Genomic DNA, 113199 nt, shown 5'->3' on the forward strand with positions numbered 1-113199 from the left:
TGCCTCTGCCTCTGCCTGTGGCTCTGAGCTTGCGCACTTGGCGGCATATGTTGTCGGCGCTGCTCACCGCTTTGGTGTTGGTGCAAACCTTGGGCGTGGTGCATAGGGTGGCGCATGCGCACAACGCGCACCCTGCGGAGGCGTCTGTCTCTGACGCTGAAACAGCAGCCACTGCAAACCCCGGCGTGTTCACCAGCTTGGAGCGTCTATGGGGCGGGCACAGCAACGCGGTGGACTGTCAGCTGTTTGACCAAAGTTGTCCAGATGCCTTGCACATCCCTGTTTTGCTAGTGATGACCGTAATGCCCGCCATCAGTTGGCTCGCGGCAACCTTGCACGAACGCTTTGCGCTGTTTGAGCGTTTTTACGCGGCCCGAGGGCCCCCTGCTGTTTTGCTTTGAACTTTGAGCCAGCTCGCCATGCTTCATCGCTGGCGCGCTGGAAAGGCTTTGCAAAACACATTGGAGGCTTCATAGATGCCTTGCAGGAACCTTAATATGACACACGTTTTTCAACGCAGCGCCGTGGCCGCTGCTGCTTATTCATTTTTCTCCATCACGCTGGGCGATGTTTGGGCACAAACAGAGGATGCCCATCGCTTGGATGAAGTCACCATCACTGCACGCAGCTTGGAGCGCAGCGACTTGATGGTGCCTGCCCAGCAGCTGTCAGGTGCAGCACTGACCCAGCGCCAAGGCAGCACCCTGGGAGAAACACTCGACAACTTGCCTGGTATTGCCAACAGCTCCTTTGGCCCCAATGTGGGCCGACCTGTGATTCGTGGCATGGACGGCGACCGCATTCGCATTTTGCAAAACAGCGGTGCCAACATGGATGTGTCAGGCCTGAGCAACGACCATGCTGTGCCGATTGACCCCCTCACCACGGAGCGCATAGAAGTGCTGCGGGGTCCCGCCACCTTGCTGTATGGCGGCAGCGCCATTGGCGGCGTGGTGAACGTAATCGACAACCGCATCGCACGCGAGCGCACGTTTGACGCCAAAGGCGGCGTGATGGGCAAAGCCGAAGTGCGTGCTGGTGGTGCAGCCGACGAGCGTAGCAAGGGCGCGATGGTGGAGGCGGGCAATGACAAATTTGTGTTGCATGTGGATGCGTTTGAGCGCAGCACCCAAAACTTGCGTGTGCCTAAAGACATGATCTGTGGTGAGGGTGGCCCATCCAACGGCCGCCGCGTGTGTAACTCGGCCAGCGACAGCAAAGGTGGCGCGGTGGGTGGCACTCTGCTATTTGACCGTGGTTACTTGGGTTTGTCGACCAGTGAGTACCGCAGCACCTACGGCACGGTGGCAGAACCCACGGTGCGCATCGGTATGGTGCGCCGCCATCATGTGATGGAGGGGCTGTTGCGTGAGGTGGGTGCGTTCCAGGATGTGAAGTTTCAGATCGGAAGTACTAATTACACGCACACCGAATTTGATGCGGGCAACCCAGAGTCAACGTTCAAAAATAGAGGCTATGACCTGCGTTTGGAGGGGCGTCAACGCACCATGCGTTTGAGCAATGGGCTGCAGTTGGATGGGGTCGTTGGCATTCAAAGTGAGCGTAACAATTTGCAAGCCAAGGCCGATGATGGCGCTAACACGCTTTTGCCACCCAGTCGAACGCGCAGCACGGGGGTGTTTACTTATCAAGCTTTGAAAACATCATGGGGTCAGCTCAGTGCGGGTGCTCGCGTTGAAGATGTGGAGGTTCAGTCCCTAGAGGCGCATCAAGTTAACTTGGCACAAACCCAAAAATTTAAACCTCTCAACTTTGCGGTCGGTGCCATGCGCAACCTCCGTCAAGGCGAGGCGAAAAATGGTTGGCAGCTCACGACCAACTTAAGTGCGAGCCAGCGTGCTCCCAAAGACTATGAGCTGTTTGCGCATGGCGAACATGCGGCAACCGCCACGTATGAAATTGGTCAGCCCAGCATCGGTCTAGAAAAAGGTATGCAGCTCGATGTTGGCGGTGAGTGGAAACAAGGGGCGCACAAATTTGGCATCACTGGATTTGCTTCGCAGTTTTCCAATTACATATCTTTGCAACCCACGGGAACAGATAGCTTCGTCAGCGGGACGCCTGACTATCAATTCCAAGGCGTCCGTGCCCGTTTCTACGGCATCGAATCCACCGCCAAAATCCGCATGGTGGCAGGCCAAGATGCCGTTCTGACATCCAACGGTGCACACGGCGCGATGGATCTTGAGTTGCGTGCCGACGTGGTGCGCGCCCAAGACTTGACTCACAACAGCCCCATGCCCCGCATCGCCCCCATGCGTGTGGGCGCTGACGCAGTGTGGTCACGCAACGCGTGGGGTGCACGTTTTGGGTTCATGCATGCCGCCGCTCAAAACCGCGTGCCCAACAACGGCACTGCTCCAGGCATCAGCACCGCCGGCCACACGCTTTGGAACGCGGGCCTGACCTTTCACACCCACAGCGGCCCGACGCATTGGTTGTTGTTTGCCAAGCTCGACAACCTCACCAATAAGTTGGCGTATTCGTCAACTTCTGTGTTGACGCAGACATTGGGTACCAATGCGCCGCCCATAGCGGGACGTAGCTTGAAGGTTGGCGCTCAAGTGAGCTTTTAAGTTTTTGTAGCACCCAAAGCAAAAGCGGCCTAATTGCCGCTTTTGTTTTATGGCGCCAGTCGCTCGCGAATCCAATGGCCATCCGTCGTTTGGCGATAACGCAAGCGGTCATGTAAACGGCTTTTGCGACCCTGCCAAAACTCCCACTGCTCGGGCACTAATCGGTAGCCACCCCAGTGCGGTGGTCGTGGCGGCTGCAACAAAAACTGTGCGCCGTATTTGGCAGCATTGGCCACCAAGGTGCCGCGGCCCTCAATCACTTGGCTTTGCGGACTGGCCCATGCACCGATGCGCGAATCGAGAGGACGGCTATTGAAATAGGCGTCGCTCTCTGCGTCGCTGATTTTCTCCACCCGGCCTTCGATGCGCACCACGCGCTCAAGTTCGACCCAGTGGAATTGAAGTGCCGCAAAAGGGTTGCCCGCCAGTTGCTGCCCTTTGAGGCTGTTGTAGTTGGTGAACCACACCATGCCGCGCGCGTCGTAGCCCTTGATCAGCACCACACGCGTACTGGGGCGCAAGTCGCTGCCTACGGTAGCCAAGGTCATGGCGTTGGGTTCGGGCAGTTGGCTGGAGATGGCTTCTTTCAGCCAGAGGTCAAACTGTTGGATGGGGTCTGCAGCTGACGCTGACTCGTTGAGTTCGGCGCGTTCGTAGCTTTTGCGTAAGTTGGCTATGTCATTCATAAACTTAAGGATAGCGCTTTTGAATTGGGGCCAATGCCCGTGATTTGATGTCGATCAATCGCGGGGTATATTGTCCAGTTAAAATTTCGTGTCCAGCATTTTCTGGCCCAATTCCAAATTTCTTTAGGGGACATTGATGAACCAACCAACCAACCGTCGCGTATTCATGATGCAAACCATGTCGGCTGCAGGCGTTGCTGCTTTCGCAACAACAGCTTCTGCGCAAGCAGCCATGGTGAACGAAGCCGATCCACAAGCTGTGGGTTTGAGCTACAAAGCTGACGCCACCAAGGTAGACAAAACCAAGCAGCCCAAATACGCCGCAGGTCAGTTGTGCAGCAATTGTGCTTTGTACCAAGGCAAGGCCAGCGACGCAGCCGGTGGTTGCCCCTTGTTTGCTGGCAAGCAAGTGGCCGGTAAAGGTTGGTGCTCGGCTTACGCCAAGAAGGCTTAATTTCAGCCTTGGCTTCGTTTGTGAGCCACATCAAAAAAAAGGGAGCCATTTGGCTCCCTTTTTTTGCGACAACGCCGCATAAGGCACACCCGCGTTTTACTTGCCCGTGAATTTGGGAGCGCGTCGCTCGGTAAACGCCGCGCGACCTTCGACAAAGTCTTGGCTATTAACGGATCGGCGTGCGCGTTCTTTAAGCGAGGGCTCGCTGTACAAGCCCGCCGCAATTTCATTTAAGCTTTTTTTGGTAGTGGCCAAAGCCAAGGGGGCCATGGCGTTGAGGCGACAGACTAAGTTGTTTACTGCGTTCTCAAATTCATCGGCTTGCACCAAGGCTTCAAAAAACCCAAGCTTGTCTAGGGCTTCATAGGGCATAGGCTGCCCAAGTAAAAATGCACGTTTGCTGGCTTGCAAGCCCAAGCGGCTGACATAGCGGCGCAAACCGCTAGGGTAATAGTGCAAGCCCAGCGCGGCTGCAGGCATGCGCCAAGTGTGACCGCGTTGCGCCACGGTGAAGTCGCAGGCCAGCACCAAGTCGGTGGCGCCGCCATACACACTGCCGTTCAAGGCGCAAATCGTGACGGGACGTAAGCACTCCAAAGCTTCGGGAATTTTTTCAAAGAACAGCGGTGCCATGGGGTCGTTGTCAAAGCCGCCCACGTTGTAGCCAGCGCTGAAGACTGCGTTTGGCTGTCCTGAGGTGTCTGCCCGCAACACCACCACTTGCAGGGCGGTGTTGCGGTTGAGGGTGTCAAAGTGGGCCAGCAAGGTGTTGAGGTCTTCGTCGGTCAAGCTGTTGCGCAACGAGGGGCGGCGAAGGGTCAGGGTGGCCACAGAGCCAGCAATGTCGAGGAGAGGGGGGCCTTCAGTCATAGCTATTGATGTTATCCAATCCAAAGGTAGAGTCAGGGAGATATAAAAGGCAAATGGAGAATCACGCCATGACTCAAGAAATTTTGCAAGTCTCGCCCTTGCCACCGTTCATGATGAATGCGTTGCACGAGGCCGACTACATCGTGCACGACCACACTCACATCAAAGACCCGGGGGCCTTGAGCAAAGTCACGGCCATCGTGGGCACTGGTGCAGCTAAGGTCGATAAAAAATTATTGATGATGCTGCCTCAGGTGAAGCTGATTGCCATTTGTGGCGTGGGCTACGACGGGGTGGATGTGGCTGCGGCCAAAGAAAAAGGCATTGTCGTTACGCACACGCCAGGCGTGCTGACAGACGACGTGGCTGATTTGGCATTTGGTTTGTTGCTATCCATTGGGCGGCGCATTGCGCAAGCCGATAAATTTGTACGTAACGGCGATTGGGTGGACGATGAGTTTGCTTTGATGCACCAAGTGTCGGGTGCACGCTTGGGGCTTGTGGGAATGGGACGCATTGGCCGCGCCATTGCCAAACGCGCGGCTGCATTTGACATGCGCATCGCTTACTGCGGGCGCGAAGCCAAGGCTGACTTGCCCTACACCTTTTATGAAAAAGTAACAGAATTGGCTGCACAAGTTGACTACCTGGTGGTGGCCGTACCTGGCGGAGATGGCACCCAAAATTTAATCGATGCTTCGGTGCTGCAAGCCTTGGGCACCAAGGGTTATCTTATTAATATCGCGCGCGGATCGGTGGTCGACCAGCCCGTGCTGGTGCAAGCTTTGAAAGACAAAACCATTGCGGGTGCTGCCTTAGATGTTTTTTGGGATGAGCCCATCATCGATCCGGAGTTACGCCGCTTGCCTAACGTAGTGTTAACACCGCATATCGCCAGCGCGACAGTGGAAACACGTCAAGCCATGGCAGCATTGACCCTCGGTAATTTGCAAGCCTTCTATGCAGAACGGGCTTTGCTAACACCAGTGCCTGAGTGCCAATTAATTTGAGGGAGCCATGAGCATCATTTCGTCGCCTTTGCCTAGTCGGCCCTATCGGCGAATCGCCACCGAAGAGGCTTTTTCTCCGCCCGAAATGTTGGATATTTACAAACGCATTTTGAAGCAAGACGATGTCGATCCGGGCTTCAAACACCTGATGGGCTTTTACATGAGCAGCCCCAGCGAACGTGCCACACACATCATGCGCTGTTTGACTGATTTGGATGCACTGCGCTTGCAGCACATGGACGAGGCGGGCGTGGATGTGCAAGTCATTGGCTTGACTTCTCCGGGCGTGCAGATCATGGACAAAGACACGGCGGTGGCATTTGCCCCTGTGGCCAACGACATCTTGGCGGATGCCATGCGCCGCCACCCCGACCGTTTGGTGGGCATGATTGCTGTGGCCCCCCAAGACCCTGCTGACGCTGCTAAAGAAATTCAGCGCGGTGTGAATCAGCTCAACATGCATTCGGTGGTGATTAACTCGCACACCCAAGGCGAGTATTTGTCAGATCAAAAGTTTTGGCCCATCTTTGAAGCGGCTGAGGCAATGGACACGCCTATCTATTTGCACCCTAATGCCATGCCCGCCAGCATGATTCAGCACTTCATTGAAGCGGGATTAGACGGGGCAATTTATGGTTTTGGTGTGGAGACGGGTTTGCATGCTTTGCGCCTCATCACCTCGGGTGTGTTTGACCGCTTTCCCAAGTTGCAAATCATTTTGGGCCACATGGGTGAAGCACTGCCGTTTTGGGCCTACCGACTTGACTACATGCATGCAGCAACGGTCAAGTCCAACCGCTACCCCAGCGTGCAGCCCATCAAGCGCAAGCCCAGCGACTACCTGCGTGAGAACTTTCATATCACCAACAGCGGTGTGGCTTGGGGGGCAGCAATTAAATTCACCCAAGACTTTATGGGGCCTGACCGTGTGCTCTACGCCATGGACTACCCCTACCAATACGCGCCCGAAGAAGTGGCTATGTTGGAGGGCCTCGACATGGCGCCTCAGGTGCGTAAAGCCTTCTTTCAAGACAACGCAGAGCGCTTGTTCAAAATTCCCCCAGCGTCTTCAGCCGCTTGAGTTTGATATTTTCAGGAGACCGTTTCATGAATGACATTGATCGTCGACAACTGGCCACCCTCGCTCTTGCTGCGATGGGGCTCTTTAGCTTAGGCGCAGCAGCGCAAAGTGCTTATCCCACTCAAACCCTCAAGATCATCGTGCCGTTCACCCCCGGCACGGGCATGGACACCATTGCGCGCGTAGTCGCCCCCCGTTTGAGTGAACGCTTAGGCCAGCCTGTGGTGGTGCAAAACCAGCCGGGTGCCAGCGGCAACATTGGTGCAGATGCGGTGGCCAAATCCAGCCCCGATGGCTACACCGTCTTGATGGGAGCCAACACCATGTTGATGGCCTCTCAGATGTACAAAAACGTTAGCTTTGACCCGACCAAAGACTTCGCGCCTGTTTCTATGGCGGCTTATGGTTCGCTGATGTTGGTGGCGAATCCCAAAACTGGCATCAAGTCTTTGACTGATCTGATCAAAGAAGCCAAGGCCAAACCGGGTGGCATCAGCTTTGGCTCGCCCGGCGTGGGCACCCCACACCATATGGCGATGGAGTTGTTCAAGCTCGAGTCCAGCACCTTCATGCTGCATGTGCCCTACCGAGGCTCGGCGGGTTACACCCAGGACCTGTTGAGTGGCGAACTGAATGTGGGCTTTTTACCCGTTCACATCGCCCAAGGTTTTGTGAAAAGTGGCCGTTTAAATGCCTTGGCTGTGGGTAGCCCTAAGCGTCATCCTGTCGCTGCCGAAGTGGCAACATTTGAAGAGTTAGGCGTGAACAGAATTGACGTGGACCTTTGGTACGCCTTTTTTGTGCCCAGCAAAACACCTGCGGCAGTGGTGACCCGTTTGAACACCGAGATGGCAGCCATCTTGCGCCAGCCCGAAGTCAAAGATATTTTGGGTAAGGCGGGCATGGACGCCTCCGCCTCCACGCCCAATGAGTTGGTTGCGATTGTGGCTAAAGACTACCCAAGATGGGGCACGGTTATTCGCACCAAGCAGATATCGGCAGATTGATCATTTTTTTATGGGACTCAAGTTATGAGCAACGCGATGAATGACGAGTTGTTAATCCGCCAGATGGTCGAGCGCTGGGCTGTGTGGCGTGACGCGGGCGACTGGGAGCGCTTTGCTACGGTTTGGCATCCTGAGGGTGTGATGATGGCTACTTGGTTTCAGGGCCCCTTTGCCGAATTCATTCGCGTGACACAAGAGGGCTGGGCTAAGGGTGTGAGCATCTTGCATTTTTTAGGAGGCTCTGCGGTGGAGGTGGCGGGAGACCGCGCAATTGCGCAAACCAAGATGACCATTTCTCAGCGCGGCATGGTGGAAGGTGAGAACGGTCCGGTGCTGTGCGATGTGGTGTGTACCGGCCGTTTTTATGATTTTGTGATCCGTCACAACGGTGAATGGAAATTGCTGCACCGTCAGCCCATTTATGAAAAGGATCGCATAGATCCTGTGGATTCATCCGCCATGCTAAAGCTCGACACAGCTGCGCTTGCTAATTTTCCTGAGGGCTATCGCCATTTGGCCTATATCCAAACGCGTATTGGTTACAAGGTCAAGATGGACATGCCCATGTTGAAGGGCCCTGTGGTTGAGGCGCTTTACCAACGCGGTGCGCGCTGGTTATTGGGCGGCGAGTTGGAGCGCTGAGTCGGTAGCTAAATTACATTTTTTGAAAGGTAACGGTCATGATTGAGATGCGTACTTCTTTGGTGGACTCTAAGCGCCGATGCCTTGTGCAGGCGCTACCCTTGATGTGTTTGTTGGGATCGACCCCTAGCCTCATGGCTCAAACTGCTTACCCCAACCGTGCCTTGCGCGTCATCGTGCCGCAGCCGCCGGGGGGCGGTTTTGACTTCGTGGCTCGCGTCTTGGCCGAGCGTTTGAGCAAGTCTTTAGGGCAAAGTGTGGTGGTTGAAAACAAGCCCGGATCCGGCACCCTTGTTGGAACTGAAGCTGCAGCAAAAGCCGATCCCGATGGCTACACCTTGCTCATGGGCTCGGTGTCCAACATTGCTCTCAATATGGGGCTGTATGACAAATTGCCCTACGACAGCCTGCGTGACTTCGAGCCTGTGGGGCTCGCGGTCAGTTATAGCTACACCTTGATGGCCCGCAAAGACCTACCGTTCAACTCACTCAAAGAATTGGTGGCCTATGCCAAAGCCAACCCCGGCAAGCTGACCTACGCTTCAGCGGGTGTCGGCTCGGGTCAGCACGTGCTTGCCGCAGCTCTATGGGATTTGGCCGGCGTGAACGTGGTGCATGTGCCTTATCGGGGAGCTCAGGCGGCATATCAGGATTTGTTGGGCGGCCGTGTGGATGTCTTTTTCGATTTGTCATCAACCGCACGCGTGCAAGTGAACGCGGGCTCGGTCAAGGCGCTCGCGCTGTCTGGCACTGAGCGCAATCCCATGCACCCAGACGTCCCCACCATCCTAGAGAGTGGCGTAGCGCCGCTTGATTTGGAATCATGGTTTGGATATTTCTTGCCCAAGAAAACACCGCAGGACATTCAAGAACGCTTGCGCAGCGAGCTGGCCAAAGTGATCGCGCAACCTGATTTGCAAGAAATTTTTCGCAAGGCCGGCGGTAAGCCGATGGCCTTGAACACGGAGCAGACCCGTGCGCTGGTCAAGCGCGATGTTGATCGCTGGACAAAGCTGGTGCGTGACATTGGTATCAAGGCGGAATAGTTGCCATCCCCAAAGAGAGATGGCACCCACTTGATTGATCGACTTGTGATGAGTCAAACGTTTTTTTACTAACTTTTTCCGAAAGAAGCCTTGTATGAGTATCTCCAAAGAAGCCATTGATCATTTGTTTAACGATGCGCGCACCGCCAATGGCTTTGTCGACAAACCTGTTGCGTTGAGTTTGCTCAAGCAGATATACGAGATTGCAAAAATGGGCCCCACGTCCATGAACTGTCAACCCGCGCGGTTTGTGTTTTTGACGAGCCCTGAGGCCAAAGCCAGACTGATGCCAGCGATGAGCCCTGGCAATGTGGACAAAACAAACTCAGCACCTGTGAGCGTTATCGTGGCGACCGATAGTCAATTTTTCGAGCACATGCCTACCGTGTTTCCAAACAACCCCAATGCCAAAGCCTTGTTTGAAGGCAATGCGGCATTGGCTGCTGGCACGGCCTCGCGCAATGGCACCTTGAGTGGTGCTTATTTCATGATCGCAGCACGTGCCCTTGGCTTGGATTGCGGACCGATGAGTGGTTTAGATGTCGCCAAAGTGAACGCTGAGTTTTTTCCAGACGGTCGTTACACCACCAACTTTGTTCTCAACCTGGGCTACGGTGACAGCACCAAATTGTTTGCGCGCAATCCTCGGTTGAGTTTCGAGCAAGTGGTTCAAGTGCTTTAAATTACGACGGGAGTCAATTCATGCCGCGCCATTTTGTTGATTTATCAATCTTTCTTGAAAACGATGTCATCAGCGATCCGCCAGCGTTCGCGCCCAAGATCGAGTATTTCACGCATGAAAACACTTACCAACAAATCGCACCTTTTTTTCCTGGTCTAAAAAAAGAAGATTTACCCGATGGCGAGGGTTGGGCAGTGGAGTTTGTTCAACTCTGTACGCACAACGGCACGCACTTAGACGCGCCTTATCACTTCCACTCCACCATGGACAATGCCTTGGGTGATAAGAAGCCAGCCATCGCCATTCACGACGTTCCCTTGGAGTGGTGTTTCCAACCCGGTGTGAAACTAGACTTTCGCCACTTCGCCGATGGTTATGTGGTGACTGCCAATGATGTGCAAGCAGAGCTCCACCGAATTGGCCACACCTTAAGCCCCCTTGAAATCGTGGTGATCAACACGCGTGCTGGTTCACGTTATGGATCCTCCGACTATGTCTCTAGCGGCTGTGGCATGGGGTATGAATCCACCATGTTTCTGCTAGAACAAGGCGTTCGCTTAACCGGCACGGATGCTTGGAGCTGGGATGCGCCGTTTGTGCACACCGCACAAAAATACAGCGACACCAAAGATGCGTCGCTGATCTGGGAGGGGCACAAAGCGGGGCGTGACATTGGATACTGCCACCTAGAGAAACTGCACAACCTCGAAAGTTTGCCTCCGACGGGTTTTTACATCAGTTGCTTCCCGCACAAGATCCGCGGCGCTTCAGCCGGTTGGACCCGCGCTGTTGCAATTTTTGATGAAGCATTGACAGGCTAACGACATGATTAAAAACTAAATGGATAGATACGATGCGTAATTTAGACGAACACACAATCACACAGGCAGTTTTAGAGCGGTTTTCCAACACGCCTGACCCTCGATTGAAAGAGATCATTTTCAGTTTGGTGCAGCACTTGCACGATTTCGCACGCGAGGTGCGTCTGACCGAAGAAGAGTGGCTGGAAGGCATTAAATTTCTGACGCGTGCAGGTCACATCACCGATGACAAGCGTCAGGAATTTATTTTGATTTCAGACACTTTGGGCTTGTCCATGCTGACGGTAGCAATGAACAACCAAAAGCCTGATGGCTGCACTGAGGCCACTGTGGTCGGGCCGTTCCATGTTGAAAATGCTCCCCACTACAACTTAGGCGATGACGTTGGTAATGGCGCCATTGGCGCTCCTTGTTTTGTCAAAGGCACCATCAAAGGCTTGGATGGCGAGCCCGTGCCTGGCGCTCACATCGAGGTATGGCAATCGGACGAAGACGGCATGTATGACGTGCAAAAGCCGGACTTAGATCACTCGCAAGGACGTGGTGTGTTGAAGGCGGATGCCGAAGGCAATTACTACTTCAAATCCATCTTGGCTGTGGCCTATCCCATTCCGCACGATGGCCCCGTGGGCGACATGCTGGTTGCGACCAAGAACCACCCATGGCGACCTGCGCATCTGCACTTCATGATCAAGGCGCCGGGCTACGAGTCCCTCATCACGCATGTGTTCCGTCACGACGACCAATACTTAGATTCAGACGCTGTATTCGGCGTGCGTCAATCCCTGATCACAGATTGGATTCAGCAACCTAATGGCGAATACACCTTGGAGTTCAATTTTGTGTTGAACCCCGTGCCCAACTAAATTTATCAACCTGCCTATTGGGGCCTTTGAACTTTTAAGAGGAGAGTTGTATGACTGATCAATCGGGTGCGCCATCTGTCATGCCTCGCAGCCCGTCTTTGGCGGCTCATTCCATTGATTGCGTGGTGTTTACCGTGCCCGATATTGACGTGGCGGTAAAGTTTTATACCGCCTTTGGTATGGACGTCCGACGGGAGGGCCGCAGTGTTGAGTTGTTCACCATGGGCCACCCGCACTGCTGGATGCGCGTGGTTGAAAACAAGCAACCCAAAGCTTTGCAGTATCTGGCGTTTGGTATTTACGCTGAAGACGAAGCGGCCTTTCAAACCAAAATTGATCAACTGGGCATTGGTTGTGAACCTCATCCGTTGGCGACGCGTCCCGGCATTTGGTTGCGCGGGCCAGACGGTCACCCCTTTCAATTGGTGGTGAGTGACAAAGTCTCTCCTAATCACAAAACACCTGCGGCACCTGCGCGTGGTTTAGCGCGCGGAACAGCATCCGCACCAGCGCGCACCCAAGTTGATCGCGTTTTTCCGCGTTGGCTATCGCATGTGTTGCTGTTTACCCCCGACGTGTCTGCGCTGGTAAATTTCTCTGAGTCCGTGTTGGGCTTGCGCTTGTCGGACCGTTCGGCTGACTTGGTGGCCTTCATGCACACGCCGCACGGCAGCGATCACCACCTGTTGGCGTGTGTGAAGTCAGAGGGGCCAGGCTTGCATCACACCAGCTGGGATATGGGCAGTGTGGACGAAGTGGGCGAGGCCAGTGAGCAAATGCGCAATGCAGGCTACGCCGATGGTTGGGGCGTTGGTCGACATGTGTTGGGCTCCAATTACTTTTATTACGTGCGTGATCCTTGGGGTAGCTTTGCCGAGTATTCGGCAGACATTGACTTTATTTCTTCAGATCAACCCTGGGTAGCGGGTGACTACGCGCCAGAAGACTCCTTCTATTTGTGGGGCCCTGCTGTACCCGATTGGTTTGTTGCGAACACAGAACTCATTCAACAGAAATAGGCGACCCATGATTTATATTTTTCACTTGATCGATAAGCCTAATCAGGCAGTTTTGCGTCAGCAGATGCGTCCTGAGCACAAAGCTTATTTGGCACAGATGAGCGACCGCATTGCCTTTGCTGGCCCTCTGACGGATGAGCAAGGCCAAATGGTTGGCAGCTTGTTGGCCATTGATTTTGAATCGCGTGATGATGCGCAGCAGTGGCTCAACCAAGAGCCGTTCACTCAGGCAGGTATTTACGGCGAGGTGCGCATCGACGGTTTTATGAATCTGTGGCCGCAAAAGATGGGCTTCCCACCTCAAAAATAAAGCGTGGGCCTTTTCGGCTTAACGGCTTATTGGCTCACCCCCTAGGACGCAAGCGCTGACGGAGCCCCAGTGATGAGATCTAAAACTTGCTGTGCTTGGGCGGCATCGATGCGCGCGTCTTGGCTGACCCATGCGACAAACTGGTCGGGCCGTATCAAGACCCAAGTTGCTTCATAGCGATCAGCCTCTGATCCGGTGGGCTCGAGCACCAATGTCAAAGGGGTTTTCAGCGCAGCGGCGGCAGTTGATAGCAATTGGCTGTCTTCCGCGTGATTTCCAATTCCAAGCAAGGTGAAGCCAGAGCCTAAAAGGTCGAACACATTTTTGCCTGATGGCAACGTGGCGGGGGCGAGGTGATGGCCAGCACGCGCCTTAAATTGATGCGAGCCCTTGGCGCTGCAAATCCCTGCTTTGTTCGCAACCTGATGGACGATCGGCGAACCTTCGTAGTTGGGTTCAAACGCATGCACCTCTCCTACTGCCCCTGCAGATCTTTCTTGCCAGGCAGCTTCAAACGCGGCCAGATCCTGTAGGGGGTCAAAGTGTGCCAAAAAGTCGCCATCTGTGTCGATGGATTTGGCAATGAAGTCTTTGATGGTGGAAGCGAAAACGGGGCGGCGCTCTGCGTCGTAGGAGTCGAGCAATTGCTTGCCTCCCCAGCCTTGCAATACGGCGGCTAACTTCCATCCTAAGTTGCGCGCATCTTCGAGACCCGAGTTGACACCGTAGCCGCCATAAGGGGGGTGGCTGTGTGCAGCATCACCCGCGACAAAAATACGTCCTGCTCGGTAGGTATTGGCCAGTGCAAAGCGTAAGTCCCAAAACCCAACGCGTTCGATTTCAAGCGCAAATTCGACCCCTACTGCTTCATGTAAATAGGCCTTGAAATCAAAGTTGTCAGCGGTGGTGCCCAGCGGAACAGGCGCATGGAAAAACCAGGTATTTCCTAAGTCGACTCGACCAAAAAACTTCCAGTAGCCTTTGAGATCTGGATGCAGAACGTTATAAAAAGACTTGCCTGGGTAGCGCGACAGAAGTTCGTGGAGTTCTTGTGACTGAAACACCAGTAACACCATTAAGCGGTCATGATCAGTGAGCGTTTGCGTGATGCCCGCTTGCTCTCGCGTTTTCGATCGGCTGCCATCGCATCCCACGGCGTAATCTGCACGAATAACCTGTTGCTTTTGGCTGTTGCGTTGCGTGAGGGTTACGGTAGTGCCATCGTCGTCTTGTTGGATGGTTTGCGCATCCCAGCCGAAAAGCGTTTGAACGTTCGGCAGTTTGGCGAGACGTTGGCGAAGCACTTTTTCTGTCTCGTATTGCGGCAGTCGTTCGTTGGCGGTGAAGTAATAGGGCTTGACCAGTTCGCGTTGCAGCCAGTCATAGTTGTATTGCCCCAGCAGCGTGCCGTAGGCGGTGAGCCCACCGATGCCATATTCAGGCGGAATGGTCCGCGCCGCTCTTAATTCTTTTTCTGCACCCCAAAAGTGGAAGTGCTCCATGGTGCGCTGTGTGAGGTTTTGGCCTCTTGGAATGGGCTGGGTTTGTTCATAGCGCTCCGTCAACACACAACGGATACCGCGTTGACCCAGTTCAATTGCGAGACCCAAACCCACAGGGCCGCCGCCGATGATGACCACGTCGGTGGTCCAAGGTGTTGTTGTCTGTGTCATGAGAGTGCTTTTCAAAGGAATTATTGTCACGAGGGACATAAGATTCCTCTGTCGCGGATTTGCCACGCTGGGCTGATCATGCCCATGGCACCCAACGGACGCAACACTGACTTCGTCGAGTGATCATTTCTCGAACAACTTTTTACGCAGCAAAACTGCTGAGTTAATGCTGGATCTTTAGACTTAGCGGCCGTAACCGCCACCGCCTGATCGGCCGCCGCCGCCGCCGCCACCGCCAGAGCGACCACCACCGCCACCGCCACCGCCACCGCCAGGTCGACGGCCATAGCCGCCACCACCGCCACCGCGTTTGCGTTCGGTCATGAGGTCCACGCTGGTGCGTGTAGGGTCGGGCTGGCGCTGACCGCCACCTTGTGTTTTGTGGCCGAAGGCGTTCACGCCGCTTTGTGTACCCAAGTGCGCGTTGGCGCGGGGCTGAAAGTCGTCATCATCACGGCGCGGGGCGTGAGGTGCATCAAAGTCACGCGGTGGACGAGGTGCATCGTTGCGTGGGCCACGATTGTCAAACTGGCGAGGGGCGCGAGGCCCCTGTCCTTGGCCTGGTTGACGATTGCCGTCACGTGCTGGACGCTCGCCGCTGCGTGGGGGGCGATCACCAAACTGAGCGCGTTCGCCGTCGCGAGAGGGACGATCGCCCACACGGTCACGGCTCACATGGCCGCTGGGGCGAGGTGCGCGGCCTTCAGAGGGGCCACCTTGACCACCACGACCACCACCACCGCCATTGCGACCACCGCCAGCGGGTTTGGTATCGCGAATGCGTTGCATCATTTCACCGCGTGCGGCTTTGGCTGCGGCAGCCATCACGTCACGGCCTGGGGGCTTGCCGATACCGCCCCACAAGGTTTGACGGCCCATCGCGATGGGTTCGGCTTTTTCGTCAGCATCCGGGCCAAAGTCGGCCACTGGCACCACGGGCACTTGTTGTTTGGTGAAGATTTCGATGTCGCGCATGAAACCTTGTTCATCTAGCGACACCAAGCTCACGGCTTCGCCGCTAGACCCAGCGCGACCAGTGCGACCAATGCGGTGCACATAGTCTTCACTGATGTTGGGGATTTCGTAGTTCACGACGTGTGGCAACTCGTCAATGTCAATGCCGCGCGCCGCAATATCGGTGGCCACTAAAGCGCGAATGTCGCCGCTCTTGAAACCTGCCAAGGCTTGTGTGCGAGCCGTTTGGCTCTTGTTGCCGTGCAACGCCATGGCGCTGATGCCGTTCTTGGTCAAAAACTCTGCCACGTTGTTGGCACCAAATTTGGTGCGCGTGAACACCAGCACTTGGCTCCAGTTGTGTTCGTTAATGATGTGGGCGAGCAAAGCTTTTTTCTTGCCGCGACCCACAGGGTGAACCACTTGCGTGATGCGTTGCACCGTGGTGTTGCTGGGCGTGACTTGGATGCTGAGTGGATCTTTCAGCAAGTTACCCGCCAATTCGCGAATTTCGTCGCTGAAGGTCGCCGAGAACAACAAGCTCTGTTTGTCTTTGGGAACCAAGGCCAAGATCTTTTTGACGTCATGGATAAAGCCCATGTCCAACATGCGGTCGGCTTCGTCGAGCACCAAAATTTCCACGGTGGACAAGTCGAGCAGACCTTGCTGTTGCAAGTCGAGCAAGCGGCCTGGGGTGGCAACCAGAATGTCCACGCCTTTTTTAATGCGGGCCACTTGTGGGTTCATGCCCACGCCGCCGAAGATCACGGTGGAGGTGAGTTGCAAGTATTTTCCGTAACCACGGACAGACTCTTCCACCTGCGCTGCGAGCTCACGAGTGGGGGTCAGGACCAAGGCGCGTACGCCGTAGACGCCAAATTTGTTTTCTTTGCTGCGGCTCATGGTGAGCTTGTGCAACAGGGGCAGTGTGAACGCCGCTGTTTTACCGGTACCGGTTTGGGCACCTGCCAACAAGTCATGGCCCGCGAGGACGGCGGGGATAGCTTGGGCTTGGATGGGGGTGGGAGTTTCGTAACCCTGTTCGAGTACGGCTTTTAAGATGGCCGGAGCCAAATTCAATTCTTCAAATTTCATGATGGAGCGCTTATGTCAGCGCATGACACCAACCCACTCGGCCCGAAGGCCACCCAGTTATAGGTTGGCGATATTTACAGATGAGCTCTAAAAATCACAAACAGAGGTGTTTGGAACAAGCTCCAGCAGAAGTGCTGATGTTGCGGCAACTGGCGGCGGCAACGGTCTAGATTGTCGCATGGATTGCACGAGATGGGATAATCATCGTTTTATTGCATTCGCTACCCGAAAGAAACACAAATGGCTCAGTACGTTTTTAGTATGAACCGCGTCGGCAAGATCGTGCCGCCTAAGCGTCATATTTTGAAAGACATTTCCTTGTCCTTTTTCCCCGGTGCCAAGATTGGCGTGCTGGGTACCAACGGCTCAGGCAAGTCCACCTTGCTCAAAATCATGGCCGGCATAGACACAGAGATCGAAGGTGAAGCAACGCCTATGGCGGGACTGAAAATTGGATATCTGCCCCAAGAACCTCAGCTCGACCCAGAGCACACCGTGCGCCAAGCGGTCGAGAGCGGTATGAGCGAAATCAAAGACGCGCAAACGCGTCTCGAAGAGGTCTACGCCGCTTACGCTGAAGAAGATGCCGATTTCGACGCCTTGGCCGCTGAACAAGCCCAACTCGAAGCGGTCATTGCAGCCTCAGGCGCTGGTGACGGTTCAGAACATTTGATGGACATTGCGGCTGACGCTTTGCGCTTGGCCCCTTGGGATGCCGTGATTGGCAAACTCTCGGGTGGTGAAAAACGTCGCGTGGCTTTGTGCCGTTTGTTGTTGTCCAAGCCCGACATGTTGTTGCTTGATGAGCCGACCAACCACTTGGATGCTGAGTCTGTGGATTGGTTAGAGCAATTTTTGGCTCGTTTCTCAGGCACCGTCGTGGCGATTACCCATGACCGCTATTTCTTGGACAACGCGGCAGAGTGGATTCTGGAATTGGACCGTGGCTCCGGCATTCCTTACAAGGGCAATTACTCGCTTTGGTTGGAGCAAAAAGAAGCTCGTTTGGCGACCGAGCAGCGCACGGAAGACGCACGCAGCAAGGCCATGAAGAAGGAATTGGAATGGTCGCGTCAAAACCCCAAAGGCCGTCAAGCCAAGAGCAAGGCCCGTTTGGCACGCTTTGAGGAGTTGTCTGATCACGAATACCAAAAGCGCAACGAAACTCAGGAGATCTTCATTCCTGTGGCAGAACGTTTGGGTCATGAAGTGTTTGAGTTTAAGAACGTCAGCAAATCGTTTGGCGATCGCGTGTTGATTGACAACCTGAGCTTCCAGGTGCCTGCGGGCGCCATCGTCGGCATCATTGGCCCCAACGGTGCTGGTAAGTCAACCTTGTTCAAGCTGATTGCGGGCAAAGAGAAGCCAGACAGCGGTGAAGTGAAGATTGGCCAAACCGTGAAAATGGCGTTTGTGGACCAGTCGCGCGACGACCTGAACGATGACAAAACCGTGTGGGAAGACATCTCGGGTGGTTTGGACATCATGAACGTGGGCAAGTTCCAAATGGCAAGCCGTGCCTATTGCGGCCGCTTCAACTTCAACGGTGGCGATCAACAAAAGAAAGTTGGCATGTTGTCGGGTGGTGAGCGTGGCCGCTTGCACTTGGCCAAGACCTTGATTGAAGGCGGCAACGTCTTGCTGCTCGATGAGCCATCCAACGACTTGGACGTGGAAACCTTGCGTGCGTTAGAAGATGCTTTGTTGGAGTTCGCTGGCTCTGTCATGGTGATTAGCCATGACCGTTGGTTCCTTGACCGTATTGCCACCCACATCTTGGCTGCTGAAGGCGATAGCCAATGGGTCTTCTTCGACGGTAACTACCAAGAATACGAAGCTGACAAGAAAAAACGTTTGGGCGAGGAGGGTGCCAAACCCAAGCGCGTGCGATTTAAGGCGCTTAAGTAAGCCACCACTTCCCCGCAAAAGCCCAGCTGCCAAAAGTTAGCTGGGCTTTTTTGTGACTGATGCATATTTAGTTAGATAGTGCCGCTTCATCATTTTTAACACTTTAAGCGATTTAGCTGCGTATATAATACAAATAAATAGTTACATATGTATGTGTGACTTTATTCAGATTAGTTAAAAGAACAGGAACTTGCAATGAATATGCCTCCACCCAAAGAGCCCTATGACGGTTACTGCGGCACCAGTTATGCCGCCAAGATGTTGGGAATCTCTGTTGGAACTGTCCAAGGTTTGGTTGAAAAAAGTGACCTCAAAGCATGGAAGACTCAAGGCGGTCACCGCCGAATTTCTTTGCAGTCGATCCAAGACTACCAACGCCGCCACAACTTGGTTCCCGCATCCTTAATGCAGGGCGAAGACCGCTTGCGTGTGTTGGTAGTGGAAGACGATGAAAGCACGCGTTTGATGTTGCAAACCAACTTTGACCAATGGGGCTTGCCTTTGGATACTGTGATGTACGCATCAGCCATGGAAGCTTTGTTGGACATGCCCAGTTTGCAGCCGCAAGTGTTGTTGACCGATTTAAAAATGCCTAATGTCGACGGCTTTGAGTTTCTGAAAACTCTGAGTACACATAATTTATTTAGTAATTTGGCTGTGGTCGTCATGACCGGCATGAGCGCCGAGGAAGTGAATGCCAAAGGCGGTTTACCAGATGGTGTGCAACTGTTGCAAAAGCCCATCGACATGGATTGGTTGCATGGCTTCTTCGACGCGCTGATGTCGGTGCGTCAAATCAACCGCCGCTCACGCACTCAGATGGCTTAAAGCCTAGTTGCCAGCGCTTGTGTGACAGCATGGGTTTGTAGAGCCAGTTATGCTCTAACCCGTGTTTAAACTGTCTGTCCTTGATCAATCTGCAGCTGCTTCCGGCCGAAGCCAAGACGCAGCCATTCGCCAAACCTTGGCCCTCGCCCCTCAGTGCGAGGCTTGGGGCTATCACCGCTTTTGGGTGAGCGAGCACCACAGCCACCCCAGCATCGTGGGCACCGCGCCTGAGGTATTGATGGCCGCCATTGCCGCCCGCACTAAGCGTATTCGTTTGGGCAGTGCAGGCGTCATGCTGCCGCATTACGCACCCCTCAAAGTCGCTGAACAATTTCGAGTGCTCGATGCCTTGGCCCCTGGCCGCATCGACCTTGGCGTAGGACGCGCACCAGGAAGCGATGGCCGTACCGCTCAGCTTCTCAATCCCGATCGCCATGCTTCAGACAACTTCCCTCAGCAAGTGATGGAGCTGAAAGCCTGGGCTACGGGCGAACCCATTCCCGCGGGTCACCCTGGCCACGGCGTGTATGCCTACCCCAGCGGCTCGACCTCACCCGATGTATGGATGTTGGGCAGCTCTGACTATGGCGCACAACTCGCCGCCCATTTGGGCTTGCCCTATGCCTTTGCTTACTTCATCACCGAAGGGCAGGGCGTGGACAACGCTTTAAACCTCTACCGCGCTAACTTTCGCCCCAGCGAACGCAACCCCAAGCCCTGTGCCACCGTTTGCGTGTGGGCTTTGGCAGCAGATACCGAAGATGAAGCATGGCGTTTGTTCCAAAGCCGGGCCCGCTGGAAGATGGACCGCAACACGGGACGCATTGGCGACTTGCTGCCACCCGAGCAAGCGGTGCGCGACTACAACGCCTCAGAGCAAGTAGCCCTAGCTGAGTTGCGCGCTGGCGCTTTGGTGGGGAGTGCGTCTCAGGTGGCTGACAAGTTGCGCAAGCTGGCCCATCGCTTGCAACTGGACGAAGTGGTCATCATCACTTGGACGCATGACGCTGCTGCACAGGCCCGTTCGTATGAGTTGCTGGCACAAGAATTCTCGCTGGCTTGACCACGGGCCAAGCCTAAGCAGTTTTTAATATCTTTCTTACTTTCAACAAAATGACTGGAGACCCGCCCATGTTTTCAACCGCAATCGCTGGCAGCTTGCCCAAACCCGAATGGTTGGCCGAGACCAACAAACTCTGGCCCAAGTGGCAGGCCGAAGGCGACGCCCTGTTGCAAGCCAAAGCTGATGCCACGCTGCTGTGGATCAAAGCCCAAGAAGATGCCGGTCTTGATGTAATTGGCGACGGTGAGCAATCGCGTCAACACTTTGTGCACGGATTCCTAGAACAAATCGAGGGCATCGACTTTGAAAACAAAGTCACCATGGGTATTCGCAACAACCGATACGACGCTCAAGTGCCGCAAGTCATCGCACCTTTGAAGTTGAAAGGACGCGTCCATGCGTTTGAAGCTCAGCTGGCTCGCGCCCACACCAAAAAGAAGCTCAAATTCACCTTGCCCGGCCCCATGACCATCGTTGACACCGTGGCCGACCGTTTCTACGGTAAGGGCAAAGACGCGGTGCAAGGCCGCATCGACATGGCGTTTGCCTTTGCCGAGTTGTTGAATCAAGAGGCCTTGGCCCTGCAAGCCGATGGTGTGGACATCATTCAGTTTGACGAACCCGCATTCAACGTCTACCTAGAAGAAGCCGCAGACTGGGGCGTTAAAGCGCTAGAGCGTGCCGCACAAGGCTTGACCTGCACCACCGCCGTTCATATTTGCTACGGCTACGGCATCGAAGCCAATAACAACTGGAAGAAGACCTTGGGCGACGAGTGGCGTCAATACGAAAAAGTATTGCCCGCATTGGCCAAGAGCAGCATTCAACAGGTCAGCCTAGAGTGCTACCACTCACATGTGCCGCCCGAGATGATGGCTTTGCTGGAAGGCAAAGACGTGATGGTGGGCGTGATTGACGTGGCCAGCGATGTGATTGAAACGCCAGAACAAATTGCCGACACGATTGGCATGGCGTTGAAATACGTGCCTAAGAACCGTTTGATTGCTTGCACCAATTGCGGCTTGGCACCGATGAGCCGCGAGGTGGCGGTGAAGAAGCTAGAGGCCTTGGCGGCTGGCGCTGCTTTGGCGCGTCAGCGTTACGCTTAAAAGTTAAGCGCAGCTGCTATCGCCGCAGCTGCCGCTGCCGTGAATCTCATCTTCAGGTAAGGCATCAGGCGCTGAGACGATGCCAGTCTCAGCGTCATAGCCTACACGGCGCAGGTGCAGGGCCAAAGCCGCATCCATGGTTTGGGCGTGTTGGGGAAACCAAATGCCCAGTTCGTGCGACATTTGACGCATCACGGCCATGTCTCCCTTTTCGCGGCCACGACGCAAGCCTTCGCGCATGACTTCCAGCACCACGTTGTGCTGTGTGGTGTGACAGTTGGTGGATGAAAACTTGGTGTCTTTCATCCACTTGTCTTCGCCGCCAAAGTGTTCTTCGGTGTGCTCAATCAGCGCTGCAAAGCGCTCGGTCAAGGTGTCGTCATCTGCCAGTTCGGCGGCGGCCAACAAGTCGACAAACTCGCGGTGCGTGTCGTCCATGAAGTCCAGCTCAAGGGACAACGCGTCAGACCAAGCAAGGGTGACTTCGCGTGTGGGCAGTGTGGCGGTGAGGGTGTTGGACATCAGAGGCTTTGGAAAGAGGACGCTTTGTATTTTTTATTGGTGCGTTAAGCTTAAGTTGAATCAACCGGCGTTACTTTGCGCTGGGTCAAACCCCGCGCAGCCAAGCTGCAAATCGGTGCAAATAACTGGGCTCGGCCATGAAGATGGCCAGCGTCACAGCGGCATTGGCCACGCCGGTCCACAGGAAGATATCAGGGATGGTCATGCCTACGCTTAGCATGACTCCGGCGATGAGCGAGCTTGCAATCATGAAGATGGCATTGATGATGTTGTTGGCCGCAATGATGCGGGCCACTTCGTGTGCTCTGCTCTCAATTTGAATGAGCGCATACATGGGCACGCTGTAAATGCCTGTGAACAGGCTCAGCAGGAGCAAATCGGCCATGATGCGCCAGTGCGCAGTTTGTGCCACAAACGCGCTGACGCCCATCAGCTCAGACACGGGCAGTTGGCCAGCAGCCACGTACAAGTCCACCGCAAACAGCGTCATGCCGATGGCACCTAAAGGACTCAGGCCAATTTCTACACGCCCTCGGCTGAGGTATTCGCACAAGAGTGCACCCGCGCCAATGCCCACCGAGAACAACACCAACAACAGCGAAGCCACTTGCGCATCACCGTGCAACACCTCTTTGGCAAAGCTAGGAAACTGGCTTAAAAACACCGCGCCAAAAAACCACATCCAGCTGATGCCCAGTAGGGTTTGAAAAACCTTGGGGTTGGCCCGCGCCAAGCGTAGGTTACGCACGGTTTCGGTGATGGGGTTCCAGTTGATGGCCTCATCCGGGTGCGTTGCCGTGAGCGGCGGAATGCGTCCACTCATCCAGCGACCCAACACAGCCACGGCCACGCAAGCCACGGCCACTGTGGCGTGGCCAATCTCTGGAATTGCCACCAACAAACCACCCGCCACATTGCCAAGCAAGATGGCCACAAACGTGCCCATTTCGGTCATGCCGTTGCCGCCCGTCAGCTCGTGCTCATCGAGCACGCGTGGCAAGTATGAATATTTAGCTGGACCAAACACGGTGGAGTGCAGACCCATCAAAAAAGTGCATAACAGCAACACCGCGGCTTGCTGGGTCATAAATCCCACAGCGGCGAGCACCATGATGCCAATTTCACAGTTTTTTACCCACCGCATGATGACGGTGTGTTCGTATTTTTCGGCCAGCTGGCCACTGGTGGCCGAGAACAACAAATAGGGGAGGATGAACAGTGCCCCAATCACCAAGCCCGCTAAAGAAACGGGCAACCAGCTCACGCTGAGCTGGTAGGTCACCATCACGGTGAAGGCGAACTTGAACAGATTGTCATTCGCCGCACCGCAAAACTGAGTCCAGAAAAACGGCCCAAACCGAGCTTGATTTAGCAGTGCGAATTGGTTGGCTTCGCGTTGAATAAAACTAGGTTCGGTTGGGCTGGTCATGGCAAGTTAAAGACGCTCGAAAATAGCAGCAATACCTTGGCCGCCACCAATACACATGGTGACCAAAGCGTACTTGCCATTGATGCGTTGCAGTTCATACAGGGCCTTAACTGTAATCAATGCACCGGTCGCACCGATGGGATGACCCAAAGAAATGCCCGAACCGTTGGGGTTCACTTTGGAGGGGTCTAGGCCCAGCTCTTGGGTGACTGCGCAGGCTTGTGCTGCAAAGGCTTCGTTGGCTTCGATCACGTCCATGTCGTTGGTGGTCAAGCCCGCCTTTTTCAGGGCCAAGCGCGAGGCAGACACTGGGCCCATGCCCATGATTTTTGGATCCAAACCTGTGTGCGCATAAGACACCAAGCGAGCCAGAGGCTTAGCGCCACGGGCTTTGGCTGCGCCAGCTTCCATCAACACCACGGCGGCGGCGGCGTCGTTGATGCCAGAAGCATTGCCAGCCGTGACCGTGCCGTTTTCTTTCACAAACACGGGGCGGAGCTTGGTCATGTCCTCCAGCTTGCAGTTGGGGCGGAAGTGCTCGTCGGTGGCGTAGGCCACGTCGCCTTTTTTGCTCTTCAGCATCACCGGCAGGATTTGGTCTTTGAAATAGCCAGCCTCGATCGCGCGTTGGGCGCGGTTGTGGCTTTCGACGGCCAAAGCGTCTTGCATGTCACGGGTGATGCCAAATTGGGTGGCCACGTTCTCAGCAGTCACGCCCATATGGATGGTGTGGAAGGGGTCGTGCAATGCGCCCACCACCATGTCGACCATCTTGGTGTCACCCATGCGTGCGCCCCAGCGTGCGCTCAGGCTGGCGTAAGGGCCACGGCTCATGTTTTCAGCGCCGCCGCCAATGGCGATGTCGCAGTCACCCAACATGATGGATTGGCTGGCCGAAATAATGGCTTGCAAGCCAGAACCGCACAAACGGTTGACGTTGAAAGCAGGTGTTCCTTCAGCGCAGCCACCGTTCACCGCGGCCAAGCGCGACAGGTACATGTCTTTGGCTTCGGTGTTCACCACATGGCCGAACACCACATGGCCGACATCTTTGCCGTCAATGTGTGCACGCGCTAAAGATTCCCGCACCACTTGCGCTGCTAACTCGCTTGGGGGAATGTCCTTCAGGCTGCCGCCATAGGTACCGATGGCTGTACGAACGCCGCTGACCACAACTACTTCACGCATTTTTGTCTCCAGTAATAAAAGTTGAACCAAATAAGTTTGCGCCGTTTGGGCTACAGATGTCTTACGTTGTTGCCCCTAAATCGTAGGGGTTTGCAGCAGACCAAGCCACCGGCGCGCTGAAAGCCATGGGCACTTCGCTGAATGGATGGGGAAACCCGATCTCTAGCGCGTGCAGCATCAAGCGCGGGGTGAGCGCCAAGATGTCGGGCGGCGCGTAGAGCGAATCGCCCAACATCGGGTGTCCCAGGCTTTGCATGTGCACCCGCAGCTGGTGCGTGCGGCCGGTGAAGGGCTCTAGCTCAATCAAGCTGGCGTTGTCGCCCACTTGCACCATGCGCCATAAGCTGAGGCTTGGCTTGCCATTCGGGTGAATGATGTGAATGGGGCGGCGTTCCCAGTCGAGCATGATGTTGCCCTCAATCGCCCGCCAGCCTTCCTCGTTGGTTGGCACATGCGCTTGGGTAAGCAGCGGGTTGCCTGCCACCACCGCGATGTAGCGCTTGCTGACCTGACGGGTTTCAAACAATCGGCTGATGCGGCGTTGTGCCTCAATGCCGCGTGCCATCACGATAAGGCCCGACGTGTCTTGGTCGAGTCGGTGCACCACCAGCGCGTCGGTGTAAATGTCTTGAACGCGCTTGGACAGGCAGTCTTGCTTCTCTGGCCCACGGCCCGGCACAGACAGCAGGCCGCTGGGTTTTTCAAACACCAGCAGGTGTTCGTCTTCGTATATCGGGTTCATGTGTGGGCGGCGTCAATAGGCTTTATGTCGCGCGTGCCTGTGTTTGCTCCAGCACCACATTCGTTGTAGGACGAGCCACGCAGGGCAGCACGTAACCTTCGTCCTTTTCTTCGGCGCTCAGGCCCGGCCAGTCGATGGTGTAGGCCACCTCACCACTTACCAACCGGCACACGCAGGTGCGGCAAGTGCCGTTGCGGCAAGAACTAGGCAGTTCGATGCGCGACATCTCGGCGGCTTCTAAAAGGGTGAGGTCACCCTCTACGTCGTATTGCAGGCCTGCAGGCGCGACCTTGACAGTAAAGACTTGGAAGTTATTGGAGGCGGTCATGCTTAGGTGCTTAATTCGAGGAAGTCAATGCCGCTTCCGCTTTGTCCAGCACCAGCGCGAGTTTGTCTAGCAAATCGGTTTGGCTGAACGAACAGCTTTCTTCGTTGAACAAGGCGCTGGACTCCAGTCGGTCCACCAAACCCAGCCACACATCTTCAAACTGAGGTGGCAGGGTTTTGAACAAATCCTCTTTCGAACGCGCCATTTGGACAAACGTTCGATCTGTGGTGGCATCGCTGCGCAAAGTCGCCAGTGAGGTGCGAAGTGCAGCGATAGCGTCAGCAGGCATTACTTAGGCTTGATTTTGCCGCGTGGCGCGACGAATGTGGTGGGTGGGTTGGGACGATCCGAAACGGAGGTCTTTGGGGGTGACGTGTCCTTCTTAGGCTTTTTCGTCATTTTTTTACTGTGTTGTTCGCCTTTGGCCATATCACCTTCTTTGTAATTATCTCGATGCGAGACAGCGTCATGTTAATTCAGTCTCTCGCCAATTTCCTAAAGGCACATCCATCACGCTGTAGGGGCCGATGTGGGTGCGTATCAGGCGCAACGTAGGCAGACCCACGGCAGCGGTCATGCGGCGTACTTGGCGGTTGCGGCCTTCGCGGATGGTCAGCTCTATCCATGAGGTGGGTTTGGCTTTGCGTTCGCGAATCGGCGGGTCTCGCTCCCACAAGTGGGCGGGCGGCTCGACGGCGCGGGCGTGGGCGGGAAGCGTCAAGCCGTCGTTGAGCATCACGCCTTGGCTCAACGCCTGAAGTGCGGCTTCATCGGCCACGCCTTCAACTTGCGCAAGGTAAGTTTTTTCCATCTTGAAGCGTGGGTCGGCAATGCGGGCTTGCAATTGGCCGTCGTCGGTAAGCAGCAACAGGCCTTCGCTGTCTGCGTCCAAGCGGCCCGCCACGTAAACGCCGGGTAGGGAAATGAAATCTTTCAGGCCGCACCATTTCCCCTCGGGGGTGAACTGGCTCAGGACGCCGTAGGGCTTGTTAAAACGAATCAGCATGGAGGTTGAAAAGCGAATGAAGGCAAGAGCGTATCAGGCGGCTACCATGCCCGCATGACTGCCCATTTTGAAAGCGTGCAAAACGCCGCGATGTATCCCGATGCCTTTGATGTGGCTGCTCCAGAAATTACCTTTGAACGCGACCTGTGGCCGCGAAAACTGGGTGTGTTTGTGCGCAATGCGCCTGCGGCCGAAGGCGCTGCTAATGATGCTACGCCTGATGAGGCGGCGCTTGAAAAGGCGCTCTCAACGCCAATGCGCGAAATAGCTGTAGGCCAGTTTGGCTTCGTGCCGCAATGGGTCAAGTCTGCATCTGATGCCAAGCTTCGTTCCACCAAGATGGTTAATGCCCGCTCTGAAACCGTCACCACCTCCAACAACTTTCGCGATGCGTGGCTGGCTGGCCAGCGCTGCATCGTGCCCATGATGGCGTTTTTTGAAGACGACTGGCGCAGCGGCAAAGCCGTGCCCACGCGCATCACCCGTGTGGACGGTAAGCCCATGGGTGTGGCAGGTATTTGGGAGCGCTGGGCCAAAGACGACGCAGAAATCATCAGCTTCACGTTGCTCACTGTCAACGCCAACAGTCATGCGCTATTAAATCGCTATCAACAAAACGGTAACGAAAAACGCATGCCCGTCATTTTGGGCGAAGGCGCCTATGACGCGTGGCTCAACACGCGGCCTGAGAAAGCGCGGGAGTTTATGCGGGCGTACTCGGCCCAGTTATTGACGGCTAATCCTGTCGAGAAGAAGTAATTACTTCACTTCGGTCACGAACTGCCTGGGTGGTTAGCCAGCAACACTTAGCTGTAGTTTTTCCAGCCTTGAACCGCTGAGGTAGGGGGGGGGCTGTGTACCCGACCTGCGCAAAATCAAATTGCAGGCAATGCGTCAAGCTGAGTTTTAAGAGCGGGTAGTGCTGCGTGCAACGTGTCCCAAACCACATCAAGGTCGATATCGAAATAACCGTGTGCAATGCGGTTGCGCATACCTCGCATATTGCGCCAAGGGATTTCATCGTGCTGGCCAGCAAACTCGGGATATTGATCCATGATTTTGGTAGCGGCTTCACCTAAAACAATCAAGCTCATAACCACGGCCTGTTGCGTGCGTTTGTCGATTTTGAAATCTTGCTGTGCAATGCCTTCGGTGAACGACTGAGCATCAGCAATTGCCTGCCGCATGTGATCTAAGTAATCGGGCAGGCGGCTCGTCGTCATATAGGGCGAGCTTCGTGAACCACGATGTCGCGAAATTTTGCTGGAAGATCTTTGGGCGTCAGCACATCGACAGGCACGCCTAATAGCGCTTGTAGCTCGTCTTGCAACCCGCCCAAGTCAAACAACGTAGCGCCTGGCAATGGGTCGACCAGCAAATCGAGGTCGCTGCCATCGGCATCGTTACCGTGCAAGGCCGACCCAAACACACGTGGATTTGCCACGCGATAGCGTGCTGCAGCAAGGCAGACGGCTTCGCGGTGTTGGCTAAGGGCAAGGGACGGGCGCATGTGAGTAGTTTAACGAGCCTTTGATTTGTGACTATTCTCGGCGGCTGGAATGCTTGTTTGTCCAGAGCCTATTTAAAAGGCAATGTCTACCAAGTCGCATGACATCTAGGCTTAGCAGGATATCCATGGTGTTGTCCACAGGTTCATGCACAGAGGCAAGGGACAACTTTATTGAGTCTTTACTCTGTAGATTCAACGACTTGGCGCTTGACGGCATCGAGTGTGCGGCCATCCATCGTTTTCCATTCGACCCATCCATTCGCGGATCGTCCCATCACTGCCATTGCCGCCATGCTTGGACTCGAAAAAAGATGATCACGATTGAAGACATAGACACCATCCTCAAGTTTCATGATCCCTTCACTAATCAGTTGTTCTCTATATCTTGCATGCGATGTACCTTGGATTGATGCAACGATTTCGATTCGGCAACGTGAGCCTTTGAGAACTACAAAACCTTCGTTCGTGTACTCACCTGAACCATTTGCATCAGGCCCTTTGCAATAGAACAATTCTTTTTCAGTTGAACTGGCAGATGTATTCGTGAGCGGCTCAAAGATGGGTTGACCCATAGTTGCAAGCAATGTCGCCGCAGTTTCATGAATTTCATGGCAATCTGCTTCAAGTGGCGCTGGTGTGTGAGGGCGTGCGCCAGTGTTGCCGTTTTCTAGTGTGTAGCGTCCGGCCTTTGTTGCTTCTGAAATAGCAAACCATTCCAAGAACAGCGCATGAGTCTGCGTCATGCTGTTGGTGAGAGAAATTACAACAAATGCGCGGTTCCAAAAGTCTTTGCTTTGGTTGTGTTGGACCAGGCGGGTCCCAACGTTGCCAGACTGGCCTATGTAGGCACGGGGCAGGCCTGCTTCAGGTGATTCACCCATCAAAAATAAACGCCCACTTGTTGGGCCTCGGGCATCTTCACGAATTCGCCTAGCTGGCTGCGCGGCACTTCAATCACACGCACGATGCGAGTTGTGATTTCTGCAACTCTCATACCTCGCGGGTCACCAGCGGGTAAGAAAATTTGAATAGTTTGTGGACGTGCTATATTTTTACTTCGCCCAAGTGTCCTTCAGTCCCGTGATCTTGTTAAACACCAACTTCCCCCCCGCATGGTCCACGCGGTCGGTCACAAAGTAGCCGTGGCGTTCAAACTGAAAGTGCGCGCTAGCGGGCACGTGGGCCAATGATGGCTCTAAATAAGCGGTTACTACTTTCAGGCTGTCGGGGTTGAGGGCTGCCAAAAAGTCCTTGCCGCCTGCGTCGGGTTGTGCGTCGGTGAACAGGCGGTCATACAACCGCACTTCGGCTTGCAAACCGTCATTCACGCCCACCCAAGTAATGGCGGCACTGGCCTTAACGGTGGCGCTGCCGGGGGTGCCGCTCTTGGTGTCGGGTATGACGGTGGCTTGCACTTGCGTCATCACGCCCGCTGCGTCTTTGGTACAGCCCGTGCATTCAATCACGTAGCCACCTTTGAGGCGCACTTTGTTGCCGGGGTAGAGACGTTTGTATCCCTTGGGTGGCTCCTCAGAAAAGTCATCACGCTCTATCCACACCTCTTTGCCAATTTTGAAATGGCGCGTGGGTACCTCCGCACCTTCTTCAACGTGCGGAAGAGCAGGTTGAGTGCAAGGCTCTAAGTGGCCCACACCCATCACCTCTTCCCAGTTGGTGAGCACGAGTTTGACGGGGTCCAGCACAGCCATGGCGCGGTGCGCTGTGTTCTCAAGCGTTTCGCGCAGGCAACCTTCTAAGGTGCTGTAGTCAATCCAGCTGTCGCTCTTGGTTACGCCAATGCGTTCGGCAAACAGTTGCAGGCTTTCGGGTGTGTAGCCACGGCGGCGCAGGCCGACGATGGTGGGCATGCGTGGGTCGTCCCAGCCGCTTACCTTGCTCTCGTTCACCAGTTGCGCCAGCTTGCGTTTGCTGGTGATGACGTAGGTCAGGTTGAGGCGCGAGAACTCGTATTGCTTTGGACTCGGCGCAGCCAGCAAACCCGATTCACACAAGCGCTCCATCAGCCAGTCATAAAACGGGCGTTGGTCTTCAAACTCCAGCGTGCAAATGCTGTGTGTGATTTGCTCCAGCGCGTCTTCGATGGGGTGGGCAAAGGTGTACATCGGGTAGATGCACCAGGTGTCGCCCGTGTGGTGGTGGGTGGCGCGGCGAATGCGGTAGATGGCTGGGTCGCGCAGGTTGATGTTGGGCGAGGCCATGTCAATCTTGGCGCGCAGCACGGCTGCACCGTCGGCCAGATGGCCGCTGCGCATCTCGCGAAAGCGGGCCAAGTTTTCAGCGACGGTGCGAGTGCGGAAGGGGCTGTCCACGCCGGGTTTGCCAAAGTCGCCACGGTTAACGCGCATGTCTTCTGGCGTTTGTTCGTCCACGTAGGCGCGGCCAGCTTCAATCAATGCCTCGGCAGCGCGGTACATGAAGTCGAAGTAGTCGCTGGCTTGGTAGGGCGCGGCATCTGGTGAGCCGTTCCAATCGAAACCCAACCATTTCACCGAGTCAATGATGGCGTTGACGTATTCGGTGTCTTCTTTTTCGGGGTTGGTGTCGTCAAAGCGCAGGTGGCACACGCCGCCGTAGTCGCGTGCCAAGCCGAAGTTGATGCAAATGCTTTTGGCGTGGCCCACATGCAAGTAGCCGTTGGGCTCGGGCGGAAAACGCGTGCGAATCTTGGCGGGGTCTGGAGCGCCTAATGAGTGATGCGCCGCGTCACCAGGGCTGCCCGCCCAGCGGCGGCGGGCGTAAGTGCCTTGGGCCAAATCGTTTTCGATGATTTGGCGCAAAAAGTTGCTGGGCTTGTGGTCTTGTTCTGTCGCAGGGGTAGCGGGTTTCGTCATCTCATGATTTTAGGCGGGCGCACCCTCGATAATTGCGCCAGTTTAAGGAGTTGTATGGATATCGTTTTATTGCTCAAAGCCGCTGTGATGGGCGTAGTAGAAGGTTTGACCGAGTTTTTGCCTATTTCGTCGACCGGCCACCTAATCTTGGCTGGCGCTTTGCTGGGCATGGATGACGACAAGGCCAAGGTGTTTGACATCGCCATTCAGACGGGTGCGATCTTTGCTGTGATCATTGTTTATTGGCACAAAATTTCCAGCACCGTGGTGGCTTTGCCCACGCAGGTTGAGGCGCGTCGCTTTGCCTTGAACGTGTTGATTGCGTTTGTGCCCGCTGTGGTGCTGGGCTTGTTGTTTGGCAAGTTCATCAAAGCGCATTTGTTCACGCCCACCGTGGTGGCCAGCACCTTCATCATCGGTGGCTTCATCATTTTGTGGGCTGAAGGCTGGGGCCGTGCCAAGTCTGAAGGTCAAGAGCAGCTAGCTTCTCAGCCAGCGCGCATTGAAACGGTGGAGGCCATGTCGCCTATCGATGCTTTGAAGGTGGGTTTGGTGCAATGCCTCGCCATGATTCCTGGCACCAGCCGCAGTGGCGCAACCATCATTGGTGGCATGTTGCTGGGCTTGTCGCGCAAAGCGGCCACTGACTTTTCGTTTTACTTGGCCATCCCGACATTGATTGGCGCAGGTGCCTACAGCCTCTACAAAGAACGCGAGCTGCTTAGCATGGCCGATGCGCCTGTGTTTGCCGTGGGCTTGGTCTTCTCTTTTTTAAGCGCTTGGGTTTGTGTGCGTTGGTTGCTGCGCTACATCGCTACGCACAGCTTTGTGCCGTTTGCTTGGTATCGCATTGTGTTTGGCATCGTGGTGTTGGTCACCGCGTGGACCGGCACGGTGACTTGGGCGGCTTGATCAGCCCATCAAGTTCAGCAACGCGGTTTCCACAGCCGCTGCTGCCACCAAGGGATGCTCCATTGGAAAAAGATGTGTGCCATCCACTTTCATCACGCGACCCTGCGTGACGCGACGGCTGAAATCTAAGCCGACTTGTTTGAGTTCACGCGATTGCAAGCCGCCGATCAGGGCGGCTTTGCATTTGAGCGGGTGGCGTTTGAAGTAAGTTTCTAAATGGTCGGGCAGTCCGTTGTAGATGGCGCTTTCCACGTCGCGGTCAAAGCTCAGCACGCGGCGTGTGCCTTGGGGTGTTTGCTCATCGTACGTACCGTATTGCACATAGTCTTGCAGCGCTTGTGGGTGCCATTTGGCAAATGCTTTTTTGCTTTGAAAGTGCGCCAGCACCTCAGCCTCGCTGGCCCAGGTGGTGCGGCGTTTGCGGCTAATGGCGGCGGGCGAAAAGGCTTCTGCACCGGGTACGCGCTTGCCCACTTGCAGCAGTTTGGCTTTCCAGCCACCCAGCATGGGCGCATCCAACAGCACCACGCCGCTGACCAGCTTGGGGTGCTTGGCCGCCACCATCATGCTGAGGATGCCGCCGAGTGAGTGACCCACCAAAAATACGGGGCCGTTTTGCGCTGCCAAGGGCGTGGCAAAGTCGGTCAGCTGCTGCACTAAGTGCGGCCAGTTGTCGGTGACGGGGTAGCGCGTGTCGTGGCCAAATTTATCCACCGCCTCGACGCGAAAGCCACGCGCGCGGATGGCATCGAGCATGACGCGATAAGTGCAGGCGGGAAAACTGTTGCCGTGAGCAAAAACAATGAGCGGTTGAGTCATGTTGATCAGATGAGCGTGATGCCGACGCAATGGTTCATAAGAGTTTCTTCAGTTGATACAGCACGTCCAACGCATCACGTGGACTTAGTTTGTCGGGATCGATCTCGGCTAGCTTGGCTTGCAGTGGGCTGGGACCCACATCGTCTTGCAACGGGGGCGGGGCGAAGAGGTCGACTTGAACCTTCGATGCATCGGCCCCCGCTTCGAGCGAGGCCAAGGCATGGCGGGCATGGCTGAGGACCGCGCTGGGCATGCCCGCTAATCGGGCCACTTGAATACCGTAGCTTCGGCTGGCGGGGCCGGGCTGAATTTCGTGCAAAAACACAATGCTGGCGCCGCTCTCGGCCGCGCTCACGTGCACGTTGACCGCGGCGCGGTGGTTGGCAGGGAACTCGGTGAGTTCAAAGTAATGCGTGGCAAACAGGGTGAAGGCTTGGGTTTTGTCGTGCAAGTGCGTGGCAATACCACTGGCCAAGGCCAAACCGTCAAAGGTCGATGTGCCGCGGCCAATCTCGTCCATCAACACCAAGCTGTGTGGCGTGGCGGCGTGCAAGATTTGTGCGGCCTCGGTCATTTCCAGCATGAAGGTGGATTGCGCGTTGGCCAAATCGTCGGCCGCGCCAATGCGGGTGTGGATGGCGTCAATAGGCCCTAGTCGGCACGCAGTGGCCGGCACATGGCTGCCGATGCTGGCCAACAACACGATGAGGGCCACTTGGCGCATGTAGGTCGACTTACCGCCCATGTTGGGGCCGGTGATGACTTGCATGCGGTGCAGGTGGCCCAGCCGCGTGTCGTTGGCAATGAAGGTTTTGGCTGCGCCGCCAGCCACTACGCCATGCGTTTCGGCCAAGCGAGCTTCCACCACGGGGTGGCGGCCTTGCGCAATTTCGATGCACGGGGTTTTCACAAACTCAGGCGCACACCAGCCCAGCGTGAGCGAGCGCTCGGCCAAGGCGCACAGCGCATCGAGCGTCGCCACGGCTTGCGCCAAGCGGGTGAGGGCGGGCACAAAGGGCTGCAAGGTGTCTAGCAGTTGCTCGAACAAAAACTTCTCGCGAGCCAAGGCGCGCTCTTGGGCGCTGAGGGCTTTGTCTTCAAAGGTTTTGAGCTCGGGCGTGATGAAACGCTCGGCATTCTTCAAAGTTTGGCGGCGCGTGTAGTCGGCCGGCACTTTGTCTATTTGGCCTTGCGTGACTTCGATGTAGAAGCCATGCACCCTGTTGAACTGCACGCGAAGGTTGGCAATACCGGTGCGGGCGCGTTCGCGTGCTTCAAGCTCTAGCAAGAAGCCGTCGCAGTTGTTTTGGATGGCGCGTAGCTCGTCTAGATCGGCGTCGTAGCCGTGGCCGATGACGCCACCATCGCGCACCAAGACGGCGGGCTCAGGTAGCAACGCGCGTTCGAGCAATGCGCCGCATTCGGGCGGTACGCCCATGTCTTGGGCGATTTGCGTCAATAAAGGACTGCTCGGAATGAGCGGTTGAATGCGCAGCGCCTTTTGTAACGCTTGGCCCAGCGACACCAGTTCGCGTGGGCGCACTTGGCGCAACGACACGCGGGCGCTGATGCGCTGCACATCGCCCGAACCTTTGAGCGCTTCGCGCAGCACTTTGTAGCTTTGGGTGCGGTTGTCTTGCAGGGCTGCGATGGCGGCGAAGCGGTGCATGGCTTGCGTGCGGTCGCGCTCGGGCGTGAGCAGCCAGTTTTTGAGCTGTCGGCTACCCATGCCCGTCATGCAGGTGTCTAGCAACGAGAACAAAGTGGGCGAGTCTTCGCCGCGCAATGTTTGGGTTAGCTCAAGGTTGCGACGGGTGGTGAGCGGCAGGTCAATCAACGCATCGTTGCGCGCCACGTACACGCCGTGCACGTGGGTGAGAGCGCGGCCTTGGGTGTGTTCGGCGTAGGCCAGCAGTGCGGCGGCGGCGGCGTGGGCTTGCATCACATCTTGTGCGTTCCAAGCACTCAGGGACGCGGCTTGCAAATGCTCCAGCAGCTTGCGGCCACCCAAAGCGGCATCAAACTGAAACGCTGGGCGCACTTGGGCGGGCAGGCCTAGGCTGCCGCAAAAGCCTTTCAGCTGTTGTTCAAACGCAGGGCTGACTTCGGCGCTGTAAATGATTTCGCTGGGTGCCACGCGGGCAATCCAGTTGGGCAACTCGGACGTGTCGCACTCGGCCAAATACACCAAGCCTTGCGTGACGCTGAGCCACGCCAAGCCGCAACCAGCGCGCTCGCTTTGGTGAATGGCCAGCACATAGGCTTCGGTTTTGTCGCTCAGCAAGGCACTGTCGGTCAGCGTGCCGGGCGTGACCACGCGCACCACTTTGCGCTCGACAGGGCCTTTGCTAGCTCCCACGTCGCCCACTTGTTCACAAATCGCCACGGATTCGCCCAGCTTGATGAGGCGAGACAGGTAGGTTTCGAGCGAATGAAATGGCACACCTGCCATCAACACAGGCTCGCCGTTGGACTGGCCGCGTTGCGTGAGTGTGATGTCTAGCAGGCGGGTAACCTTCTCGGCATCAGCAAAGAACAACTCATAAAAGTCGCCCATGCGGTAAAACAACAGCGTCTCGGGGTGGTCAGCTTTGAGCCCCAAGTACTGCTGGATCATGGGGGTGTGCCCAGACAAATCTCGCATCGCAGTGCCTGCCAGAAAGTGTTGATGAGGGATTTACAGCGGCGCGTCTGGCGCTTGGCGTGACAGGCTCAAGGTTTTTGCCGCTGAGCTGGCTGCACGTTTGTCGTCTGCGCTTGCAAACTTGGAATATTTTTGTGTGAGAGGCACCAACTGTGCATAAATGCGGGGGGCCGCTGCCAAGCATTCTTCGTGCTCAAGGTAGGGGCCTTCGCCTGTGAAGTTGCTCACCAAGCCACCGGCTTCGGTGATGAGCAATGCGCCTGCGGCCATGTCCCAAGGCTTCAAGCCCAGTTCAAAAAAGCCATCGCTGAAGCCAGCGGCCACATAGGCCAAGTCAAGCGCGGCTGCGCCTGGGCGGCGCAGGCCTGCGGTGCGCTGCATGATGTCGCCCATGAGGCTGAGGTATTTGTTGAAATCGTCACCGGGACGAAACGGAAAGCCCGTGGTTAGCAAACACTCTTCCAAGCGGGTGCGCTTGCTGACGCGCAGGCGGCGGTCGTTCATGTAAGCGCCACGGCCTTTGGTGGCGGTGAACAAGTCGTTGCGGGTAGGGTCGTAAATGACGGCTTGCTCTAAGCGGCCTTGCACTTGGCAGGCAATGCTCACGCAGTAGTAGGGGAAGCCGTGGATGAAGTTGGTCGTGCCATCAAGCGGGTCGATGATCCAGATGTGGTCAGCGTTAGGGTTGCCATGCGTGGAGCCTGACTCTTCGGCCAAGATGCCGTGGTCGGGGTAGGCGGTCAGCAGGGTTTCAATGATGATGCGCTCGCTGTTTTGGTCTACTTCGGTCACAAAGTCGTTCGCTTGCTTCTGTGAAATACGCACAGCTTCCACGTCGAGCGCGGCGCGGTTGATGATGGCGCCGGCAGCGCGTGCGGCCTTGACGGCCACATTGAGCATGGGGTGTATAGAAGAAGAGGACAACATAGATTTTGTGAAGAGCTGGTCTGGATGGCCAAAAAGAAACGCCCGGCGATGCGGGCGGCGACAATGATGCTTATTTTACGCGCTAAGACCGACACAACCCCCATGAAAACCCGGTTCATTCTTTTAAACACCAGCCACGCAGGCAATGTGGGCGCTACCGCCCGTGCCATGAAGGTGATGGGGTTCGCCGATTTGGTGTTGGTCGCGCCCCGCTGGGCTAACGTGCTGCGCCGTGAAGAAACCATCCAGCGTGCCAGCGGTGCGCTAGACGTGCTGGCCAACGCCCGCGTGGTGGCGACTTTGGATGAAGCGATTGAAGGTCTGCATCATCTGTGCGCCACCGCCATGACACCCCGCGACTTTGGCCCGCCTACGCTTGAACCCCGTCCGCACTTTGCTGCTTTGGCCGCCGAGCATGGTCAAAACGCAAACTTTGGCGTGGGCTTTTTATTTGGTTCTGAGCGTTTTGGCATGCTAAATGAGGATGTGTATCGTTGTCACACCTGCCTCAGTATTCCGACGGATCCTAAATTTGGTTCACTGAATTTGGCGGCGGCAGCGCAGGTGCTAGCTTATGACTGGCGGGAAGCCCTAGGCGGGCTGGCAACGATGATGATGCCTACCGATCACGCATCTGCCGCAGTGCAAGAGCCAACGCCTTTGGCCGATGCCCAACAACTTGCAGGCTTGCTGGACCACTGGCAGCAGTCACTGACGGACATTGGCTTTTTAGACCCTGAAGCGCCTAAAAAACTCATGCCCCGCTTAAACCAGTTATTCAACCGCGCGCAGGTGACGCAAGAGGAAATTCATATTTTGCGCGGCATAGCCAAAACCATGTCGCAAGTGGCCCATGACAGGACGCCGAAAATCAAGGGCTGAGACAACGATAATCTCCTCACTATGTTTTCACGCCTCAATTCTGACGTTCAGTGCATCTTGGATCGCGACCCCGCCGCGCGCAGCCGCTGGGAAGTGCTGACTTGCTACCCCGGCTTGCACGCGGTGCTGCTGCACCGCTTGGCGCACGGCTGTTGGAGTCTGGGTTTTAAATGGGTGGGTCGTTTCATTTCGCACCTTTCGCGCTGGTTCACAGGCATTGAAATTCATCCCGCCGCCAAGATCGGCGACCGCGTTTTTTTTGACCACGCCATGGGTGTGGTGGTGGGCGAGACCGCCGAGATTGGCGATGGCTGCACGATTTACCAAGGCGTGACCTTGGGCGGCACGTCGCTTTATAAGGGCGAAAAGCGCCACCCCACCTTGGGAAAAGACGTGGTTATTGGCGCAGGCGCCAAAGTGTTGGGCGGTTTCACCGTGGGTGACGGCGCCAAAGTGGGCAGCAACGCCGTGGTAACCAAACCCGTGCCAGCGGGTGCTACGGCGGTGGGTAACCCTGCACGCATCATCCAAGCTGAGACAGATGCAAAACGCGAAGAAGCCGCCTCAAAGATGGGCTTCTCCGCCTATGGCGTGACCCAAAATGACGACCCAGTCAGTCAAGCCATGCGTGGTTTGATTGACAACGCCACCTCACAAGAACACCAAATTGCTTTGTTGTGGAAAGCCATTGAACAGCTGTCTGTAGGTCAAGCCAAGCCTGATTGCGTGCCTTCCGATGCCGCGCGTCAAGAGTATTTTGAGGCAGCCCGCATCAACCAACTATTGGATTAACGATGCAGTTTTTAAACATTTATCCCAACCGCATTTGGGCGACTTTGAACGCTACGGGCGACTTTGAAGGTCAGTTCAACTTTGACCTAGAGCAGTATGGCCTGATGATGAAAGACATGGTGTGTGATGTCATCGTCAGCGAAGATCCTGCGATGGTGGGGCAGTGGAAAATCTGGCTTAAACCGTTGCTTGACATTGACATGCCGCACTTTGACAAGTTTGTGAGCACGCTGAACCATTACGTGTTTGAGGTGCTTCGCTACATTCCAAACCGCAGCGCAGTTGGCAACAATTTACCTGCTATCAAGATATTTTTTGATGGTATTTACTTTGACATGTCAGGCCTTGAGCCTTTGGTGCAAAAAATACCTGCTGCTTCTTAAAGCCGCCTAGTTTTCACGGCAGTTTTGGGCCTCCAGCCTTTGCAAAACGCATCACGCGTTTCCATGTAAGGGCCGCCGATCAAGTCGATGCAATAAGGCACTGCTGCAAATATGCCGTCGACCACTTGTTTGCCCTCAGCGTCTTTCAAACCACCTAAGGTTTCTTGGATCGACTTTGGCTGACCCGGTAAGTTGATGATCAGGCATTCATCGCGGATGACCGCCACTTGGCGTGACAGGATGGCGGTGGGCACAAATTTCAAGCTCACTTGGCGCATTTGCTCACCAAATCCGGGCATCTCTTTGTGGGCCACGGCCAAGGTGGCCTCGGGTGTCACATCGCGCTTGGCGGGGCCTGTACCACCGGTGGTGAGCACCAAGGCGCAACCCGCATCGACCAACTCAATCAGCGCTTGGCTGATGGTGTCTTGCTCGTCGGGAATCAGGCGCTCGACGTATTCAATCGGGTTGAACAAAGCATGGCCCAACCACTCGCGCAAGGCGGGCAAGCCTTTGTCTTCGTAAGTGCCGCTGGAGGCGCGGTCACTGATGGACACGATGCCGATCTTGAGGGTGTCGCAACGGGCATCGGGAGTGGGTAGGGTGGTGTCGGTCATGGCTTGTAAGACTCTTCGTCTTCTTCGGGTGTGTGCGCTGCGTCGTCAGCCAAATTCATCTGTTCTTTGATGAGCTGAAAGATCTCGCGGTACGCACGGCTTTGACGCGGCAGCAAGCCTTTGGCAATGTCGGCCTGGGTGGTGACGTCGTCTTTGCGGGCTTGGCGCACCAAGGCGCGCAGCTGTTGGCTGTCAGTGCTGGGGAAGTCGTTGATCCACTCTTGCAAGACTGCGTCGTCGTCGATCAGGCGGTCGCGCCAGCTTTCGGCCAAGTGCAGGGCTAGCGTGTCTTTGGTGCTTCCCATGCGCTGCTCGTTCAGCGCGTCTTTGACGGCTTCCATCGACTCTTCGCTGAGCTTGCGCATGAGCTTGCCCACATACTGCATTTGGCGGCGCTTGCCTTCAAAGTTGGTGATTCGGCGAGCTTCGGCCAGCGCTTCGCGCAGTTGGTCTGTGATGTGGCCTTGGGAGTTCAGGCGCTCCATCAGTTCGGTGCGAAGCGTGAGCAAGTCCACACCCAAATCCTGGCGGTCATCACTGTCTTTTTTGCGATCGGTGCGGCTCAGGCCGTCTGTGCCTTTAAGTTCGGCTTTGAGTTCAAGGTCGAGTTCGCTGCCTTCGGCCACAAACTGGCCGCGGACAAAGTAACCTTTTTTGGGTTTACGTGACATAAATGGGAGGGCTTTAAATAGGTCGGTTAGCCCTTCAAAACGAAGAGCGACCGCAGTGACAAGTATCATAGCCGCCGATATGACCAAAGCCTCCAAAACCCAAGCCCCATCTCACCAACCTGCCCAAGGTTTCAGCTACAGCCGCGAACACTTCGCCTCGCTTGTTGATGCCGCTTTGCTGCACGCCAAAAAGCTGGGCGCCACCGACGCAGGTGCCGATGCCTCTGAGGGCTGCGGTTTGAGCGTCTCAGTGCGCAAAGGCGAACTAGAAAACGTGGAGCGCAACCGCGACAAATCGCTGGGCGTGACGGTGTATGTCGGTCATCGCCGCGGCAACGCCAGCACATCTGACTTTTCGCAAGGCGCCATTGAGCGCACCGTGCAAGCGGCCTTCGATATTGCCCGCTTCACTGCTGAAGACCCCGTGGCTGGCTTGCCCGACGAAAAAGACATTGCCCAGCACCACCCTGATTTGGATTTGTTCCATCCTTGGCCTATCACCAGCGCTGACGCAGCCACCATTGCCTTGCGTTGCGAAGCGGCGGCCATGCAAACCGACAAGCGCATCACCAATAGCGAGGGCGCAGCGGTGTCAGCGCAGCAAAGCCATTTTTTCAGTGCCCACACCCATGGTTTTCGTGGTGGCTACGCTAGTTCGCGCCACACCATTTCGGTTGCACCCATCGCTGGCAAGGGGGATGGCATGCAGCGCGATGCGTGGTACAGCTCCATGCGCGATGCAAACGAGTTGGCCTCCCCCGAATCTGTCGGTCGTTACGCTGCCGAGCGCGCCTTGAGCCGTTTGAAGTCGCGCAAGATCGCCACGGTGGAATGCCCCGTCCTGTTTGAATCACCCATAGCGGCCGGCTTGTTGGGCAGTTTTGTGCAAGCTGTGAGCGGCGGTGCGCTGTACCGCAAGAGCACGTTCTTGCTCGACTCGTTGGGCACCACCGTATTTCCCAAACACATCGACATTTCAGAAGACCCATTTGTCATGCGCGGCAAAGGCAGTTCACCTTTTGACGACGAAGGCGTGACCACCCGCGCGCGCCGTGTGGTGGACGCAGGCCGTGTGGAGGGCTATTTCCTCAGTACTTACACCGGCCGAAAATTGGGTATGCCCACCACGGGCAACTCGGGTGGCTCGCACAATTTAGTCATGACTTCACGCCTCACGCAAAGCGCAGACGACCTCGACGCCATGTTGAAAAAGTTAGGCACCGGTTTGTTTGTGATTGAGCTCATGGGCCAGGGCGTGAATTACGTGACGGGCGACTATTCACGTGGCGCAAGTGGCTTTTGGGTGGAGAACGGGCGCATTGCGTATCCGGTGCAAGAGATCACCATCGCGGGCAATATGAAAGACATGTTCCAAGGCATTGAAGCCATTGGTTCGGATGTTTTCACGATGGGGGCTAAGGCGATTGGCTCTGTGCTGATTAATCGTATGAAGGTGGCGGGTAGCTAGGTTTTATTGCTGCGCTCAAAGCAGCAAAGCGTCAACCCGCCAACGCAGCCTTAACAGCAGCAGACACCAACCCCATATCAGCCTTGCCAGCCAACTGAGCTTTCACAGCGCCCATCACTTTGCCCATGTCGCCAGCACTCGTAGCGCCCACTTCTGCCACGATGGCTTTCACGGCGGCGGTGATTTCTTCTGGGCTCAAACGCTGAGGCAAATACACCTCGAGCACTTTGATTTCGTTGCTTTCGATGTCAGCCAAGTCTTGGCGCTGTGCGGACACAAAGGCCGCCACCGAGTCTTTGCGCTGCTTGATTAGTTTGTCCACGATGGCGATCACCATGGCGTCGTCCAACTCGATGCGCTCGTCCACTTCTTTTTGCTTCATCGCGGCTTGCAGCAAGCGGATGGTGCCCAAGCGCACGCTGTCTTTGGCGCGCATGGCTGTTTTCATGTCTTCGGTGATGTGTGCTTTGAGGCTCATGGTGTGCTCCTAAAGAGGGAAATGATTCGAAAAAAAAGCCCGCTGAGGCGTCCCTAGCGAGCTTTTTTTGGGGCAGAGGCTGATTAATACAGCTTCTTGGGCAACTGCATGCTGCGGATGCGCTTGTAGTTGCGTTTGACGGCTGCTGCTTTTTTGCGTTTACGTTCAGCGGTTGGCTTCTCGTAGAACTCGCGAGCGCGCAAGTCGGTCAACAGACCCAGTTTTTCAATAGTGCGCTTAAAGCGACGCAGAGCGACGTCAAACGGTTCGTTTTCTTTTACACGGATGGTGGTCATTACCAAAATTTCCAATTATTTGCAGTCAGAGGGTGCCTAGGAAGATCGTGCCTAAGCGCCATGCCTGCGGTGTTCCCCAACATTAAGTTGATCAGGCCGTTGGGGGTTTGCCAGCAAAGAGCGAAATTATAGCGGCTAAACCGCCGGTTTTAAAGCTGCACCTAGGGCTTTTGCACAGGCATGGGCGCTAGCCCAGGCCCATTGAAAGTTGTAGCCCCCCAGCCAGCCAGTGATGTCCACCACTTCGCCAATGAAATACAGGCCTGGTTGCTTGGATTCCATGGTTTGCTGCGACAAATCCCGCGTGTCAACGCCGCCCACGGTGACCTCAGCCTTTTTGTAGCCCTCGGTGCCCGTGGGGGTGAGGGGCCAAGCGCTCAGGCGTTGGGCCAAGTGGTTCAGGGCTTTGTCGCTGGCCTCGATCACGGGCCGTTGCCACGCGGTGTCTTGGCTGGCCCAAGTATCGGCCAGGCGCGAAGGCACCCATGTGTTCAGTTCATTGGCAATGAGCTTTTTAGACTGCTGCTTGGCAGTCATCAGAACCTCTTGCAAATCCACTTCTGGGGCGAGGTTGATGCGTAAGTCAGTGCCCGCCTGCCAATAACTGGAGATTTGCAGCACACCCGGGCCTGACAAGCCACGGTGGGTAAAAAGCAAATCTTCATCAAAACTTTGCAGAGTTTTTTTGCTGCCCGTTTCAATCCGTACGGGTAGCGAGAGGCCGGATAGCTGCGCATACGGCACCCAAGCTTTTTCGTCAAACGTCAGCGGCACAAGGCCTGGGCGGGGTTCGACCATGCGCAGGTTAAATTGCTTGGCCAGTCGATAGCCCATGTCGGTCGCGCCAATTTTGGGGATGGACAAACCGCCCGTGGCCACCACCACAGCAGCCGCATGCACCGTGCCTTGGCCGGTATCGACCTGGTAGCGTTGCGCCTCGGGCGCGGCGTCTGAGTAGCGAATGGCTTTGAGGCTGCATGGTTGCCAGCGGGTCACGCTGCCGCCATTGGCGGAGCCGTTGCATTCAGCCAGAAGTATTTGAATCAGGTCTTCGGAGGATCGGTCACAAAACAGCTGACCTTTATGCTTTTCGTGAAACGGGATGTTGTGCTTTTGCATCAGCCCCACAAAGTCTTGCGGCGTGTAGCGCGACAGCGCGCTGCGACAAAACTGAGGGTTGTCGCCCAAGAAGTGTTTATGCGGCGCCCGCACATCGAGTTCTCGGTTGGTGAAATTGCTACGACCACCGCCTGAGATGCGAATTTTCTCGGCCACCTTTTCGCTGTGATCGAGCAACAACACTTGTAAACCTTGTTGCGCAGCAACCCCTGCGCAAAATAAACCGGCTGCACCGGCACCCACCATCACAACATCAAAGTTTTTCATGCGGTAAGTTTAGTGACCTAGCTTCTTGTCATTGATAAGGTGTTGTTTGAATGCCTCGGCTACCGGTGAAAGATTTTTTGCAGCTAGGTGCACCAAATGCCATGACGACCGCAGTGGAAAACCTGGTACGTGAATGACGCTAGCTCCGTGTTCCTTTTGATGCCCATGCAATGCATGTTGAGAAATCACGCCAATGCCTAGGCCGCCCGCCACGGCTTCTTTGATGGCTTCATTGCTACCCAGCTCCAACCTGATGTTGGGGCGAAATTTTGATTTGGCAAAGTGAGCATCGGCAGCCATTCGGGTACCTGATCCTTTTTCACGCAGTATGAATCTGTGTTTTGATAATTCGGTGAGCGAAACTTTGGCTTGCTTAACCAGTGGGTCCTTGGAGGCGGCAATCATCACGATCGGGTTGGGCATCACGATCTCATCGATTAGCACGAGGTTGCTGGGTGGCATAGACATGATGTAGAGGTCATCTCGGTTACCCCGCAGTCGTTCCAACACGCCGTCTCGGTTCAAGATTTCCAACGAGACATCGATGGCCGGATGGCGTTTGCAAAAAGACCCAATTAGTTTGGGCATGAAATACTTGGCTGTGCTCACCACCGAAATTTTTAGTCGGCCACGGGCGATCCCCTTGGTGGCATCTACCAGTTGCACAAACGATTCCCAGTTTTGACACATCTCGCGGGCGGTGGATGCAAGCGACAAACCTGTCTCGGTCAAAAAAATCTTTTTTCCAATCACCTCATAGAGCGGAAGACCTATCGTCATGGTCATTTCTTTGAGTTGCATGGATGCCGTTGGTTGTGTGACGTGCATCGCATTGGCAGCTGCGCTGACGCTTCCTTTGTCGGCTAAGGCTTGAAAAAGTCGCAGTTGTCGAAATGTTAAATTCATAGGCTTTTATCTATAGTTCAATACTGAATAATCAATTTTACAATATGAATATAGGTGGTTAAGATTTCAAAAAAAGGAATCCTTCATGCAAAACCTATTAGATCCAGCCATCTTATTTTTCATTATTGGCGTATTGGCTGGAGCGCTTAGATCCAACCTAGAAATACCACCTGCAATTTCCAGGTTCCTGTCTCTTTATCTGCTAATGGCGTTGGGTTTGAAGGGTGGATTTGCGTTGTCTCACTCAGGCCTGACGGCCCAAGTCGGTATCAGTTTGTCGGCGGCTATCGTGCTGGCCATCTGCATTCCCCTCATGGGGTATTGGATATTGAGCCGGTTTGTTTCAGGGTTTGATGCGGCGGCTATCGCCGCTACTTATGGGTCTGTAAGTGCGGTGACGTTTGTGACGGCAGTTCAATATTTGGAAAATCAAGGCGTGACCTATGGCGGGCATATGGCTGCCGCGATGGCCTTGATGGAGTCTCCGGCCATCATCATGGCTGTTGTGTTTGCCAATGTGCTGCGGCAATCCAAGACCCATTCAGTGGTGGCTTTGGGTGGGGGTGTTGCTGCACTTCAAGGCCCATCAGCGCTGCCAGGCATCAGGGTGAGCAAGATTCTGCATGAGTCCTTCACCGACGGGGCGCAGTTGTTGCTTTTGGGTGCGATGCTGGTGGGATTGGTCACGGGTGAGGCGGGAAAGGCTGCCATGCAGCCTTTCTCTGGTGATTTGTTTAAGGGCATGCTGTCGTTCTTTTTGCTCGACATGGGTTTGATGGCCGCGCGCAATTTACCCAAGGCTCGCGGTCATTCACCCGTGCTCATGGCCTATGCCGTGCTAGGTCCGATTGCACATGCCGGTCTGGCTTTAGGGTTGGCTGTTTGGTTAAGCCTACCCGTGGGTGACGGTGCATTGTTGATGGTTCTGGCGGCGAGTGCCTCATACATCGCTGTGCCTGCTGTCCTGCGCTACGCGCTGCCTGAATCGAGCCCCTCGTTGTATTTTGGCCTCAGTCTTGGCGTGACCTTTCCACTGAATATTTTGTTCGGGATTCCTATTTACGTATCCTTAGCGCAATCGTTTTTACTGTGAGGTTTGAATGGCAAGCTATGAAGTCACCCTGTATCAAGGGCGTGAAGTTGCATTTTTAACGCAACATGGCAAACAGCATTTGGTTCGAGACCGCTTGCAGGATGCGTTGGGCTGCCAATTAGTTCACACGGATGCATATGACACGGACAAATTGGGAACGTTTACCAACGAGGTTGTTCGAGTTGGCTCTCAACTTGATGCCGTCAGAGCAAAAGCAACGATAGGGATGGATCTGACGGGTTTACCAATAGGAATGGCCAGCGAGGGTGCATTCGGCCCCGACCCATTTGTAGGATTTACACCTTGGAACTCTGAAGTTATTTTGTGGGTAGACCGCGATTTAGGAATTGAAGTTCAGGGGTTTGCGCACGGGCCATCGCAGAGTTTACAAAGAGCGATCAAAACTCTAGAGGAGTTAAATAGTTTTGCGACTGAAGCAAATTTCCCTAGTCATTACTTAAGCCTGCGACCGGAGCAGATGGATTATTCGGCAGGGCAAAAAGGTATTCGTGATATGTCGCAATTGGTTGAAGCATTTCATTCGGCGCAATCTCATTCTGCGAGCGGTTGTTTAGTGATCGAAAACGATCTCAGAGCCTTTGCAAATCCGACCCGACAAGCTCTTATTCGTCAAGCGTTGGACAATTTGATTCACAAGTTGGTTTCAGCATGCCCTCAATGCGCCAAGCCTGGATATAGCTTGAAAAAGAAAACACTGGGCTTGCCTTGTCGTTTATGTGGGCGGCCAACGCAACTCGCTATCAGTGAAATTTGGGAGTGTTTGTCATGTGGTTTTGAAGATCAGAAGTTAATCAAACAATCCAAGTCGGCTGATCCTTCAAGATGCAACTATTGCAACCCTTAGCAACAGACTTTATGACGCGGCAACCACTCTGCCAATCTCGCTTTGTTGCATCGCCAACAAACCTTTGAACACATCGCCCACCACAATGACTGATGGACTGGTCAACGCTTCGCGAAGGATGGTGTCATGCAACTGCTGCAACTCACACACCACATGGCGCTGCTCGGGAAGGCTGATTTGATGAATCACAGCCACGGGCGTATGGGGGCGCATGCTTTGCAGGAGTGCTTGTTGCAGATGCGCCGCACCGCTGACACCCATGTAAATGACCAGCGTGAGTTTGGCTTGTTGGGCGGTTTTACCCAGTGCCACCCAATCCACGCTGTCAGCCGCACCTTGCTTGGCGTGGCCGGTGATGAACACCACGCCATGCGCGTGTTGGCGGTGGGTGAGGGGGATGCCTAGCGAGCTCACGCCGGCCAGTCCCGAGGTGATGCCGTTGATGACGGTCACTGCAATGCCCTGAGCTTGCAAGTGCTCGACTTCTTCGCCACCCCGACCAAAGATGAAGGGGTCGCCACCTTTGAGGCGTACCACGGTTTCGCCAGCCAAGGCTTCTTGTGCCATGAGTTTTTCAATGAAGGCTTGCGGGGTTGACTTGCAGCCGCCGCGCTTACCCACATGAATGATGCGTGCCTTGTGTGAGGCGTGGGCGGTGATGGCGTCGCCCACTAAATCGTCTACCAACAAGACGGTTGCCGAGGCAATGGCTTTGACGGCTTTGAGTGTCAGCAACTCTGGGTCACCCGGGCCCGCACCGACCAACGTGACATGGGGTTGAAATGTGTGCTTCATGGTCAGAGGCTCAAGGCTTTCAGCACGGCTTGCACTTGGGCTGCCAGCGGTAAGGGTGCGGGTAAGTCGCCACTGAGCACAGCCTGTGTGTAGCGGGCGGTGGCGACAGCGTCGATGTCGGTGGGCAACTCGGGTAGCTTGAGGAGTGAGCCCATCTGGGCCTCCACCAGGGGTGTGCGTGTGCCGCGCACAAAGGCGTCCATTTGAGGTGTGCGACGGGCATCGGCCACCACTTCGCCTTCGGTGCCACGCAGCAGCAGGGCGCGTGCGCCGGTCAGCTCAAACGTGGCGGCCATTGATACCGCGTATTCGGGGTGGGTGTAGCTGCTGACCAGCAGTGCATTGGCAGAGTTGGTGGGGTTCATCAGCTTCACTAGGCTGTGGGCGGGGTTGCGCAGGCCCACCACGCGGCGAACGTCCAGCAGGCGTTTCAGGCCGGGGCACAGCACCTCGGTGGGTACAAACACCACTTCGCCAGCTTGCACAGCACGCACTTGGGTTAAGGCATGTACCCCCATGGCGCTGAGCACGTCTTGGCTGGTGACGCGGGTAGATTCCGTGGCCGTGCCGTGCATAACCACGGCCAAACCTTCGCGTGCCAACAGGAGGGCCAGCAGCGGCGTGAGCACGGGCAGCTTGCGTGCGCCGTTGTAGCTGGGCAGCACCACCACAGGGCTGAGGGCGCTGACTGTTTGCAGGCGCGCGTGAGTGGCGTCTAAAAAGCCCGCCATTTCTTGGTCGGTTTCACCCTTGATGCGCATGGCGATGCAAAAGGCACCTAGCTCTAGGTCTGAGACTTTGCCATCTAAGATTTGGCCCATCAGGTCGGTGGCTTTGGCGCGGTCCAAGGCTCGCGCGCCGTCGCGGCCGCGCCCGATGTCTTTGATGTAGTGGCTGATGCTCATGCTGCGATTGTCTCGCAGGCTTGATAACTTATGGCTATAAGGCCAATCAAGTCAGTGCGCGTCCTAGGCTCGCTGGTCTAACAACAGCCCTTGGAGCTTATGGGTTTGATGTATGTCCGAGGACATGTGCTTGTAGGTGATCTTTCGGATGACATCGCCCGATGTTTTATCGGTCATGACTATGTTGAGCGACTTGGCCACGCTGTCATACGCAAACGACAAAGACATGCTGTCTGCCTTGAAATTGAGTTCTGGGGCAAGCTTTGGCTCGACTGCTTTGGCTGGGGCTGCATTTGATGCCTTGAGCGCTGGCAGTTTGTGTGCTTTCATGCCATTCACTGCATCTTCCTGATGCACGACGGCGTTCGGTGGCAGTGAGAGGGCGGAGGACATGGGGGGGCTTTCGATAACTTTAGATGATCTAACTATCGGAACAAAAGCTCCTAAGATGAATGACAAGACGCCCATCTTTGGCTTGATGACGTAGATGTCATTTGCTTGTCGTGCAATGTGTCTTTGTACACTTGAAAATAAAACCACAAAAAACACAAAAGGTTGCACAAATTGAAGATTTTGTTAATTGAGGATGAGGCCAAGATTGCCGAATTTGTCATCCAAGGCCTGCGTCTTGCAGGGCATGAGGTGACCCACGTGCAAGACGGAGAGCAAGGTTTGACCTCGGTTATGGCTGCTCAGCACGATGTAGCCATCTTGGATTTGATGCTGCCCAAGCTCGATGGCTTTGAGGTGTTGCAGCAAGCCAAAGCCGCCTCAACCCAGATGCCCATCATCATCCTCAGCGCCAAAGTGGATTTGCTAGACCGGCTCAAAGGCTTTGACCTGGGCGCAGATGATTATTTGCCTAAGCCCTTTTTTGTGGAAGAGTTGTTAGCGCGTATCAAATTGGTGGTCAAACGCACCGTGCCTGATGAGGTGCAAGAAATTTCGGTAGGCCACCTCACCCTTGATGTGGTGACGCGCCATGCCAAATGGTTTGAGGTGTCTGCGTTGCTGAGCCAACGCGAGTTCAGTTTGTTGGCTTATTTGACGCGCTCGCCGGGTCATATTTATTCAAGGCAGCAAATTCTCAAGCATGTTTGGGACATCAACTTTGACCCCGAAACCAACTTGGTCGACGTGTGCGTGCGTCGCATCAAGCTCAAGTTAGACAGAGGCAACAGTGGTCGTCCTTCTCCCATCGAGTCTGTGCGGGGTGTTGGGTATCGCCTGAGGCAGGAGGTTTGAATGAAGACGCGTTCTTTTCAACTTCATGTATTTGCCTTGCTGCTGCTGGCGGCATTTGCGATCATCTTTGCAAATCGGATGATCGCTCAATATTTTTTAACGAATCAATTGAGGGATCAGATCCATGTTGACATGGGGCGCGGCTTGACTAACTGCTCTGATGCCATGCAAGACAAGGCTAAATTTTTATCCTGTTTTCATGCGCTGGATGATGGCAGCCTGATTGCAAGTGCCTCTGATTTCTATGTTTTGTGCCCCAAGCCTAGCCATGCCGCTGAGGCAATGCTAGTTGGTGCATGCGCCCTGCCGTTCACGCAAGAACCCGTGCGTCAACAAATTGAAGGCATGATTGCAGACGTCGAGTTGTTGCGTGGCCTCAGGCAGGGTGAAATTTGGTACCAAGTCCAACAAACAGGCATGGCAGGTGGCCCAGCGTTGTGGTTAAAACAATCGGATGCCGATGTGTTGGTGGATCGAGTGTGGGAGTTAAGAGATCGCAATTTGTTTCGCGTGGCACCCATCGTCATTACTTTGCTGGTTGTCTTGTCATGGCTTTGCGTGCGAATGCTCTTGCGACCCATGCGGTTGATGGAGCAAAATATTTCAAACTTGAACGATGCCAACCTTGGCCAAGCCAGTGACTTGACAGCCCCTTACCGCGAGTTTGAAAGTTTTGTTAAGGTTTTCGACAGTTTGAGAACGCGGTTGTTTGACAGCTTTTCCAAAGCACGCCGTTTTGCTTCGGATGTTTCGCACGAGTTGCGTACCCCGCTGACTATTTTGCGAGGCAGTACCGAGCAGCTGATTCGTGATTTGCCTACGGGCTCAGACCTTCAGGTGCGCGTGCGCAACATGGGGGATGAGGTGGAGCGGTTGATTGACATCACTGAAAAGTTGTTGTTGTTGTCTCGTGCCGATGCCAATAGTTTGGGACGCACGTTCAGTGTTGAAAATTTCAGCGACATGGTTGAGAAGTTGATTGCACAAGAGCATGACCAAGAGCATGACCAAGACCAATTAGCTCTGCCTTTCACCATTACCCATGCGATTGAGCCTCAGGTGCTTTGGTCTTGCGATCAAACTTTGGCCAAGCTGTTGATTCATAACTTGTTTGAAAACGCCCAAAAGTACAACTTCAATCAAGGCTGGATTCATGTCACGCTCAAGCGGGAGGGGTCTCAATTTCGGTTGAGCATTGAAAACTCGAGTGTGAACATTGCGTCCGATTTGGAAGTCCGTGCTTTTGATCGTTTTTACCGAGGTGATGCTTCCCATGCGCGTCAAATCGACGGCTTGGGGTTGGGTTTGAGCATCTCTTCAGAGATTGCCAAAGTGCACCAAGCCAACCTGACACTGAGCGTGACTGAGAAAAAATCGGTCTTGCTCACCCTCATTGGGCCTTTGAGCTTCGTGCACGGGTGAGTTTTCAATGACATCTGCATCATTCAATTTATCCATGACGCAGTTGTAACCCACTTAAATCTTCACACTTTTATCGTGGCCTTATGGCCACGAATGCGCTCAAAGTCAATTTATTGGACGACCTCAAACAGGAGGCCGGGCTAGAGGCCGTGGGTGCTGAAAAAATCCACCTCACGCCGTACTTGACCCTCGCGTGCGCTTTGCTCTACATGGTGGCGTCTGATGGAGAACTAGATGCCGCAGAAACCAGCCACCTCCAGTCGGTTTTGGGTGGTGATGAAGAAGTGCTGCGTTACGGGGTGCACTATGTGCAGACCTTGTCCTTCGACGCGTTTTTGATCGATGCGCCTGATCTGCTGAGCATGAAGGACAAGTGGTGTATTTTGTCCAACGTGTGCGATGCGCTTTTGTCGGACGGCCAAGCCGACCCGGCTGAGCTGACTCAGTTTGCCCGTTTAAAGCAAGCCTTTGGCGTGGAAGACAAGCAGTTCGAGCCCTTCTTCAAAATCCTCACGCTGAAAAACGACAAATCTATTTTGGGCCGCTACGTGGGTGTGCGTGAAGAGCGCCAGCCCATGACCCCGCATTTGGCTTTGGCCTGTGCCTTGCTTTACATGCTGACTTCCGATGGGGCCATTGGCGCAAGGGAAGTAGGCCAGTTGGAAACGGTGCTGGGTGAATTTGAGGGCTTGCAAAAAGCGGCGTTGACCTATGTGCGCTCGGTCAAGATGAAGGCGTTTTTAGATGAGGCTTCTGTGGTTTTGCAGCCAGAGCAAAAGCTTTTCATCCTCACCAACGTGTGCGACTCCATGCTGGCTGACGGCGAGGTGGCCAGCATTGAAGACAAGCTGTTCATGTCGATGCTGCACTCCTTTGGCTACAACGAGGCCTCATTCGCGCGCTTCCATCAAGTCATTGAGACCAAGAACGTCAAGCCATTCAACACCAACGATTTCAAAAATCGTGTCAAACACGAAAGGGTGACCGGCAACGACCAGGCCGAGGGCGAGGTTTTTGACAACAAGCTTAGCGACCCAAAGCTATTGGGAGTGACTGCTGAATTGCGCGATGCGATGAGTGATGGGCTATTGGGGGCCAGCGCGGCAGAGCTGGAAATGAGCCAGTTCATTTCGCGCCAAATGCTGCAAAACAAGCAAAACCTGGCCAACAACTTTAACGGACAGGACAACATTGCCAAAGTTAAAAGCAACGCCACAGATGGGCTGAACCTTCAAACCATTGACGTTGCAGCCGACGATCTGAACCGCCAAAAAGTAGATGCTTCTGCGCTGGCAAAAAACAACCAGGTCATTGAATCAGACAGCGCCGAAGTGAACCGCCAGCAGTTGGACTTGGAAACACTGGGCAAGCACAAAGAGATCCTGGATGTTGAAGTGCGTGCGCAAAACATCCAAGAAGTGGTGGGACAAGTTAATAAAAAACTGGACCACTTTGAGCAAAAAAACTTAAGCTTTCTTGCAATCGGTCGCGCCCAAAAATTCACCGATGATTTTGTGCCGCTTCAAGAAGAGCAATCTGGCATCAATCGGCAACTGGTGGATGCCGCATTTGCCAGAATGGGGCTGAAGTCGCTGGTAAGCAACGAGGTGGGGGCTAAGGATGCAAGCGCAAAGACTGCGCCAAAAGTGCCAGCCGCTGTTGCTGTTTCCACCATTGCCACAGCCACAGCCACAGCCATAGCCGCTTCGCAAGATGGGCAATCGGCCGCCTCACTGAAGCAGGGTGCTTCAGTCCAAGTTAGTGCATCTTCGAGCCAAGAAGTGGTGTTCGCCAAACCAAAATCGGCAGGTACGCGTCTAAATCTAGGCCGTGCCGACTTGATGCGGCGGAGTTTGAAAGTTTCTTACAAGCAGATTGCCATTGCCTTAGCGACAGTTGCGTTTGCTTCACCGATTTACACCCACACTGCAAAAAGTCAAATGGCAGTTGGCCCCTTGGTTATGAAACATCAACTCGGGTCCGACCTGCTGAAGCAGCGGCAGACTGAGTCGTCTGAATGGGTTGCCACGTTACTTGCACGTTAGCCAGTTGCAAGGGTGGGTAGCCGCAGAGCGCATAAACTCTGCCGCTTATGTTGATCCTCGGTATTGAATCTTCATGCGACGAAACAGGTGTGGCCTTGGTCCGCTTGCAGGGCTTAGCCATGCCCACGTTGTTGTCGCACGCTCTCTACAGCCAAGTGGCCATGCATGTGGCCTATGGGGGTGTGGTGCCCGAGTTAGCGAGTCGCGACCATATTCGTCGCGTCATTCCGCTGGCGCGTGAGGTCTTGACCACGGCCAATCAAACTTTGCAAGACGTGGATGTGGTGGCTTACACCCGAGGCCCGGGCTTAGCAGGCGCTTTGCTAGTGGGGGCGGGGGTGGCTTGTGCCTTGGGTGCGGCTTTGAACAAGCCTGTGATGGGCGTTCATCACCTTGAAGGGCATTTGTTGTCGCCGTTTTTAAGCGAAGACCCGCCCGAGTTTCCGTTTGTCGCGCTGTTGGTGTCGGGCGGCCATACGCAGCTCATGCGCGTGGATGGTGTGGGGCACTACGAATTGCTAGGTGAAACCATTGACGACGCAGCGGGCGAGGCTTTTGATAAATCGGCCAAGCTCATGGGCTTGGGTTACCCCGGTGGCCCTGCCTTGTCCAAACTGGCCGAGCAGGGCGACCCTGCAGCCTTCAAGCTGCCACGCCCCTTACTGCACAGCGGTACTTTAGATTTTTCATTTGCGGGTCTGAAGACGGCGGTGATGATCCAAGCTAAAAAACTGGGCGACGATTTAGAGGCTCGAAAAGCTGATTTGGCGGCGTCCACCGAGGCTGCCATCGTGGAGGTGCTGTTGAAAAAGTCGCTCAGTGCCTTGCGCGAAACCGGCCTGAAACGCTTGGTGGTAGCTGGCGGTGTGGGTGCTAACCAGCATTTGCGTGAGCAGCTCAATGTTGCTTGCAAGCGCCAAGGCGTGCGCGTGCACTACCCCGAGTTGCATTTGTGCACCGACAACGGCGCCATGATTGCTATGGCTGCGGCCATGCGTCTGCAAAGCGGCGAGGGCGGCATGACCCAAGCCCAACCGCGCTACAGCTTTGACGTAAAGCCGCGTTGGCCGCTGACAGAGTTGGTTTAAAAGGCACAGTGCTCTTGGCTAGGGTAGTTGGCCCCGTGCCTGCTATACTAATTGGGCTTTACCTTTAGGGGTAAGCAAAGCACGTTGCACCAACTTCCACGGCGCAACGCAAGTCAAATATTTAAGGAAAAAACCATGTTGACAGCAACCATTGCTGATGTCGTCAAAGACAACGCTCGCGCCGCAGGCGATACAGGCAGTCCCGAAGTCCAAGTGGCTTTGTTGACTGCTCGTATCAATGAACTCACTCCTCACTTCAAACAACACGCCAAAGACCACCACGGTCGCCGTGGTTTGTTGCGTATGGTGAGCCGTCGTCGCAAATTGCTTGACTATCTCAAGTCTAAAAACTTCGACCGTTACGCTGCTCTGATCGCCAAACTTGGCCTGCGCAAGTAATCGTTAAATTTTTAGCGACAAACGCCTGAGTTTTTAAACAAGCTCAGGCGTTTTGCACTTTCAAACACTCTTTTTTAACCAAAGGCATCACAAAGAGGGGCAGATTCGAAAGCTGTGTCATTCCAAAAAAGCACCTACTTTTCTGGAATGGCATCGTGTGCTGCACAGGTTGATTGCCAAATTTCAATAGGAAAAACAAATGTCAATTTTCAATAAAGTTACCAAGACATTCCAGTGGGGCCAACACACGGTCACCATGGAAACCGGCGAAGTTGCTCGCCAAGCTGGCGGCGCTGTGCTCGTCAACATGGACGACACCGTGGTGCTCGCCACTGTGGTGGGTTCGAAGATTGCCAAAGCTGGTCAAGACTTCTTCCCCTTGACCGTTGATTACATTGAGAAAACTTACGCTGCAGGCAAGATCCCCGGCAGCTTTTTCAAGCGTGAAGCCAAGCCTAGCGAACACGAGACATTGACCAGCCGTCTGATCGACCGCCCCATCCGTCCTTTGTTCCCAGAAGGTTTCTACAACGACGTGCACGTGGTGATTCACACCGTGTCGTTGAACCCTGAAGTTGATGCTGACATCGCTGCTTTGATTGCTGTGTCTGCAGCTTTGAGTATTTCTGGCATCCCTTTCAACGGCCCAATCGGTGCCGCTCGCGTGGGTTACATCAACGGCGAATACGTCTTGAACCCAGGTCAAACTCAGCGCAAAGACAGCCAGATGGACCTCGTGGTCGCTGGCACTGAAGCTGCTGTGTTGATGGTGGAATCTGAAGCTCAACAGTTGTCAGAAGAAATCATGTTGGGCGCTGTGGTTTTTGGCCACGAACAAGGCAACATCGCGATCAATGCCATCCACGATTTGGTACGCGACGCTGGCAAACCAGCATGGGACTGGGCTGCTCCTGCTAAGGACGAGCCACTGATTGCCAAGGTTCAAGCTCACGCCGAAGAAAAATTACGCACGGCCTACCAAAACCGTAACAAGCAAGCCCGTACGCTCGCATGCCGCCAAGCCTACGCTGACGCGATGGCGGCCCTTAAGGCCGACGGTGTTGAGTTTGATTCGGTCAAAGTCGAAAGCATGTTGTTCGACATCGAAGCACACATCGTTCGCAGCCAAATCTTGGCAGGCGAGCCTCGTATCGACGGTCGTGACACACGCACAGTGCGTCCTATCGAAATCCGTAACAGCGTATTGCCACGCACCCACGGTTCTGCCTTGTTCACGCGCGGCGAAACCCAAGCTTTGGTGATCACCACTTTGGGTACCGAACGCGATGCACAACGCATCGACGCTTTGGCTGGTGAGTATGAAGACCGCTTCATGATGCACTACAACATGCCTCCGTTCGCCACTGGCGAAGTGGGTCGTATGGGTTCGACTAAGCGCCGCGAAATCGGTCACGGTCGTTTGGCCAAACGTGCTTTGATGGCTGTGTTGCCCTCTAAAGAAGAGTTTCCATACACCATGCGCGTGGTGTCTGAAATCACAGAATCCAACGGTTCTTCCTCCATGGCTTCTGTCTGTGGCGGTTGTTTGTCCATGATGGACGCTGGCGTGCCTATGAAAGCTCACGTGGCGGGTATCGCCATGGGCTTGATCAAAGACGGCAATCGTTTTGCTGTGTTGACTGACATCTTGGGTGACGAAGATCACCTGGGCGATATGGACTTCAAAGTGGCCGGTACCACCAACGGTATTACTGCTTTGCAAATGGACATCAAGATTCAAGGTATTACCAAAGAAATCATGCAGGTTGCATTGGCCCAAGCCAAAGAGGCCCGTATGCACATCTTGGACAAGATGCAAGAAGCGATGGGCGAAGCCAAGACAGAAGTGTCTGACTTCGCACCTAAGTTGTTCACCATGAAGATCAATCCTGAGAAGATTCGTGACGTGATCGGTAAAGGCGGCGCCACCATCCGTGCGTTGACCGAAGAAACTGGTACTCAGATCAACATCAACGAAGACGGCACCATCACGATCGCTGCGACTGACGGCGCTAAGGCTGAAGAGGCCAAGCGTCGCATCGAAGAGATCACCGCTGAAGTCGAAATCGGCAAGGTCTACGAAGGCCCGATCACCAAAATTTTGGATTTCGGTGCTTTGGTCAACTTGTTGCCAGGCAAAGACGGTTTGTTGCACATCAGCCAGATCGCACACGAACGTGTTGAGAAGGTCACCGACTACCTGAGCGAAGGCCAAATCGTGCGCGTGAAAGTGCTCGAGACCGACGAAAAGGGTCGCGTCAAGTTGTCGATGAAGGCCTTGATGGATCGTCCTCAAGCGGATCAAGCGCACGACCAGTCGTCTGAAGGTTAAGCGCAGCGAGGTTGTGATGAAACAAAAACTCATCGCAGGAAACTGGAAGATGAACGGCGGCCTGGCCGCCAATAAAGCCTTGTTGCACGAGTTGCAGCAAGGCCTTGCGCATGCTTTGGATTCAAAACATGCGCAAGTGGCCATGTGCGTGCCTGCCGTTTATTTGTCGCAGGTGCAACAGCTGGTTATGGGGTCAGGCATCAACTTGGGCGCACAGGATGTGTCAATGCATGAGCATGGTGCTTACACCGGTGAAACATCTGCCTCCATGTTGAAAGACTTTGCGGTGAGGTATGTGATCGTCGGGCATTCAGAGCGTCGACAAAACCACGGTGAAACCGATGTGCAAGTAGCTCTCAAGGCGCAGCGTGCTTTGTCGGCTGGAATGACGCCTATTGTTTGCGTTGGCGAAACTTTGTCGGAGCACGAATCGGGGCATACCGAAGATGTGGTCAAGCGCCAATTGGCGGCTGTGATTCACGCCAACGGTCATTGCATTAGCGAAATCGTGGTGGCTTATGAGCCCGTCTGGGCAATAGGTACTGGTAAAAACGCCACACCCAATCAGGCGCAAGAAGTGCACGCTGTATTGCGAGCTCAGTTAAAGGCGGCGACTTCGCAAGCGGAACGTGTGCACATCCTCTACGGCGGCAGCATGAATGCGGCCAATGCAGCTGAATTGTTGTCGCAGCCTGATATTGATGGCGGCCTAATTGGTGGCGCTTCTCTCAAGTCGGCAGATTTTCTTTGCATCATTGCGGCTGCGGCACGTTGAAAATAATTATTTTTTCGGAGTTTTTATGAGTTTGATTTTGAACATTGTCCAAGTGGTTCAGTTGTTGTCTGCATTGGCCATGATTGGTTTGATCTTGGTGCAGCATGGCAAGGGTGCGGACATGGGCGCGGCTTTCGGAAGTGGCAGTTCGGGCAGTTTGTTTGGTGCGAGTGGTGGGGCTAACTTTATGTCGCGCACCACCGGTGTGTTGGCTGCTGTTTTCTTTGTCTGCACATTGGTTTTGGCTTACTTCGGTAACCTGCGTCCTGTCAGTTCGGGAAGCGTGCTTGAAGGTGCTGTGGTGGCACCTTCCCCAGTGGCTGAAGTTCCTGCATCTGGTGCGGCACAAATCCCCACAAAGTAACCTTAAAACCTTCACACTTCAGAGTGATGGGGCCCTTTTCAGGGTAAACTCTGAGGCTGTTATTGAAGCGTTATTCCTCTTCGTTTCTTAGAGCAAAAAACCCAAAGCCGTCGTGGTGAAATTGGTAGACACGCTATCTTGAGGTGGTAGTGGCGAAAGCTGTGCGAGTTCGAGTCTCGCCGACGGCACCATCCAAAAAAGTCTGCTGTAACTCTGGTGTCAACTAGTTACGGCAGACTTCGCTGACTAGTAACGAGTTAGTCATACCGCGAGATTGAGATGAGCTTAGAACAATACCTTCCTGTCCTTTTATTCATCCTTGTCGGTCTTGGTGTGGGTGTTGCCCCCCAGGTGATCGGCTTTTTCGTGGGGCCACGCCGTCCTGATCCTGCCAAAAATTCCCCTTACGAGTGTGGCTTTGAAGCGTTTGAAGACGCGCGTATGAAGTTTGATGTGCGGTACTACTTGATCGCCATCCTATTTATTTTGTTTGATTTGGAAATCGCATTTTTGTTTCCTTGGGCTGTAGCGCTAAAGGAAATTGGTTTCATTGGTTTCATCGACATGATGATCTTCCTTGCCATCCTCGTTGCAGGCTTTGCCTACATGTGGATCAAGGGTGCGATCGATTGGGAGTAAGGATTAGCTATGTCACTAGAAGGCGTTTTCAAAGAAGGCTTTATCACCACCTCCTACGACTCGGTGGTGAATTGGGCTAAAACAGGCTCGTTGTGGCCCATGACATTTGGCTTGGCGTGCTGCGCGGTTGAGATGATGCATGCGGGTGCCGCCCGTTATGACATTGATCGTTTCGGCATGTTGTTTCGCCCAAGCCCGCGCCAGTCGGATTTGATGATCGTGGCGGGTACTTTGTGCAACAAGATGGCTCCCGCCTTACGTAAGGTCTATGACCAAATGGCTGAGCCGCGTTGGGTGCTATCCATGGGGTCGTGCGCTAACGGCGGAGGTTATTACCACTACAGCTACTCGGTGGTGCGCGGTTGTGACCGTGTGGTGCCCGTCGATGTTTACGTGCCAGGCTGCCCGCCCACGGCTGAGGCTTTGTTGTATGGCATCTTGCAATTGCAAAGCAAGATTCGCCGCGAACACACCATCGCTCGTTAACCGCGTATTGCTTAGGAAAGACAAATGAGCCATTCCATTCAAACGCTTGAAGCGGCCTTGCACGATGTGCTGGGTGGCAAAGTCAAGCTCCTCGAGTCCGCTTTGGGCGAGTTGACCTTGACGGTTTCTGCCGCCGATTACCACGAGGTTTGCCAGATCCTGCGAGACGATGCGCGTCTTGGTTTTGAGCAGTTGATGGACTTGTGTGGTCTTGACTATTCCAGTTACAAAGATGACGCCCATTCCAAATTCACCGACGGTCCCCGCTATGCCGTGGTGAGCCATTTGCTATCGTTAAGTCACAACTGGCGTCTGCGTGTGCGCGTGTTTGCGCTGAGCGAAGACGTACCTATGGTCGCATCTGTCAATGATCTGTGGAACTCTGCCAACTGGTTTGAGCGCGAAGCGTTTGATTTGTTCGGTATCGTGTTTGAAGGGCACCTCGACTTGCGTCGTTTGTTGACCGATTACGGCTTTGTGGGGCACCCCTTCCGTAAAGATTTTCCAACCTCGGGCCACGTGGAAATGCGTTACGACGCTGAGCAAAAACGTGTGGTGTATCAACCTGTCACCATCGAGCCGCGCGAGATCACGCCGCGGATCATTCGAGAAGATAACTACGGCGGTAAGCACTGACCATGGCTGATATCAAGAATTACACCCTGAACTTGGGTCCTCAACATCCGGCTGCTCACGGCGTGTTGCGTTTGGTGCTGGAGCTTGACGGCGAAGTGGTCCAGCGCGCTGATCCACACATTGGCTTGCTGCACCGCGCCACGGAAAAGTTGGCAGAAAGCAAAACCTACATCCAATCCTTGCCTTACATGGACCGTCTCGACTACGTGTCCATGATGTGTAACGAGCACGCTTACTGCTTGGCCATCGAAAAGATGATGGATCTTGAAGTGCCAGAGCGCGCGCAATACATCCGTGTGATGTATTCCGAAATCACCCGTTTGCTCAACCACTTGCTGTGGCTAGGAGCGCACGGTTTTGACTGCGGCGCGATGAACATTTTGATTTACTGTTTCCGTGAACGTGAAGACTTGTTTGACATGTACGAAGCCGTGTCTGGCGCGCGCATGCACGCGGCTTATTTCCGTCCAGGCGGTGTTTACCGCGACCTGCCTGACAGCATGCCTCAGTACAAGGCCAGTAAAGTGCGCAATGCCAAGTCAGTGGCTCGTTTGAACGAAGGTCGTTCAGGTTCATTGCTTGACTTTATTGACGATTTCACCAAGCGCTTTCCCAAACTGGTCGACGAGTACGAAACTCTCCTGACCGACAACCGCATTTGGAAACAGCGTACGGTCGACATCGGCGTGGTCACACCAGAACGTGCGAAAAACCTTGGCTTTTCGGGAGCGATGTTGCGTGGCTCGGGCATTGCTTGGGACTTGCGCAAGCACCAGCCCTATGACGTGTACGACCGGATGAACTTTGACATTCCTGTGGGCAAAACAGGCGACTGTTATGACCGCTATTTGGTTCGCATCGAAGAAATGCGCCAGTCCAACCACATCATCAAGCAGTGCGTGGATTGGCTTCGTGTGAACCCAGGCCCTGTTATCACGGACAACCACAAGGTTGCAGCGCCAAGCCGTGAAGGCATGAAGTCGAATATGGAAGAACTGATCCATCACTTCAAGCTTTTCACCGAAGGTTTCCACGTGCCTGAAGGAGAGGCTTATGCCGCCGTCGAGCATCCCAAGGGCGAGTTTGGTATTTACCTCGTAAGCGATGGTGCCAACAAGCCTTACCGTCTAAAAATTCGCGCCCCAGGATTTGCCCATTTGGCAGCCATGGATGAAATGGCGCGTGGCCACATGATTGCTGACACCGTAGCGGTGATTGGCACCATGGATATTGTGTTCGGGGAAATTGACCGATGAGTTCTGTAAGCATCCACCACAGCGCAGCGCTGTCGGCCCAGGCCCTTGAGCGTTTTACGCATGAAGTTGCCAAATACCCAGATGACCAGAAGCAATCTGCCGTCATGGCTTGCTTGTCTATTGCCCAGCAAGAGCAGGGGTTTGTCAGTGCCGAGAGCGAACGCGTGATTGCTGAGTTACTCAGCATGGCCCCGATGGCTGTGCACGAAGTGACCACCTTCTACAACATGTACAACCAACAGCCCGTTGGTAAATTCAAGATCAACGTGTGTACCAACCTGCCATGCCAATTGCGCAATGGGCAGGGCGCTTTGATGCACTTGGTCAAGACCTTGGGTATTGAAGTCGGCGAGACCACGACTGATGGCATGTTCACCGTGCAACCTGGCGAATGCATGGGCGCTTGCGCCGATGCGCCTGTGTTGTTGGTGAACGACCGCACCATGTGCAGCTACATGAGCGATGACAAGATCGATCAAATGGTCGCAGGCTTGCGCGCGGCAAAGGAATGAGCATGAACGTTCAACAAGTACTTTCCCAATTCCAAACCAATGCGGTGGAAACATGTTTCCACGACCGTCATTTAGGTCCTCAAATTTTGGCGGGGCTGAATGGCAACAACTGGTCTCTTCAAGACTACGTAGCGCGTGGCGGCTACCAAGCTTTGCGCAAAATTTTGACAGAAGGTTTGACCCAAGATCAAGTCATCGCCACTGTCAAAGAATCAGGTTTGCGTGGTCGCGGTGGTGCAGGCTTTCCCACGGGTTTGAAGTGGAGCTTTATGCCTCGCCAGTTCCCAGGTCAAAAGTATTTGGTCTGTAATTCTGACGAGGGCGAGCCCGGTACTTGCAAAGACCGCGAGATCTTGCAGCACAACCCGCACATCGTGATTGAAGGTATGGCCATCGCAGCTTTTGCCATGGGCATCAGCGTGGGCTACAACTACATCCACGGCGAAATTTTCCAAACCTACGTGCGTTTTGAAGCAGCGCTAGATGAAGCCCGTGCAGCCGGCTATTTGGGCGACAACATCTTGGGCTCTACTTTCAGCTTTCAGTTGCACGCAGCCCATGGTTTTGGCGCTTACATTTGCGGCGAAGAAACTGCTTTGCTCGAGTCGCTTGAAGGTAAAAAGGGTCAGCCCCGCTTCAAGCCGCCGTTCCCAGCAAGCTTTGGTTTATATGGCAAGCCCACCACCATCAACAACACCGAAACATTCGCAGCCGTGCCGTGGATCATCAACAACGGTGGTCAGGCATACCTTGAATGCGGCAAGCCCAACAACGGCGGCACCAAGATTTTCTCGGTCAGTGGTGACGTCGAGCGTCCTGGTAACTACGAAGTGCCCATGGGTACGCCCTTTGCCAAACTTCTGGAATTGGCTGGTGGCGTTCGCAAGGGGCGCACGCTCAAGGCGGTGATCCCTGGTGGTTCATCTGCGCCGATATTGCCGGCAGATGTAATCATGGAATGCACCATGGACTACGACAGCATTGCCAAAGCGGGCTCGATGTTGGGTTCAGGTGCGGTGATTGTGTTGGACGACTCACGTTGCATGGTTAAAAGTCTGCTGCGTTTGAGCTACTTCTACATGCACGAGTCTTGCGGCCAATGCACACCTTGCCGTGAAGGCACTGGATGGTTGTGGCGCATGGTCGACCGCATTGAGCGTGGGGAAGGCCGCGAAAGCGACTTGGCTTTGCTCGACAACGTGGCAGAAAACATCATGGGCCGCACCATTTGCGCCCTCGGAGACGCAGCAGCTATGCCTGTGCGCGGCATGATCAAGCACTTCCGCCATGAGTTTGAACACCACATCACGCACAAGACCTGCACGGTCTCTGCCTACGTTTGACTCGGATAAGTGCCATGATTGAAATCGAACTCGACGGTAAAAAGATTGACGTCCAAGAAGGCTGCATGATCATGCACGCAGCTGAAAAGGCCGGTACATATATTCCCCATTTTTGCTATCACAAGAAACTCAGCATCGCGGCCAACTGCCGCATGTGCTTGGTCGATGTGGAAAAAGCCCCCAAGCCCATGCCTGCCTGTGCCACACCTGTGACGCAAGGCATGATCGTCCGCACCAAGAGCGACAAAGCCATCAAGGCCCAAAAGTCGGTGATGGAGTTTTTGCTCATCAATCACCCCCTCGATTGCCCCATTTGCGACCAAGGTGGTGAGTGCCAGTTGCAAGACTTGGCCGTAGGCTACGGAGGCTCCACCTCCCGCTACGAAGAAGAAAAACGCGTGGTGCACCCCAAGGACGCCGGTCCATTGGTCAGCATGCAAGAGATGAGCCGATGTATCCAATGCACACGCTGCGTGCGCTTTGGCCAAGAAGTGGCCGGCATCATGGAGCTGGGCATGTCCCACCGTGGTGAGCACGCCGAGATTGAAACCTTTGTGGGTCAATCGATTGACTCCGAGCTTTCAGGCAACATGATTGACATCTGCCCTGTGGGCGCACTGACCAGCAAGCCATTCCGTTACAGCGCCCGTACCTGGGAGCTGAGCCGTCGCAAGTCGGTCAGCCCACACGACGCCACGGGTGCTAACTTGGTCGTTCAAGTGAAGAACAACAAGGTCATGCGCGTGGTGCCTTTGGAAAACGAAGACGTCAATGAATGTTGGATTGCTGACCGCGACCGTTTCAGCTACGAAGCTTTAGAAAGCGCGGACCGCTTGACTCTGCCAATGCTCAAGCAAGGTGGCGAGTGGAAAGAAGTCGATTGGCAAACCGCCCTTGAATACGTGGCCAACGGCTTGCAGGGCGTCAAAGCCCAGCACGGCCCACAAGCCATCGGTACATTGGCTAGCCCTCACAGCACGGCTGAAGAGTTGTACTTGGCCGCCGCTTTGACGCGCGGTTTGGGTAGCCAAAACATCGACACACGTTTGCGCGCTGCAGACTTCCAACACGACGGGAAAGCACGTTGGTTGGGTACTTCGGTGGCATCACTCACAACACTGCAACGCGTCCTAGTGATTGGCTCCAACATTCGCAAAGATCAACCTTTGTTGGCTCAGCGTTTGCGCCAAGCCGTTCGCCACGGCGGCAAGGTCAACGCTTTAAATGCACAAGCCTTCGACTGGGCCATGCCCGTCGCCAATACCTTGATGGCTGACGCCGCCAATTGGGTGCAAGCCTTGGCCGACATCGCTGCTGCTGTGGGCATCATCACCGGTGCTTCTGCACCTGCGGCTGGCAACGCCAACAATGCTGAAGCTCAAGCCATCGCCAAGTCTTTGACAGGCGGTGAGCGCAAAGCCATTTTGTTGGGTAACGCGGCGGCACACCATGCCAAAGCCTCTAGCTTGCTTTCCTTGGCTAATTGGATTGGCGCACAAACCGGCGCCACAGTTGGCTTTCTCGGCGAAGCTGCTAATACCGTTGGCGCTCAAGTGGTCGGTGCTTTGCCAAAAGCAGGCGGTCAAGATGCGGGCCAAATGTTGGCAGGTGGTTTGAAGGCGGTGGTGTTGCTCAACACTGAGCCAGCCTTCGATGCTGCCAACGGCGCTGCTGCAGTAGAAGCCATCGGTCAAGCCGATATGGTGGTGACCTTGTCTCCCTTTAAGGCCAATATGGACATCAGCGATGTGCTGTTGCCCATCTCGCCCTTCACCGAAACCGCTGGCACCTTTATCAACACCGAAGGCCGTGCACAAAGCTTTCACGGTGTGGTGAAGCCTTTGGGTGAAACGCGTCCTGCATGGAAAGTTTTACGGGTGTTGGGCACCATGCTCCATGTGCCTGGCTTTGAGTTTGAAACCATCGAAGAGGTGCGTGCTCAAGCTATTCCTTCCAACGTGCAAGCCTTGATGTCCAACGCATGCGCCGCCAGTGTGGACGTGAGCCCGGTTGCTGGTCAGCCTGCCTCTGCGTCGATTTACCAGCTCGACAGCTTGGTGCGCCGCGCACCATCGCTTCAACTCACGGCGGACGCGAAGCAACCTTCGGATGATGCGAAGCAACCTGCGGTTGACGCGAAGCAACCTGCGGTTGCGGCCCAGTTGCAAGGAGCTCAGTGATGGTTGACAACATTTATAACGCCGGCTTTGGCTTGATGTCGGATGTGTGGTGGACCTCACTGGCTTGGCCTGTGCTTTGGACTTTGCTGAAGATTGTGGGTGTGTTGCTGCCCTTGTTACTTTGCGTTGCTTATCTAACTTTGTGGGAGCGCAAGGCCATTGGCTACACCCAGATCCGCAAAGGGCCTAACCGTACGGGTCCTGGTGGTTTGTTGCAACCCATCGCTGACGCGCTGAAGTTGCTCACCAAAGAGATCATCATTCCCACGAAAGCAACTACAAGTTTGTTCTTCTTGGGTCCCATCATGACCATCATGCCCGCCTTGGCAGCATGGGCTGTAATTCCTTTTGGCCCTGACGTGGCTTTGGCCAACATCAACGCAGGCTTGTTGTTTTTAATGGCCATCACCTCGCTGGAGGTTTACGGCGTCATCATCGCGGGTTGGGCGTCTAACTCCAAGTACGCTTTCATTGGCGCCATGCGTGCATCGGCCCAAATGGTCAGCTACGAAATTGCCATGGGCTTTTGCTTCGTGATCGTCTTGATGATCTCCAACAGCTTGAACATGACTGACATCGTGATGGGTCAAGCCAAGGGCATGATGGCTGACAAAGGTTTAGGCTTCTTGTCTTGGAACTGGTTGCCTTTGTTCCCCGTGTTCATCATTTACTTCATCTCAGGTTTGGCTGAAACCAACCGTCACCCGTTTGACGTGGTGGAAGGCGAATCCGAAATCGTGGCTGGCCACATGATCGAATACTCGGGCATGTCTTTTGCCATGTTCTTCTTGGCTGAATACGCCAACATGATCTTGGTTTCCATGTTGACCGTGGTCATGTTCTTGGGCGGCTGGTTGTCACCCATTGATCACCCCTTGTTCAACATGATCCCTGGCTGGATTTGGCTGGGTATCAAGACCTTTGTGGTGGTGACCATGTTCTTGTGGGTGCGTGCCACGTTCCCACGTTATCGCTATGACCAAATCATGCGTTTGGGTTGGAAGATCTTTATTCCACTCACCTTGATCTGGTTGTTGGTGGTGGGTATTTGGATTCAAACACCTTGGAATATCTGGAAATAAAACCGGAAATACACCATGACAACGACTACTCATTCCGCCCCATTCTCGTTGCGCGACTTTTTGTCGAGCTTCCTTTTGATCGAACTGCTCAAAGGCATGGCCCTCACAGGCAAATATATGTTTTCGCGCAGCATCACCATTCAGTTTCCAGAAGAGAAGACGCCTTTGTCGCCTCGCTTCCGCGGACTGCATGCGTTGCGTCGTTATGACAACGGCGAAGAGCGCTGCATTGCTTGCAAACTGTGCGAGGCTGTTTGCCCTGCCATGGCTATCACCATCGAATCAGAACAGCGCGCAGATGGCAGCCGCCGCACCACGCGCTATGACATCGACTTGACCAAGTGCATCTTCTGCGGTTTCTGCGAAGAGAGCTGTCCTGTTGATTCGATCGTTGAAACACACATCTTTGAATACCACGGTGAAAAACGCGGTGACCTGTACTTCACCAAAGAAATGTTGTTAGCAGTGGGCGACCGCTACGAACCCGAAATCGCTGCCAATAAAGCAGCTGATGCTAAATACCGTTAAAGATTTGATGATGGACGTACCTATGGATGTGAAGTCGGCTCTTTTTTACGCGTTCTCAGCAGTCATGCTGTTTGCTGCATTTCGCGTCATTACGTCGCGTAACCCTGTACACGCCGCGCTTTTTTTGGTCTTGGCTTTCTTCCAGGCCTCTGGCATCTGGATGTTGCTCAAAGCAGAATTTCTGTCCATCACCCTAGTGCTTGTTTACGTGGGTGCTGTGATGGTCTTGTTCTTGTTTGTGGTGATGATGTTGGACATCAACATCGACAGCATTCGCCAGAGCTTTTGGAAGCACTTTCCACTCGCGGCCACAGTGGGTGCGGTGATCGCCCTCGAATTGGCAGCTGTGCTGTTGGGTGGTTTTCGCATCAGTGAGCCCCGCCAACAAGTGGCAGCGAACGTTATTTCGCCAGCGGCGGTGACGGCTGTGGCGCCTGTGGCGCCTGTGGATGTGGCTTCCGCCGCAGACGTGGGTCATGTGGTGGTTACGCAAGTTTCCAACACCAAAGCCCTGGGTATCTTGCTCTACACCGAGTACCTCTACCCTGTGCAAGTAGCAGCGTTGATTTTGTTTGTGGCTTTGATTGCTGCCATCGCTTTAACTTTACGCGCGCGCAAAGACAGCAAATTCCAAAATGCAAGTCAACAAGCCCGTGTTAAGTCTCGAGACAGAGTGACGCTGGTCAAAATGGATGCGGTCAAACCGGAGACAAAAGAATGAGCATCACCTTAGGCCATTACCTCACTTTGGGTGCGATTTTGTTTGCACTCTCTGTGATCGGCATCTTCTTGAACCGCAAAAACTTGATCGTCTTGTTGATGGCGATTGAATTGATGTTGCTCGCGGTCAATATGAACTTCGTGGCGTTCTCTTATTACTTGGGTGATTTGAACGGCCAAATTTTTGTTTTCTTCATCTTGACCGTGGCGGCTGCTGAGTCTGCCATCGGCTTGGCGATTCTGGTGCAATTGTTTCGCAACAAGTCCAGTATCAACGTGGATGAACTCAATACGCTCAAGGGTTAATTCACTATGTCCCAAACCCTGCAAGTTTCTACGTTGCTGGCTGTGCCCTTGGCGCCGCTGGTGGGCTCTGCCTTAGCTGGTATTTTTGGAACCCGCTTCGGCGGCAACCAAATCGGCCGCAGCCTAACTCACTCACTCACCATCTTGGGCGTGTTCATCGCCTTCGTTCTGTCGGCTATGACGCTCTACAGCGTGGCCATAGACGGCGCGCGTTTTAATGAAACCCTCTACACCTGGATGGTGGTGGGTGATTTAAAAATGGAAATCGGCTTCATGGTTGATGGCCTGACCGCGATGATGATGTGTGTCGTGACCTTTGTGTCTTTGATGGTTCACATCTACACCATTGGCTACATGAAAGAGGACGAAGGTTACAACCGATTCTTCTCTTACATTTCCTTGTTCACCTTTTCCATGTTGATGCTTGTGATGAGTAACAACATGCTGCAACTGTTCTTCGGTTGGGAAGCTGTGGGCTTGGTGTCTTACTTGCTCATTGGGTTTTGGTTTAACAAACCTACAGCCATCTTCGCTAATATGAAGGCCTTCTTGGTCAACCGCGTGGGTGACTTCGGCTTCATTTTGGGTATTGGTTTGATCGTGGCCTACGGTGGCACTTTGAACTACACCGAAGCATTTGCTAAGGCCGCCGAACTGGGCGCGATCACTTTCCCCGGCACTGACTGGATGCTTGTGACCGTGATTTGTATCTGCTTGTTCATTGGCGCGATGGGCAAGTCGGCTCAGTTTCCGCTGCATGTGTGGTTGCCTGACTCCATGGAAGGTCCAACACCTATTTCTGCGTTGATTCACGCAGCGACCATGGTGACGGCCGGTATCTTCATGGTGGCTCGCATGTCGCCTCTCTTTGAGCTGTCTGACACAGCGCTGAACTTCATCCTAGTGATTGGTGCCATCACCGCTTTGTTCATGGGCTTTTTGGGCTTGATTCAAAACGACATCAAGCGTGTGGTGGCTTATTCCACACTTTCACAACTCGGTTACATGACCGTGGCCTTGGGCGCATCGGCATACTCTGTGGCCGTGTTTCACTTGATGACCCATGCATTCTTCAAAGCTTTGCTGTTCTTGGGTGCCGGTTCTGTCATCATGGGCATGCATCACAACCAAGACATCCGTTGGATGGGCGGCGTGCGCAAGTACATGCCCATCACTTGGATCACTTCGTTGTTGGGATCGCTGGCGTTGATTGGCACGCCATTTTTCTCAGGCTTCTATTCCAAAGACAGCATCATTGAAGCTGTAGCTGAAAGCACCTTGCCCGGCGCAGGCTTCGCCCACTTTGCTGTTTTGGCTGGTGTGTTTGTGACGGCGTTCTATTCGTTCCGCATGTACTTTCTCGTGTTCCATGGCGAAGAGCGTTACGACCAAAATCCAGATTTGAAGAATGGTGACCATGCGCCTCACCATGGCCACGATGAGCACCATGCCCCACACGAGTCCCCATGGGTGGTGACAGTGCCTTTGATTTTGCTGGCTATTCCGTCTGTTTTGATTGGTTTTTACACCATCGATCCGTTGGTGTTCGGTGAGTTTTTCAAAGATGCGATCGTCATCAACACCGACAAGCATCCTGCAATGGCTGTGTTGACACACCACTACCACGGCGCTGTCGCCATGGCCTTGCATGCCTTGAGCACGGCGCCGTTCTGGCTGGCTGTGGCGGGTGTTGCATCGTCTTACTACATGTACATGGTCAACCCAGCTGTGCCTACTGCGATCAAGCGCGTGTTCCACCCCATCTACGTCTTGTTCGAAAACAAGTACTACTTGGATTGGTTCAACGAAAACGTTTTGGCCCGTGGCGCTCGCGCCTTGGGTACAGGCTTGTGGAAGGGCGGCGACCAAGCCATCATTGAAGGTGGTGTGGTGAATGCTTCTTGGAAGTTGGTGGGTTGGGTGTCATCGCTGACACGTCAGTTGCAAACTGGCTACCTCTACCACTACGCCTTGTCCATGATCTTGGGCGTATTCCTGCTGATGACATGGTTCGTTTGGCTCAAATAAGGAGAATAAAAAATGGGTTTGTTGAGCCTTGTCATTTGGACACCAATTTTTTTGGGTGTCATCTTGCTCGCCTTCGGGCGTGACGAACATGCCAGGGGCGTGCGCTGGTTTGCGTTGATCGGTTCTTTGGTCAGTTTGGCTGTCACTTTGCCGCTGTTCAGCGGTTTCGACAACAGCACAGCAGCCTTGCAGTTTGTTGAAAAATCGATGTGGATTGAACGTTTTAATGTTTTCTATCACATTGGTTTAGATGGTTTGTCTTTGTGGTTCGTCTTGTTGACCGCGTTCATCAACGTCATCGTTGTGATCGCGGGTTGGGAAGTGATCACCGAGCGCGTCAACCAATATATGGGCGCGTTCTTGATCTTGAGCGGTTTGATGATCGGTGTGTTTTGCGCCGCCGACGGCATGCTTTTTTATGTGTTCTTTGAAGCCACCTTGATTCCGATGTACTTGATCATCGGCGTATGGGGCGGCCCGAACAAAATCTATGCAGCGTTCAAGTTCTTCTTGTACACCTTGTTGGGTTCTTTGTTGATGTTGATCGCCTTGATCTTCCTCTACACGCAATCGGCTGGCAGTTTTGATTTGGCTGCTTGGCACAAACTGCCATTGCCAATGTCTGCGCAAACCTTGTTGTTCTTTGCGTTCTTTGCAGCATTTGCAGTGAAAGTGCCTATGTGGCCAGTGCACACATGGTTGCCCGATGTTCACGTGGAAGCACCTACCGGCGGTTCTGCCGTTCTGGCCGCGATCATGTTGAAACTTGGTGCTTATGGCTTTTTGCGCTTCTCAATGCCCATCGCGCCAGATGCTGCACACGAATACGCTTGGCTCATGATTGCGCTGTCACTCGTGGCCGTGGTCTACGTTGGCTTGGTGGCCATGGTGCAAGAAGACATGAAAAAGCTGGTGGCGTATTCATCCGTGGCGCACATGGGCTTTGTGACCTTGGGTTTTTTCATCTTTAACGACATTGGCGTCTCTGGTGCTTTGGTGCAAATGATTGCGCACGGCTTTGTGTCTGCTGCGATGTTCTTGTCCATCGGCGTGTTGTACGACCGCATGCACTCGCGTGAAATTGCCAGCTACGGCGGCGTGGTGAACACCATGCCCAAGTTCTCTGCGTTTGCTTTGTTGTTTGCTATGGCCAACTGCGGTTTGCCTGGTACGGCTGGATTCGTGGGTGAGTGGATGGTTATTTTGGGTGCTATCAAATACAACTTCTGGGTTGGCTTTGCTGCGGCTTCCGCCTTGATCTTTGGCGCAGCCTACACCTTGTGGATGATCAAACGCGTGTATTTGGGCCCTGTAGCCAATGACCACGTCAAAGAATTGACCGACATCAACAGCCGCGAGTTTGTGATGTTGGCCCTGTTGGCAATCGCTGTGTTGGCCATGGGCATCTTCCCCAAGCCATTCACTGACGTGATGGACGTGTCCGTAGCTGAGTTACTCAAACACGTGGCCATTTCCAAATTGCCGCAATAAAGAGGGTTTGAAAAATGTTTGAAAAACTGAGCATCGCTGCGGTTTATCCCGATATCTTGTTGGCTGTGATGGCCATCGTGATTGCTTTGGTGGACTTGTCTGTCAAGTCCCCACGTCGCACCACTACCTATGTCTTGTCGCTCATCACCCTTGGTGTTGTGGCTTACCTTGAGGCGGTGGCCGCCACACAAGGTCAAACGATTTACAGCTTTGGCAACATGGTGGTTTCTGACGCCATGGGCAGCTGGCTCAAGTGCTTTGCAGCTTTGGCTGTGATGGTCACTCTGGTGTATGGCCGTCCTTATGCTGCGGATCGCGACATGTTGCGCGGTGGAGAGTTGTTCACCTTGGGTTTGTTTGCATTGCTGGGCATGTTCATCATGATCTCGGGCAACAACTTTCTCGTGCTTTATCTCGGTTTGGAGTTGTTGACCTTGTCCAGCTACGCCTTGGTGGCCTTACGTCGCGACAGCGCCGTGGCCAGCGAAGCCGCGATGAAATATTTTGTGTTGGGCGCGATGGCCAGTGGCTTCTTGCTGTACGGCTTGTCCATGTTGTACGGCGCGACAGGTTCGCTCGATATCACCACCGTATTCAAGGCTGTGGCCTCGGGCCAAATTAAGCACCAAGTGCTGGTTTTGGGCTTGGTGTTTGTGGTGTGCGGCTTGGCGTTTAAATTCGGTGTGGTGCCTTTCCACATGTGGATTCCTGACGTTTACCACGGCGCACCCACAGCCGTCACCTTGATGATTGGTGGCGCACCGAAATTGGCCGCATTCGCCATGACCATCCGTTTGTTGGTGGAAGGCTTGTTGCCCTTAGCCGTGGACTGGCAGCAAATGTTGATGGTCTTGGCCATCTCATCCTTGCTGATTGGTAATTTGGCCGCTGTGGCACAAACCAACCTCAAGCGCATGTTGGCCTTCTCGACCATCGCCCAAATGGGTTTTGTGTTGATTGGTTTACTGTCAGGCGTAGTCAACGGCAACACCGCTGCGGCTGCCAACGCCTATAGCTCGGCCATGTTCTACGTCATCACCTATGTGCTGACAACGTTGGCCACCTTTGGCATCATCTTGTTGTTGGCACGTGAAGGCTTTGAGAGCGAAGAAATTTCCGACCTCGCAGGCTTGAACCAACGCAGCCCTTTGTACGCGGGTGTCATGGCAGCTTGTATGTTCTCGTTGGCAGGTGTGCCACCGCTGGTTGGCTTCTACGCCAAGCTGTCGGTATTGCAAGCTTTGATTGCTTCTGGTCAAGCGGGTGCGATTGCGTTGGCGATCTTCGCGGTCATGATGTCGCTGATTGGTGCCTTCTATTACTTGCGCATTGTCAAGGTCATGTACTTTGATGCACCCATCACGGCAACCACCGTGTCGGCTAGCGCAGATGTGCGTGTGGTGTTGAGCATCAACGGCGCGTTGATTTTAATTTTGGGCATCTTGCCTGGCGGGTTGATGGCGCTTTGCGCCAAAGCCATCGTGACCACGTTGGGGACTTGAGCCCCTGTTGTTCTACTTAAGCCAGCTGTCAAGCTGGCTTTTTTAACATGACCTTGAAGCCCTCCACTGACGACCATTTGATCGAATACACCGTCGACCATGTCGAGCTGCTCAAAGGCCACTTTCTGCATGCTTTTCGTGACACCGTACGTTTGCCCAGCGGTGACACCGCTTCCCGCGAATTTGTGATTCACCCAGGTGCGGTGATGATCATTGCCATGCGCGACGATGGGCGCTTGGTGATGGAGCGTCAATACCGCTACCCCGTGAAGCAAGTGATGGTTGAGTTTCCTGCAGGTAAGCTCGACCCAAACGAAGATCATTGGGCCTGTGCCCAGCGCGAGTTGTTGGAAGAAACGGGCTATCGCGCTGCAGAGTGGGCGTACGCGGGTGTGTTGCATCCCGTCATCAGCTACTCCACCGAGTTCATTAACATTTGGTTTGCGCGTGGCCTCACACAAGGCGAGCGGCAGTTGGACCAAGGTGAATTTCTGGATGTGTTTGATGCCAGCGTGGACGAGCTGTTGGCATGGTCTCGTGATGGTCAACTGACCGATGCGAAAACCTTGACCGGTTTACTTTGGCTACAAAACCACCTCAGTGGCGCATGGCCTTTGGAATGGAAGCGCGTGTGAAAGTTTTAGATCTCCAATGCGGCCAACAGCACGTGTTTGAAGGCTGGTTTGGATCCGAAGGCGATTATCAAAGCCAGCTCGAACGTGGTTTGGTGGCGTGTCCTATGTGCGGCGATGCCAGTGTTACCAAAAGGCTCAGCGCGCCGCGTTTGAACTTGAACACCACACGCGGTGAGCGCGAGATAGTGGGTAACGCTATTGGCAATTCAGCAGTCAGCTCAGAGGGAAATCAAGCACAAGCCGCCGCATCAATTCACGACTCAGAGAGTGCCTCTGCCTCTAGGTCTAACGCTTCTAGGCTTCCAAGCCTGCAAGAGGTGGCTAACTTAGAGCCCGCGCAATTGCAAGCCGCTTTGCTCAAGATGGTGCGCCATGTGGTGGCCAACACTGTCGATGTGGGCAACAGCTTTCCGGAAGAAGCCCGCAAGATGCACTACGGCGAAACCGAGCAGCGCAACATTCGAGGCCACGCAACACCTGAAGAAACCGAAGCGTTGATTGACGAAGGCATTGCCGTCATGCCTTTGCCTTTGCCAGACGTGCTTAAAGAGCCGCTGCAGTAAAACGCGCCACAGCGGTCAGTGTTTGAGCCAAAGCATCTGGTGCATCACAAGGCAAGACGATCCGTTCATCCATGCCGCGCAGCCAAGTGAGTTGTCGCTTGGCCAGCTGCCGTGTGGCGGCTACACCCAGCTCGTGCAGCTGCGGCAAGATGCTTTCAGGTGAAGCGCCTATGGCCTGCGCACGGTCAAGCAGCTCCCACGCTTGGCGATAGCCCACACAACGCATGCTGGGCAAATCGATGTGCAAGTCACCACGCGCACGCAATGCTTGCATCTCGGCCAAAAATCCGCCCGCCAACATGATGTCAAAGCGTTGCGCAATCCGTTCGTGCAGCCATGCGCGGTTAACAGGTTCAAGCGAGAGCAGGGGCATGTTCAATGCCGGTTGTGCGGTACGCGTTGCGTCGCCTTCCGTAAACCATTGCGACAAAGCTTTGCCGCTCACGCGCCAGACCTCCAGCGCACGAGAAATGCGCTGTGCATCATTGGGCGCCAAGCGGGCTGCAGTGATGGCGTCCACCTTGGCTAGCTCGGCGTGCATCGCAGGCCAGCCTAAGGCGAACGCTTGTTGTTCAATCTCGGCACGCAACTCGGGCTGTGCGGTGGGCAGGTCGTCAATGCCGTCGCGCAAAGCTTTGAGGTAGAGCATGGTGCCGCCTACCAGCAATGGCAGCTTGCCTCGCGCGCGGATGTCGGTCATCAGCGCGTTGGCGTCGCGTGCAAATTCGGCTGCGCTGTAGGCGTGCAGTGGGTCGCGAATATCGATGAGGTGGTGCGCCACTTGCGCTAACTCTTTAGCATTGGGTTTGGCTGTGCCAATGTTCATGCCGCGATACACCAGGGCTGAGTCAATGCTGATAATTTCAACGGGCCACTGCTTTGCCACAGCCAAAGCCGCCGCTGTTTTACCGCTGGCGGTGGGGCCAACCAAGGCGATGGCGTCGACCGACCAGCCATTTGCGCGGCCAGATGCGCGGCCAGATGCACAAGTCGACGGCTTAGACACGTGGGCCTCCTCTGCGCAGCACCAAAACCCAAGCTGACAGGGCCGTCAACACCGACCAAAAAGCAATGCTTTGTACCATTGGCATAGCTGAGCCATCTTTGGCTGCGCCCAGCCATAAGCCAGTGGCAAAAGCAGCCGACATCATCAAGAAACCACCGAGGGCAGAGGCTGCACCTGCTGCTTTGGGAAAGGGCCCCACGGAGCCGCTTTGACCGCATGGCTGGTGAATACCGTGGGCCAAGATGAATAAATAAAACGGTCCCATCAAGCCCACCACGCTGTGCCAGCCCAACCATGCGTTGAGGGCCATCAAGCCGCCCCCCATCAAGCTGAGTGCGCCACCGATGGCCACTGTGTGCGCCACACCAAAACGGGCCAGCAAACGTCGGCACAAGACCGTGCCCAGCAAATAAGTGAAAGCCATAGAAAACAATAGCAAGCCGTACTGCCAACGCAACAAACCTAACAAGTTGATAAAGACAAAAGACGATGAGGCCAAGAAGCTGAACAGGCCGCCATAAGTGCTAACTAACACGCATGTGAAGGCCACAAAAGTGGGGTGACGCATGATCTGCCACCATGTCTTGGCCAAGACCTTGAACTGCAGCGCGTGTGGGTTTTTGCGGTGCAAGGTTTCCTTGAACTTCCATGCGACCAACCCCAAGGTGATGGCACCAAACCCCATCACCAAACCCAATGCGGCATGCCAGCTCCAGACATCTGTCAACAAGCCACCCAGAGGCGCGCTGGCACAGGCCAAGATAGCTAAACCGGTGAGTGCCTTAGACATCACGCCCGCGCCCGTTTCGGGTGTGTACAGGTCGCGCACGATGGCGCGAGCGCACATCACCACGGCGCCCATAGCCGCGCCTTGTAGCGCCCGCCAAACGATGAGCTCGTGCATGCTGCTGGCCAACACGCAGCCCAAACCAGCCAAGGTGAATGTGGACAAGCCACACAACAAAATAGGACGACGGCCAAAGCGGTCTGACAGCGGGCCCCACACCAGCTGCGATGTGCCAAAGGCCAAAAGCAAGGCACTGAGCGTGAGCTGAACCTGAGAAAGTTCTGCAGCAAACTCCGTCTTGATGGCGGGCAGGGCGGGTAAATACAAATCGGTGGCCACGGGCTGAATGCCCAGCAGCATCGACAACAACACAATGATGAGTGTGGGTGACATCAACGGCCGCGCAAAAACAGCGCGTCGAGCTCACGCATCGTCAGCTGTCGCCAAGTAGGGCGGCCGTGGTTGCATTGGTCTGATCGATCGGTCACTTCCATTTGGCGCAGCAAGCCATTCATCTCGTCAATCGTGAGTTTGCGGTTGGCACGCACCGCGCCGTGGCAGGCCATGGTGGCCAGCAGTTCGTTGCGGGCGCGTTGCACCACGGTGCTGGCGTCGTGTTGGCTCAACTCGGCCAACACGCTGCGGGCCAGCGCCACAGCGTCGCCTTGCGCCAAGGTGCTGGGCACAGCACGCACAGCCAAGGTTTTGCCCGACAGGGTGGAGATTTCTAAACCCAACTCTTGCAGCGCTTCAGCGCAGGCTTCAGCAGTGGCTACTTCTTGCGCAGTGGCTGGGAAAGTGGCTGGAATCAACAGCGGTTGGCTGCTGATGCGTTGCGCGTCAATTTGTGTTTTGAGTTGTTCGTACACGATGCGCTCATGTGCTGCGTGCATATCGACCAGCACCAAGCCTTGCGCGTTCTCCGCCAAGATGTAAACGCCGTGCAACTGCGCAATGGCTTTGCCCATAGGCCAAGTTTCGGAGGCTGCATTAGTCGCAAAACTTTGCGTGGGTTGTTCTTCGGCGGGCAGGCCCGTGCGCGGTGTGGATTGCCAGAGTGCGCCCACATCTGCCACCCGCGTGCCAGCCAAAGGTATGGGCGCTTGTTGCCAGTTAAAAGCAGAAGTGTCAGCAGTGCCGGCCATGGGCAACTCATGGTTTTGCAGCGCATTGGCCATCAGCATATTGGCACGCGGCACAGCCAAGGCGTTTTCGACCGCGTGGCGTACGGCTTGGTGTACCTCGCGGCCATCACGAAAACGCACTTCAATCTTGGTGGGGTGCACGTTGACATCCACACGCGTGGGCTCAATCTCTACGTACAAGGCATAGACGGGTTGGCGGTGGCCGTGCAGCACATCTTCATAGGCGCTGCGTGCGGCGTGGGTGATGACTTTGTCGCGCACATAGCGGCCATTCACATAGGCAAATTGCTGGTCAGCGCGCGAGCGTGCGGCATCTGGAATGCCAGCTCGGCCCACCACGGTCACGTTGCCAGATTGGTAATGCACCGCCACTGAGTTGTTTAAAAAGTCATCGCCCAACACGTTGGCCAAGCGACGGTCGAGCGCGTGTTTGCGTTGGGCATTCAAGTCTTCGCCCGATTCGGAGTCAATGGTTTGCGCACGCCATTGCTCCACCAACTTGCCTTCGTGCCAAATGGCAAAGCCCACCTCGGGGCGGGTAAGGGCATGGCGGCGCACGGCTTCGACGCAGTGGGCCAGCTCGGTGTTGTCGGTCTTTAAAAATTTGCGGCGTGCGGGCGTGCTGTAAAACAGCTCTTTCACTTCCACGGTGGTGCCTTGGGCGCGGGCGGCGGGTTGCAGCTCGCCGCTTCGGCCATCCAGCAACATGGCACTGTCTTGCGCGGCGGTGCGCGACATCACTGACAGCTCTGACACCGATTGAATAGCGGCCAATGCCTCACCCCGAAAGCCCATGGTGCCCACTGATTCGAGCTCAGTCAGGCTGGTGATCTTGCTGGTGGCGTGCCGCTTTAAGGCCACGGGTAGCTCGTTGGCTGGAATGCCTACGCCGTTATCTTCCACGCTAATCATGCGCACACCACCGGCCAAGAGGCGCAGAGTGATTTGTGTGGCACCCGCGTCTAGCGCGTTGTCCACCAGCTCGCGCACGACGGATGCGGGCCGCTCGACCACCTCGCCCGCAGCGATTTGGCTGATGAGTTCGTCAGGAAGTTCGCGAATGGCGCGTGGGGGTTGGGTAGCAGGGTGCACTGACCCATTTTAGAGGCAGGGGATAATGCAACCTATGGAAATTATTACCTTCTTGATCGACTTCATCCTCCATGTGGACCGCCACTTGGAGACCTTCGTGACGAACTACGGCACCTGGGTCTATGCCTTGTTGTTCCTCATCATCTTTGTCGAGACAGGCTTGGTGGTGATGCCCTTTTTGCCTGGCGACTCGCTGCTGTTTGTGGTGGGCGCCATGTGTGGTGTGGGCTTGATGGATTACAGCTTGTCGGTGACGCTGCTTTTCATCGCGGCAGTCGCGGGCAACCAGACCAACTACACCATTGGCCGCTTCTTTGGCCCCAAGGTGTTTGGGTGGGAAGACTCCAAGTTTTTCAACCGCCGCGCCTTTGACCAAGCCCATGCGTTTTACGAGCGCTATGGTGGTGTGACTTTGATTGCTGCGCGCTTCATGCCGTTTGCGCGCACCTTTGCGCCGTTTGTGGCTGGTGTGGCGCAGATGACGCGTCGCAAGTTCACCTTTTATGACGTCACGGGTGGCGCCTTGTGGGTGGGCGGCATCGTGACGGTAGGTTATTTCTTTGGTAACTTTCCTTGGGTCAAAGCAAATTTAGACAAAATCATTTGGGCGATGATTTTTATTCCGGGTGCATTGACTTTGTATGGGTCTTGGAAAGCGTCACGCTCAGCGCAAGTGAAGGCCGATTAAAACCCGCGTTCCTCGCGGCGCATGTCGCGCAGCATGAACAAATACAAGCTCTCCACCTTGTCGCGCGCCCAAGGTGTTTTGCGTAAAAATTTCAGGCTTGATCCCACGCTTGGGTCGTGCGTGAAACAGCGGATGTTGATGCGCTCGCCCAAACCATCCCATCCGTAGCAGTCCGCCAGTTCGGTGACGAGGGCTTCTAGGGTTTTGCCATGCAAGGGGTTGCGTGGTTGTGTGGGTGTGTCGGTCATTGCGTTAGGTGTTGCGTGTTTTGGCCAGCGGCGGGTTGCGTGAAAAGTAGCGTTCAATGCCTTTCATCAGCGCATCGGCCAAGTCGTTTTGGTATTGGGGGCTGACCAACCGTTTTTCTTCTTCGGGGTTGCTGATGAAGGCGGTTTCTACCAAGACGCTGGGAATGTCGGGAGCTTTCAGTACCGCAAAGCCCGCTTGCTCGACGCGGTCTTTGTGCAGTTTGCCGATGTGTTTGATCTGCCCCAGCATCGCGCTGCCGAGCTTTAGGCTGTCTTTGATTTGCGCGGTGGTGCTCATGTCGAGCAGGGCGCGTTGCACGGCGGCATCTTGGCTCTTGATGTTCAAGCCACCAATCAAGTCGGCACGGTTTTCTTGCTTGGCCATCCACTTGGCGGCGGCACTCGAAGCCGCACCATCGCTCAGTGCAAACACACTGGCCCCTTTGGCTTGAGGGGTTTGAAACGCATCGGCATGGATGCTGATAAACAAATCTGCCTGCACGCGTCTGGCTTTTTCAACGCGCTGTTGCAGCGGCACAAAGTAGTCGGCGTCCCGCGTGAGGTAGGCCCTCATAGGCAAGTTGCCTTGCTTGGTTTTGATCACGGTGTTGTTGATGCGGTCGCGCAGGCGGTGTGCAATTTTCAGCACCACTTCTTTTTCGCGTGTACCGCTGGGGCCAATGGCGCCTGGGTCTTCGCCGCCGTGGCCGGGGTCCAAGGCAACGATGATGAAGCGCTCGCCGTCCTGCCTTTGATTCACGGAGTCGGCGGTGGTGATGGGTGCAGACGCTGCAGATGCCGCTGGAAAGGTTAGCTCAGACGGCGCGTTGGGCTTGGCCATCAAATCGCCTACAGGGTCAGCATGGGTGCCGAGTTTCGACCCGGGGGGCGGCGTCGGCGTGGCCGTCATCGACGGCGCGTTGTAGGTGGTGCCGCCTTTAAGTTTGTCAGCGATCAAGGCTTCAAGCGGGTCGGCCACCTCTGACGGGTAGAGGTCCAGCACCAAGCGGTGTTGGTACTGTGTGTTGCCAGTTTTCACGGGCATCAAATTAAACACCTGCGGCTGGACCATACGGCGCAAGTCCAGTACCAAGCGTACGGTTTTGTTGGCAAATTGGCCCACGCGCACACCCGTGATGTAAGGGTCGTCCGAGCGCACTTTGCCCACCAACTCTTTGAGGGCAGGGTTGAGCTCGATGCCTTCAATGTCCACCGCCAAGCGCGGTGGGTTGGCCACGAAGATGGGCACAGTTTTGAGCGCCATGTCGCTTTCAATCGTCACGCGCGTGTAGGCCGCTGCGGGCCACACGCGCACCGCCACGATGCTGGAACCCCACGCAATGTCGGTACCACCCAGAAGCAACGCGAGCGTGCCGCCTTGCAAAAGGCTGCGTCGCTGAATGCCGTGTTGCTGCGTCATGCCATTAGCTCCTGCCCGCGTGCAGAGCGCGCGTTGATGGTCACTTGGCGCTGTTCGTCGTCGCACACTTGGATGTCGAGTTCCAGGTCGGGTGTGGGCATCACGCCCGCAGCGTTTTGTGGCCATTCGCACAGCTTCAAACCCGCGCTGGCAAAGATGTCGCGAAAGCCAGCGTCCTCCCACTCGCGAGGGTCGCTGAAGCGGTAAAAGTCAAAGTGCCACACTTCGCCTGCGGTCACTGTGTAGGGCTCGACGACGGCATAGGTAGGGCTTTTGATATTGCCTTGGACGCCCAGAGCGCGAAGCAGATGGCGCACCAACGTGGTTTTGCCTGCGCCCAAATCGCCGTGCAAAGCGATACAAGCGTTCAAGTTGGCGCGTGTCAATGCCGCGGCCATCTGCGTTGCAAACGCGGCAGTGGCGGCCTCATCGGGCCAAACAAGAGTTTTTACAATGGTGGAATTATTCAAAGGTGTAAGTTGTCAATCAATTACCAATTGTTGCTCACGAAAATTCAGGCTCTAGGGCAAACACTAGGATTTTCTCAAATTGCAGTGGCCCCTTTGGACTTATCTTCGGCCGAGCCGCATTTGCAAAATTGGCTGTCGCAAAACTTTCACGGCAGCATGGACTACATGGCCCGCCACGGCATGAAGCGGGCACGCCCTGCCGAGCTGGTGCCGGGCACCTTGAGTGTGCTGACCGCCCGCATGAACTATCTGCCGCGCGACATGGCCGAGGGCTGGCAAGAGGCCGAATGGCTGCGCTTGCGCAACCCTGCCGAGGCAGTGGTGTCGGTCTACGCCCGCGGTCGCGACTACCACAAGGTACTTCGTAATAGGCTTGACACACTCGCCCAGCAAATTGACGCCTTGCTGGCTGATGCCTTAAAGCCCCACGGCTTTGAATACCGAGCTTTCACCGATTCGGCTCCCGTGCTCGAGGCCGAGCTGGCCACCCGCAGCGGCCAAGGCTGGCGCGGCAAACACAGCTTGGTGCTCAACCGAGAAGCAGGATCGATGTTTTTCTTGGGTGAAATTTTTCTGAACGTGGCCTTGCCCGCTTCCGAACCCATCACTGCCCACTGCGGCGAATGCACCGCGTGCATCGATGTGTGCCCCACGCAAGCCATCATCGCGCCCGGCTTGGTGGATGCTCGCCGATGCATTTCGTATTTGACGATTGAGCACGACGGCTCCATTGACGAAGCGCTGCGCCCTTTAATGGGCAACCACATTTACGGCTGCGATGACTGCCAGCTGATTTGTCCTTGGAACAAGTTTGCGCAAGCCTCTAGCTTGCCGGACTTCGATGTTCGCTCAGGTTTGGTGGGCCAAGACATGGCGCGCTTATTGGCGTGGAGCGAAACAGATTTTTTGTGCTACACCGAGGGCAGCCCTATTCGCCGCATTGGCCATGTGCGCTGGTTGCGCAACTTGGCGGTGGCGGCGGGCAATGCGCTTCGCCATGTGGATGAAGCTGCCATTGATCGCGCCGAGTTGCGCCAAGCGCTGCAAGCCTGCCTATCGCACCCCAGCGAGGTGGTGCGTGAACACGTGCACTGGGCTTTGGCGCAGTAACATCAAGTCATGGCTTTTCTCACGCGTTTTTTACTCACTTTGATCGGCATGGCTTTCGCTCTATTGTTCACTTTGGGCGTGCTGTGTTGGCTTGCCTTGTATGTGACATTTGCCTCTGTGCGTTGGCTGGTCACGGGTCAAAAGCCACAAGTGGTGATGATGTGGCAGCAAATAAAAGCTTTCCGTAAAGGCATGCAGCCAGGTCAAAGCGCCCGCTGGTCTGGGGGTGCTCCCAGCAGCGAGGGACAACGGCGTGAAGAGCAGGGGCACGTACAGCGTCCGAACGCCAAGTTAGATGTGATTGAAGATGTGGTGGTGCGTGAAATTCCCGACAAGCGGGAACGGCCTAAAGATTGAGTGTCTACGTTCCAGTTAATATTAAGCAAGCTGGACAGGGCAACTGGGTCAGGGCCCAATTGATTAGGCTAAAGCTAAAAGGAATTGAGTTTTTAAGGCGGATTTGCATGACTACTGTAAAAAAAATTATTGATCAAAAAGCAAGCACCATTTTTTCTGTTCGATCGTCTGACCCCGTAGACATTGCCTTAAAAATCATGCGCGATCACCGCGTTCGGTCTGTCTTAGTCATTGATGAAAGCGAACTGAAGGGCATTGTTTCTCAGGGCGATTGCGCCATCAAAGTGTTGTTGCCCCATCACAATCCCGCGCAGGTTGCGGTCTCAACAATCATGACACCTAACCCGCTGACGGTGGCACTTTCGAACTCATTAGATGAGTGCATGGCGATCATGGTTCACAAGCACATCAGGCACTTGCCAGTTCTTGAAGCAAACAAGGTGGTTGGCGTCATATCAGTGGGAGACCTTGTTAAAAATATCATTGAACTTCAGGGCAGCCAGATCAAGTTTCTTGAAACTTATATCAAAGGTCATGGCGTCTGATCGTATTCAATCTGACTAACTCGCATCCCTGTCAAACCCATCCTTGAAGCCAGACCGCATCGTTTTTTAAATCACTCCACGCAATGACCTGAGTGACTTTCGTTAGCACCGCTTCTATTTCCACCAACTCAATCGGATCTTCGGGCAAAGCCGGTTGAATCACTCGGCTGACCAAAAAGTGCTTTTGTTTGGCCACGGGCTTGACCGCCGTCCATTTGGTTAAGTGCAGTTTTTTGGGGTTCAGCGGGTTCACGGGTTTTGGCTCATTCAGCGGCTCACCGCGCGTTGGATTGCGGAAAGGTCAAAGCTCGATTTGCTTTCACAGCTTGTCCCAATTCAATGACAGCCAGCGCGTAGTAGCTGCTCCAGTTGTAGCGGGTCACTACGTAAAAGTTATCAGTGCCCGCTACGTAACTGGGTGCGTCGTCGCCGTTGAACAATTCAACCAAAGCCAGTGGCCCGATGTGTTTTTGCGCTTGCTCGTCCAGCACCGCACCTTTGGCGGTGAAGTTGCTGACGCTGAAAGACGGCAAGATGTCAGGGGCCAAAAGGGTGGGTTTGTCTAAGCGCGTTTCGTCAAAACCCACGGGGTAGTGGGTGGGCATACCGGTTTGCCAGCCGAAGGCTTTGAAGTAATTGGCCACTGAGCCTATGGCGTCCACGGGGTTGTTGCGAAGGTCAATGCGACCATCGCCATCAAAGTCCACCGCAAATTTGGCGGTGCTTGATGGCATGAACTGCGGCCAACCCATGGCACCCGCAAAGCTGCCTTTGGCGCTGGCATCGCCTTGGTTGTGGGCTTGCGCCAAGAAGTGTCCCAGCTCAGATTTGAAAAAAGCTTGGCGCTCTGCTGCGCGTGGGTGTGCCGACGGGAAGTTGAGGGTGAGCGTGGTTAAGGCATCGAGTACGCGGTAGTTGCCCATGTTTTGGCCGTAGAAGGTTTCTACGCCAATGACGCCCACAATCATTTCGGCGGGCACGCCGAAGGTTTGCTCGGCACGGGCGAGGGCGCTTTGGTGGGTTTGCCAAAACTCGGTTCCCGCGTCGATGCGTCGGCTCTCGATGAATCGTTCGCGGTAGACACGCCAATTTTTGGCGGTGGGCACACTGGGCGGTAACACCATCTTTGGCACGCTTTTGAGGCGCTGCGCTTTGCTGATTTGCTCGCGCACCCACACTTTGGGCAGGCTGTATTGTTGGGCTAGTTCGTCGGCCAGTGCAATGACCTCTGAGGTTTTACCGTAGGCTGGGCCTTTGGTCGATGCTTTGTGGGTGGCCGCTTTGAGCGAAGCAGTTTTGTGTGCTTTCGGATGAGATTTTGTTGATGCGTGAGTCGTAAATGCGGCCAACAGTAACAACGCAGCGGTAATTTGACGCAGCGCAAGGTTCGGCTGCAAAGCCATGTAAAACGGGGTTGTTTGTGTTTTCACGCAGTATCAACAAGGGGAAAGGCTGGGCCTCCATGTTAAGCTGACTTCCAGAAGATAGAGGCAGACAAGATGAGTAAAACAGGCTATTACACGCATTCCTTTTGCACGAAGCACGAGATGGGCGAGGGGCACCCTGAGTGCCCCGAAAGACTCAGCGCCATCCACGACCGTTTGCTCATCAGCGGTGTCGATGTGGGCCTCACCGCCATTGAGGCGCCAGAAGCGCCGCTGGCCGATATCGAGCTGGCACATGACCGTATGTATATTGCGTCCTTGCGTGGCCTGTCTGAACAACTGGTGGAAGACATGGCCGCAGGCGGGCCTAGTTATGACCACTTGGACTCGGACACCAAAATCAATAGCTTCACTTGGAAAGCGGCCTTAGCTTCTGCGGGTGCAGCTGTAGCGGCCACCGATGCGGTGATTGCGGGTGAACTGGCCAACGCATTTTGTGCCATTCGCCCACCCGGCCACCATGCCTCGCGCAACAAAGCGGCGGGCTTTTGTTTTTTTAACAACATCGCCATTGCAGCCAAGTACGCCCTAGAGCGCCATGGCTTGAAGCGCGTGGCGGTGGTCGATTTTGATGTGCACCATGGCAACGGTACCGAGGACATCTTGAGTGGTGATGATCGCGTTTTGATGGTTAGCTTTTTCCAACATCCTTTCTATCCACACAGTGGAACCGAGCACCCTGCTACCAATATGGTCAACATTCCCGTGCCTGCCTACACCAAGGGCAAGGAAATCCGCGAGTTGATCGAAACGCATTGGGTGCCCCGTTTAGAAGAATTCAAACCCGAAATGATTTTTATCAGCGCAGGTTTTGATGCGCATCGTGAAGACGATATGGGCCAGATGGGCTTGACCGAGCAAGACTATGCGTGGATCACCCATCGATTGCGTGACATCGCAGCGCGTCATTCGCAAGGGCGCATCGTGTCGTGTTTAGAAGGCGGCTACGATTTAAGCTCGCTGAGTCGAAGCGTTGAAGCACATGTGCGTGTGTTGGCAGATATTTGACGCCTCAACGCTGAACGCTATAAAAGCTTATTTTTATAGGGTCTTCCCTGAAAAAGCACGGTCGTTCGATCATGTGTCTGCTTTCATCTCTACAATGTGACGTTTACGTAAACGTCAATCTGTTTAATTCTAAAAAATTGGAGCTTTTGCCATGAAAGTTTTGGTCGCTGTCAAACGCGTGGTGGACTACAACGTCAAGGTCCGCGTCAAGTCGGACAACTCGGGCGTCGACATTGCGAACGTCAAGATGAGCATGAACCCCTTTGACGAAATTGCGGTGGAAGAAGCCGTGCGCCTTAAAGAGAAGGGCGTGGTGACCGAGGTGATCGTCGTCTCTTGTGGCGTAACCCAATGCCAAGAAACCTTGCGCACTGCGATGGCTATTGGTGCAGACCGAGGCATCTTGGTCGAGACCGCTGAAGAGTTGCAGCCCTTGGCAGTGGCCAAGCTTCTCAAAGCTTTGGTGGACAAAGAGCAGCCTGGCTTGGTGATTCTGGGTAAACAAGCAATTGACGACGACTGCAACCAAACCGGCCAAATGTTGGCGGCTTTGGCAGACATGCCGCAAGCCACCTTTGCCTCGAAGGTTGAGCTGACGGCTGACAAAGCCAGCGTGACTCGCGAAGTGGATGGCGGATTAGAAACAATTTCTGTCAGCCTACCCGCTGTCATCACCACCGACTTGCGCTTGAACGAGCCCCGCTACGTCACTTTGCCCAACATCATGAAGGCCAAGAAAAAACAACTCGATGTGTTCAAGCCTGAAGACCTCGGCGTGGATGTGACTCCTCGCATCAAAACCCTCAAAGTCATGGAGCCTGCCAAACGCAGCGCCGGCATCAAGGTGCCAGACGTTGCCACTTTGGTGGACAAGCTTAAGAACGTGGCCAAGGTCATTTAAAGAACACAAGTGCAGGACATACGAACATGACATCCCTCGTTATTGCAGAACACGACAACGCATCCATCAAGCCCGCCACACTGAACACCGTGACAGCCGCCGCCGCCATTGGCGCTGAAGTGCATGTGCTGGTGGCTGGCCACAACGCTGGTGCCGCCGCAGCTGCTGCTGTGCAAATCGCTGGTGTAAGCAAAGTGATTCACGCTGATGGCGCAACGCTTGAGGCGGGTTTGGCTGAGAACATGGCCGCGCAGGTGTTGTCACTTATTGCCAACTCAGCGGGCAACTACACCCACATCTTGTTCCCCGCCACAGCCAACGGCAAAAACGTGGCACCTCGCGTGGCAGCCAAATTGGACGTGGGCCAAATCAGCGACATCACCCAGGTGGACAGCCCAGACACCTTTGAGCGCCCCATCTACGCAGGTAATGCAGTTGCCACCGTCCAATCGATCGATGCTGTGAAAGTCATCACCGTGCGTACGACTGGTTTTGACGCAGCTGCCGCCACTGGGGGGTCAGCCGTTTTAGAAATAGTGGCTGCCTCAGTCGATTCAGGCAAGAGCAGTTTTGTGGGCCGCGAAGTCACCAAGAACGACCGTCCAGAGCTGACCGCAGCAAAGATCATCGTCTCAGGTGGCCGTGCATTGGGCAGCTCAGAGAAGTTTGATGAAATCATGGTTCCGCTGGCCGACAAGCTCGGTGCTGCCATTGGTGCCAGCCGCGCTGCGGTGGACGCAGGCTATGCCGCCAACGATTTGCAAGTGGGTCAAACCGGCAAGATCGTGGCGCCGCAGTTGTATGTGGCGTGCGGCATCAGCGGTGCGATTCAGCACTTGGCCGGTATGAAAGACAGCAAGGTCATCGTGGCCATCAACAAAGACCCAGAGGCGCCGATCTTCAGCGTGGCCGACTTCGGTTTGGAAGCTGACCTGTTTGTGGCTGTGCCAGAGTTGGTCGCAGCGCTTTAATCCCTATTTGACAAGGCAACCTTATGAGCTACATCGCCCCCATCAAAGACATGGTGTTCAACATGGAGCACTTGGCAGGCCTTGAACAAGTGGCCCAAATTCCTGCGTTCGAAGACATGGGTGTGGAAACAGCCCAAGCCGTTCTTGAAGAATGTGCCAAGTTGAACGAGTCTGTGCTCGTGCCTTTGAACTGGGAAGGCGACAAGAACCCATCGTTCTTCAAAGACGGTCACGTCACCACCACGTCCGGTTTTAAAGAGGCATATCAGCAGTATTGCGAAGGCGGCTGGCAAAGTCTGCAGCACCCTGCCGACTTTGGCGGCCAAGGCTTGCCCAAGACCATTGGCGCTGCGTGCGGCGAAATGCTCAACTCGGCCAACATGAGCTTTGCCCTGTGCCCCATGTTGACCGACGGTGCGATTGAGGCCTTGCTGACGGCTGGCTCTGACGAATTGAAAGCCACTTATCTCCACAAGCTCATCTCTGGTGAGTGGACCGGCACGATGAACTTGACCGAACCACAAGCAGGATCAGACTTGGCCGCTGTGCGCACCCGCGCCGAACCACAGCCAGACGGTACCTACAAAGTGTTTGGCACCAAGATTTACATCACCTACGGTGAGCACGACATGGCCGAGAACATCGTCCACCTCGTGTTGGCCCGCGTGCAAGGTGCGCCCGAAGGCGTGAAGGGCATCAGCCTTTTTGTGGTGCCAAAGTTCATGGTGAACAAAGACGGCTCTTTGGGCGCTCGCAACGATGTGCACTGCGTGAGCATCGAGCACAAGATGGGCATCAAAGCTAGCCCCACAGCGGTGTTGCAGTATGGCGATCATGGTGGTGCGGTGGGCTTCCTAGTCGGTGAAGAAAACCGTGGCCTCGAATACATGTTCATCATGATGAACGCCGCGCGTTACGCCGTGGGCGTGCAAGGCGTTGCCATTGCCGAGCGTGCTTACCAAAAAGCGGTGGCCTTCTCACGCGACCGAGTGCAAAGCCGCCCAGTCGATGGCAGCATGAAAACCAGCGCGCCCATCATTCACCACCCCGATGTGCGCCGCATGTTGATGACCATGCGCGCTTACACCGAAGGTTGCCGCGCGATGGCGACAGTGGCTGCTGCTGCATACGACGCGTCTCACCATCACCCCGATGCCGACACGCGCAAAGACAACTTGGCCTTCTATGAGTTCTTGGTGCCACTGGTCAAAGGCTTCAGCACCGAAATGAGTTTGGAAGTGACCAGCCTAGGTGTGCAGGTGCACGGCGGCATGGGCTTCATTGAAGAAACCGGTGCTGCGCAGTACTACCGCGACGCCAAAATTTTGACCATCTATGAAGGTACCACCGCCATTCAAGCCAACGACTTGATTGGTCGCAAGACAGGCCGCGATGGTGGCCAAACTGCCAAAGGCATTGCGGCGCAAATTGCCAACACCGAAACCGACTTGTTTAAGAGTGGCAGCGCCAACGCCAAGGCAGTGGCTGAGCGCTTGAAGGCGGCGCGTGAAGCCTTTTTGAATGTGGTCGACTTCGTGGTGTCCGGCGCTAAAGCCAGCCCCAATGCCGTGTTTGCTGGTAGCGTGCCTTACCTCATGCTCACGGGTAATTTGGTGGCAGGCTGGCAAATGGGCCGAGCCTTGTTGGTGGCCGAGGCTGAGTTGGCCAAAGGCAATGAGGCCGTGTTCATGCAATCCAAAATCACCACTGCCCGTTTCTATGCAGACCACATCCTGACCCAAGTGCCAGGCATGCGCGACAGCATTGTGGACGGCGCGGACAGTGTGACTGAGTTGGCGCTGGACGCGTTTTAAAAAGGTTTGTTATGTCGCGTTTACCTCCGGTGTTGCAATCGCTCAAGTTCCCCGTTATTGCTTCGCCTTTGTTCATCATCAGCAACCCCAAGTTGTTGATTGCACAGTGCAAAGCGGGCGTGGTGGGCTCTATGCCAGCGCTGAACGCGCGTCCCGCTGAGCAGCTCGAAGAGTGGTTGATTGAAATCACCGAAGCGTTGGCTGCGCACGACCGCGATCACCCAGACCATCCGGCAGCACCTTTTGCTATCAACCAAATCGTGCATAAAAGCAATGACCGTTTAGAGCACGACATGGCGCTGTGTGTGAAGTTCAAGGTGCCCATCATCATCACTTCGCTGGGTGCGCGTGAAGATGTGAATGCGGCCGCCCACAGCTACGGCGGCATTGTGTTGCACGACATCATCAACAACAAATTTGCCAAGAAGGCGATTGAAAAGGGCGCTGACGGCCTGATCGCAGTCGCCGCTGGCGCTGGCGGTCATGCAGGGGTAAAGAGTCCGTTTGCTTTGATCCAAGAAATTCGTGAATGGTTTGATGGCCCTGTGGCTTTGAGCGGCTCAATCGCCACGGGTGGCGCGGTGCTGGCCGCGCAAGCCATGGGCGCTGACTTTGCCTACATAGGCTCAGCCTTTATTGCGACCGACGAGGCGCGTGCAGCTGAGGACTACAAACAAGCCGTGGTGGACGGCACATCGGACGACATTGTGTTGAGTAATTTGTTCACGGGTGTGCACGGCAACTACTTGGCGCCGTCCATCCGTAAAGCGGGCTTAGATCCCGAACATTTGCCAGAGAGCGACCCCAGTCAAATGAACTTTGGCGGCGCCGCGCAAAAAGCTTGGAAAGATATTTGGGGTTGCGGCCAAGGTATTGGCGCAGTCAAAGCAGTGGTCCCGACGGCTGAGTTGGTGCTAAGACTCAAACGTGAGTACGATGCGGCAAAGCTCGCGATTGCTTGAGCTTTTGCGGGTAAAAATTGCGTTTCATACATTGATGTTAGATTTGGCAATCTTCTATTAATGCAGAGGCTTTTTATGAATTACCAAAGCGCCCTTAAGTTCAGCGTTTTATTTTTGTTAGGTAGTTTGGCAGCTTGCCAAACAGACACCACGACTCCCTTGACCACCTCTGCAGCTAATCACTCAGAGTCAGTCAAGCAAGAGGTCATGTTTATTGATATTAAAAAATTTGATCAAGACCTGTATCGTGCGCTCCATACATCTGAGCCTGAGATCAAAGTTGTGATGTACGAAAAGGTAAGCCCCAACAGCACGCCAGATCGGCTGCAAAAATGGCTCAATGCGGTTGAAAAAAACGGAGGTAAAGTTGAAATTGAGCCACCGCCGAATGAGTTGGTCCCGAAGAACCCCTTGGCATTGATTGGCTTGATGGGCGGCCTTTGGGATGCGATTAAAGCAGTTAGCGATTTTCGTGATTCAGAAATGACGCGTGCCGTGAAAGGCCGAGATGCAATCATCAGTCTAGAGCGCAATGCGCGCGGTGAGGTGGTCGTTGGCAAGCTCACCTTCAAGAAAAAAGTGAACTAACGCTACTTTAGATATCTATCGCATGCGTTTAATCTTCCATTCCGCTGAGACACTGGCGCGAGGTTGCGGTTGGTTTGCATTGGTTGTGGGAACTGGCATTGGATATGTCTTTGGACTTTTGTCCCAACAAAGTACAGCCATTGATCAAACGTTTGTTCACCAACTCATTACCTATTCTTTGTTTGGACACATCCCAACTTTTTTTGTGTCTTTGTTCATTTTGCTGAGGGTTGGCTTCCAACTCTCAACGGATGCAGAGGTCAGGGCTGAATGGACGCAAGGGCATCAAGCGGTTTCTTTTGCCTTGGCTTGCGCGCTCGTTTGTTTGATTGGGTGGGCCTGGTTTTTTGTGGCCGTGATGTTTGGATTTTGGCTAGGGCTTATGCAAGCCCTCAGTGGATTCGCACATCCAGTGTGGGACGCTTATTGGATGGATTTTGATCTGTTCAACTTGTTGCATGCGGTATTAAGAATGGCCGTGTTAGCCATAGTCTTGAGTGTCATGACTTTTATCGAAACAAGTCTTTTGAAAAGCCGTCCTGATCAGCTTTACATGTTGATGTCCCGTTTCACGACCTTAGGTTTTGCAGTCATTGTTGCTGTGGAACTGACAGATATGTTGATTTAGATATAGATGGTGTGTATGGAGTTAAAAAATGACTAATAGTTTTCGCTGGCGCATGACGCTAACCATAGTTGGCATGGTTTTGGTCGTTGGCTATTTGATTAATTTAAAAGGCATGTTTGAATCAAAATTAATTTTGCGAGCAGACGTCGAGTCAGCCTCCGGACTTTTTGAAGGTATGAAAGTGACTTACAAGGGTTTTGAGCTTGGAAGGTTGACTCAGCTTGAACTTTTGCCAACAGGCAAGGTTGACAGCACTTTGCAAATCCATCACAAGCATGCTGGTTTTATGACGCAGGGTTCTGTCTTAAAGATTTCCAAGGAAAAAATTGTCACAACTGAACTGGTTTTGATCAGGGATGAAAGCAACCAGGCAGCTTTGCGGTCGATGGATCAGATCCACATCATCAAAGATGATGTGACTGCTGATGTCACGAAAAGACTTGATCCCTTGCTCCAAAAAGTTCAGCTGTTATTGAATCAATTGTCAGATCCTGCCAATGGCATTCAAGCTAGCTTGGGTCAGTCGAGAGAGGTCATGCAGCAAACGGTTCACACACTTGAAGTGACCAGCCGCGCCATGCAACAGTTAAGCGATGATAAAAAAGGTTTGCCAGCCGTTCTTGGTCAAACGCTTCAATCCTTAGAACAGACAAACCGCACCATGCAGCAGTTGGGGGATGAAAAGAAAGGCTTACCGGCGGTGCTTGGTCAGACGAGAGACACGATGATGGAACTTGAAAAGTCGTTGGTGCAGACGCAGAAGACTTTAGGCGGTGCAAACCGGTTGATCGAGAACGTGGACGGATCGCTTCAAGATATCAGGTCTGCACCCATCTACAAATGGTTGGTCCCAATTAATGCAAACGCGACCAAGCCTTGAGGATTATTTAGCTTCCACCTCTTCAATTTCAACAAGAGCTGAGGCAAATCCATCAGAGCAATCTTGGCCCACCAATAAATTGCGCTTCGCCCCGCCTGTCTGGCAGGCTTGTTGGTCTTGATTTTCTGAATTGGCGAGTAACCACTGCAGTTTGCTTTTACCTTCTGTATTGAGCAGTGTTTTCAGAAACGGACCTGCTTTTTCTCCGTCCAATTGCGACAAGTCTCGCGGCGAGTCTGAGACCAACACCAGCACCGTATTGACACCTTTGGGCCCGGCTGCCGTGATTCTCCAGCCTGATTTTGGTAACTCGATGGTTTGGTTTGCTTCGATGCGGTTGTTTCCATCCAAGCTGTTAGGAAAGAGTAAATAAAGGCTTTTCTGATCAGACCCAGCCAGCGCCACATAGACGTAACCAGCTCGTTCAGACTTAACGCTCAATCGCAACGGGTCTTGCAAGATACGCATCCGCTTTGGATTGGCTAATGCGCTTAATGTGCGTGACGCATCCCGTTGAGCATGAATTTGTGCCAACAAATCACGTGGTTTGACGGCCTGCAATGTGGGTTGCGGGAGGCTTGGCGTTGCAGATGGAGCAACTAGAGCAGTGGCTGGTGTGTCGTTCGCAAGTGGCGCATTTGCAGAAGTGGGCTGCGCTGTTTGCAATGGTACGACGGGTTCAGGGGCAATCGATGCGACTTGGAAGGATGGGATAAATGCTTTGTTCCCACCAATGGTCATGTTCTGTCCCAAGATATCTGGCTGATTGGCAAGGGATTGAGTCAAGTTAACTTGGGCACAGCTAGTGATCTCTTCAACGCTCAGACTGCCGCTTTGATCTAAATCCTTGGCCTTGCCCAACATGCAATCGCGCCAAGCAACTGTGGCCATACCACCGGTCAATGGGTTGTCAAATGAAACCTCATCAGGACGAGAAGCTGCAATGGAAACAATATTTTCTGGAAAAATTCCTTTGCTGCCAAGCTCGGTACTGATGGAGCGTGTGCGCATATTCGACGGTTTCGCGCATGCTTCTAGGCTGAGGTTGCTGAACTTTGGCGTCAGCGAAGTACCAGCAAGATTAATTGATCTTGTTCGAAGGGGTTGATTGGCAATGCCCCCCGAGTGACAAGAGTCATAAAACACCATTAATTTGTCTGTTTTCTTGGCGATTGGCGACAACAGGTCACTCATCTCAATGTTGGTGACGGCGAAGCCATCGCTCGCGAGCAAGCCTTCCATGCACTGGCCGTTGTTGTTTCTTGATGTATCTAGCCAACGTGTGCCATGTCCGGAGTAGTAAACAAACACGCGATCGCCTGGACGGACCCGAGCATCGAGGTCTTGAATGCCACGTCGAATTTCAGAGGCAGTGGCTTTGCTATCTCTGAGGTAGGTGATGTTTTCTTCAGGAATAGACATGGCTTGCGAAATCACTCTGGCGCTTTGCATGTCATGCGTAACGCCTTTGAGTGGTGTGACACCGTTCACGCTGTACTCGCCAATTCCAATGATGAGTGCATGACGTGAGGCTTTGGGTACAGACCTGATGCCCGTGGTGACCATGCTGTTGTTGTTACCTGAACGACCAGAATCAAGGCTGGATGCTGTGGCTATTTGAGCTGTATTGCTGCCTTTGACTGCCAAGGCGCGGACCCAACCTGTTTTATCGCCCGACTTTATTTGTACCCATCCTGCCTCAATCTTGATGCTCTCTACTGTTTGGCCTGCACTCAGTTGAGCCAAGCTGGAAGCGTCAATATAACGATCCGCCTTGAGCTCAGTTGCGCGAAGCACAGTCATGGGCTCTGCAGCGGCGTGAACACTGGCAAAGATCCAAGCACTGATAAGCAGCAACTGAGCCAAACGTGGCGATTTGAAGTTGGCGAAGTAGGGGTACATGTGAAAGTCTCAGTTGCGCGGAAATTAAGGGTTCAGCGTGATGATCTTGACGCGACGGTTCTCTGCTGCAAATCGATCATCCACATTGGCAAGCTCTGTGTCGCCTTTGCCTTGAGATCGGATACGTTTGGCTGCTACACCTTGCTTTTCAAGGTAAGTCTTCACACTTGCCGCACGCTGGTTGGACAGCTTCATGTTGTAGTCTGGGGTGCCTTTGCCATCTGTGTGGCCTTCAATCATGAACTCAAGTGTGGCCAGTTGATCTGACTTCAGAGCTTTTGCAAGCGAGCCAAGCGTTTCTGCACTTTCTGTGGAGATATCTGCAGAATTGAATTTGAATCCAATGGTTAGCGAGACAAATTTTTGTGCTGCGCTTGCGTCTTGGCCAGTTTGCTCAACTTGCAAATTGCGCAAACCCCGCGTTTTAACTTTCGCGCCCTCATCTGGTTTCAGGGCCTCAATGATGCGTTTGGTCTCTGTTTCGTTGGCAGTCGCAGGAAGCACGAAACAAAATTGAAGTGCAATGAGCGCAATAGCCAAGATGCTATGTTGACGCAATTGAGAGTTTTTCATGAGGTGATCTCCAGTGTTGTTCAGCCATTTGTATGTCGGACCAAATACGATCCCAAAATTTATTGCAGTTTAAAGGTGCAAAGTGACAAGAGTTGACAAACGGATCGGGTGCAGTACCTTGCATGTTGAGTATCAACTCTTTAAGGTCTTGGCTGTCGCCGCTCAAAGCAATATGAATTAGCCCCAAACCCTCATGAGGCAATTGATTGACAACGCCAATGCGAGCAACAGAGAGGTCGTGCTTGCCTTGGCTTAGCTTGTCAATCACAGACTGCATATGCGTTTGTAGGAAATCTACTTTGACAACTGCAGAGCTTCCCCATTGTGTTGAGGATTCATTCAACGTACTTTTTGCGTAAAAGCTTGTACGCCAGTTCAAGTAAACAGCCCAAAAAGTGAAAAAAAGCAAAGCATTGGAGGCCGACTGTGCCAAATCCCAATACACGTTAGTGCCGCTATGCAAGCTTGCAAACCCAATTCCCAAAAAGACGGTTGGCGCAACGGGGGCGGCCCACTTCATTTGGTCTTCTCTGATTTTGGTACTCGCCCACACCACAATGGCCAGACCGATCAACGCGACGAGCAATTGAAGCCAGGCAGAAGCTGTTTTTAAGAAGCTTTGATTTTTGAGGTTATCAATCACATTAGCCAAAATCATCACGCCAGGGTGCGTGGTATCTATCGGGGTGACTTTGACGTCGAAAAGGCTGGTCGCAGTGGAGCCAATGATGACAATCGAATTTTCAAAGCGAGGGTCTTTTTCTTGCCCTTTCATGCTTTGGCTCAGTGCCCACACCTCAGAAAAGGAGATCTGTGTGTAGGCTGCTTTTTCTCTTGTGAAATGAATCAGTTGTCGCGGGTGATCGGGTAGTACCCATCCCAAATCGTTGGCCAAACGTGCAGGCAAAGACCATAGTCGCCACCCCTCTTTCTCCTCCCAAAGGCGGTAGCTACGGTTGACACCATCTTCGTCAGAATAAATGTTGTGAAAGCCCAATCGTTGCGTTTGAACCAGTGCTTCAAAAGCAGGGGCTACGACCGCAAGGGTAGGCGGTGTCTGCGATTTGGACGGGTCAATTAGGCTGGTAAAACCCAGCAATTGGTTAGCAGTGACTTGGCTCAGCGTGTCATTATTGGGGTTGAGTCGAAGGATTGGAAAATAGCTATTGGAACTTTTTTTGATAGCGTCAACGAAGGCGATGTCTGAAGCCGGATTTAAGGTGTCTGGATCAGCAAACAAAATATCAAACACCACCACCTTTGCGCCTTTTTGATTCAACCATTCAAGCGCTCCAGCCAAAGTTTCTCTTGGCCACGGCCAACGTCCGAACTCTCCGCGCATCTTGTCAAGAGAGCGTTCATCAATGTCGACAATGACGATTTGAGGATCAACTTCTGGTCCCCAAACACGTCGCTTGACCAGTTGGTCATAACTTTGCGGATCAAAACCAATGCCACTGTTGAGTTGAACCACCCGAAATACAGACAGCATTGCGATCAAACAAACAATCACCCATCGAACCACAAGGTGGTTTTGCCGTGCCAGATAAAGTTGAAGGGCTTGCAAAATATGGCTATTGAGTAGCGCTTACCGTGCGCCTTCGCCCACCAAGGCATAAGGCGCCCAAAATGTGGGATGCGCGTAAGCCGGGGTTTGCATCAGATGCAACATCGATTGACGGAGTGCTTGTGCACGGCTGATCTGAGGTTGTTTTTTGTAAGCCTCAAACGTGCGTGTGGTGAGTCTCATGGCGCTTTCACTTTCGACCGACCAATGCGTCACCAACAGGCTTCGGCTCCCCGCATAAAAGAATCCCCTAGCCAGACCTGACAAAGCCTCTTCTACCTTGCCGTCAGCCCCCGCTGTGTTGCAAGCAGACAGAACCACCCAGTCTGCATTGAGGCGCAGACCCATCACATCCTCGAGCGTGAGCAGTGGTGAGCTGTTTGGGTCCGTCACAGCCGACATGGCTAAGGCAGGTTGCTCTAATTTAGGAAGGTCGCCGGGGAGCAAGCCGTGCGTTGCAAAGACCACAATTTGTTGGTCATAGAGCTTGGCGTCCTCACTGGCCTTGATCACGGATTCCCGTGTAGCTTGCTCACCTAGAAAAACATCAGTTTTGAGGTCGGCGTTTAGAAGTTTGGCGAGTGACAACACTTCATCACGCGTCTCTGGTAACGGAGGCAAGGAGGCATATTGCAGTTGGTTGACCGAGTTTTTCTCGATGTCCGCATAGGCGGCATGCTGATTCAACATAGCCCTTACCGTTGTCTTGCCGCTGGTGGAGTTTGCATTCACTGCAAAGCTGGGGTCGCCCCAAGCCATCATGGGTTTACTGCCTGAGGGCGTTTTGGCTAGCTCCTTCAGCGCTACCCATGCACTGGATGACGACACATGGCTGATGCCTATGTCTCGAATGAGCCAAGGGGCTTGCGCGTGATCAGTTTTGGCCCAAGCTTGTTTGACCAATACGGCAAAGGGCAGTTGTCCCAGCGCCCCCGAGGTGGCGACGATCAAGTGCTCTTTACCCGACAACATGCCCTCTATCGGGCTGAGCAGTTGTTGGTAGAGCAGGTAAGACTTTTCAAAATTGAACCGAGGAGCTTTGCTGCCTCGGTCTGCCACATCCAAAGTGGTGCGAAGTGCTTTGACAGCTTCAGCAATTTGCTTTTGATTGATCGCACTGCGGTGCAAGCGCGTTTGCCCCGTCTTGTCTATGGCGAAAACATAGGTTTCGTCTTCCATGGGAACAATGCTGACCAAAACCTCTTGACTGCCTAACAGCTGAGCAATGTCTGCGGGTGAAGGGGCTTTGGGTTGCAAAAGTTGGAAATATTCTGGGTACTCTTTTTGTATTTGGGCTTTGTAGCCGCGACGAGTAGTTTCAATCTCTATCACCCGTTGCCGCATGGCGTTGACCACCTCGGGGTTGAGTTTTTGTTGTTGTGACTCGCCTGCCTGCGCCGTGATGTAACCGTACAAGGTTGACAGTTCAGTTTTGGCGTCTTGGTCTAGTCGCGCAACTTGACCTAAGCCTGGTTTTTTGATGGCTGCGCGAGCCGCAGCATCTGAGATAGCTTGCTGAACAGAAGAGACCATCAGGTGGTTTGATGCTGCAAAGGCGAGGGCGGCTGCGTTTGGTTGAGTGGCTTGGTTTTGCGCTAACAAACGAATGTAAGTTTTGTAAATGTCTTGACGAAGCGCCAAACGAAAAGGGGACTCTTCGAATTGGTTTGACAAGCTGTCAGGAGCGCTCAGATTGCGGGTCGCTTGAGCAAGTTCGGTAAGGGCTAATTCTTGGCGTGCAGGATCTTTAGCCAGTGCCATGCCGTAGAGGCCGCGCTTAAAGGCTGTGAAGTAATGTTCAGCGCCGAAGTTGTTGATGGTGAAATTTAAGGAACCTCTGAACAGATTCACCGCATCATTGACGCGTCCATTGTTCAGGAGAGTCAAGCTCCTTAAATCAACCATTCTTGCGATTGGTTTGAGTCGTTCGTTGCTTCCAACAGCTTGGTCAATGCTCTCGAACTCGATCATCGCTTCTTGCCATTTTTTCTGTGCTACAAGATTTTTGTTAATTCGCATTCGTGTCCAGATAGCTTGCGCAGTTCCCTCCGAGAGGCCTGATTTGATCTGGATGTCACGAACTTTATGTGCAAGCCGCAATGCATCGCTGTAGCGGCCCTGAGCAAAATAGAGATCTGAGACCCAACGGTAAACATGAGTCATTTGTTCTTCTGTGAACTGGTATTTTTTGTAAAGGGCTAATGCTTCCCTGAGAGAGTCTTCTGCTTCGTAGACTTTTCCAGCACTTATTTGAGAAACGGCGACTTCTAAAGCAGAGCTTGCGTGCCACGATCTACCATATTGAATCTGTCTGTCTGCGACGAAGTTTTCCCACTTTTTAAGTTCAAACCCTTTGCTTTGAGCTACCTTTGCTTCTGCGATGGAGGCATCAAAATGCCCTTGTCGCATCAATAGTCTGGCCTTGGTTTTGTGATATTCCATTTCTGCGCGCACAGACCAGTAGCCAATAGCGTTATTCCTGTATCTTCCAAAATCCTTAGGGATGATTGCGCCAGCTTCTTCTAGTAAGGCACTTGCCTTTTTTAGCTGGTGCTCCTCAATGAAACCCTCGGCAATGCGAGATCGAATACGAACCATGTGCACCGGATGTTTTTGCTCGCGAAGCACATCTTCCATTAGCGCGAAGCCCTCCGCTGTGTTGCTGGAGTTGGACATCAAAAAAGAGCCTAGAGTCCACTTGGCATCAATGTTTGGCGAAGCAGCAAGCCATGCCCGAAGAACGCGAGCTTGCTCATTCGGGTCGCCTAACTTAAATGCCGCTGCATCTTGATTTTGGTACCACTGGTTGAGCGATTGGGTGGTCAGCCCTTCAGGCTGGGGCTGCTGAAGTAAGGTGCGCAGCGTTTGTGCTTCTGTAGGCGAGATTTTTTGTAGCGTCGTAAGTTCATCTGCAGAGGCTAGGGGGCTGACAAAGACCAAACATAAGCCAGTCAAGTTGACTGTCTTGTACAAACTTCGAAAAAGTCTTGATATCAAATGCATATTCACAGCATACCAAGAACTTTTTATGAAGAGGTGCTGAACACCACGCAAATAAAAAAGCCCAGCTTTGAGCTGGGCTTTTGACAACGCAAGTATTAATAAATCAGCGCAGCACCAACACAGGCAAGTTGGCATGTGTCAAAACCTGCTGTGTTTCGCTGCCCAGCAGCAAACGCTTGATCCCACGTCGACCGTGCGAGGCCATCACGATCAAGTCGGCTTTGTGTTTTTTGGCGGCTGCAATTAAGGCGTCAGACACGATGTCAGATTTCACCACCACCGCTTTGGCGCTTACGCCTTTGGCTTTGGCGGCTTTCAGCACAGAGTCCAACACTTTTTGTGCGCCGTCTGTCCAACCCGCTTCAATTTTTGAAACCTCTTCGGCGCTCAAAGGCAATGAGCCTTCAAAGTAGCTTTGCGGATAGCGAGGTGTTACTTTGACAGCAATCAGTTCAGCGCCGCTGAGCGCAGCCAGTTCAATGGCGCTGGTGATGGCTTTTTTAGACAACGTGGAGCCGTCTGTGGCCACCATAATTCGTTTGTACATAAACTGTTCCTTGTGTTGGTTCGCTTTTCAGCTTACTCGCGTTGGCGCAACATAGCTTGACCCATGTCAAGTTTTGATCAGGTGAACCCGTTAGGCTAGGCCACTTATGGATTCTGATCACACAAACTTCGCGCTGCTGGATGACCGCCAAGAGTGGTTGCGATTCAGCCAGCCGCATAAAGCCAATTCGTCTCAAGACAACGATGATTGCTGGGATTCACACCTGGTGATTCAAGGCATGCATTGCGCTGCTTGCGCCTTCACTGTGGAAGAGGTCTTGCTGGCTGTGCCTGGCATCCGCTCGGCTGAAGTCAATGCGGCAACACACCGTGCCAAAGTGGTTTGGTCAGCCAATGCGGTGAAGCCTTCTGACTGGATGGCGGCCATTGCCAGGGCCGGTTATGGGGCTTTGCCCGCGGCAGACAGCAGCTTGCGCTTGGCTCGCATCGAAGAGGGGCGCCGCGCTCTGTGGCGTTGGCTGGTGGCAGGTTTTTGCATGATGCAAGTGATGATGTATGCCTTCCCCGCCTATGTGGCCGGTGAGGGAGACATCACGCCCGATATGGTGTTCTTGTTGCGTTGGGCCTCGTGGGTGTTGACCTTGCCTGTGATGCTGTTTTCGTGCGGGCCGTTTTTCAGCAACGCCATGCGTGACATTCGCGCACAACGTGTGAGCATGGATTTGCCTGTGGCCTTGGGCATGGTGATTACATTTTTACTCAGCTCCATCGCTACGTTTGAGCCCGAGGGCGTGTTTGGTGCTGAGGTGTATTACGACTCGCTCACCATGTTTGTGTTTTTCCTTCTGACAGGCAGATGGCTAGAGTTGCGTGTGCGTGACCGCACTGCAGGAGCGCTGGAGGCGCTGATGAACCGCCTGCCCGACAGCGTGGCGCGACAACTGCCCAGTGGCACGTTTGAACGCGTGGCCGTGCGCCGATTGATGGTGGGCGATGTAATTCGTGTCGCACCCTCGGAGAGTTTCCCCGTCGACGGCGTGATTTTGCAAGGGCAAACCTTGGCCGATGAAGCCTTGCTGACGGGTGAGTCGCGCCCACAAGCGCGTGGCGTGGGTGACATGGTGGTAGCAGGTAGCCACAACCTCAGCGGCATCGTCACGGTGCGGGTGGTGCAGGTGGGAGAGGGCACACAGTTTTCGCAAATTGTGTCATTGATGGAAAACGCCTCGCTGCAAAAGCCGCGCTTGGCGCAACTGGCGGACCGTATAGCCAAGCCGTTTTTAATTGGGGTGTTGTTGCTTGCGGCTTTGTCTGCCGTCTATTGGTGGCCGACCAACCCTGGTCACGCCCTGATGGTGGCCGTGGCCGTGCTGGTGGTGACTTGTCCGTGCGCTTTGTCGCTGGCCACGCCGGCCGCCATGTTGGCTGCGGCTGGCAACCTAGCGCGCAACGGCGTGCTGGTGCGTCACCTGCAAGCCCTTGAGTCTTTGGCTGAAATTGACACGGTGATCTTTGACAAAACCGGCACGCTCACGCAAGACGGACAGCGCATCACGCAGGTGATGACGGCTGCGGGCGTAACGCCAGCCTACGCCTTAAGTTTGGCTGCTGCGTTAGCCAAGCATTCTTTGCACCCTTTGTCGCGGGCCTTGGTCAAAGCGCATGAGGTGTCCGACTCAGGGGTAAGTCTTGGCATACAAGATGTCAACGAAATAATTGGACAAGGGATAGAAGGTCGCGCAGATGTTGTGGTGCGTTTGGGAAGCGCCTCTTTTTGTACCCCTCAAGCCAAGCCCATCCCTGACGCTGCAAAGGTTTGCCAAGTTCACTTATGCACACCAACCGAGTGGTTAGCCAGCTGGCAACTGTCTGAGGATGTTCGCGCTGATGCGGCGCAAACTGTGCAAGCCTTGAAAAGCCTTAATGTAGACGTGTGGTTGTTGTCGGGTGATCTGCCTGCATCAGCTCAGCATGTGGCACTAGAGGTTGGCATTTCCCAAGCATTCGGCGCGTGCACACCGCAAGACAAGCTTTCACGTATGCAGGCTGCGCAGTCGCAAGGCGCGCGGGTGGCGATGGTGGGTGATGGCCTGAACGATGGCCCTGTCCTGGCCGGTGCGCATGTGTCTATGGCATTCGGCAATGCTGTGCCCTTGGCCCAGTCCAAATCCGATTTTGTCTTGATGGGGGGGAGTTTGTTGGTGGTGGCGCAAAGTATCAAGCTGGCAAGGCAAACCTTGCGGGTGGTCAAGCAAAACTTGGTGTGGGCTGCTGCCTACAACGCTTTGTGCGTGCCGTTGGCAGTGGTGGGCTTGTTGCCTGCTTGGCTGGCTGGACTTGGCATGGCGCTTAGCTCTTTATGGGTTGTATTGAATTCATTGCGACTGACCAAAGGATTTTGATGGATATCTTGTATTTGCTAATCCCTCTTTCGGTTTTGTTGGTCCTCATCATCTTGGCGGGCCTCTGGTGGGCTATTTACAAGGGGCAATTTGACAGCTTGGAGCAAGAAGGCGAGCGTATTCTTCGGGACGATTGATTTGAATCAATAACTCCTCGGTCTTCTTTGAGGATACTGATTCCAATAATGAAAGGTGACCGATGAACTCTCAAGAGCAAGCCGTCTACAGCGACACCGTTGTGCGGCAGTTTTCCATCATGGCAGTGGTTTGGGGCGTGGTAGGCATGTTGGTAGGCGTGATCATCGCTTCTCAATTGGCTTGGCCCGAACTGAACTTTGGCATCCCTTGGCTGAGCTACGGTCGCTTGCGTCCCTTGCATACCAACGCCGTCATTTTTGCGTTTGGCGGTTGCGCTTTGTTTGCAACCAGCTATTACGTGGTGCAGCGAACATGCCATACCGTTTTGTTTATGCCCAAGCTGGCGGCGTTTACTTTTTGGGGTTGGCAGTTGGTTATCTTGGCAGCGGCGGTTAGCTTGCCTTTGGGTTTTACCCAGGGCAAGGAATATGCCGAACTGGAGTGGCCTATCGACATCTTGATCGCTGTGGTGTGGGTAGCCTACGCAGTGGTTTTCTTCGGCACAGTCGGCACGCGTAAGGTCAAGCACATCTATGTGGCCAACTGGTTCTACGGTGCGTTCATCATTGCGGTGGCTTTGCTGCACATTGTCAACAGCGCTGCGATTCCTTCGGGCCTGATGAAGTCTTACTCTGCCTACGCTGGCGCGCAAGACGCCATGGTGCAGTGGTGGTATGGCCATAACGCGGTAGGCTTCTTTTTGACTGCTGGTTTCTTAGGCATGATGTATTACTTCATCCCTAAGCAAGCAGGTCGTCCTGTTTACTCGTATCGCCTGTCGATCGTTCACTTTTGGGCTTTGATCTTCACTTATATGTGGGCGGGTCCTCACCACTTGCATTACACCGCCTTGCCTGACTGGACTCAGTCTGTGGGCATGGTGTTCTCATTGGTGTTGTTGGCTCCCAGCTGGGGCGGCATGATCAACGGCATCATGACCTTGTCTGGCGCATGGCACAAACTGCGTGACGACCCGATTCTGCGCTTCTTGATCGTCTCTTTGTCGTTCTACGGTATGTCCACCTTTGAAGGCCCCATGATGGCTATCAAAACGGTGAACGCTTTGAGTCACTACACAGACTGGACCGTTGGCCACGTGCACTCAGGTGCTTTAGGTTGGGTGGGCTTGGTGTCTATGGGCTCGATCTACTTCTTAATTCCAAAGTTGTTTGGCCGCAAGGAAATGTTCAGCGTGAAGGCGATCGAGGTGCATTTCTGGTTGGCAACCATCGGCATTGTGTTGTACATCGCTGCGATGTGGATTGCTGGTGTGATGCAAGGTTTGATGTGGCGCGCGATCAACGCTGACGGCACATTGACTTACACCTTTGTTGAGTCTGTCAAAGCCACTTATCCGTTCTACGTGATTCGTGTGGTCGGTGGCTTGCTGTACTTAAGCGGCATGCTCATCATGTTGTGGAACGTCGTTAAGACAGTCACCAGCGGTAACACCGTTGTCGTGTCAATTCCAGCACCTGCTCACGCCTGAGGAGAAACACATGTCTGATAAAAATTCTAAAGGCTTCTCCCACGCCAGCGTGGAGACCAACAACTTCTTGATGATCGTGTTGATTTTGCTTGCCGTCTCTTTTGGCGGCTTGGTTGAAATCGTACCTTTGTTCTTTCAAAAGTCCACCACCGAACCCGTGACGGGCGTCAAGCCCTACACCCCGCTGCAACTGGCGGGGCGCGATGTGTACATCCGTGAAGGCTGCTACAACTGTCACTCACAAATGATTCGTCCATTCCGCGCAGAAACATTGCGTTACGGTCACTATTCAGTGGCTGGCGAGTCAGTGTATGACCACCCCTTCCAATGGGGCAGCAAGCGCACGGGTCCAGACTTGGCCCGCGTGGGCGGGAAGTACAGCGATGAATGGCATCGCGTGCATATGAACAACCCGCGTGATGTGGTGCCTGAGTCCAACATGCCTGAGTACCCCTGGTTGTCAAAAAACATGGTGGATGCAGCGCAAGTGCCTGCCAATATGTCTGCGTTGCGCAAAGTAGGCGTGCCTTACACCGATGAAGAAATTGCCAAAGCATCAGAAGACGTCACGGGTAAAACCGAGATGCAAGCGGTGATTGCTTACCTTCAAGTTTTGGGCCTAGCGCTCAAATAAAAGGAGACACATCCATGGATGTCAATGACCTGCGTATAGCGACCACTTTGATCTCATTTGCCGTGTTCATTGGCATCATGGTGTGGGTTTTTTCTCGACGTAACAAAGAAGATTTTGAGGCTGCATCAAAGCTGCCCCTCGATCAAGACTAAGGCCTGTGGCCTTTGTAAAGGAATCGAATCATGAGTGATTTCACAAGTAATTTTTGGTCCATTTTTGTGGCGGGCAGTACCATTTTTGGTGTTGTTTACTGCGCGGTTTTGCTGTGGTTTTCAGCCAAAGTCAAAGTGGGTACACACGATCCAATCGATGGCACAACAGGCCATGTGTGGGACGAAGACCTGCGAGAAATGAACAACCCGCTGCCACGTTGGTGGCTGTGGCTGTTCATCATTACCATGGTGTTCGCTGTGATTTATGGCGTGGCTTACCCAACTTTGGGTAGCTATGCAGGCAAGTTAGGCTGGACTTCCGTTGGCCAATACGACGCAGAAGTTGCCAAGGCCAACAAAGAGTTGGAGCCTTTGTATGCTGCCTTCAATGCACAAGCGCCTGAACAACTTTCGCAAGACCCCAAAGCCATGGCAGTGGGCGAGCGTTTGTTTATGAACAACTGTGCCCAATGCCATGGCTCAGATGCACGCGGCTCAAAAGGCTTTCCTAACCTGACCGATAAGGACTGGTTACATGGCGGCACCACCGAAAAAATCAAAGAGACCTTGACCAAAGGCCGCATCGGTCAAATGCCGCCCATGGTTGCGGCCGTGGGGTCACCTGACGACGTTCGCAATGTGTCGCACTATGTGTTGAGCTTGTCTGGTAGCCCGCACGACTCCGTACGTGCTGCATTGGGCAAGTCAAAGTTCGGCGCTTGTGCCGCCTGCCACGGCCCAGATGGCGCTGGCATGCAAGCCATGGGCGCCGCCAACTTGACCGACAAAGTTTGGTTGCATGGCTGGGGCGAAGAAGCCATTGCTGCCATGATTAACAACGGCAAAGTCAACCAAATGCCTGCGCAAGAAGGCCGTTTGACAGAGTCGCAGATTCACGTTTTGACCGCTTACGTGTGGGGTTTCTCTAACAAACATGCGGTTACAAGGTAAAAAACTTTGAATTCTGCTGACGACGCCAAGCAGCGCAAAACCATCCCTATCGTTCCAGAGCCTTCGGGCTCCGAGGACGATGCGATGGTTTCGCTTTATGCTGCATCCAAAAAAATCTATCCTCGCTCTGTTCAGGGCATCTTTGCGTATTGGCGCTGGATTTGTGTAGTCCTGACGCAATTGGTTTTCTATGGCTTGCCTTGGTTTGAGTGGGGCACGCGTCAAGCGGTATTGTTCGACCTTTCGTCACGTCGGTTTTATATTTTTAATTTAGTCTTGTATCCCCAAGACTTTATTTACCTCACCGGCTTATTGGTGATTTCTGCTTTAGCGCTGTTCTTGTTTACCGCAGTGGCTGGGCGTTTGTGGTGTGGCTATGCTTGTCCGCAAACGGTGTACAGCGAAATTTTCTTGTGGATTGAGCGCAAAGTGGAAGGCGATCGATCAGCCCGCATGCGCTTGGATGATGCCAACTTCTCTATGGAAAAGTTGGTCAAAAAATGGTACAAGCATTTAATTTGGATCTTTTTATCGATCTGGACGGGCTTCACATTTGTGGGTTATTTCACGCCCATTCGTGACTTGGCGATGGAGTTCTTCCTGACCAACATGAGCTCATGGGAGTTGTTTTGGGTGTTCTTCTACGCCTTCGCAACCTACGGTAACGCGGGCTTCATGCGCGAGCAAGTGTGCAAATACATGTGTCCCTATGCGCGCTTTCAAAGCGCCATGTTTGATAACGACACACTCATCGTGACCTACGATGCTGAGCGTGGCGAACCAAGAGGCGCGCGGGCCAAAAGTGCGGATGCAAGTCTTTTGAACTTAGGCGCTTGTGTGAACTGTTCCTTGTGCGTGCAAGTGTGCCCCACGGGCATTGATATCAGGGATGGTTTGCAATACGAGTGCATTGGTTGCGGTGCTTGTGCTGATGTATGTGACACCGTGATGGACAAGTTGGGTTATGCCCGAGGCTTGGTGCGTTACACCACGCAAAACGCGATGGACAACAAGTGGACATCGCAAGAAATTTGGCAACGTCTGAGGCGTCCTCGCATTCAGATTTACACCATGTTTTTGGCGGCAGTCACCATCGGTTTGTTTGTCTCACTCAGCTTGCGCACACCCTTCAAGGTGGATGTGGTTCGCGACCGATCGACTTTATCTCGGATCACCGATTACGGTACATTGGAAAACGTGTATCGACTGCAAATCATGAACGCCGCTGAAAACGTGCAAACTTATCACTTGTCTGTGAAGGGCCTACCAAACTTGAAAATCACGACTGAGACGGAGGTGGAGGTCGACTCTGCCCAAGCTCGTTGGGTAGTCTTGCGTGTCGATGTGCCTTACGGCTCTGTGGAGGGTGGCTCGCACAAGATCATGTTTGAAATTCAGGCGTTGGGAACGGATGCCTTCGTGGTCGAAAAATCTGTATTTATTGTTCCTAGGTAAAACCTCATGAAACAACAAACAAGCGATACCAAACCTTGGTGGCAATATGGCCACGTTTGGCTCATCATTTCTGGACCTGCTGCGGTCATCGTGGCGGGCTTTGTTACTTTGGTGATTGCCATCCGAGTGCCAGATCCTGTGCTGGCTGAAGACTATTACCGTCGGGGATTGGACATCAACAAAACCCTGGCAGCTGAAAAAGAAATGCAACTTGCTCCGGCTATGCAGTCACGCAACCATGTGGTGACTCCTAAGTCTGAAGCACCCAAGTTAGAGAAGCTCCCGAAACCCCAATGATTGAGCTGCATCATTTGGACCTAAACTGAAACCTGTTCCTTTTGAGGAAAATTCAAATGTTGACTCAACGAATGATGTGGATTGCATGGCCCGCCTTTTTGGTAGCGGGCGCATTAGAAATGCTGGTGTTTGCTTTTGTAGATCCACAAGATTTGCAGTGGTTTGGCCAACCCATGGATCTGTCAAGACAGGGGGTTTATACCTTGTCATTTTTTGTCTTTTGGGCCATGACCTGTGCCTCAAGTGCCTTGACAACCTTACTGTCGTTGTCACCTTTCGAGATGAACCGTTGCCCAATGACGACTACAGATCGACCAGATGGGTGCCCCAAACAAGAGGCACCTTGCGGGCCAGCATCTCTTTAATTGCTTTGGCAGTTTTGTGAGTTCACGATGAGCTTCAGCCCGTCGGCATTCAAGATGCGCACATGACGTTGCTTGACTTCGACCAAGCCGTCGTCAACAAACTTTGAAAACGTACGGCTGACAGTCTCGAGTTTGAGGCCCAAGTAACTGCCAATTTCTTCGCGCGTCATGCGCAGCACCAACTCTGACTGCGAAAAGCCTCTTGCGTGCAAGCGTTGCACCAAGTTCAGCAAAAAGGCGGCCAAACGTTCTTCAGCGCGCATGCTTCCTAGCAGCAACATCACACCGTTTTCACGCACAATTTCACGACTCATGATCTTGTGCACATGGCGCTGAAGCGAGGTGATTTCGCGTGACAGTTCTTCGATCCGATCAAACGGCATGACGCACACTTCGGCGTCTTCAAGTGCCACAGCATCGCAGGTGTGGTGGTCGCTGACGATGCCATCCAACCCAATGATTTCACCCGCCATCTGAAACCCAGTGACTTGGTCGCGACCGTCTTCAGCTGAGATGCGTGTTTTGAAGAAGCCCGTGCGAATGGCAAACAGGGCATTGAACTTGTCGCCGTTTCTAAACAAGTTGTCGCCACGAGCTACTTTGCGACGTGTTGACACCACGTCATCCACACGTTCCATCTCGCTCTCGCTTAAACCTAAGGGCATGCAGAGCTCTCGCAAATTGCAGTTAGAGCAGGCGACTTTGATGCTGATCGGATTCATGTGTTGGACAGTCGTTTGTGTTGATGCAGGTCAAATTTTTAAACTGTGTGCACAACTATTATGGAGTTCATATTTAGGTATGAACTTATGCATTCTCTTGTGTTGAATCCAGAACTCTTGCAACGCTACGATGTGGCGGGGCCTCGTTACACATCTTATCCCACGGCTGACCGATTTGTTGAGGCCTTTGGCGAGGCCGAATATGTGCAGGCGCTAGGGCAGCGTCGTGACGGGTTGGCTGCAAAGGCCTATCCCTTGTCTCTGTATGTGCACATCCCGTTTTGTGAATCGCTTTGCTATTACTGCGCGTGTAACAAGATCATCACCAAACATCACGAGCGTGGTGCTGAATACTTGCGCTATCTTGAGCGCGAGGTCGACCTCAACATTGCGCACTTAGGCTTGGGCCAAGTGGTGTCGCAGTTGCACCTAGGGGGCGGCAGCCCGACATTTTTGTGCGATCAAGAATTGACCCAATTGATGACGATGCTGCGACGCAACTTTCAGTTTGCGCCAGGTGGCGAATATTCGGTGGAGATTGATCCCCGCACAGTCACGCGTGATCGTTTGGCCCATTTGGCTGAGCTGGGCTTTAACCGTCTGAGCTTTGGTGTGCAAGATTTTGAGACTGGTGTGCAAAAAGCGGTGCACCGAATTCAACCTGCCGAGCAGGTGTTTGAATTAGTGGCAGCCTCGCGGGAGCTGGGCTTCGAGTCAGTCAATGTCGATTTGATTTATGGCTTGCCCATGCAAACGCCAGAAACTTTTGAGCGCACGCTAGCGCAAGTTACCCAACTGCGTCCAGATCGCATTGCGCTTTATGCCTATGCGCATTTGCCAGAACGTTTCAAGCCGCAACGCCGTATCCACTCGCAAGACCTGCCGCCTGCAGCGTCTAAGTTGGTCATGCTTTCGAGCGCCATGCGCGTGTTGATGGCCGCTGGTTATGTGTATGTAGGTATGGACCACTTTGCTTTGCCCACCGACGCCCTGGCTGTTGCCAAACGTCAAGGCCGCTTGCACCGCAACTTTCAGGGTTACAGCACGCAGCCCGACTGCGATCTGATTGCTTTGGGAGTTTCTTCCATTGGCCGCGTTGGCCCCACCTTCAGTCAAAACGTCAAAACCTTGGACGAGTATTACGACTTGCTCAACCAAGGGCGTTTGCCAGTTGTGCGTGGCATGGCGCTGTCGCGTGATGACTTGGTGCGGCGCAGTGTCATCATGGCGCTCATGTGTCAGGGGTCTGTGCTGTTTGAATCGGTTGAGCTGTCACACTTCGTGGACTTTAAACAATACTTCGTCAACGAGTTACAAGCCTTGAATGCCATGCAAGTCCAAGGGCTGCTGACCATTGACGACTCGGGCATTTACGTCACAGAGCTGGGTTGGTTTTTTGTGCGTGGCGTTGCCATGGTGTTTGATAAATACTTACAGACTGACAAGAACCGCGCAAGGTTCTCTAAAATCATCTGATGAACACTACTTTGGCCCTCACCGCACTCCTCATGGGGTTGGCGGGCGGGCCGCACTGTTTGGCCATGTGCGGTGCGGCTTGTGCAGGTATTGGGCGTGCCGCCCAAAAACAATCTGGCGGGCAGGGCACCTCTGCCATGTTGTTGTTTCAGTTGGGCCGCATCGTGGGCTACAGCGCTTTGGGCGCCTTGGCCGCCAGCACCATGCAAGGTGTGGGCTGGCTCAGCACGCAGTCGGCGGTGTTTCGGCCTGTGTGGACGTTGCTCCACATCGTTGCTTTCATGGTGGGCGGTTTGCTGCTGTGGCGTGGCGAGCAGCCCATTTGGTTGGAAGACTTAGGTCGCGGCATTTGGCGTCGCGTGCAAAGCATGACGGCGCACCTCAAACTGCGTAATGGCGGAGCGGTCATCCTTGGTGTTTTGTGGGCGTTGATGCCTTGCGGCTTGCTTTATGGCGCGCTCTTGGTGGCGGCACTCAGCAACAGTCCGTTAGAGGGGGCTGGTGTGATGGCTTTGTTTGCGCTGGGTAGCGCCGTAGTGCTGACGATTGGGCCTTGGGTGTGGCTGCGTTTGCGCGGTGGGCAAGTCATGACCAATGGCAGCGGTGCGTGGGGGGTGCGATTGGCGGGGCTTGCTTTGGCTGTCAGCTCGGGTTGGGCCTTGTGGATGGGCTTGGTCGAGTACCAAGCGCCATGGTGCTTGGTCCCTCAATAGTAGCCTCGCTACATCGCTTACAACTTTAGATGGTCGCTTAACAGTTGTGCCACATGGATGGCTTTGCGAGCGGTACCGTCTTCAATTTGGTGACGGCAACTTGTGCCATCGGCCACCACAATCGCATCAGGCTTGGCACGCACCGCGGGCAATAAACTCAGCTCAGCCATTTGCATCGATACCTCTAGGTGCGAGGCCTCATAGCCAAAACTACCGGCCATGCCGCAGCAACTGCTTTCAATCAACTCGGGTGCTGCGTTGGGAATGAGGCGAATCACATCTAGCACGGGCGGCATCAAGCCAAAGGCTTTTTGATGACAGTGGCCATGCAGCAAGATGGCTTTGTTCGCAGGCTTGAGGTGCAGCTTGAGCTCATCCAAGGCGCCTGCTTTGGCTTCGCGTGCCAAGAACTCTTCAAGCAGAAGCGCTTGTTCGCTCACGCGGTGTGCGCTGTCGCCCAAGCCCAATACCAGTGCCTCATCACGCAGCGTGAGTAAGCAAGATGGTTCCAAGCCCACGATGGCGATGCCGCGCTCCGCAAAGGGCAACAGGGTGTCAATCAACTCACGGGCGTGTTCACGGGCCTTGTCCACCATGCCGTTGGCCAAGAAGGTGCGGCCGCAGCACAAGTGCCCTTGGTCAGCACCGTGGCCGCGCTCATTTTTAGAGGCCACATGTACGCTGTAGCCCGCCGCTTGCAACACGCGCAGGGCGGCGTGGGCGTTGCCAGACTCAAAGTAGCCATTGAAGGTGTCGACAAACAGCACCACAGGCTTGATGGCGCTCAGCACGGCTTCTTTAGACACGCCTTGTGTGCCTTGGTTAAAGAAGTGTTGGTCTTGCCAAGTGGGCCAGCTGCGTTGCGCAGACAAACCCGTGAAGCGTTCGGCCAAGAGGGCCAGTAGCGGAATTTTGTTGCGCAAATTCAGCAGGCTCGACCAACGGGCAGCATGGTGTGCGTAGCGAGGCAAGTAGGCAATCAGCCGGTCTTTGAGGGTGAAGCCGTGCTTCGCTTTGTAGTGGTGCAGGGTTTCCACTTTCATGCGGGCCATGTCCACGCCGGTGGGGCAATCGCGCTTGCAGCCCTTGCAGCCCACGCACAAGTCCATGGCTTCCATCAACTCGGGGTTGCTCAGGCCCTCAGCGCCAAGCTGGCCGCTCAAGGCCAAGCGCAAGGTGTTGGCGCGGCCTCGTGTGAGGTGTTTTTCGTCGCGGGTGACACGGTAGCTGGGGCACATGGTGCCTGCATCAAATTTGCGGCAGGTGCCGTTGTTGTTGCACATTTCCACCGCTTTGGCAAAGCCTTGGGCGGCGTCGCCGCCGGTGCCGGGTGGGGTGGTTTGTTCGGTGGCAGGATCGTTTTGAACGTCCCACGCGCGCCAGTCCAATGCCGTTTGAATGGGGATAATTTTGTAGTCATTGCCATATCGCATCAGCGTGGTGTCGTCCATCTTGGGAGGGTTGACGACGCGTTGCGGCGACAGCAAATTCAAGGGGTCTAAATGCTGTTTGATCTGCGTGAAGGCTTCGTTGATTTTGGGCCCGAATTGCCACTCAATCCATTCACCTCGGCAGAGGCCGTCGCCGTGTTCGCCGCTGTAAGCGCCTTTGTATTTGCGCACCAAGGCGCTGGCTTCGTCGGCGATATCGCGCATCTTGGCGGCACCGTTGCGGCGCATGTCCAAGATGGGTCGCACGTGCAGTGTGCCCACCGAGGCGTGAGCGTACCAAGTGCCTTTGGTTCCGTGGCGTTTGAACACTTGGGTTAGCTCGTCGGTGTACTCGGCCAAACTGGCAAGCGGCACTGCGCAGTCTTCGATGAAGCTCACGGGCTTGCCGTCGCCCTTAAGGCTCATCATGATGTTGAGGCCAGCCTTGCGCACTTCCCACAGATTTTTTTGCGGTGCGTCGTCGATCATCTCCACCACGCTGCCGGGCAGGCCTAGGTCGCCCATCAGCTCGACCAGTTGGCGCATTTTGGGTTTGAGCATGTCTTTGTTGACACCTGCAAACTCCACCAACAGCACAGCTTCCGGCTCGCCAATTAAGGCGGTGCGAATGGTGGGTGCGAAGGCTGGGTTTTGTAGCGACAGATCAATCATGGTGCGGTCCACCAACTCGACCGCAGTCAGCGTGCCATCGCCCAACTTGACAATGTGCTGAGCAGCATCCATGGCTTTGTAGAAGCTGTCAAAGTTCACCACGCCTAACACTTTGGCGCGAGGTAAGTCGCTCAGTTTGAGCGTCAGTGATTGGGTCAAGCCCAGCGTGCCTTCGCTGCCAATCAGCAGGTGAGCCAAATTCACCGAACCGTCTTGGGTGTAGGGCCGCTCGTTTTGGTTGTTGAAAATATCAAGGTTGTAGCCCGCCACGCGGCGCATCACTTTGGGCCAGTGGGCTTGTAGCTCGGAGGTCAAGCCTTGTGCCAAGTGCTTGACGAAATCGCCCACCTGTTTCGCATGCCCGCTGCTAGTGCCGTAGTTGCCGAATTGCAGCAAGTCACCGTTGCTCAGCCACGCGTTGGCCCCCACCACGTTGTGCACCATGTTGCCGTAGGCGATGGAGCGGCTGCCGCACGAGTTGTTGCCCGCCATGCCGCCTAAGGTGGCTTGTGCGCTGGTGGAGACATCCACTGGAAACCACACACCGTGGGCTTTGAGTTGGGCATTCAAGTGGTCCAGCACTAAGCCGGGTTCGACTTCAACGGTGCGCGCTGCCAGATCGAGCTGCAGCACATTTCGAATGTGTTTGCTATGGTCAATCACCAGGCCTGCGCCTGTGGTTTGCCCGCATTGGCTGGTGCCGCCGCCGCGCGGCACGATAGGCACGTTCAAGTCGCGGCAAATTTCTAGCGCAATGGGCACCTCGTGTGCGTGACGTGGCACAAACACGCCCACCGGTATGACTTGATAAATCGACGCGTCGGTGGCATAGCGGCCACGGTCGGCCGCAGAGAATAAAACCTCACCTTGTGTTTCAGCCCGTAAGCGCGCGGCCAGTTTGCCAGCGATTTCGTTGCTGACAGTGGCCACGCGTTCGTAGGTGGTGGCGGGTGTGTCGGTGATGTGGCGGGG

Annotated in this window: 112 protein-coding genes, 1 tRNA gene and 2 pseudogenes (1 of these 115 only partly in view); 73 read left to right on the forward strand and 42 right to left on the reverse strand. The window is 54.2% G+C overall.

What is annotated here, in order from left to right:
• Both ABWP81_RS00330 and ABWP81_RS00335 read left to right on the forward strand, forming a co-directional pair.
• Positions 1 to 401: hypothetical protein (locus ABWP81_RS00330; RefSeq protein WP_353138100.1), on the forward strand; the 401-nt coding region annotated here is incomplete at its 5' end.
• A gap of 96 nt (positions 402 to 497) precedes the next feature.
• On the forward strand, positions 498 to 2597 hold the full coding sequence (locus tag ABWP81_RS00335; RefSeq protein WP_353138103.1) for a TonB-dependent receptor: 2100 nt from the start codon (positions 498 to 500) through the stop codon (positions 2595 to 2597).
• Between the two features lie 47 nt (positions 2598 to 2644).
• Here the strand turns inward: ABWP81_RS00335 and pdxH are convergent, their stop codons facing one another.
• Positions 2645 to 3283 (reverse strand): pyridoxamine 5'-phosphate oxidase, encoded by a 639-nt coding sequence (gene pdxH, locus ABWP81_RS00340; RefSeq protein WP_353138106.1) that lies wholly within the window; start codon positions 3281 to 3283, stop codon positions 2645 to 2647.
• A gap of 136 nt (positions 3284 to 3419) precedes the next feature.
• Between pdxH and ABWP81_RS00345 the strand changes: the two genes are divergently transcribed.
• The gene (locus ABWP81_RS00345; protein WP_353133220.1) at positions 3420 to 3737 is read left to right on the forward strand and encodes a high-potential iron-sulfur protein; all 318 of its coding nucleotides are present in this window, start codon (positions 3420 to 3422) and stop codon (positions 3735 to 3737) included.
• 96 nt (positions 3738 to 3833) lie between these two features.
• Here ABWP81_RS00345 and ABWP81_RS00350 read toward each other — a convergent pair whose 3' ends face one another.
• Positions 3834 to 4607 carry an enoyl-CoA hydratase-related protein gene (locus tag ABWP81_RS00350; protein WP_353138109.1) on the reverse strand — a complete coding sequence of 258 codons (774 nt, stop codon included), beginning with the start codon at positions 4605 to 4607 and terminating at the stop codon, positions 3834 to 3836.
• A gap of 68 nt (positions 4608 to 4675) precedes the next feature.
• Between ABWP81_RS00350 and ABWP81_RS00355 the strand changes: the two genes are divergently transcribed.
• From ABWP81_RS00355 to ABWP81_RS00400, 10 genes are all read left to right on the forward strand, one after another.
• Positions 4676 to 5617: a 2-hydroxyacid dehydrogenase gene (locus ABWP81_RS00355; RefSeq protein ID WP_353138112.1), complete on the forward strand. Its 942-nt coding sequence runs from the start codon at positions 4676 to 4678 to the stop codon at positions 5615 to 5617.
• A 7-nt stretch (positions 5618 to 5624) separates the two neighbouring features.
• Positions 5625 to 6698, forward strand: a complete 1074-nt coding sequence (locus tag ABWP81_RS00360) for an amidohydrolase family protein (protein ID WP_353138115.1) — start codon at positions 5625 to 5627, stop codon at positions 6696 to 6698.
• Positions 6699 to 6724: 26 nt separating this feature from the next.
• The gene (locus tag ABWP81_RS00365; protein WP_353138118.1) at positions 6725 to 7705 is read left to right on the forward strand and encodes a Bug family tripartite tricarboxylate transporter substrate binding protein; all 981 of its coding nucleotides are present in this window, start codon (positions 6725 to 6727) and stop codon (positions 7703 to 7705) included.
• 24 nt (positions 7706 to 7729) lie between these two features.
• Positions 7730 to 8347: a nuclear transport factor 2 family protein gene (locus ABWP81_RS00370; protein WP_353138121.1), complete on the forward strand. Its 618-nt coding sequence runs from the start codon at positions 7730 to 7732 to the stop codon at positions 8345 to 8347.
• Positions 8348 to 8481: 134 nt separating this feature from the next.
• The gene (locus ABWP81_RS00375) at positions 8482 to 9393 is read left to right on the forward strand and encodes a Bug family tripartite tricarboxylate transporter substrate binding protein (protein ID WP_353138124.1); all 912 of its coding nucleotides are present in this window, start codon (positions 8482 to 8484) and stop codon (positions 9391 to 9393) included.
• 94 nt (positions 9394 to 9487) lie between these two features.
• Positions 9488 to 10075: a malonic semialdehyde reductase gene (locus tag ABWP81_RS00380; RefSeq protein ID WP_353138127.1), complete on the forward strand. Its 588-nt coding sequence runs from the start codon at positions 9488 to 9490 to the stop codon at positions 10073 to 10075.
• A gap of 20 nt (positions 10076 to 10095) precedes the next feature.
• Positions 10096 to 10896 (forward strand): cyclase family protein, encoded by an 801-nt coding sequence (locus ABWP81_RS00385; RefSeq protein ID WP_353133244.1) that lies wholly within the window; start codon positions 10096 to 10098, stop codon positions 10894 to 10896.
• A gap of 32 nt (positions 10897 to 10928) precedes the next feature.
• Positions 10929 to 11762 (forward strand): intradiol ring-cleavage dioxygenase, encoded by an 834-nt coding sequence (locus tag ABWP81_RS00390; protein ID WP_353138130.1) that lies wholly within the window; start codon positions 10929 to 10931, stop codon positions 11760 to 11762.
• Between the two features lie 50 nt (positions 11763 to 11812).
• Positions 11813 to 12781 (forward strand): VOC family protein, encoded by a 969-nt coding sequence (locus tag ABWP81_RS00395; RefSeq protein ID WP_353138133.1) that lies wholly within the window; start codon positions 11813 to 11815, stop codon positions 12779 to 12781.
• A gap of 7 nt (positions 12782 to 12788) precedes the next feature.
• Entirely contained in the window at positions 12789 to 13091 is a 303-nt protein-coding gene (locus ABWP81_RS00400) for a YciI family protein (protein ID WP_353138136.1), read from the forward strand.
• A 41-nt stretch (positions 13092 to 13132) separates the two neighbouring features.
• On the opposite strand, the gene ABWP81_RS00405 is transcribed toward ABWP81_RS00400, so the two are convergent.
• Complete coding sequence (locus ABWP81_RS00405) at positions 13133 to 14764, reverse strand: FAD-dependent monooxygenase (RefSeq protein ID WP_353138139.1); 1632 nt, start codon at positions 14762 to 14764, stop codon at positions 13133 to 13135.
• 183 nt (positions 14765 to 14947) lie between these two features.
• Entirely contained in the window at positions 14948 to 16813 is a 1866-nt protein-coding gene (locus tag ABWP81_RS00410) for a DEAD/DEAH box helicase (protein ID WP_353138142.1), read from the reverse strand.
• Between the two features lie 240 nt (positions 16814 to 17053).
• Between ABWP81_RS00410 and ettA the strand changes: the two genes are divergently transcribed.
• From ettA to ABWP81_RS00430, 4 genes are all read left to right on the forward strand, one after another.
• Positions 17054 to 18721, forward strand: a complete 1668-nt coding sequence (gene ettA, locus ABWP81_RS00415) for an energy-dependent translational throttle protein EttA (RefSeq protein WP_353138145.1) — start codon at positions 17054 to 17056, stop codon at positions 18719 to 18721.
• A 195-nt stretch (positions 18722 to 18916) separates the two neighbouring features.
• Complete coding sequence (locus ABWP81_RS00420) at positions 18917 to 19549, forward strand: response regulator (protein WP_353133265.1); 633 nt, start codon at positions 18917 to 18919, stop codon at positions 19547 to 19549.
• Between the two features lie 61 nt (positions 19550 to 19610).
• Entirely contained in the window at positions 19611 to 20612 is a 1002-nt protein-coding gene (locus ABWP81_RS00425) for an LLM class flavin-dependent oxidoreductase (RefSeq protein WP_353138148.1), read from the forward strand.
• 68 nt (positions 20613 to 20680) lie between these two features.
• Complete coding sequence (locus tag ABWP81_RS00430) at positions 20681 to 21721, forward strand: methionine synthase (RefSeq protein ID WP_353133271.1); 1041 nt, start codon at positions 20681 to 20683, stop codon at positions 21719 to 21721.
• Positions 21722 to 21724: 3 nt separating this feature from the next.
• Here the strand turns inward: ABWP81_RS00430 and ABWP81_RS00435 are convergent, their stop codons facing one another.
• The 7 genes and pseudogenes from ABWP81_RS00435 to ABWP81_RS00465 form a co-directional block, all read right to left on the reverse strand.
• A complete protein-coding gene (locus ABWP81_RS00435; protein WP_353138151.1) occupies positions 21725 to 22243 on the reverse strand; it encodes a hemerythrin domain-containing protein in 519 nt (172 codons plus the stop codon).
• A 97-nt stretch (positions 22244 to 22340) separates the two neighbouring features.
• Positions 22341 to 23672, reverse strand: a pseudogene (locus tag ABWP81_RS00440) (MFS transporter); the annotation flags it as partial.
• A gap of 6 nt (positions 23673 to 23678) precedes the next feature.
• Positions 23679 to 24860 (reverse strand): beta-ketothiolase BktB, encoded by a 1182-nt coding sequence (gene bktB, locus ABWP81_RS00445; RefSeq protein WP_353138154.1) that lies wholly within the window; start codon positions 24858 to 24860, stop codon positions 23679 to 23681.
• Between the two features lie 61 nt (positions 24861 to 24921).
• Positions 24922 to 25602 carry an RluA family pseudouridine synthase gene (locus ABWP81_RS00450; protein ID WP_353138157.1) on the reverse strand — a complete coding sequence of 227 codons (681 nt, stop codon included), beginning with the start codon at positions 25600 to 25602 and terminating at the stop codon, positions 24922 to 24924.
• Between the two features lie 22 nt (positions 25603 to 25624).
• A complete protein-coding gene (locus ABWP81_RS00455; protein WP_353138160.1) occupies positions 25625 to 25930 on the reverse strand; it encodes a 2Fe-2S iron-sulfur cluster-binding protein in 306 nt (101 codons plus the stop codon).
• A 10-nt stretch (positions 25931 to 25940) separates the two neighbouring features.
• Complete coding sequence (locus ABWP81_RS00460; RefSeq protein WP_353138163.1) at positions 25941 to 26219, reverse strand: hypothetical protein; 279 nt, start codon at positions 26217 to 26219, stop codon at positions 25941 to 25943.
• Positions 26220 to 26396: 177 nt separating this feature from the next.
• Positions 26397 to 26936: a pseudouridine synthase gene (locus tag ABWP81_RS00465; RefSeq protein ID WP_353138166.1), complete on the reverse strand. Its 540-nt coding sequence runs from the start codon at positions 26934 to 26936 to the stop codon at positions 26397 to 26399.
• 54 nt (positions 26937 to 26990) lie between these two features.
• Here ABWP81_RS00465 and ABWP81_RS00470 point away from each other — a divergent pair, with 54 nt between their 5' ends.
• On the forward strand, positions 26991 to 27695 hold the full coding sequence (locus tag ABWP81_RS00470) for an SOS response-associated peptidase (protein WP_353138169.1): 705 nt from the start codon (positions 26991 to 26993) through the stop codon (positions 27693 to 27695).
• 116 nt (positions 27696 to 27811) lie between these two features.
• On the opposite strand, the gene ABWP81_RS00475 is transcribed toward ABWP81_RS00470, so the two are convergent.
• From ABWP81_RS00475 to ABWP81_RS00490, 4 genes are all read right to left on the reverse strand, one after another.
• Positions 27812 to 28159, reverse strand: coding sequence for a HepT-like ribonuclease domain-containing protein (locus tag ABWP81_RS00475; RefSeq protein ID WP_353133295.1), 348 nt, complete (start codon positions 28157 to 28159; stop codon positions 27812 to 27814).
• Positions 28156 to 28446 (reverse strand): nucleotidyltransferase family protein, encoded by a 291-nt coding sequence (locus tag ABWP81_RS00480; protein ID WP_353138171.1) that lies wholly within the window; start codon positions 28444 to 28446, stop codon positions 28156 to 28158. Before ABWP81_RS00480 ends, ABWP81_RS00475 begins: the two co-directional genes overlap by 4 nt.
• Positions 28447 to 28625: 179 nt before the next feature.
• Positions 28626 to 29327, reverse strand: coding sequence for a GIY-YIG nuclease family protein (locus ABWP81_RS00485; RefSeq protein WP_353138174.1), 702 nt, complete (start codon positions 29325 to 29327; stop codon positions 28626 to 28628).
• 171 nt (positions 29328 to 29498) lie between these two features.
• Positions 29499 to 31298: a glutamine--tRNA ligase/YqeY domain fusion protein gene (locus ABWP81_RS00490; RefSeq protein ID WP_353138177.1), complete on the reverse strand. Its 1800-nt coding sequence runs from the start codon at positions 31296 to 31298 to the stop codon at positions 29499 to 29501.
• A 54-nt stretch (positions 31299 to 31352) separates the two neighbouring features.
• Here ABWP81_RS00490 and ABWP81_RS00495 point away from each other — a divergent pair, with 54 nt between their 5' ends.
• A complete protein-coding gene (locus tag ABWP81_RS00495; RefSeq protein ID WP_353133670.1) occupies positions 31353 to 32210 on the forward strand; it encodes an undecaprenyl-diphosphate phosphatase in 858 nt (285 codons plus the stop codon).
• On the opposite strand, the gene ABWP81_RS00500 is transcribed toward ABWP81_RS00495, so the two are convergent.
• The 3 genes from ABWP81_RS00500 to ABWP81_RS00510 are packed head-to-tail and all read right to left on the reverse strand — an operon-like array spanning position 32211 to position 36600.
• Positions 32211 to 33029 (reverse strand): alpha/beta hydrolase, encoded by an 819-nt coding sequence (locus ABWP81_RS00500; RefSeq protein ID WP_353138180.1) that lies wholly within the window; start codon positions 33027 to 33029, stop codon positions 32211 to 32213.
• A 34-nt stretch (positions 33030 to 33063) separates the two neighbouring features.
• Positions 33064 to 35673 carry a DNA mismatch repair protein MutS gene (gene mutS / locus ABWP81_RS00505; RefSeq protein ID WP_353138183.1) on the reverse strand — a complete coding sequence of 870 codons (2610 nt, stop codon included), beginning with the start codon at positions 35671 to 35673 and terminating at the stop codon, positions 33064 to 33066.
• Positions 35674 to 35706: 33 nt separating this feature from the next.
• Positions 35707 to 36600: an inositol monophosphatase family protein gene (locus ABWP81_RS00510; RefSeq protein ID WP_502905495.1), complete on the reverse strand. Its 894-nt coding sequence runs from the start codon at positions 36598 to 36600 to the stop codon at positions 35707 to 35709.
• Positions 36601 to 36702: 102 nt separating this feature from the next.
• Between ABWP81_RS00510 and ABWP81_RS00515 the strand changes: the two genes are divergently transcribed.
• Genes ABWP81_RS00515 through ABWP81_RS00525 form a run of 3 tightly spaced genes read left to right on the forward strand, consistent with a single transcriptional unit; the run spans position 36703 to position 38657 of the window.
• Entirely contained in the window at positions 36703 to 37482 is a 780-nt protein-coding gene (locus ABWP81_RS00515) for an RNA methyltransferase (RefSeq protein ID WP_353138186.1), read from the forward strand.
• 21 nt (positions 37483 to 37503) lie between these two features.
• Positions 37504 to 38274 carry a serine O-acetyltransferase gene (gene cysE, locus ABWP81_RS00520; protein ID WP_353133680.1) on the forward strand — a complete coding sequence of 257 codons (771 nt, stop codon included), beginning with the start codon at positions 37504 to 37506 and terminating at the stop codon, positions 38272 to 38274.
• A 2-nt stretch (positions 38275 to 38276) separates the two neighbouring features.
• Positions 38277 to 38657, forward strand: coding sequence for a hypothetical protein (locus ABWP81_RS00525; protein ID WP_353133683.1), 381 nt, complete (start codon positions 38277 to 38279; stop codon positions 38655 to 38657).
• Here ABWP81_RS00525 and mog read toward each other — a convergent pair.
• Positions 38654 to 39274 carry a molybdopterin adenylyltransferase gene (gene mog / locus ABWP81_RS00530; RefSeq protein ID WP_353138189.1) on the reverse strand — a complete coding sequence of 207 codons (621 nt, stop codon included), beginning with the start codon at positions 39272 to 39274 and terminating at the stop codon, positions 38654 to 38656. The genes ABWP81_RS00525 and mog overlap by 4 nt on opposite strands.
• Positions 39271 to 39945 carry a ribosome biogenesis factor YjgA gene (yjgA, locus tag ABWP81_RS00535; protein ID WP_353133689.1) on the reverse strand — a complete coding sequence of 225 codons (675 nt, stop codon included), beginning with the start codon at positions 39943 to 39945 and terminating at the stop codon, positions 39271 to 39273. The genes mog and yjgA overlap by 4 nt, the downstream gene beginning before the upstream one ends.
• 79 nt (positions 39946 to 40024) lie before the next feature.
• Here yjgA and pmbA point away from each other — a divergent pair, with 79 nt between their 5' ends.
• A complete protein-coding gene (gene pmbA / locus ABWP81_RS00540; RefSeq protein WP_353133692.1) occupies positions 40025 to 41413 on the forward strand; it encodes a metalloprotease PmbA in 1389 nt (462 codons plus the stop codon).
• Between the two features lie 31 nt (positions 41414 to 41444).
• Here the strand turns inward: pmbA and ABWP81_RS00545 are convergent, their stop codons facing one another.
• The 4 genes from ABWP81_RS00545 to ABWP81_RS00560 all read right to left on the reverse strand — a co-directional run bounded on the left by ABWP81_RS00545 (position 41445) and on the right by ABWP81_RS00560 (position 44479).
• On the reverse strand, positions 41445 to 41891 hold the full coding sequence (locus tag ABWP81_RS00545) for a GatB/YqeY domain-containing protein (RefSeq protein WP_353138192.1): 447 nt from the start codon (positions 41889 to 41891) through the stop codon (positions 41445 to 41447).
• An 83-nt stretch (positions 41892 to 41974) separates the two neighbouring features.
• Positions 41975 to 42187 (reverse strand): 30S ribosomal protein S21, encoded by a 213-nt coding sequence (rpsU, locus tag ABWP81_RS00550; RefSeq protein ID WP_006296472.1) that lies wholly within the window; start codon positions 42185 to 42187, stop codon positions 41975 to 41977.
• A gap of 135 nt (positions 42188 to 42322) precedes the next feature.
• Entirely contained in the window at positions 42323 to 43573 is a 1251-nt protein-coding gene (locus ABWP81_RS00555) for a BaiN/RdsA family NAD(P)/FAD-dependent oxidoreductase (protein ID WP_353138195.1), read from the reverse strand.
• 9 nt (positions 43574 to 43582) lie between these two features.
• On the reverse strand, positions 43583 to 44479 hold the full coding sequence (locus ABWP81_RS00560) for a LysR family transcriptional regulator (RefSeq protein WP_353133704.1): 897 nt from the start codon (positions 44477 to 44479) through the stop codon (positions 43583 to 43585).
• 85 nt (positions 44480 to 44564) lie between these two features.
• Between ABWP81_RS00560 and ABWP81_RS00565 the strand changes: the two genes are divergently transcribed.
• Complete coding sequence (locus ABWP81_RS00565; protein WP_353138198.1) at positions 44565 to 45572, forward strand: sodium-dependent bicarbonate transport family permease; 1008 nt, start codon at positions 44565 to 44567, stop codon at positions 45570 to 45572.
• 7 nt (positions 45573 to 45579) lie between these two features.
• Positions 45580 to 46437 (forward strand): DUF6671 family protein, encoded by an 858-nt coding sequence (locus tag ABWP81_RS00570; protein WP_353138200.1) that lies wholly within the window; start codon positions 45580 to 45582, stop codon positions 46435 to 46437.
• Between the two features lie 9 nt (positions 46438 to 46446).
• Here the strand turns inward: ABWP81_RS00570 and cobA are convergent, their stop codons facing one another.
• The 3 genes from cobA to ABWP81_RS00585 form a co-directional block, all read right to left on the reverse strand.
• Positions 46447 to 47232 carry a uroporphyrinogen-III C-methyltransferase gene (cobA, locus tag ABWP81_RS00575; protein ID WP_353138203.1) on the reverse strand — a complete coding sequence of 262 codons (786 nt, stop codon included), beginning with the start codon at positions 47230 to 47232 and terminating at the stop codon, positions 46447 to 46449.
• A 2-nt stretch (positions 47233 to 47234) separates the two neighbouring features.
• Complete coding sequence (gene ybiB / locus ABWP81_RS00580; RefSeq protein ID WP_353138206.1) at positions 47235 to 48137, reverse strand: DNA-binding protein YbiB; 903 nt, start codon at positions 48135 to 48137, stop codon at positions 47235 to 47237.
• 63 nt (positions 48138 to 48200) lie between these two features.
• Positions 48201 to 48530 carry a flagellar protein FlaG gene (locus ABWP81_RS00585; protein WP_353138209.1) on the reverse strand — a complete coding sequence of 110 codons (330 nt, stop codon included), beginning with the start codon at positions 48528 to 48530 and terminating at the stop codon, positions 48201 to 48203.
• Between the two features lie 171 nt (positions 48531 to 48701).
• Between ABWP81_RS00585 and ABWP81_RS00590 the strand changes: the two genes are divergently transcribed.
• The 25 genes from ABWP81_RS00590 to ABWP81_RS00710 all read left to right on the forward strand — a co-directional run bounded on the left by ABWP81_RS00590 (position 48702) and on the right by ABWP81_RS00710 (position 73714).
• Positions 48702 to 49382 carry a response regulator transcription factor gene (locus tag ABWP81_RS00590; protein WP_353133722.1) on the forward strand — a complete coding sequence of 227 codons (681 nt, stop codon included), beginning with the start codon at positions 48702 to 48704 and terminating at the stop codon, positions 49380 to 49382.
• A complete protein-coding gene (locus ABWP81_RS00595) occupies positions 49383 to 50804 on the forward strand; it encodes a sensor histidine kinase (RefSeq protein WP_353138212.1) in 1422 nt (473 codons plus the stop codon).
• A gap of 83 nt (positions 50805 to 50887) precedes the next feature.
• Positions 50888 to 52849 carry a TerB family tellurite resistance protein gene (locus tag ABWP81_RS00600; RefSeq protein ID WP_353138215.1) on the forward strand — a complete coding sequence of 654 codons (1962 nt, stop codon included), beginning with the start codon at positions 50888 to 50890 and terminating at the stop codon, positions 52847 to 52849.
• Positions 52850 to 52896: 47 nt separating this feature from the next.
• The gene (gene tsaD / locus ABWP81_RS00605; protein ID WP_353138218.1) at positions 52897 to 53937 is read left to right on the forward strand and encodes a tRNA (adenosine(37)-N6)-threonylcarbamoyltransferase complex transferase subunit TsaD; all 1041 of its coding nucleotides are present in this window, start codon (positions 52897 to 52899) and stop codon (positions 53935 to 53937) included.
• A gap of 135 nt (positions 53938 to 54072) precedes the next feature.
• Entirely contained in the window at positions 54073 to 54336 is a 264-nt protein-coding gene (gene rpsO / locus ABWP81_RS00610; protein WP_353133734.1) for a 30S ribosomal protein S15, read from the forward strand.
• A 199-nt stretch (positions 54337 to 54535) separates the two neighbouring features.
• Positions 54536 to 56668: a polyribonucleotide nucleotidyltransferase gene (pnp, locus tag ABWP81_RS00615; protein ID WP_353138221.1), complete on the forward strand. Its 2133-nt coding sequence runs from the start codon at positions 54536 to 54538 to the stop codon at positions 56666 to 56668.
• Between the two features lie 16 nt (positions 56669 to 56684).
• A complete protein-coding gene (tpiA, locus tag ABWP81_RS00620; protein WP_353133739.1) occupies positions 56685 to 57443 on the forward strand; it encodes a triose-phosphate isomerase in 759 nt (252 codons plus the stop codon).
• A 25-nt stretch (positions 57444 to 57468) separates the two neighbouring features.
• Positions 57469 to 57807, forward strand: a complete 339-nt coding sequence (secG, locus tag ABWP81_RS00625) for a preprotein translocase subunit SecG (RefSeq protein ID WP_353133742.1) — start codon at positions 57469 to 57471, stop codon at positions 57805 to 57807.
• A gap of 106 nt (positions 57808 to 57913) precedes the next feature.
• Positions 57914 to 57998 (forward strand) — tRNA-Leu (locus ABWP81_RS00630).
• A gap of 88 nt (positions 57999 to 58086) precedes the next feature.
• Positions 58087 to 58446: an NADH-quinone oxidoreductase subunit A gene (locus tag ABWP81_RS00635; protein ID WP_353133745.1), complete on the forward strand. Its 360-nt coding sequence runs from the start codon at positions 58087 to 58089 to the stop codon at positions 58444 to 58446.
• A gap of 9 nt (positions 58447 to 58455) precedes the next feature.
• The gene (locus tag ABWP81_RS00640) at positions 58456 to 58932 is read left to right on the forward strand and encodes a NuoB/complex I 20 kDa subunit family protein (protein ID WP_353133748.1); all 477 of its coding nucleotides are present in this window, start codon (positions 58456 to 58458) and stop codon (positions 58930 to 58932) included.
• 24 nt (positions 58933 to 58956) lie between these two features.
• A complete protein-coding gene (locus ABWP81_RS00645) occupies positions 58957 to 59568 on the forward strand; it encodes an NADH-quinone oxidoreductase subunit C (protein WP_353133751.1) in 612 nt (203 codons plus the stop codon).
• A gap of 2 nt (positions 59569 to 59570) precedes the next feature.
• A complete protein-coding gene (locus ABWP81_RS00650; RefSeq protein ID WP_353138224.1) occupies positions 59571 to 60824 on the forward strand; it encodes an NADH-quinone oxidoreductase subunit D in 1254 nt (417 codons plus the stop codon).
• A complete protein-coding gene (nuoE, locus tag ABWP81_RS00655) occupies positions 60821 to 61336 on the forward strand; it encodes an NADH-quinone oxidoreductase subunit NuoE (RefSeq protein WP_353138227.1) in 516 nt (171 codons plus the stop codon). The genes ABWP81_RS00650 and nuoE overlap by 4 nt, the downstream gene beginning before the upstream one ends.
• Positions 61337 to 61338: 2 nt before the next feature.
• Entirely contained in the window at positions 61339 to 62679 is a 1341-nt protein-coding gene (nuoF, locus tag ABWP81_RS00660) for an NADH-quinone oxidoreductase subunit NuoF (protein ID WP_353138230.1), read from the forward strand.
• Positions 62680 to 62693: 14 nt separating this feature from the next.
• Positions 62694 to 64859, forward strand: a complete 2166-nt coding sequence (gene nuoG, locus ABWP81_RS00665) for an NADH-quinone oxidoreductase subunit NuoG (RefSeq protein ID WP_353138233.1) — start codon at positions 62694 to 62696, stop codon at positions 64857 to 64859.
• Positions 64859 to 65941, forward strand: a complete 1083-nt coding sequence (nuoH, locus tag ABWP81_RS00670; RefSeq protein WP_353133766.1) for an NADH-quinone oxidoreductase subunit NuoH — start codon at positions 64859 to 64861, stop codon at positions 65939 to 65941. The genes nuoG and nuoH overlap by 1 nt, the downstream gene beginning before the upstream one ends.
• Positions 65942 to 65956: 15 nt before the next feature.
• Positions 65957 to 66469 carry an NADH-quinone oxidoreductase subunit NuoI gene (gene nuoI / locus ABWP81_RS00675; protein ID WP_353138236.1) on the forward strand — a complete coding sequence of 171 codons (513 nt, stop codon included), beginning with the start codon at positions 65957 to 65959 and terminating at the stop codon, positions 66467 to 66469.
• A 22-nt stretch (positions 66470 to 66491) separates the two neighbouring features.
• Positions 66492 to 67190, forward strand: coding sequence for an NADH-quinone oxidoreductase subunit J (locus ABWP81_RS00680; RefSeq protein WP_353138328.1), 699 nt, complete (start codon positions 66492 to 66494; stop codon positions 67188 to 67190).
• Positions 67187 to 67495: an NADH-quinone oxidoreductase subunit NuoK gene (gene nuoK, locus ABWP81_RS00685; protein ID WP_353133883.1), complete on the forward strand. Its 309-nt coding sequence runs from the start codon at positions 67187 to 67189 to the stop codon at positions 67493 to 67495. Before ABWP81_RS00680 ends, nuoK begins: the two co-directional genes overlap by 4 nt.
• Positions 67496 to 67501: 6 nt before the next feature.
• Positions 67502 to 69523, forward strand: coding sequence for an NADH-quinone oxidoreductase subunit L (gene nuoL, locus ABWP81_RS00690; RefSeq protein WP_353133886.1), 2022 nt, complete (start codon positions 67502 to 67504; stop codon positions 69521 to 69523).
• A 12-nt stretch (positions 69524 to 69535) separates the two neighbouring features.
• Complete coding sequence (locus ABWP81_RS00695) at positions 69536 to 71014, forward strand: NADH-quinone oxidoreductase subunit M (RefSeq protein ID WP_353138239.1); 1479 nt, start codon at positions 69536 to 69538, stop codon at positions 71012 to 71014.
• A 14-nt stretch (positions 71015 to 71028) separates the two neighbouring features.
• A complete protein-coding gene (gene nuoN / locus ABWP81_RS00700; protein WP_353133892.1) occupies positions 71029 to 72516 on the forward strand; it encodes an NADH-quinone oxidoreductase subunit NuoN in 1488 nt (495 codons plus the stop codon).
• Positions 72517 to 72563: 47 nt separating this feature from the next.
• A complete protein-coding gene (locus ABWP81_RS00705; RefSeq protein ID WP_353138242.1) occupies positions 72564 to 73151 on the forward strand; it encodes an NUDIX domain-containing protein in 588 nt (195 codons plus the stop codon).
• The gene (locus tag ABWP81_RS00710; protein WP_353138245.1) at positions 73148 to 73714 is read left to right on the forward strand and encodes a DUF1178 family protein; all 567 of its coding nucleotides are present in this window, start codon (positions 73148 to 73150) and stop codon (positions 73712 to 73714) included. The genes ABWP81_RS00705 and ABWP81_RS00710 overlap by 4 nt, the downstream gene beginning before the upstream one ends.
• Here the strand turns inward: ABWP81_RS00710 and miaA are convergent.
• The 3 genes from miaA to mutL are packed head-to-tail and all read right to left on the reverse strand — an operon-like array spanning position 73695 to position 77744.
• Positions 73695 to 74720, reverse strand: coding sequence for a tRNA (adenosine(37)-N6)-dimethylallyltransferase MiaA (gene miaA, locus ABWP81_RS00715; protein ID WP_353138248.1), 1026 nt, complete (start codon positions 74718 to 74720; stop codon positions 73695 to 73697). The two genes, ABWP81_RS00710 and miaA, sit on opposite strands and share 20 nt — an antisense overlap.
• Positions 74713 to 75900 carry a multidrug effflux MFS transporter gene (locus tag ABWP81_RS00720; protein WP_353138251.1) on the reverse strand — a complete coding sequence of 396 codons (1188 nt, stop codon included), beginning with the start codon at positions 75898 to 75900 and terminating at the stop codon, positions 74713 to 74715. Before ABWP81_RS00720 ends, miaA begins: the two co-directional genes overlap by 8 nt.
• The gene (mutL, locus tag ABWP81_RS00725; RefSeq protein WP_353138254.1) at positions 75900 to 77744 is read right to left on the reverse strand and encodes a DNA mismatch repair endonuclease MutL; all 1845 of its coding nucleotides are present in this window, start codon (positions 77742 to 77744) and stop codon (positions 75900 to 75902) included. The genes ABWP81_RS00720 and mutL overlap by 1 nt, the downstream gene beginning before the upstream one ends.
• 34 nt (positions 77745 to 77778) lie before the next feature.
• On the opposite strand from mutL, the gene ABWP81_RS00730 reads away from it, so the two are divergent.
• Positions 77779 to 78432, forward strand: a complete 654-nt coding sequence (locus tag ABWP81_RS00730; RefSeq protein WP_353133910.1) for a DedA family protein — start codon at positions 77779 to 77781, stop codon at positions 78430 to 78432.
• Here ABWP81_RS00730 and ABWP81_RS00735 read toward each other — a convergent pair.
• Genes ABWP81_RS00735 through tsaE form a run of 3 tightly spaced genes read right to left on the reverse strand, consistent with a single transcriptional unit; the run spans position 78429 to position 80570 of the window.
• Positions 78429 to 78680 (reverse strand): VF530 family protein, encoded by a 252-nt coding sequence (locus ABWP81_RS00735; RefSeq protein ID WP_353133913.1) that lies wholly within the window; start codon positions 78678 to 78680, stop codon positions 78429 to 78431. The genes ABWP81_RS00730 and ABWP81_RS00735 overlap by 4 nt on opposite strands.
• Before the next feature lie 4 nt (positions 78681 to 78684).
• Positions 78685 to 80100: an N-acetylmuramoyl-L-alanine amidase gene (locus ABWP81_RS00740; RefSeq protein ID WP_353138257.1), complete on the reverse strand. Its 1416-nt coding sequence runs from the start codon at positions 80098 to 80100 to the stop codon at positions 78685 to 78687.
• Positions 80097 to 80570, reverse strand: a complete 474-nt coding sequence (tsaE, locus tag ABWP81_RS00745) for a tRNA (adenosine(37)-N6)-threonylcarbamoyltransferase complex ATPase subunit type 1 TsaE (RefSeq protein ID WP_353138260.1) — start codon at positions 80568 to 80570, stop codon at positions 80097 to 80099. The genes ABWP81_RS00740 and tsaE overlap by 4 nt, the downstream gene beginning before the upstream one ends.
• Before the next feature lie 30 nt (positions 80571 to 80600).
• On the opposite strand from tsaE, the gene queG reads away from it, so the two are divergent.
• The 3 genes from queG to ABWP81_RS00760 all read left to right on the forward strand — a co-directional run bounded on the left by queG (position 80601) and on the right by ABWP81_RS00760 (position 82582).
• On the forward strand, positions 80601 to 81680 hold the full coding sequence (gene queG, locus ABWP81_RS00750) for a tRNA epoxyqueuosine(34) reductase QueG (RefSeq protein ID WP_353138331.1): 1080 nt from the start codon (positions 80601 to 80603) through the stop codon (positions 81678 to 81680).
• 9 nt (positions 81681 to 81689) lie between these two features.
• Positions 81690 to 82037 carry a hypothetical protein gene (locus ABWP81_RS00755; RefSeq protein ID WP_353138263.1) on the forward strand — a complete coding sequence of 116 codons (348 nt, stop codon included), beginning with the start codon at positions 81690 to 81692 and terminating at the stop codon, positions 82035 to 82037.
• A gap of 107 nt (positions 82038 to 82144) precedes the next feature.
• Complete coding sequence (locus tag ABWP81_RS00760; RefSeq protein ID WP_353138266.1) at positions 82145 to 82582, forward strand: CBS domain-containing protein; 438 nt, start codon at positions 82145 to 82147, stop codon at positions 82580 to 82582.
• Positions 82583 to 82613: 31 nt separating this feature from the next.
• On the opposite strand, the gene ABWP81_RS00765 is transcribed toward ABWP81_RS00760, so the two are convergent.
• Together ABWP81_RS00765 and mltB are read right to left on the reverse strand one after the other, a co-directional pair.
• Positions 82614 to 82835, reverse strand: a complete 222-nt coding sequence (locus tag ABWP81_RS00765; protein ID WP_353138269.1) for a TIGR02450 family Trp-rich protein — start codon at positions 82833 to 82835, stop codon at positions 82614 to 82616.
• 22 nt (positions 82836 to 82857) lie between these two features.
• Entirely contained in the window at positions 82858 to 83985 is a 1128-nt protein-coding gene (gene mltB / locus ABWP81_RS00770; RefSeq protein ID WP_353138272.1) for a lytic murein transglycosylase B, read from the reverse strand.
• 96 nt (positions 83986 to 84081) lie between these two features.
• Here mltB and ABWP81_RS00775 point away from each other — a divergent pair, with 96 nt between their 5' ends.
• From ABWP81_RS00775 to ABWP81_RS00810, 8 genes are all read left to right on the forward strand, one after another.
• Entirely contained in the window at positions 84082 to 85035 is a 954-nt protein-coding gene (locus tag ABWP81_RS00775; protein WP_353133946.1) for a histone deacetylase family protein, read from the forward strand.
• A gap of 151 nt (positions 85036 to 85186) precedes the next feature.
• Positions 85187 to 85936 carry an electron transfer flavoprotein subunit beta/FixA family protein gene (locus tag ABWP81_RS00780; RefSeq protein WP_353133949.1) on the forward strand — a complete coding sequence of 250 codons (750 nt, stop codon included), beginning with the start codon at positions 85187 to 85189 and terminating at the stop codon, positions 85934 to 85936.
• A 26-nt stretch (positions 85937 to 85962) separates the two neighbouring features.
• Complete coding sequence (locus ABWP81_RS00785; protein ID WP_353138275.1) at positions 85963 to 86907, forward strand: electron transfer flavoprotein subunit alpha/FixB family protein; 945 nt, start codon at positions 85963 to 85965, stop codon at positions 86905 to 86907.
• A gap of 23 nt (positions 86908 to 86930) precedes the next feature.
• Entirely contained in the window at positions 86931 to 88721 is a 1791-nt protein-coding gene (locus tag ABWP81_RS00790; protein WP_353133955.1) for an acyl-CoA dehydrogenase, read from the forward strand.
• Positions 88722 to 88732: 11 nt separating this feature from the next.
• Positions 88733 to 89683: an NAD(P)H-dependent flavin oxidoreductase gene (locus ABWP81_RS00795; protein WP_353138278.1), complete on the forward strand. Its 951-nt coding sequence runs from the start codon at positions 88733 to 88735 to the stop codon at positions 89681 to 89683.
• A gap of 159 nt (positions 89684 to 89842) precedes the next feature.
• Entirely contained in the window at positions 89843 to 90271 is a 429-nt protein-coding gene (locus tag ABWP81_RS00800) for a hypothetical protein (protein ID WP_353138281.1), read from the forward strand.
• A gap of 22 nt (positions 90272 to 90293) precedes the next feature.
• Complete coding sequence (locus ABWP81_RS00805; RefSeq protein WP_353138284.1) at positions 90294 to 90899, forward strand: hypothetical protein; 606 nt, start codon at positions 90294 to 90296, stop codon at positions 90897 to 90899.
• A gap of 28 nt (positions 90900 to 90927) precedes the next feature.
• Positions 90928 to 91779 carry an MlaD family protein gene (locus ABWP81_RS00810; RefSeq protein ID WP_353138287.1) on the forward strand — a complete coding sequence of 284 codons (852 nt, stop codon included), beginning with the start codon at positions 90928 to 90930 and terminating at the stop codon, positions 91777 to 91779.
• 3 nt (positions 91780 to 91782) lie between these two features.
• Here ABWP81_RS00810 and ABWP81_RS00815 read toward each other — a convergent pair whose 3' ends face one another.
• From ABWP81_RS00815 to ABWP81_RS00835, 5 genes are all read right to left on the reverse strand, one after another.
• Positions 91783 to 93582 carry a DUF4384 domain-containing protein gene (locus ABWP81_RS00815; RefSeq protein WP_353138290.1) on the reverse strand — a complete coding sequence of 600 codons (1800 nt, stop codon included), beginning with the start codon at positions 93580 to 93582 and terminating at the stop codon, positions 91783 to 91785.
• Between the two features lie 123 nt (positions 93583 to 93705).
• Positions 93706 to 94254 carry an OmpA family protein gene (locus tag ABWP81_RS00820; protein ID WP_353138293.1) on the reverse strand — a complete coding sequence of 183 codons (549 nt, stop codon included), beginning with the start codon at positions 94252 to 94254 and terminating at the stop codon, positions 93706 to 93708.
• Positions 94226 to 95821, reverse strand: coding sequence for a CHASE2 domain-containing protein (locus tag ABWP81_RS00825; RefSeq protein ID WP_353138296.1), 1596 nt, complete (start codon positions 95819 to 95821; stop codon positions 94226 to 94228). Before ABWP81_RS00825 ends, ABWP81_RS00820 begins: the two co-directional genes overlap by 29 nt.
• Positions 95822 to 95842: 21 nt before the next feature.
• Positions 95843 to 97708 carry a CHAT domain-containing protein gene (locus ABWP81_RS00830; protein WP_353138299.1) on the reverse strand — a complete coding sequence of 622 codons (1866 nt, stop codon included), beginning with the start codon at positions 97706 to 97708 and terminating at the stop codon, positions 95843 to 95845.
• A gap of 1219 nt (positions 97709 to 98927) precedes the next feature.
• Positions 98928 to 99371 (reverse strand): universal stress protein, encoded by a 444-nt coding sequence (locus ABWP81_RS00835; RefSeq protein WP_353135348.1) that lies wholly within the window; start codon positions 99369 to 99371, stop codon positions 98928 to 98930.
• A gap of 106 nt (positions 99372 to 99477) precedes the next feature.
• Here ABWP81_RS00835 and ABWP81_RS00840 point away from each other — a divergent pair, with 106 nt between their 5' ends.
• The 9 genes from ABWP81_RS00840 (at position 99478) to ABWP81_RS00880 (ending at position 107214) form a co-directional block, all read left to right on the forward strand.
• Positions 99478 to 101733, forward strand: coding sequence for a heavy metal translocating P-type ATPase (locus ABWP81_RS00840; protein ID WP_353138302.1), 2256 nt, complete (start codon positions 99478 to 99480; stop codon positions 101731 to 101733).
• Positions 101733 to 101870, forward strand: coding sequence for a cbb3-type cytochrome oxidase assembly protein CcoS (gene ccoS, locus ABWP81_RS00845; RefSeq protein ID WP_353135342.1), 138 nt, complete (start codon positions 101733 to 101735; stop codon positions 101868 to 101870). Before ABWP81_RS00840 ends, ccoS begins: the two co-directional genes overlap by 1 nt.
• A gap of 62 nt (positions 101871 to 101932) precedes the next feature.
• Positions 101933 to 103360, forward strand: coding sequence for a cytochrome-c oxidase, cbb3-type subunit I (gene ccoN / locus ABWP81_RS00850; RefSeq protein WP_353138305.1), 1428 nt, complete (start codon positions 101933 to 101935; stop codon positions 103358 to 103360).
• Between the two features lie 10 nt (positions 103361 to 103370).
• Positions 103371 to 103994 (forward strand): cytochrome-c oxidase, cbb3-type subunit II, encoded by a 624-nt coding sequence (ccoO, locus tag ABWP81_RS00855; protein ID WP_353138308.1) that lies wholly within the window; start codon positions 103371 to 103373, stop codon positions 103992 to 103994.
• Positions 103995 to 104008: 14 nt separating this feature from the next.
• Positions 104009 to 104146: a cbb3-type cytochrome oxidase subunit 3 gene (locus ABWP81_RS00860; RefSeq protein WP_353135333.1), complete on the forward strand. Its 138-nt coding sequence runs from the start codon at positions 104009 to 104011 to the stop codon at positions 104144 to 104146.
• 30 nt (positions 104147 to 104176) lie between these two features.
• Positions 104177 to 105097, forward strand: a complete 921-nt coding sequence (gene ccoP, locus ABWP81_RS00865; protein ID WP_353138311.1) for a cytochrome-c oxidase, cbb3-type subunit III — start codon at positions 104177 to 104179, stop codon at positions 105095 to 105097.
• Positions 105098 to 105181: 84 nt separating this feature from the next.
• Positions 105182 to 106552 carry a cytochrome c oxidase accessory protein CcoG gene (gene ccoG / locus ABWP81_RS00870; protein ID WP_353138334.1) on the forward strand — a complete coding sequence of 457 codons (1371 nt, stop codon included), beginning with the start codon at positions 105182 to 105184 and terminating at the stop codon, positions 106550 to 106552.
• 6 nt (positions 106553 to 106558) lie between these two features.
• Positions 106559 to 106849: a FixH family protein gene (locus ABWP81_RS00875; protein ID WP_353135327.1), complete on the forward strand. Its 291-nt coding sequence runs from the start codon at positions 106559 to 106561 to the stop codon at positions 106847 to 106849.
• Between the two features lie 56 nt (positions 106850 to 106905).
• The gene (locus ABWP81_RS00880; protein ID WP_353138337.1) at positions 106906 to 107214 is read left to right on the forward strand and encodes a hypothetical protein; all 309 of its coding nucleotides are present in this window, start codon (positions 106906 to 106908) and stop codon (positions 107212 to 107214) included.
• Here the strand turns inward: ABWP81_RS00880 and fnr are convergent.
• Positions 107211 to 107939, reverse strand: a pseudogene (fnr, locus tag ABWP81_RS00885) (fumarate/nitrate reduction transcriptional regulator Fnr); the annotation flags it as partial. The gene ABWP81_RS00880 and the pseudogene fnr overlap by 4 nt on opposite strands.
• Positions 107940 to 108023: 84 nt before the next feature.
• Here fnr and hemN point away from each other — a divergent pair.
• Together hemN and ABWP81_RS00895 are read left to right on the forward strand one after the other, a co-directional pair.
• Positions 108024 to 109412, forward strand: a complete 1389-nt coding sequence (hemN, locus tag ABWP81_RS00890; protein ID WP_353138314.1) for an oxygen-independent coproporphyrinogen III oxidase — start codon at positions 108024 to 108026, stop codon at positions 109410 to 109412.
• Positions 109412 to 110125 carry a sulfite exporter TauE/SafE family protein gene (locus ABWP81_RS00895; RefSeq protein ID WP_353135321.1) on the forward strand — a complete coding sequence of 238 codons (714 nt, stop codon included), beginning with the start codon at positions 109412 to 109414 and terminating at the stop codon, positions 110123 to 110125. Before hemN ends, ABWP81_RS00895 begins: the two co-directional genes overlap by 1 nt.
• Before the next feature lie 17 nt (positions 110126 to 110142).
• Here the strand turns inward: ABWP81_RS00895 and ABWP81_RS00900 are convergent, their stop codons facing one another.
• Positions 110143 to 113199, reverse strand: partial view of an FAD-binding and (Fe-S)-binding domain-containing protein gene (locus ABWP81_RS00900; RefSeq protein WP_353138317.1) — the 3' portion only. 15 nt of this gene lie beyond the right edge of the window; only the last 3057 of its 3072 coding nucleotides appear in the window; the start codon falls outside the window, past its right edge; its stop codon occupies positions 110143 to 110145.

Origin of the sequence: Limnohabitans sp., assembly GCF_040401135.1 — a bacterium.
Lineage (GTDB): Bacteria > Pseudomonadota > Gammaproteobacteria > Burkholderiales > Burkholderiaceae_C > Limnohabitans.

Bases quoted from the DNA above. Each gene is read 5' to 3' on its own strand.
- ABWP81_RS00810 (WP_353138287.1), top strand. From the start codon at position 90,928: ATGACTAATAGTTTTCGCTGGCGCATGACGCTAACCATAGTTGGCATG.
- ettA (WP_353138145.1), top strand. From the start codon at position 17,054: ATGGCTCAGTACGTTTTTAGTATGAACCGCGTCGGCAAGATCGTGCCG.
- ABWP81_RS00430 (WP_353133271.1), top strand. From the start codon at position 20,681: ATGTTTTCAACCGCAATCGCTGGCAGCTTGCCCAAACCCGAATGGTTG.
- ABWP81_RS00760 (WP_353138266.1), top strand. From the start codon at position 82,145: ATGACTACTGTAAAAAAAATTATTGATCAAAAAGCAAGCACCATTTTT.
- pnp (WP_353138221.1), top strand. From the start codon at position 54,536: ATGTCAATTTTCAATAAAGTTACCAAGACATTCCAGTGGGGCCAACAC.
- nuoL (WP_353133886.1), top strand. From the start codon at position 67,502: ATGTCCCAAACCCTGCAAGTTTCTACGTTGCTGGCTGTGCCCTTGGCG.
- tpiA (WP_353133739.1), top strand. From the start codon at position 56,685: ATGAAACAAAAACTCATCGCAGGAAACTGGAAGATGAACGGCGGCCTG.
- ABWP81_RS00350 (WP_353138109.1), bottom strand. From the start codon at position 4,607: ATGACTGAAGGCCCCCCTCTCCTCGACATTGCTGGCTCTGTGGCCACC.
- ABWP81_RS00410 (WP_353138142.1), bottom strand. From the start codon at position 16,813: ATGAAATTTGAAGAATTGAATTTGGCTCCGGCCATCTTAAAAGCCGTA.
- yjgA (WP_353133689.1), bottom strand. From the start codon at position 39,945: ATGTCACGTAAACCCAAAAAAGGTTACTTTGTCCGCGGCCAGTTTGTG.
- nuoE (WP_353138227.1), top strand. From the start codon at position 60,821: ATGAGTTCTGTAAGCATCCACCACAGCGCAGCGCTGTCGGCCCAGGCC.
- ABWP81_RS00515 (WP_353138186.1), top strand. From the start codon at position 36,703: ATGAAAACCCGGTTCATTCTTTTAAACACCAGCCACGCAGGCAATGTG.
- nuoF (WP_353138230.1), top strand. From the start codon at position 61,339: ATGAACGTTCAACAAGTACTTTCCCAATTCCAAACCAATGCGGTGGAA.
- ABWP81_RS00880 (WP_353138337.1), top strand. From the start codon at position 106,906: ATGTTGACTCAACGAATGATGTGGATTGCATGGCCCGCCTTTTTGGTA.
- ABWP81_RS00840 (WP_353138302.1), top strand. From the start codon at position 99,478: ATGGATTCTGATCACACAAACTTCGCGCTGCTGGATGACCGCCAAGAG.
- ABWP81_RS00775 (WP_353133946.1), top strand. From the start codon at position 84,082: ATGAGTAAAACAGGCTATTACACGCATTCCTTTTGCACGAAGCACGAG.
- ABWP81_RS00555 (WP_353138195.1), bottom strand. From the start codon at position 43,573: ATGAAAAACTTTGATGTTGTGATGGTGGGTGCCGGTGCAGCCGGTTTA.
- ABWP81_RS00355 (WP_353138112.1), top strand. From the start codon at position 4,676: ATGACTCAAGAAATTTTGCAAGTCTCGCCCTTGCCACCGTTCATGATG.
- ABWP81_RS00570 (WP_353138200.1), top strand. From the start codon at position 45,580: ATGGCAAGCTATGAAGTCACCCTGTATCAAGGGCGTGAAGTTGCATTT.
- nuoG (WP_353138233.1), top strand. From the start codon at position 62,694: ATGATTGAAATCGAACTCGACGGTAAAAAGATTGACGTCCAAGAAGGC.
- rpsO (WP_353133734.1), top strand. From the start codon at position 54,073: ATGTTGACAGCAACCATTGCTGATGTCGTCAAAGACAACGCTCGCGCC.
- ccoN (WP_353138305.1), top strand. From the start codon at position 101,933: ATGAACTCTCAAGAGCAAGCCGTCTACAGCGACACCGTTGTGCGGCAG.
- ABWP81_RS00835 (WP_353135348.1), bottom strand. From the start codon at position 99,371: ATGTACAAACGAATTATGGTGGCCACAGACGGCTCCACGTTGTCTAAA.
- ccoS (WP_353135342.1), top strand. From the start codon at position 101,733: ATGGATATCTTGTATTTGCTAATCCCTCTTTCGGTTTTGTTGGTCCTC.
- pdxH (WP_353138106.1), bottom strand. From the start codon at position 3,283: ATGAATGACATAGCCAACTTACGCAAAAGCTACGAACGCGCCGAACTC.
- ccoG (WP_353138334.1), top strand. From the start codon at position 105,182: ATGGTTTCGCTTTATGCTGCATCCAAAAAAATCTATCCTCGCTCTGTT.
- ABWP81_RS00380 (WP_353138127.1), top strand. From the start codon at position 9,488: ATGAGTATCTCCAAAGAAGCCATTGATCATTTGTTTAACGATGCGCGC.
- ABWP81_RS00585 (WP_353138209.1), bottom strand. From the start codon at position 48,530: ATGTCCTCCGCCCTCTCACTGCCACCGAACGCCGTCGTGCATCAGGAA.
- ABWP81_RS00785 (WP_353138275.1), top strand. From the start codon at position 85,963: ATGACATCCCTCGTTATTGCAGAACACGACAACGCATCCATCAAGCCC.
- ABWP81_RS00525 (WP_353133683.1), top strand. From the start codon at position 38,277: ATGCAGTTTTTAAACATTTATCCCAACCGCATTTGGGCGACTTTGAAC.
- ABWP81_RS00335 (WP_353138103.1), top strand. From the start codon at position 498: ATGACACACGTTTTTCAACGCAGCGCCGTGGCCGCTGCTGCTTATTCA.
- ybiB (WP_353138206.1), bottom strand. From the start codon at position 48,137: ATGAGCATCAGCCACTACATCAAAGACATCGGGCGCGGCCGCGACGGC.
- ABWP81_RS00730 (WP_353133910.1), top strand. From the start codon at position 77,779: ATGGAAATTATTACCTTCTTGATCGACTTCATCCTCCATGTGGACCGC.
- ABWP81_RS00790 (WP_353133955.1), top strand. From the start codon at position 86,931: ATGAGCTACATCGCCCCCATCAAAGACATGGTGTTCAACATGGAGCAC.
- ABWP81_RS00470 (WP_353138169.1), top strand. From the start codon at position 26,991: ATGACTGCCCATTTTGAAAGCGTGCAAAACGCCGCGATGTATCCCGAT.
- ABWP81_RS00510 (WP_502905495.1), bottom strand. From the start codon at position 36,600: ATGTTGTCCTCTTCTTCTATACACCCCATGCTCAATGTGGCCGTCAAG.
- ABWP81_RS00600 (WP_353138215.1), top strand. From the start codon at position 50,888: ATGGCCACGAATGCGCTCAAAGTCAATTTATTGGACGACCTCAAACAG.
- ABWP81_RS00475 (WP_353133295.1), bottom strand. From the start codon at position 28,159: ATGACGACGAGCCGCCTGCCCGATTACTTAGATCACATGCGGCAGGCA.
- ABWP81_RS00480 (WP_353138171.1), bottom strand. From the start codon at position 28,446: ATGCGCCCGTCCCTTGCCCTTAGCCAACACCGCGAAGCCGTCTGCCTT.
- pmbA (WP_353133692.1), top strand. From the start codon at position 40,025: ATGACCAAAGCCTCCAAAACCCAAGCCCCATCTCACCAACCTGCCCAA.
- tsaD (WP_353138218.1), top strand. From the start codon at position 52,897: ATGTTGATCCTCGGTATTGAATCTTCATGCGACGAAACAGGTGTGGCC.
- ABWP81_RS00370 (WP_353138121.1), top strand. From the start codon at position 7,730: ATGAGCAACGCGATGAATGACGAGTTGTTAATCCGCCAGATGGTCGAG.
- ABWP81_RS00485 (WP_353138174.1), bottom strand. From the start codon at position 29,327: ATGGGTGAATCACCTGAAGCAGGCCTGCCCCGTGCCTACATAGGCCAG.
- cobA (WP_353138203.1), bottom strand. From the start codon at position 47,232: ATGAAGCACACATTTCAACCCCATGTCACGTTGGTCGGTGCGGGCCCG.
- ABWP81_RS00705 (WP_353138242.1), top strand. From the start codon at position 72,564: ATGACCTTGAAGCCCTCCACTGACGACCATTTGATCGAATACACCGTC.
- bktB (WP_353138154.1), bottom strand. From the start codon at position 24,860: ATGCGTGAAGTAGTTGTGGTCAGCGGCGTTCGTACAGCCATCGGTACC.
- ABWP81_RS00405 (WP_353138139.1), bottom strand. From the start codon at position 14,764: ATGACACAGACAACAACACCTTGGACCACCGACGTGGTCATCATCGGC.
- ABWP81_RS00720 (WP_353138251.1), bottom strand. From the start codon at position 75,900: ATGTCACCCACACTCATCATTGTGTTGTTGTCGATGCTGCTGGGCATT.
- ABWP81_RS00650 (WP_353138224.1), top strand. From the start codon at position 59,571: ATGGCTGATATCAAGAATTACACCCTGAACTTGGGTCCTCAACATCCG.
- ABWP81_RS00875 (WP_353135327.1), top strand. From the start codon at position 106,559: ATGAAACAACAAACAAGCGATACCAAACCTTGGTGGCAATATGGCCAC.
- ABWP81_RS00545 (WP_353138192.1), bottom strand. From the start codon at position 41,891: ATGAGCCTCAAAGCACACATCACCGAAGACATGAAAACAGCCATGCGC.
- ABWP81_RS00420 (WP_353133265.1), top strand. From the start codon at position 18,917: ATGAATATGCCTCCACCCAAAGAGCCCTATGACGGTTACTGCGGCACC.
- ABWP81_RS00740 (WP_353138257.1), bottom strand. From the start codon at position 80,100: ATGACGCAGCAACACGGCATTCAGCGACGCAGCCTTTTGCAAGGCGGC.
- ABWP81_RS00640 (WP_353133748.1), top strand. From the start codon at position 58,456: ATGTCACTAGAAGGCGTTTTCAAAGAAGGCTTTATCACCACCTCCTAC.
- ABWP81_RS00495 (WP_353133670.1), top strand. From the start codon at position 31,353: ATGGATATCGTTTTATTGCTCAAAGCCGCTGTGATGGGCGTAGTAGAA.
- ccoP (WP_353138311.1), top strand. From the start codon at position 104,177: ATGAGTGATTTCACAAGTAATTTTTGGTCCATTTTTGTGGCGGGCAGT.
- mltB (WP_353138272.1), bottom strand. From the start codon at position 83,985: ATGGCTTTGCAGCCGAACCTTGCGCTGCGTCAAATTACCGCTGCGTTG.
- ABWP81_RS00385 (WP_353133244.1), top strand. From the start codon at position 10,096: ATGCCGCGCCATTTTGTTGATTTATCAATCTTTCTTGAAAACGATGTC.
- nuoI (WP_353138236.1), top strand. From the start codon at position 65,957: ATGACAACGACTACTCATTCCGCCCCATTCTCGTTGCGCGACTTTTTG.
- ABWP81_RS00490 (WP_353138177.1), bottom strand. From the start codon at position 31,298: ATGACGAAACCCGCTACCCCTGCGACAGAACAAGACCACAAGCCCAGC.
- ABWP81_RS00450 (WP_353138157.1), bottom strand. From the start codon at position 25,602: ATGAACCCGATATACGAAGACGAACACCTGCTGGTGTTTGAAAAACCC.
- ABWP81_RS00390 (WP_353138130.1), top strand. From the start codon at position 10,929: ATGCGTAATTTAGACGAACACACAATCACACAGGCAGTTTTAGAGCGG.
- ABWP81_RS00395 (WP_353138133.1), top strand. From the start codon at position 11,813: ATGACTGATCAATCGGGTGCGCCATCTGTCATGCCTCGCAGCCCGTCT.
- ABWP81_RS00695 (WP_353138239.1), top strand. From the start codon at position 69,536: ATGGGTTTGTTGAGCCTTGTCATTTGGACACCAATTTTTTTGGGTGTC.
- ABWP81_RS00345 (WP_353133220.1), top strand. From the start codon at position 3,420: ATGAACCAACCAACCAACCGTCGCGTATTCATGATGCAAACCATGTCG.
- ABWP81_RS00595 (WP_353138212.1), top strand. From the start codon at position 49,383: ATGAAGACGCGTTCTTTTCAACTTCATGTATTTGCCTTGCTGCTGCTG.
- ABWP81_RS00560 (WP_353133704.1), bottom strand. From the start codon at position 44,479: ATGAATTTAACATTTCGACAACTGCGACTTTTTCAAGCCTTAGCCGAC.
- ABWP81_RS00735 (WP_353133913.1), bottom strand. From the start codon at position 78,680: ATGACCGACACACCCACACAACCACGCAACCCCTTGCATGGCAAAACC.
- hemN (WP_353138314.1), top strand. From the start codon at position 108,024: ATGCATTCTCTTGTGTTGAATCCAGAACTCTTGCAACGCTACGATGTG.
- ABWP81_RS00645 (WP_353133751.1), top strand. From the start codon at position 58,957: ATGAGCCATTCCATTCAAACGCTTGAAGCGGCCTTGCACGATGTGCTG.
- ABWP81_RS00815 (WP_353138290.1), bottom strand. From the start codon at position 93,582: ATGACTGTGCTTCGCGCAACTGAGCTCAAGGCGGATCGTTATATTGAC.
- ABWP81_RS00565 (WP_353138198.1), top strand. From the start codon at position 44,565: ATGCAAAACCTATTAGATCCAGCCATCTTATTTTTCATTATTGGCGTA.
- ABWP81_RS00635 (WP_353133745.1), top strand. From the start codon at position 58,087: ATGAGCTTAGAACAATACCTTCCTGTCCTTTTATTCATCCTTGTCGGT.
- ABWP81_RS00680 (WP_353138328.1), top strand. From the start codon at position 66,492: ATGGATGTGAAGTCGGCTCTTTTTTACGCGTTCTCAGCAGTCATGCTG.
- ABWP81_RS00465 (WP_353138166.1), bottom strand. From the start codon at position 26,936: ATGCTGATTCGTTTTAACAAGCCCTACGGCGTCCTGAGCCAGTTCACC.
- ABWP81_RS00860 (WP_353135333.1), top strand. From the start codon at position 104,009: ATGGATGTCAATGACCTGCGTATAGCGACCACTTTGATCTCATTTGCC.
- ABWP81_RS00365 (WP_353138118.1), top strand. From the start codon at position 6,725: ATGAATGACATTGATCGTCGACAACTGGCCACCCTCGCTCTTGCTGCG.
- mutS (WP_353138183.1), bottom strand. From the start codon at position 35,673: ATGCGAGATTTGTCTGGGCACACCCCCATGATCCAGCAGTACTTGGGG.
- mog (WP_353138189.1), bottom strand. From the start codon at position 39,274: ATGACCGACACCACCCTACCCACTCCCGATGCCCGTTGCGACACCCTC.
- nuoN (WP_353133892.1), top strand. From the start codon at position 71,029: ATGTTTGAAAAACTGAGCATCGCTGCGGTTTATCCCGATATCTTGTTG.
- ABWP81_RS00795 (WP_353138278.1), top strand. From the start codon at position 88,733: ATGTCGCGTTTACCTCCGGTGTTGCAATCGCTCAAGTTCCCCGTTATT.
- ABWP81_RS00820 (WP_353138293.1), bottom strand. From the start codon at position 94,254: ATGAAAAACTCTCAATTGCGTCAACATAGCATCTTGGCTATTGCGCTC.
- ABWP81_RS00500 (WP_353138180.1), bottom strand. From the start codon at position 33,029: ATGACTCAACCGCTCATTGTTTTTGCTCACGGCAACAGTTTTCCCGCC.
- ABWP81_RS00805 (WP_353138284.1), top strand. From the start codon at position 90,294: ATGCGTTTAATCTTCCATTCCGCTGAGACACTGGCGCGAGGTTGCGGT.
- ABWP81_RS00375 (WP_353138124.1), top strand. From the start codon at position 8,482: ATGGCTCAAACTGCTTACCCCAACCGTGCCTTGCGCGTCATCGTGCCG.
- nuoK (WP_353133883.1), top strand. From the start codon at position 67,187: ATGAGCATCACCTTAGGCCATTACCTCACTTTGGGTGCGATTTTGTTT.
- ABWP81_RS00895 (WP_353135321.1), top strand. From the start codon at position 109,412: ATGAACACTACTTTGGCCCTCACCGCACTCCTCATGGGGTTGGCGGGC.
- ABWP81_RS00360 (WP_353138115.1), top strand. From the start codon at position 5,625: ATGAGCATCATTTCGTCGCCTTTGCCTAGTCGGCCCTATCGGCGAATC.
- ABWP81_RS00780 (WP_353133949.1), top strand. From the start codon at position 85,187: ATGAAAGTTTTGGTCGCTGTCAAACGCGTGGTGGACTACAACGTCAAG.
- ABWP81_RS00435 (WP_353138151.1), bottom strand. From the start codon at position 22,243: ATGTCCAACACCCTCACCGCCACACTGCCCACACGCGAAGTCACCCTT.
- ABWP81_RS00455 (WP_353138160.1), bottom strand. From the start codon at position 25,930: ATGACCGCCTCCAATAACTTCCAAGTCTTTACTGTCAAGGTCGCGCCT.
- secG (WP_353133742.1), top strand. From the start codon at position 57,469: ATGAGTTTGATTTTGAACATTGTCCAAGTGGTTCAGTTGTTGTCTGCA.
- cysE (WP_353133680.1), top strand. From the start codon at position 37,504: ATGTTTTCACGCCTCAATTCTGACGTTCAGTGCATCTTGGATCGCGAC.
- nuoH (WP_353133766.1), top strand. From the start codon at position 64,859: ATGGTTGACAACATTTATAACGCCGGCTTTGGCTTGATGTCGGATGTG.
- ABWP81_RS00460 (WP_353138163.1), bottom strand. From the start codon at position 26,219: ATGCCTGCTGACGCTATCGCTGCACTTCGCACCTCACTGGCGACTTTG.
- ccoO (WP_353138308.1), top strand. From the start codon at position 103,371: ATGTCTGATAAAAATTCTAAAGGCTTCTCCCACGCCAGCGTGGAGACC.
- ABWP81_RS00400 (WP_353138136.1), top strand. From the start codon at position 12,789: ATGATTTATATTTTTCACTTGATCGATAAGCCTAATCAGGCAGTTTTG.
- ABWP81_RS00755 (WP_353138263.1), top strand. From the start codon at position 81,690: ATGGCTTTTCTCACGCGTTTTTTACTCACTTTGATCGGCATGGCTTTC.
- rpsU (WP_006296472.1), bottom strand. From the start codon at position 42,187: ATGACCACCATCCGTGTAAAAGAAAACGAACCGTTTGACGTCGCTCTG.